This window comes from Desulfuromonas sp. KJ2020 (assembly GCF_024197615.1).
Classification (GTDB): Bacteria; Desulfobacterota; Desulfuromonadia; order Desulfuromonadales; family SZUA-540; genus SZUA-540.
Genome location: NZ_JAKUKE010000003.1, coordinates 284,420 through 399,762 on the forward strand (window position 1 = coordinate 284,420; position 115,343 = coordinate 399,762).

Sequence of the window (115,343 nt, forward strand, 5' to 3'; positions counted from 1 at the left end):
TTTCTCGCCTTGTTTCTGGCCACGCCCGTGTGGTCCGACGAGGCAGAGGTTGACCTGCGCTCTGGCTTTCGTCAGGATGAGCTGCGTTGGAGTATTGGCGGCGGAGGGCTGGATGTCCTTTCTGAGTTGCGCTGGGACAACCTGGAGATCTTTCAGGTACAGGGAGGGTGTCGCTACCTCTGGGAGCGGCCGGGCGGCGCCTTTGATGGTGCCGTACGGGCCAGCGCCGCTTACGGCTGGATTGTCGACGGGGAAAATCGCGATTCCGATTATGCCGGCCCAAACCGCAGCGACGAGTGGTCACGCTCCACTAATGCCGCGGACCAGGGCGAGGTGCTTGATCTGTCGCTGGCCGGCGGCCTGCAGTTTCCCCTGGCCCGCGGGCAGGCCAGCATCATGCCCCTGCTTGGTTATTCCTACCATGAGCAAAACCTGACGCTGCACGACGGGGTGCAGGTTCTTTCCGACCAGGAACTGGCCGATCAGTTTTTCGGCGTAGGGGAAGTGACGGTTCCCGCACTCGGGGCTTTTCCCGGGTTGGACAGCACCTATGAGACCCAGTGGTACGGGCCCTGGACGGGCGTCGAGGTGACTTTCTCCCCGGCCGATCGTTTTTCCCTCGCCGGGCGCCTGGAGTTCCATCTGGTCGACTTTCGAGCCGAGGCGAACTGGAATCTGCGTAGCGACATGCAGCATCCCAAGAGCTTTGTCCAGGAAGCGGTAGGGTATGGCTTGGTGGGCGAGGTGACGGGGCAATACGCTCTGGATTCGCGTTGGGCCATAGAACTGGCCATGGCGTACGCTGACTGGCAGGCTGAAGATGGCACAGACCGCATCTATCTTGCCGACGGCACTCAGGCCTCCGCCCGGCTCAACGAGGTGTCCTGGGCGACTCTTTCCCTGAATCTGGGGATCGTCTTTCGCTATTGACCGTCTGCAAAGACTGGGGGCACAGGTGTTTTAGTCCCGGTAGCGCCGGGTCAGATCACCGTACGCCTCAATGCGCCGATCCCGCAGGAAAGGCCAGATACGACGCACCGCTTCGCTACGTTCCCCGTCGACTTCAACCAGCAGAACCTCTTCCTTCTCCCCCGCCTGGACGACGATTTCCCCCTGGCAGCCGGCTACAAAGCTGTGCCCCCAGAATTGGGCGCCGGCGCTTTCGTTTTCCGGCGCCGCCTCGAAGCCGACGCGGTTGACGCTGATGACCGGAATGCCGTTGGCGACAGCGTGGCTGCGCTGAATGGTGATCCAGGCCTGCAGCTGCCGCTGTTGTTCCTCCCGGTCGTCACGAGGATCCCAGCCGATGGCCGTAGGGTAGATCAGCAGGTCGGCGCCGGCCATGGCCATGAGGCGGGCGGCTTCCGGGTACCACTGGTCCCAGCAGACGAGCACGCCCAGACGGCCGACGGAGGTGTCGATCGGCGTAAAGCCCAGATCGCCGGGGGTAAAGTAGAACTTTTCGTAGTAGCCGGGGTCGTCGGGAATGTGCATTTTGCGGTAGGTCCCGGCAATGGAACCGTCCTTCTCCAGTACCACGGCCGTGTTGTGATAGAGTCCCGGCGCCCGTTTTTCAAACAGCGAGGTGACCAGCACGATACCCAGTTCTTTGGCCAGGGCGCCGAATTCTTCCGTCGAGGGCCCCGGAATGGTCTCGGCCTGGTCGAAACAGGCGGTGTCTTCGCACTGGCAGAAGTACAGCCCCGTATGCAACTCCTGCAGCACGACAAGCTGGGCGCCTTGACTGGCGGCGCGGCGGATTCCCTCCATGCTGGCGCGCACATTGGCCTGGCGATCGGCACTGCAGGACTGCTGAACCAGTCCGACGGTGAGATTTTTCATGATAGAACTCCTTCGGGAAACTGCATGGTAACGCAGTGCAGGGAGCCGTGCTGCAGAATCAACGGCAGGCAGTTGATACCGATGATTTCGCGCCCGGGAAAGGCCTCGGCAATAACCTGCAGCGCCTGCTCATCCCGGGCATCCTCATAGGCCGGCACCAGTACGGCCCCGTTGATGACCAGGAAGTTGGCGTAGGTGGCGGGCAGGCGCTCCCCGTCCTCGTCGTAGGCGGCCTTGGGCCAGGGCAGGGGGAGCAGGCGATAGGGCGCGCCGTCCCCCGTCCGGAAGGCTTGCAGCTCGACCTCCATTTTTTTGAGGGCCTCGAAATGCTCATCGGCGGGATCGTCGCAGGTGACGTAGACGATGGTATCGTCGGGACAGAGGCGGGCCAGGGTGTCGATGTGCGAGTCGGTATCGTCGCCAGCCAGGTAGCCGTTTTCCAGCCACAAAAAATGGTTGAATCCTAGCAGCGTCTTCAGCCGGGCCTCGATTTCCGCGCGGGAGAGATGGGGATTGCGGTTGGGGTTCAGCAGGCACTCCGCCGTGGTCAGCAGGGTGCCGCGGCCATCGCTTTCCAGGCTGCCCCCTTCGAGGATGAGGCCAGGAATCTCGAGGGAACAGGGGCCGAACGCCCCCGCTTTGGCCAGGGCCTGATTGACCTGGTTGTCGTAATGGGCGGCGAATTTGAGCCCCCAGCCGTTAAAACCGAAGTCGAGAAGGACAGGGGCGCCGTCCCGCCGGACGGTGATGGCCCCGAAATCTCTCGACCAGGTGTCGTTGGTGGGGATGGCGTAGAGGCGGATGCGCGTCAGGTCCGCGTCAGTGCGGGCGAGTTGCGTGCGGACGCGTTCGGTGTCCGGGGCGACGATGAGGACGCGCTCAAACCGGCTGATCTCGGTGGCGAGCCGCTGAAAGACCGGTTCGACCACATCCAGGTGCTGTTCCCAGTCGCTGTCCTGGTGCGGCCAGGCCAACAGGACGCCGTCCTGTTTTTCCCATTCGGCAGGCATGCGTATATTCATAGTGGATCCTTATCTAGTATTAGGTGAGAATCGGGTTTTTCGGCCTCATTTTCTACCACAGTTGACGTCTCAGGGCCAGCCCATTTGCAACAGTTGGGTCCGGATGAGCAGGGTGATTCCGCCTATGGCCGCGGCAATCCCCAAGCTCAGGAGCACCAGCCGTATCCCCCGAGGGAATTGTAGGGGCGGCCAGTGTGAATGCCAGGGAAATTCACCGGCGTAGCGGCGGCGAATTTCGGAGGCAGTGATAAGAAAGGTCAACCACATGGCCGCCAGGGCAAAGCCCGCCAGCACGTCACTGAGCCAGTGAACGCCCAGATAGACGCGGCTGAAGCCGATGAGCAGGGCAACGAAGCTGCCGCAAAAAAGCAGAACCGCCCGCGACTGCCAATCGCGGATATGGTCGAGCAGCATATAGGTCAATAAACCGTAAAAGACCAGGGCGACAAAGGCGTGGGCGCTGGGAAAACTGGCACTGAATGGCTCCAGATGGGGCAGCAGGGGAACGGGGCGGGGACGGTCGAAGACGAATTTGAGGGCAAAAACGAGTATTTCCCCCCCCAGCGTGCCGGCGGCGAGGATCGTGGCCGAAAAGAAACGCTGGTAAAGCATCAGCCAGAACAGAGCCAGCAGGCCCAGAATAAGCACGGCTCCCGCACTACCCAGAGTGGTGACGGCCAGAAAGAAGGCGTCGGCCACGGGGTGTTTCAGCTTGGACACTTCCGCGTAAACCCACAGGTCCACGCGAAAGAGAGGCTCCCGGATGTGCATGGCGTTGGTCAACCCGACGAACAGGGTGGCAAAGATGGCGCTGAAAAGCAGCCCCGTGGTCAGGTAGAGGCCGGCCCCTTTGCGCAGGCTGAAGCGGTCGGCCAGAAACTGCCAAAGCAGGGGATAACGGCGCTGCAGCCGTTGCGCCGTCGGCCCCTGCAAAAGGCGTTCACCCTGCCGCCGCAGCCTCAACCAGCCGCGCGTGCCCAGGTCGACCAGCCGCGGCGCCAGCTTTTTCCAAAAGAGGCCGTTGAGAATCAGCAGCACCACCAAAGCCGTTACCGCCAGGCTCAGCTGTCCGGTCAGCCGCCGGACCTGCTGCCAACTGGCGCCGCCGAGGTAGCCGAGGCCCGGGTAGCTCAGGCCCCAGAGGATGGCGCTGATCAGCGTATAGAGGACAAAGGGCAGCGGGCGCATGCGGGCGCTGCCAGCGACAAAGGGGATGAAACCGCGGATGGGGCCGGTAAAGCGCCCCATAAAGACGCTCTTGCCACCATGCGCAGCGAAAAACGCTTCCGCCCGATGAACCAGGGCGCGACGTTTATGCAGGAAGGGCCGCTGCATGAGCTGAGACCCCAGTCTGGCACCCAACCAGAAGCTGAGCAAATCGCCGAACAGAGCACCAAGGGCGGCGCTCCCCATCAAGGGAAGGATCGCCCCTTTGCCGCTGGTGACCAGGAACCCGGCAAAGACCACCAGCACACTCCCCGGCATGAGCAGACCGATGCCGACGATGGATTCAAAGAGGGAGATAAAGGCGATAAGCAGGTAGTAACTGCCACCCTGCGGCAGCCAGGCAAAGAGCTCCTGCAGCCAGACTTCCATCCACAGTCCTTTCTCAGACCGGCACGCCGGTGGAAAAATAGCGGTGCCACTGGTCGAAGACGATCACCTTGTCACGACCGAAGCGCTCCAGGCTCTGGCGGACCGCCTCCACCGACCGTTCCTCGTCATTCTCCAGCGGGTTTTTGGAAAAGAAGAGATCGGCGTAGGCCACGATCTCTTCCTCCAGGGTTTTGGGTACCATGTTTCGCACGGGCAGAGGCAGCTTGTCACGGGCGATCTCCCGCGCCGTCAGGCCGACCCCGATATGGCGTTCGCAGACCAGGGCATGTCTGGGGAAGCCTTCCTCTTCCAGAATTTCCCGGCCCTTGTAGCCGTGGGCCAGATAAGGCAGGTCGCCGTGGCAGCCCAGTTCGGGGGCATGGGTACGGCAGATACCGATATCGTGCAGGAAGGCCGCTTCCTGCACGAACTTCAGGTTGACGCGGCTGCTGCCGAGTTTTTCGGCAATTAGGCCGGCCTTCTCGGTCACCTTGTGGCTGTGTCCAAGAAGGATGTCGTGGGCCTTGGTGCCTGGCGGGTAGTAAGTGTTGAAAATCCTCATCAGGTCCAACAGAAAACTCCTTTTATCTCTGCAGGTTTTGTCTTGACCCCTGTCAGCCTGTAATCAATAATACGCACCTGTGCGCTGGGTTTGCAGCAACTTTAATTTTATCATTTAATTATCATCACGGGATCAAGCATGAAAGTCGATTTTTGCCGTCGAGGTCAAGGCACAGGTTCTGGAAAAGGGCGGACCCACCTGCTGGCCCGATGGGGGCTGGCCCTGCTGGCCCTGGCGCTGCTGTTGGGCTGCAGCGATAAAGAGAACCAGCCATCGGCCGCTGCCGCCGAGCGTCCCGGACAGATCCCCACGGTAGAGGTGCAGGTACTGCAGCCGGAAAACCTCGAAGAGACCTTCACCCTGCCGGGCACGCTGGAAGCCTGGGAGGATCTGACCCTCTCCGTCGAAGTCGCCGGCACCGTCCGGCAGATCGGTCCCCAGGAAGGCGATCAGCTCAAGGCGGGCGCGACGATCCTGCACATGGATACGGACATTCTGGAGACCAGCCTCGAACGGGCCGAGGCCGATTATCGCCTGCGGCAGAAAGAACTGGAGCGGATTCGGCGCCTGCGTGAACAAAACTTCGTCAGCGCCCAGGAACTTGATAAGGCCATCAATGCCTTTGATGTGGCTGACGCCGAGCGCAGCCGCCTGCAGACGACCCTGGCAAAAAGCGCCCTGCGAGCCCCCGTGGCCGGGCGGCTCGATCGCCTGCTGGTGGATCGGGGGGAATATGTCAAGGAGGGGACTGCCGCCGCTGTAGTTATTCAGGTCGACCGCCTCAAGGTGCTCATCGAAGTGCCGGAAAAAGATGTGGCTTTCGTCCAGGTTGGCGACCAGGTGCGCATCGAGCAGGCCGCCATTGAAGGTTTGCCGCAGATCGTTTTGCCCGGAGAGATCATCCACCTGGCCTATAAAGCCGATACGTCCACCAAGACCTACCTGGCCAAGATCGAAGTGAACAACGGCACCGGTCTGCTGCGCCCCGGCATGATCGTGCGCACCCGCATCGTGCGCCGCAGTCTCCCGGATGTGCTGGCGGTTCCGTTGTATGCTGTCGTGGAAAGAGAGGGGCAGAAATTCCTCTTTGTCGAAGAAGGGGGAGCCGTTTTTCGTCGCCCCGTTGAGTTGGGGGCCGTCATTGGGGATAAGGTGGTCATTGTCCGCGGAGCCTCTGCCGGCGAACGCCTGGTGGTCAAGGGGCAGCAGCTCATGACCGATGGGGCCAAAGTCAAGGTGGCAGGCGACTGACATGCTCATCACCGATGCCGCCATCAGCCGCCGCAGCACCGTTTTTGCCCTCATGGTCATCGCCGTCATCAGCGGCCTGTACAGTTATCTGACCCTGCCCCGGGAATCGACTCCCGACATCACCGTGCCCTATGTGCTGGTGCAGACCATCTATGAAGGGGTGGCACCCGCCGACATCGAAACCCTCATTACCCTGCCCATCGAACGCAAACTCAAAGGCTTGAAGAACGTGGAGGAAATCCGCTCGGTCAGCGCCGAAGGCTCCTCCATGATCACCATCGAATTTACCCCCGATGTCGATATCGAAAACGCCCTGCAGTGGGTGCGCGACAAGGTCGATCAGGCCAAAGGCGAACTCCCCGACGACCTGGAGGATGACCCTTCCATTCTGGAGATTAACCTCTCCGAGTTCCCTATCCTCGCCGTGGCTGTTTCGGGGAACGTCGACGAACGGATCCTCAAGGCCGTGGCCGAGGAGCTGGAGGATCGTATCGAGGAGATCCCCGGGGTGCTCGACGTGGTGCTGGCCGGGGCCCGTGAACGGCAGATCCGGGTGGAATTCGACCCCGAGCGGCTGGCTGCCTACCGGCTCTCCTTCTCGGAGATTCTCGCTGCCATCCAGCGGGAAAACGTCAATATCCCCGGCGGCAGCATCGACATCGGCCGCGGCAAGTATCTCTTGCGCATCCCCGGCGAGTTTACCGACCCGGCCCAGATCGACAACCTGGTGCTGGTCAGTCGCGACAGCCGTCCCATCTATTTCAAGGACGTCACCACCGTCCACGACAGTTTCGAAGACCGCACCAGCTATGCCCGTCTGAACGGCCGCGACAGCGTCACCCTTTCCATCAAAAAGAGAACGGGGGAGAACATCATCGCCGTGGCCGACCAGGTCTTTGCCCTACTCGGCGAAGCGGAGCGCCTGCTGCCCGATGGGGTGCAGCTCGCTGTCACCCTCAACCAGTCCAAGGACATCCGCCGTATCGTCGCCGAGTTGGAGAACAATATCCTCAACGGCCTCATTCTGGTCATTCTCGTTCTCTTTCTCTTCCTCGGCTTCACCAACTCTCTCTTTGTCGCCCTGGCGATTCCCTATTCCATGCTGCTCTCCTTTACCATTCTGCAGGCGATGGGCATCACCCTCAACATGGTGGTACTCTTCAGTCTGATTCTGGCCCTGGGCATGCTGGTGGACAACGCCATCGTCATTGTCGAAAATATCTACCGTCACATGCAGGAAGGCAAGGGGCGCCTTGACGCCGCCCGCGAGGCGGTGTCCGAGGTGGGCTGGCCGGTGATCAGTTCGACCCTGACGACCCTGTGCGCCTTTTTCCCTATGATCTTCTGGCCGGGGATTATGGGGGAATTTATGCGATTTTTGCCTCTGACCCTCATCGTCACCCTGAGTGCCTCCCTCTTTGTCGCCCTGGTTATCAATCCCGTCGTCTGCGCCAGCTTCATGCGGGTGCCCTCCGAACGGGCTGCCGGAACACAGCGGGAGCCCTTCATTCTGCGGCTTTACCGCCGGACGCTGGAGGTGGCTTTGCGTTTTCGAGGGCTGGTCGTGCTGGCCTCGGTAGTTTCGCTGGTGGGACTGACGGCCATCTACGCCATCTATGGTCACGGGGTCGAACTCTTCCCCGACACGGAGCCCAACCGGGCTTTCGTGGAGATCAAGGCGCCGGAAGGGGCCAATCTCGATACCAGCAACGCCCTGGCCCTGGCGGTGGAAGAGGTGGCTCTGCAGGAGCCGGATATCCGCTATGTCATCGCCGAGGTCGGGGTAGGGTCGAGCGGCGACAGCGGCGGCTCCACCGGACAGGCCCACATGAGCAAGATCTCCCTCGATTTTCAGGAGCGTCGCGACCGTCAGGAAAACTCCAATGCCGTTCTCGCCCGTATCCGTCAGGCGGTGGTGCCCTTCCCCGGGGCGGAAATCAAGGTGGAGAAACAGGAGGAGGGGCCCCCCACGGGGCCACCGGTCAACGTGGAAATCAGCGGTGAAGAAGTCGCGACCCTGGGCGCGCTGGCCAGCCAGGCCAAGGCCCTTATTCAGGATGTACCCGGTCTGGTTGACCTCAAAGACGATTTTTCCATGGCCATGCCGGAGATTCGGGTGGTAGTCGACCGCGAAAAAGCCAGTCTGCTCGGCCTGTCGACGGCCGAGATCTCCCGCACCGTCAAGGCGGCCATCAGCGGCAGCAAGCTCGGCGTCTACCGGGAAGGCAAAGACGAGTATGACATCGTCGCCCGCCTGCCGGAGCCCCGCCGCCGGGAGTTCAGCGACATCGAGAACCTGCTGGTGCCCACCCAGGCCGGTGCGCCGATCCCACTGTCGACGGTGGCCCAGGTGGAACTAGGCACCGGTTTCGGCTCCATCCGTCGCCTCAACCAGAAGCGAGTGGTGACCCTGTCGGCCAACACCTACGGCCGCAACAGCAACGAAGTGCTGCGCGAGGTGCAGGGGCGTCTGGCCGGCCTCGACCTGCCGGCCGGTTATCGCGTCAACTTCTCCGGTGAGCAGGAAGAACAGCAGAAGGCCACCGCCTTTCTCGGCAAGGCTTTTCTGGCGGCGGTCTTCCTCATTACATTGATTCTTATCACCCAGTTCAATTCGCTGTCCCAATCGCTCATTGTCATGACCTCGGTGGTTCTTTCTTTGTCCGGCGTCTTTTTCGGCCTGCTGGTGACCGTGACCCCCTTTGGCATCATCATGACCGGCATCGGCGTCATCTCCCTGGCCGGGGTGGTGGTCAACAACGCCATCGTGCTCATCGACTACATCAACCAGCTGCGCAAGCAGGGGCTGGAGCTGAATGAAGCCCTTATCCGGGCCGGGGTGGTGCGCTTTCGCCCCGTCATGCTGACGGCCATGACCACCATCCTCGGCCTGCTGCCCATGGCCGTGGGCCTGAGTTTCGACTTTCGCAGCCTCGCCTGGGAGATCGGCGGCGAGTCGGCCGAGTGGTGGGGGCCCATGGCCATCGCGGTGATCTTCGGTCTCGCCGTGGCCACCATGCTCACTCTGGTCGTGGTGCCGGTCCTCTATTCCCTGTCCCAGTCCCTGCTGGCGCGGGTTAAGGGAGGTGAGGCGTGAGGCGGTTAATCCTTCACGGCGTTCGGTCGTGTTGCTTGGCTGTGCAGAAAGAGGATGGCAAAGGGGAGCAAAAGTAGGGCAAAGGCGGCGGCGAGCACCAGGAAGGTCGTGGCCAGTCCCTGATGGTCGGCCAAGCGGCCCACCAGCGGGCTGCTGGCGACAAAGAGCAGGCGAAAAACGAGGGATTTGAGCGAGAGGATGCTGGCGCGGGTGCCGGGACGGCTTTCCCTTTGCAGGTGGTGGCGCAGCAGCGGCCCCTGCAGACCGCGCATGGCGGTCAGCAGATAATAGAATACGAAGCCCCAGACGCTTTCCACCAGCCCCAGTCCGACATAGCCGGCGACCACCAGACAAAGGCAGAGGATGATCATGCCGCGATGGCCCAGGTGGAAGCTGAGGCGGTGGCTGAGCAGAGAGAAGAGGGCGACGGTCAGATTGGCCCCGGCCCACACCGGTCCAAACCAGGCCAGGGGCACGCCGGCGAGCTGCATGGTGGGCTGAATGAGCCAGACGGGGATGAAGGAGGCCAGTCCCAGCAGGGCGGCCAGGGCGATGCCGTAGCGCAGTCGACGATTCTCCAAAAGGGCGTGGCGGCTGATCTGGATGGCCTCGGTCACACCGGCGCTGAGTGTTCCCTGATGCAGGTGCGGCGGCTCCCGCAGGGTGCGGGTGAGGATGAAGGCCAGCGCCCATACGGCAATCTGCAGAAAGAAGGGAGTCAGGGGAGCGAAAGCATAGAGGGTGCCGGCAAAGAGGGCCCCGGCCGCTTCGCCGCATTGGGCCCAGCCCGTCATGCGGCCATCCAGGCGCGCGTAGTGCTCCTCCTGACCGTCGGCCTTCAGTGTTTCGAAGAGCAGGGCGCTGTCGGCGCCGCTGATGAAGGCATAGGAGATGCCCAGCAGGATTTCGGCCCCCAGCACACCGGCGAAGGAGCCGGCGACGGTGTACCAGCTCCAGCCGGCGATGCCCAGCAGCGAAGCCAGGCTGAGGGTGAGACGATAGCCCAGGCGGTCGCTCAGGTAGCCTGAAGGGTACTCCATCAGCAGGGTCGCCAGCGAAAAGATGGCCTGCAGCAGCAGGATTTCGCTCAGCGACAGCCCGATGTGGTCCTTCCAGAACAGGGTGATGATGGCCATGGGAAAGAGGGCCATCTTGAGAAAGGAAAAGGCGTAGAGCTTGCGGATGTTGGCGGTCAAGGTCACAGGCTGGCCTCGCAGGTCTGGGGCCAAGATGAATCCCCGATCCGTCTAGTCCTGCCAGTGAATGCAGGCGGCGGGGCAGTTGTCCATGGCCTGCTCGATCTTCTCCTCCGAAGCGCCGGTGGGGTTGTAGACGAAGGATTTGTGATGGTGATGATCGTCTCCCTCGCCTTGCATGCGAAAGACCTCGGGGCAGATGCTGACACAGACTTCGCAGCTGATGCATTCATCCTGATCGACAACGGGTATGCGGGACATGGCAGAAATCCTTTCCGGGGAAAATGATCGGCATCATAACAGCTTGATCTTCTCTTGACTATTGGAAATCTTACCCATCAAAACGCTGGTGGCGCAAACGGATATATTGTGGATTTTTTAAAGGTGGCCCATGAGTAAAAGGCGGTTTGGCCTTCAAACCGAGGTTGTGGTCAGTATCGTGCTGTTGATGGGGGCCGCCCTCCTGTTTTCCGGGCTGCTCATTCTGAAAATCGCTGAAACCCAGATCCTGGATCAGCGGCTGGCAGGGGCTTCTCTGGCGCTGCAGACCACCGCCCGGGCGTTGGCGCCCGATTTGGCCCAGATAGCGGAGTCTCCGACCGGTTCTTTTGAAAAGGACCATCCTGTTCGACTGCTTCCCGCGCAGTTGGGCGCGACAGCCTGGCAGATTCTGGACAGAGACCTTGCGCCCCTTGTTCAAGAGGATCGTTTCGGCCGATTAATGTTTTACAAGGACGATCTTGGCCTGGCCCGATACGGGGAAGGCCCGCTGTTTTCCGTATCTTATTCTACCTCTCTGCTTCCCTTTGCCGGTCCCGCCGATAACTTTGCTGTCCTCACACTGCCTGTCCGACATGAGGCGCAGCGGGTAGGGACCATTCAGGCCCTGTTCTCCCTGGACGATGTTTCACGGCAGCTTATGGAGGCCAGAAGGGTCGCTTTGGTCTACGTCGGTCTATACGGGACGATTCTGGCGCTGTTCGGCATGTTTCTGTTGCGCCGCAATGTTATTCGCCCTGTTCGCCTGCTGATCGAGGGGACGCGGCAGGTGGCCGGCGGCAATCTGGACCATAAACTGTCTGAAGAAGGACCCCGGGAGATCGCCGAGCTGGCGGGCGCATTCAACGCCATGACGGGTGCTTTGTCCCACAGCAGAGCCCAGACTGAGGCCAATATTGCGGTTCTGGAGCGAACCAACCAGGATCTGCAGCAGGCCAGGCGGGAACTGATCCTGTCGGAAAAGATGGCCTCCGTTGGTCATCTCGCTGCCGGCATGGCGCACGAAATCGGCAATCCCCTGGGGGCTATCATCGGTTATCTCGGCTTTTTGAAACAGGAACTTCCCGACGGAAGAGAAGCGGACGTCATTGGCCGCTCCCTGGAAGAAGCCGAACGAATCAACCGCCTTGTCAAGGATCTGCTCGATTACGCGGCGCCGGGACGCGGTGAGGCCGAATGGGTCGATCCTTCGGCGGTGGCGCGGGATGCCTGCGATATCCTCCGCAGCCAGGGAGGATGGAAAGAACGCCAATTGGTGACCGACCTTCCGGTCGGCCTCCCTGCCGTCTTTATTCCGCGTCACAAGCTGCTGCAGGTTTTTGTCAATCTTCTGCTTAATGCCCGTGATGCCACCTCGGCGGATGGTGTGATACGTGTTTCTGGCGGGACAACAGACCAGTCGGTCTGGATTGCCGTGGCGGACAACGGCACGGGAATGGCGCCCGAGGTAAAGGCCAATATTTTCGATCCCTTTTTCACCACCAAATTCACCGGCAAAGGCAGAGGGCTGGGTCTTTCCGTTTCGCACCGGATCATTGATGAAGCTGACGGCCGCATCGATGTTGAGTCTGACCCGGGCCGGGGAACCGTATTCACCGTATGGCTTAAGCAACAGGGGTGATGGACACCATGGTTACCAAAGAACGCACTATTCTGATTGTTGACGACGAAGGATCCATGCGACACATGCTGCGTATGGTTCTCGAAAAGGAGGGCTACCAGGTTCTGGAAGCCGCTCACGGATTGCAAGGACTGGAGGTCCTGTCCCGCGCAACGGTAGACCTGGTGCTGTGTGACATCCGCATGCCGGAAATGGATGGAATAGCCTTCCTGCGTGAACTGGAGCGCGCCCGCAACCCGGCCACCGTTATCGTCATGAGTGCCTATGGCGCCATCGACACGGCCATCGAATGCATGAAACTGGGGGCCTACGATTATATATCCAAGCCCTTCAAGCCGGATGAAGTGTTGCTGACCGTGAAAAAGGCGGAAGAGCGTCTACGCCTGCAGCAGGAAAACAGACAACTGAAAAAAGAGTTGAGCCAGACGCAGTTCAGGGACGAGATCGTCTTCGCCGGGCCCGCTATGGCCAGGGTGCTCGAACTGGTAGACGCTGTGGCCGACTCTGCTTCTCCCGTACTCATTACGGGGGAAACGGGCACGGGCAAGGAATTGGTGGCCAGGGCGCTACACAGTCGGAGCGGCCGACGGGACATGCCTTTTGTGGCAGTGAACTGCGGTGCCATTTCTTCGGGGCTGATGGAGTCGGAACTGTTTGGCCATGTCAAGGGAGCCTTTACCGGCGCCGACCGTGAGCGCCAGGGGCTGTTCAGTGCCGCCAACGGCGGCGTGCTCTTTCTCGATGAAATCGGTGAATTGCCCCTGGATCTGCAGCCCAAGCTGTTGCGAGTCCTGCAGGAAGGGGAAATTCTGCGTGTCGGTGAAACCCGTCCCCGGCCAGTCGATGTAAGGGTCCTGGCCGCTACCGCCCGGGACCTGCGCGACGAAGCGGCTGGCGGACGTTTTCGGGATGATCTCTACTATCGGCTGGCAGTTGTTGAGATTGACATCCCCCCGTTACGGGAGCGCCGTGAAGACCTTCAGCCTCTGGCGGAGAGATTTTTGGAGCAGATTGCCTCACGCGAAGGCAGAACGGTGCCCCGACTCCTGTCAGACGCCCTTGCCGCCCTGCAGGACTACCCCTGGCCGGGCAACGTCCGTGAACTGAAGAATTTCCTTGAAAAAACCATGATCTTCTGTCGGCGGGAAGAAATCGACAAAGGCTGCCTCCCTTGGGAAGCGCGGCGAAAATCCCGTGACCACAGCGATAACTATTCCCTGAAAGCCGCCATCCGCCGACTCGAAAGGGAGTACATCGAAAAGGCTCTCAAGGCGACCGACGGCAACCGGACCCACGCCGCCCGCCTGCTCGAAATCAGCCTGCGGGCTCTCATCTATAAAATCAGGGAATACGATATATCCTGATTTTATCCCCCCTTTCTATGAAAACTCTGCATACGACTATGCAAAATTTGCGTAGATTGTTGTGCGTCTCCGCCAGACCTCTTTTTAATATCACCTAAAAACCGCCAGTTACGGTTTCTCTCTCTTTGGAATGGTCTTTGCTCATGTTGTGGGCATCGGTTTGAAATTTATTTGACGAGGGGAAGATGACTGTGGATGTCTCCAGCGAAAAAGCTTTTACCCTGATCGAGCTGATTATTGCCATGGCCTTGCTGGCTATCGTCATGACCATCGCGATGCCCAATGTGTCGCTCTGGATGAAGAATTCCGCCTTTTCAGCGGTAAGCCGCGACCTGGTGTCGGCCCTTCGATTGGGCAAGTCGACCGCGGTTTCCAGTAATGTCAATGTCGTGGCCCGTTTTGTCAGCGGCGCTTATACCCCTGCCGGCGGCGTGGGCAGCTACATGGTTTTCATCGATGATGGCAGCGGCGGCGGCACCGCTGGAAATACCCTGCGCGACGGCGGTGAACGGGTTCTGGCTCAGCAGGATATGCCTAAGGGTGTTTCGCTGACGTCGACCAACTTCGGCAACGTCGTCACCTTCAATAACCGGGGATTTGCCTCGTCGTCAGGGATCGTTACCCTGAAAAACGAGTTCCGGGAACGCACCGTTGTCTTCACCTTGGCCGGGGCGGTTTCCTTGCAATAGGCGCTGATTGGCTCTTCCGGCAGCGAAGAGGCGAGGAAGGATGATTAAGATGAACCAGAAAGGTTTTACGCTGACCGAGATCCTGGTAACCCTGGTCCTGGTGGGCATTTTCAGTACGGCCATGCTGGGGCTCTATGTCACCAACAGCCGGGATTATACCGTGCAGACCCAGGTGGTCGATATTCAGCAGAATCTGCGCGCCGCCATCTCCATGATGGCCAAAGATCTGCGGATGACGGGTTACGATCCCTCGTTCCAGGCCAGTGCGGGTGTGCTTAATGCCGGCATCAACGCCATCACCGTTACCATGGATATCAATGAAGACTGGGATGTGGCCGATGCCGGTGAGTCGATCACCTATGCCTTGGCTGGAGGCAATCTGGAGCGCACGGCGACAGCTGCCGATGTTGTGGCGGGAAACGTGGTAGGTCTGGGTTTTGCCTATGCCTTTGATGCCAATGGTGACGGGCAGCTCGATACCGACGCCGGCGGACGCGTACACTGGGCGATTCCGGTAGCGGGCGGAAACTGGCTTGAACTCGATGCCAACGGGGACGATCAGATCACCCCCGACGACGACACCGATGGAGATGGGGTCATCAATACGCTCGACACCGGCGTTCTGTTCCGGGCGGCCGATATTCGCGCTCTGCGCATCTGGCTGGTGGCCCGAAGTCAGAATCCGCAACCCGAGCATGTGAATTCCCGATCATTCGTGGTCGCCAACACGGTGCTCAACCCTGCCGATGGATTCTACTACCGCGATGTGTCGACCATTGTCAAACTTCGGAATATGGGACTTTAGTTATGAAGAGCCATCTGAATGAACGAGGATTCTCCCTGATCGAGCTGATCTTTGCCATGTCCATTTTCGTCATAGGCATTCTGGCCGTCACCAACATGCAGTTTTTTTCCAGTCGTCACAATGTCAATGCGACCATGATGACGGAAGGGGCCTTGCTGGCGGAAAGTAAGTTGGAAGAATTGATGACGCTGAATTTTGGACATGCCGACCTGATCGACACGGATGCCGACGGCAACGCCGGTCTCGGCGACAACCCTGCCGCAGATCACAGCCAGAATCCGTCCACCCTGAATGACAGCTTCATGGTGCATTGGAATATCGCCGACCGTGATGCCGACTCCAAAATAATCCGGGTCATTGTCACCTGGAGAGACCGTCTGCTGCCCAAAAACTATTTTGTCGAATCGATCAAGATCCGCTGATGTCAACAGTGGTGAGGAAGGTTGCCTGCCATGCTTAAATCATTGAAGATACTGCAAAACCAGAGAGGCTCCATCATGCTCATCGCCCTGCTGATGATGGCGCTGCTCACCATCATCGGAATTTCGGCTCTGGATATTTCAGAGATCGAACAGAAGGTCGCCAGCAATGACCGGATCGTCAAGAAGAATTTCTACCTCGCCGAAGCCTCGGCCCTGGAAGCGGCCAGTCGGCTGGAGAGTCTGCCCTCTGATGAAATCGCTCCCGACACGGCGACCCCACCGGCCTGGCTAAATCTGGACAGCGATTTTGATGCCGCCAATCTGGCAAATTGGGTGGTGGGGGACGCCGACCCGGCCAACGATACGGCCGCTGTGGCGGATATCGACAGCCGCACACGATTTTCCGTGGTTTATGAGGGCATCGCGGCCGGCGGTTCTCTGGACATGTCAGCCAGTCAAGTCCATCAGTATGGCGTTTTCGGTCTGTACGACGACCCCACCGGAGCCTTCAGAGGCCAGTCCCTGGTGGAAGTCGGTTATCGTCGTCGATTTTGATCAGGAGGATAAAAATGATGAATGCATCCGCGATTTATTCGCCCGTGTTTGATTCTCTGAAGAAACCAGTTTCGCTTTTGCCAATCGCGACGCTGTCCCTCGCGATCCTCCTGATGGCAGCCCTGCCAGCCTGGGCGGTGGATATCAGTGATACCCCCATGGGCACCAACATCACCTCGGCCGCGCCCAACATCATGTTCGTCGTCGACGACTCGGGGAGCATGGACTGGGAGTTCATGACTTCTGAGGGAGACGGCCTGTTCGACGGACATTACTATGTCTTTGACCCGGCCCATTACTCGTCAAGCCATGACAACACCTTTTCCTCCTACTGGACCACTTACCACCTGACTGGTTCGGAGCGCCTGGAGTGGAAATCCCAGTGGTCTGGATACAACAAGATTTACTACAATCCATCCGTCGATTATAAGCCCTGGCCTAATAAAACCCACGCCGATGTCAGCACACCCCGATCCAATCCCCACAATGCCACGCCAACCTTTGATCTGCGGCTGGAATATACGACGGCCAATCTGACCGCCGTGGAAGAGGTCGTCGTCGATAACATTCCCGGCCCCAATTTCGTGATTTCGTCCGGTTGGGGCACCAGTACCTCCAACTGCATCGGGGATAACTATCACTGGAAAAATGTCGTGGATCCACCTCAGGAAGCCAAATGGCTACCGCAGATCCCCCGCAATGGCGATTACGATGTCTGGGTCTGGATCAACGACAACAACCCATCACGAGATACGGCCGCCAAGTACACGGTGACCTACAATAACGGCGCTGGCACGGCCACCGTCACCATGAATCAAAACAGGTCGCCTGGCTGGTATAAGCTGGGAACCTGGTATTTTCGTTCTCAGGCTCCTTCCGACGCCCAGTCCGTGCACCTGGCGGCCGCGCTTTCCGGCGTCAGCACCTACATGGCCGACGCGGTCAAGTTCACGCCGGTCGGCATGCCTTCCACGGTGCGGATCAACAACGCCCACTATTACACCTGGGACGATGCGGACGAAAATGGCCAGCTTGACGCTGGTGAGGGGATCTACCTTGTCAACTTCGTCGATTCCGATTCGAACGGAACCTTGGACCGCCGGGATTATTACGAAGTGACCACCTCCGGTGATGCGGTCAGCCTGCTCACCCCCGTGGAGACCCCGCCCGACGGCATCAAGCCCAGTCTTTTTAATGAAGACGGCAGTGTCAGCCGCTTCAAGACCGACGCCGAAGACTTGCAGAATTTTGCCGACTGGTTCTCGTTTTACCGTCGCCGCGAACTGACCGCCAAGGCTGCCGTAGCCCATTCCATCGTTAAGATGTCACGCGTAAGCGTGGGTATTTACACTATAAACGATTCATCAACCCGCACCCGTGTACTCCCCATTAAACTTGAGGAGGCGGCGGGGACCAGCCTTATTGACAATGGTGATAGCGGCTATTATGAAAATGGCGATTGGGACAGTCCCAGCAGTGGACGCTATTGGGTCAGTACGGGCAGAAAACGTTGGGACGGTTACTGGGTTTATTACGATACCAGCGGATATCTGGATACAGCCTATCAGGCAAGCAGTCGCTACACCTCTGACACGGGGGCTTATGCCCGCTGGACTCCCAGCCTCAATACCAGTGGCAACTATGATGTCTATGCCTGGTGGCACTGCAACACCACCGGTGATACCAACGCCAAATACACGATAACCTATGATGGTGGCACCGATACGGTTTACAAGGATCAGAGCGATTCGGGCAGCAATGTGTGCGGCGACTGGGTTCTGCTGGGAAATTACGATTTCGCGGCGGGTTCCAGTGGCAGCGTCCGGGTCGATCGGCATGCCGGCAGCACGGGTACAAGCACGGCGGCCGACGCCGTCAAATTTGTTCCTACGGCCACGGCGGCCACGGAGGTCAACGAGACCGGCACCCTGCTGGATATCCTCTATAATGTCGGCGCCAGCGGTGGCACGCCGCTGCGCACCGGTTTTTACAACGTCGGCCGCTATTTTGACCAGGGGGACAATCATGACGGTGGCATCAGCGGCAGCTCCGGCATCGACGGCAGTCCGTATGCTGCCGAAGCCGATGGCGGCGCCTGCCAGAAAGCCTTCGCCATTGTCATGACCGACGGCTATTACAACGATTCCTTCTCTTCCGTCGGCAACCAGGATGGAACCTTGGGCGCCCCCTACGCCGATTCCTATTCCAATACGCTGGCCGATGTCGCCATGAAGTTTTATAAGAACGACCTCTCCAGTACCTTGTCCAACGTCGTTCCGACCAATTCCTGCGACCAGGCCAATTACCAGCATCTGGTCACCTACACGGTATCCTTTGGTGTGCAGGGGTCTATCGATTTCGCCGACATCAACGACGACGGGGTGGAGGACTCGCCCCTGTACGAAGAAAATACCTGTTTTCTGGATGATCGGACGCCCCGTCCCGCCTGGCCCAACCCGGCTGACAGCGACAGCGCCAAGATCGATGACATGTGGCATGCCGCCATCAACGGCCGTGGCCTCTTTTTCAGCGCCATGAACCCGGAAGAGATGATTGAGGCGGTCTCCAGCATTGTCACTGACCTGACCGATCCCGCTTCGGGCAACTCCGTTTCGGTCAACAGTGAAGAACTGAAAACCGATACCGTGCTGTATCAGGCCCGTTATCAGACCGGTGAGTGGGTCGGCGATGTTATCGCTTATCCTATCGATCCCATCAGCGGTGCGGTGCGCTCCGGTGTGGGAGAGATTCTCTGGCAGGCTTCCAATGTCCTGCAGACCATCGACTGGAACGACCGCAAAGTAATTACCTACAACCCGGAAACCGCCGCCGGTGTTCCTTTCCGCAGCGCCAATATCAGCGCCGATCAGTTGTCACTCCTTGACGTGGATACCACGACAGCCGGCACTATGATCGAGTTTCTGCGCGGGCGCACCGATAACGTCACCGCCACCGGTTTCCGCTATCGTACGCGGGTTCTTGGGGATATCGTCCATTCGTCCCCCATGTACTTCAATGGCACCGTCTATGCCGGCGGCAATGACGGCATGCTGCACGCCTTTGACTCAGAGACGGGACGGGAGCGTTTCGCCTATGTTCCCAACCTGGTTTTCGATAATCTTCACCATTTGACCGATCCCGATTATCAGCATAAATTCTATGTTGATTTGACTCCCTATGCCCGCCGCATCAGCGCCACCAAAACCTTGTTGGTCGGAGGACTAGGCAAGGGAGGAAAGGGCTACTATGCCCTGAATATCGCCAATGTCGGCTCGATCGGCTCTACTTCCGATGAAGCCTTGGCCGTCGCGCCGATCGTCGAGTGGGAATACCCCGCCGACCCGGCCACGTCGCCGGACGATGACTTGGGCTACACCTACAGCCAGGCCTATATCGTGCGCTCCAATTCGAGCAGCGCTGACGAAGAATGGGTTATCATATTCGGCAACGGCTACAACAGTGTCAATGGTCAGGCCATGCTGTATGTGATGGACCTCGACGGCAATGTCATCCGTAAGATCGACACGGGCATCGGCTCTGACAACGGCCTGTCCACCCCTTCAATCATTGACGTCAATAATGACAACCGGGCGGATTATGTCTATGCCGGCGATCTCAAGGGCAATCTCTGGAAGTTCGATCTGACTTCGAACAACTCGGCGGATTGGGCGGTGGCCTATCATGACGGCACGAGCCCGCAGCCTCTGGTCTCGATCAGCGGGGAAGCGATCACTGCCAAGCCCGATGTCATGCGCCATCCCATGAAGCACGGGTACCTTGTGGTTTTCGGCACCGGTAAGTTCCTGGGTGAGGCGGACCGCGCCGATGCCGCTGTCAAGGGAATCTACGGCATCTGGGACGCGGGCGACGACTCGGACGACCGAGAATATCTGGGCGCTCTCAATACGACGACAGGAGGCCTTGCCAACGGTAACGGAGCAACCCTGCTGGAGCAGACCATCATCGATGTCCGGAATATTTCCTATCAGGACACCGCCACCTACCGGACATTCAGCAACCATCTCATCGACTGGACCACGGCCGCTGATATTGCCGATGTCGACAACGATTCGACCAACAATAGCGATGTCAACGGTGATGGCTATATCGACATCGATGATCAAAAACCCAATCCGGCCGCCCATGCCGGTTGGTTTGTCCGGTTCCCCAATACGTCACCTTTTGAAGGCGAGAGGGTAATCAAGGATTTCCTCATCCGAGACGGGCGCGTCTTCGTCGTTTCCTTCGTCCCCAACACCTCGCCCTGCTCGGGAGGTGGTGATTCCTTCCTCTATGTCATCGACGCGGAAAGCGGGGGGCGTCTGGATGATGCCCAGTTCCGTATCGGTTCCCCGGACAATCTGATCAATATCGGTACGGTCGACGATCCCGTCTACGTGGCGCCCACAGGCAAGTCCTTCACCGGCATGCTGCATATGCCCAAGATCATCCGTCTGGGGAACGGGGTGGAACGTCTGTATATGAGCTCCTCTACCGGGGTGATCGAAGAAGAAGACGTCGATGCCGAACGCATAGGGATGAGTTACTGGCTGGAGCGTTGATGAGGCGCCGATCGTCATTAAGGACAAAAAAGGAGTGTTGATATGTTCAAATACATAAAAGATGCGAACATGATGGGTGCTTTTAAAGGGTTTTTCCCGAGCAGGCCGGGTGTCATCCTGACGGCGTTGCTGCTGGCGCTGGTCTTGATCGTGAGTGGTGCCGCGGCCGCCGACGGCCGCCGCGTCCCTCTCTCCTACGACGGCTTTGGCGTGATTGATCAGATTGAGCCGGAACGTCTGATCATCAACGATTCGATCAAGCGCCTGTCTTCGCGCGTGACCTTTCACGACGAGCAGGGGCGATATGTCGCCCGCACTCTTTTCACCGCGGGGACACAGGTCGGCTACCAGATGAACAAGGAGGGAGAGGTCATCCGGGTCTATCTCTTCGATGGCCAGCTGCCTTGACCACCGATGATCCTTTTCAGCTTTTGTCAGATCTTTGACGCAGGTGACATTTAAGGGCATTCTCCAGGGCTTTTTGCCCGGGCTGGAATTCCGTTGACATCGCATATGCCCTCTTTTCTCGCCATAACCACGGGTTGTGTCTGCAGAGGAAAGAGGGTATACTTTTTGCAATTTTTTGAAATGTCTAAGGAAATTTTCCACCCATCGGAGAGAGTCTGAAACATGAACAAATCTCGCTTTGCGCCGGGGCAGGAAGGGTTTACCCTTGTCGAGCTGCTCATTGCCGTCACCATTTTCGCCATCGGTCTGCTGGCGGTCGCCGGCATGCAGATCACCTCGATCCGGGGCAACTCGACGGCCAACATCGTCACTTCCGGGACGGCCGTGGCCGAAGGGATCCTGGAAGAGGTGCTTTCCTGGGATGGTTCCCGGCCGGTCTTCGCCGCGGATGCCGCTGACCTGGCCTGGAATTTCGGCACCGTCGGCTCGCCGCAAGCCACCCTTGCCGTCGAAGGCGGTGGCACCTTTTCGGCGACCTATACCATTGATGCCGACTATGATGGCGTCGTCAATGTCAGTCGCGTGCAGGTGACGGTGACCCAGGTCGGCGGCGTGCTCAATCGTCCTATTACTCTGGTTGGTTTCAAGAGGCGCGTATGAAATGTGTTGATCGCAGGGGTTTTACCCTGATTGAAATTCTGGTCACTATGGCCATCCTCGGCATTGTGACCATGGCCATTTACAGCCTTTATCTGACTACCCAGCGTACCGCCACCACCCAGGACGAGGTGGTCGAATTGCAGCAGAACCTGCGTATCGCCATGGACCAGATGGTGCGTGACATCCGCATGGCCGGCTTTGTGGTGGCCTTCAGTGATCCTCCCATCGAAAACGCGCCCATTGCTCCCGTCGAGGGTGACGCCTTCATCATGAATACCGCTAGTCCCTCCGGCCGTGCGGCCCGTATCGACAGCGACAAATCGATTGCCGCGGGTGACACCGAGGCCACCTTCACTCTGGGATCCTCCGACATGGTCGACCTCTTTTATGCGGATGCCGCCACGGGTGACCTCGTGCGCATTCTGCGGCCACCCAGTCAGGAGCAGCCCTACGCAGCCCTGTTCCGCGTGATCAGCAAAGACCGGACGGCCCGTACCGTAACCCTGGAAGGCTTCGGCGCCTCGCCTGGCATTCAGTACAAGGCGGGCGACGGCTTGGTGGTCAGTTCGGGCACGCATCCGGGTACCATCGCCTTTTATCTCAAGGATTTCGAGATTTTCAAGGAGATCAACGGCGGGGCGGCTCAGCGGATCACTGCCAAAAGACAGGTGGGGGCCAATCTGGTCAATGGCGTCACCGGCCTGGAGTGTGAATACCTGATGGAAAACGGCAGCACCCTGTCCACTGTCACGGGCACGGACCGCTGGAATGTCAGAGCCGTGCGGGTCACCGTGATAGGCGAAGCCAATGTGCAGGGCGACGTGAAAACGCGCAGCCTGACCAATGTTGTCACTTTGCGAAATCGCTAGGGCTTTTATAGGGAGTCTCGGTTTATGAAGAAGTTGTTCTTCCAGAAAATCAATCTTTGCGGCAAGGGCAGGGGGCGAAGCTTGGGCAATGAGCGCGGCGCCGCCCTGATCATCGCGCTGGTTATGCTGGCCCTGATGAGCCTCCTCGGCGTCATGGCCCTGAATACCACTGATACCGAATTGAGTATTTCGCGCAACTACCGCGCCAGCCAGCAGGCCTTCTATGCGGCAGAGCGAGCCATTACCTACGCCACCGTCAGCGAGGATGTCTATTCGACGATCGGGGTAGGCGCGGTGACCCTCGATGGCGCTCACGCCACGGCGATCGCCGCCGATACGCCCAACAGCCACCTGAAGACGGATGCGGTCAATGAAGTGCGTTTCCTGACTACTGGCCCGCTGCCGCCGGGCAGCGGTTCCGATCCGACCTATTTTCAGTCGCGGTTCTACACGATCAACGTCACGGCCGAAGGTCCCTCGAGGGCCACGTCGCGCATCGAAGCCCAGGTGGCGCGCATCGTTCCCAAATAAGAGCGGAGGTTTTTATGTTCAGACCTATAAATACAATCACAACGCTTCTGCTTTTGTTGCTGCTGGCTGCCTGCCCCTTCTCTGCCATGGCGGCAGACACCTTTCTGGGTGATTCGGCCATCTACGCCTACAGCCCTCCGGCCGACCCTGACGCTGAAGTCGCCAAGCCCATCAATCTGCTGTTTATTATCGACAACAGCTCGACCATGGGGAATGCGGCCGCCGGCAGCCCCTATGCTTTGGGACTGCAGGATTCGACCCCCGATGACGGTAATCTGAACTATGCCGACCTGCTGCCCTGGGATTCTCAGGATTCGACCCAGTTTAAGATCTACCCCGATCCAGCCGATTACGACACCAACGGCGACAGCATCCCTGACATCGTGGTTCCGGAGGCGGAGCAAGACGCCTGGACGGTTTACAAGCTGACCGGACAGTCCAACTACGTCGCCCATATCACCGCCACCAGTTATGCGGACTTTCTCACCAAAGTCACCTGTGAAGACGCCAGACGCGCGCTGCTGCTCGGCGGGCGCTTTGCCGGCGCTGACGGCTGGGAGCTCAAGAATGACGGCACCTGCGGCAAAAGCAGCGCCGGCACGACCTACCTGGGCAATTTGCTCAACTACAACGAAGCGCCACCGGCCACCGGTGAAACGACCTCCCAGATCGATCTGGTCATTGGCGCCCTGAAATCGGCGGCGGAAGGGGTAAAAAACACCATCCGCATCGGCATCATGGAATTCGGTCATAACAACAAGGGTGGGCAGGTTACCTTCCCGGTCAGTGACCTCTCCGACGATACCAACCGTGCCGACTTTTTCACCAAACTGGATGAGCTGAGCAACTATGTGGCGACGACGCCCGGCAACAGCCGGCCCATGGCGGAATCCCTGTTTGACGCCCGCTTTTATTTCGACATGGATCGTACCACCAGCTACACGCCGATCTCCAATACCGAGGTGCCGGATTCACCCATCCAGAACTCCTGCGACAAAAATTTCGTGATCTTTATCACCAACGGCGACAGCGTCGGTGACAGCGACCCCAACATGTGCAGAGATCTGCCGGCGGTGGGTAGTTATGCTGGCGACTACGATGGCGACAACAACGCCGGCGACCAATGCCAGGCCAATGTCTACAGCAACGGCACCCACATGCTGGACGATATCGCCAAGTATGCCTTTGATTCGGATCTCTCCTTGACTTTTGAAGACAAGCAGAATATCCGCACCCATACCTTGCTGGTCTTTAGTCCGGACAACGATCTGCTGCGGGCTGCCGCCGCCGACGGGCATGGTCTCTTCGCCCAGGCCAGCAGCACCAATGAGGTCAGCGCGGCCATCGACAACATTCTCAACAATATCGTGGCCGAGGTCGATACGGCCTTTACGGCGCCGGTGGTGCCCACCAGCCCGGAGAACAGGACCTATAGCGGGTCCCGCGTCTATCTGGGCTTCTTCAAGCCCATTTCGGGGATGTCCTGGCACGGCAACTTGAAAAAATTCGGTATCAACGCTCACTCCGAGATCATTGACCAGAACGGGGATGTGGCTACCTGTCCCGATCCCAACGATACCACTCTAGCCTGCGACGGCATTCCTTCCGGCGGCTTCAAGCTCAATGCCCAGTCCTACTGGAGCACGAATGCCGACTCCGGGGATGTCGAAGATGGCGGCGTCGGCGAAGGATTGGTCACCCGTGATCTGTCGACACGGATGATCTACTCCAACCTTACCTCCAATCCAGACCTCACTGATGCGAGCAACCGCTTTAATACCACCAATGTCACGGCGGGAATGCTCGATATTACCTCCATGGATCCTACTCAGGATGCTGCCGACGCCGTTTCTCTGGTCAATTACCTGTATGGCTACGATACGGGCGACGAAAACGGGGATGGCAGTACCACCGATACCCGCGACTGGGTCATGGGAGACATCCTGCATTCCAAGCCGCTGATCATCAATTACAACTCGTATATTTTTACTGAAGACAACGAAGCGGATACCGCCGTCAACAAGACCATGATCTTCGTCGGCAGCAACGACGGTATGCTGCACGCTTTCCGTGATGCGGACGGGCAGGAGATGTGGTCCTTCATTCCGGATAACATCATCCCCGAGCTCAAGGAACTGACCAGCGGCAGTCACCCCTATTACATGGATTCCTCGCCGGTGGCCTATATCTACGACAAGGACGGCGATGGCAACATCGGTCCGGTGGCGGAAACCATGACGGGGGATATTGATCCCTTTAGTGTCACGGACAACGGGCAGGACGACAAGGTTATCCTGCTCTTCGGTCAGCGCCGGGGCGGCAATGCTTACTACGCCCTGGATGTGACGGATCCCCTGAATCCCAAGTTTTTATGGAAATTTGACAACACCACGACCGATGGCAGTGGCAATGTGCTCTTCCCTCACCTGGGCCAGACCTGGAGTGAGCCACAGCTGCACCTGATGAAGATCGGGATCCAGCGCAAGATCGTGGCTTTTATTGGTGCCGGCTATGATACGGAAGAAGACAGCCGTTTTGGGGCGACCTTCAATTTTCCCAGCCCCCTCGATCCTCAGGTGGGTGATGGAAATGTCACCAGCGCCCCCGATATAAACCCGAACAATCCTCTGACCAGTCGGCCTGACGCCAAGGGACGGGGCGTCTACGCCTTCGAGGTGGCCACCCTGAACAGCAGCGGTGTGCCGACCATCCCGACGGTTCCGACCAAGATTTGGGGCTATACGGCTTCGAACGACTCCTGGCTGAAGGTGGCTATTCCCTCCGACATCACGGTGCTCGATTCGGATTTTGACGGCTACGCCGACCGGCTGTATGTCGGCGACCTCGGTGGCCGCCTCTGGCGCTTTTCCGTGGGCAGCACCGATCCGGCCAACTGGACCGGCCGCGTCATCTTCTGGGCTGGGGCGAACGAAGGACGCAAGATCTTCTACCGCCCGTCGGTGGTGCAGGAGCCGGGCTATTGGATGGTGGCCTTCGGCACCGGCGACCGTGCCCATCCCCTGAATACTGCTGTTGTCGACCGTCTTTACATGATCAAGGACATGGGGCAGAATACGGCTGGCACGGTGGTCAATTATCCAACCAATAGCAATCTGATCGATGTCACCGGCAATGAATTGCAGTTGGAAACCACGACGGCCAGCGAACAGCAGGATATCCTGAATGACCTCAGCTCCAATACCACCTTCGGTTGGTACATAGACCTCGATCGGCTGAACGAGGAGGGCGTACACGGTGGCGAAAAGGTGCTGGCTTCTCCCCTGATTTTCAACAAAGTGGCCTATTACACAACCTACATGGCTACCGCCTCTTCGGCGCTGTCCACCGACCCCTGTGTGGTGGGTAACCTGGGTATCTCACGCCTTTATGCGGTGGACTACAAAACGGGCGAGGCGGTGTTGAACTTTTATCCCTACAATGACGTGAATGACCCGACCACGGTCTCCAATGAGCGGGCCCTCAACGAGGTCGACGAAGTGCTGCGCAAAGAGGACCGTTCCCTCGAACTCGGCGTCGGCATCCCCTCCGGTCTGGTCGTGGTCATGCCGCCGAGCGGCGACGCGACACTGCTCATCGGCTGCGGCGGTGGTCTCTGTAGCGAAGATCCCGTTTCGGGCGGCACCATATTTCAGATTTACTGGAAGGAGTGGTAATTGAAAAACTGCAATGCAATTTCATGGCATATCGGCTGTCTTCTGGTTTTTTTCCTGTTGGGTGGCTGTGATTCGGGAGGGACGCGCGCCGTTGCCCCCGAGACTTCTTCGCAGGCTTCCAGTCAGGCAGCCGATACCGGCGAGGAGGGTGCCGCGGGTGGGAGCGAGCGCGGTCAACTGACGATGCGGCTCCTGCCCGAGTCGCCTACCGTGAACGACAGTATCGAGGCCGTGGTGCAAGGGGCTGCGGGCACGCTGACGTTTACCTGGGAACGAAATGGCGAGCTGCTTGAGGCCGCGGGTGCGGTGCTGCCCGCACACAGTGCCGCCAAAGGTGATGTGGTTCGTCTGACGGTGCAGAACATGTCTCAGGAGGTCTCTGCCGAAGTGACTATCGGGAACGCACCACCGGCTATCATCGCTGTTCCCTTCACGAACCCGGATATCTTCAGGGGCGTCGATATTGAGCTCAATCCTGAGGGGGTTGACCCGGACGGTGATTCCGTCACGTATTCCTACCAGTGGTACCTCAATGGCGAGCCTCTTTCTTTTCAGGATGGCCCGGTTCTGCCCGGTGATCAGTTCCAGAGGGGGGATGTTGTCCGGGCTGAAGTCATCCCCTTCGACGGTGAGGCTGAGGGCCGCGCTTTTGAGAGCACCGAGCTGACCATTCCCAATGGACCGCCGCGGATCGTCTCCGACCCTCCCGGCGATTTTTCCGGCATGCGCTATGTATATCCAGTTGAAGCGTACGATCCCGATGATGATCCTTTCCGTTATGCGCTTGAAGAGGGGCCGGCAGGGGCGGTCATCGATGAGGAGACTGGCGTTTTGACCTGGGATGTAACTGGAGCGCAAGAGGGAACGTCACGTTTTCTCATTGTCGTTGAAGACGAAGAAGGCCGGCGCTCCTCGCAGGAATATGACCTCAACCTGGAATTCTCCCGATGATATCAACTGAACACAAGCCTCGTAACGCCGGTTTTACCTTGACAGAGCTGATCGTGGTCATCGCCATGATATCGGTCCTTGTTACTATTGCGACCCCCTACTATCTGGACTGGCTTCGCAACGCCAAGTACCGGGAAGGCGCCCAGGCTGTCACCTCGCTGCTTCGTGAGGCCCGCAGTCGGGCTATTGCCGAGCATCGGGAATATCGGGTTGTTTTTAATGCGGCCCCCGATAGTCCCCAGGCGCCCTCAACCATGCAGTTGCAGGGAGGCAATCTTTCCTATAACAGCTCAAGCTGGCCGATAATGGAGACGCCAGTCACTCTTCCAGAAAATCTCGATATTCGCTATCGTTCCAGCTGCACGTTAAACGTCGCTGCCCAGTCGGTACTCTTCCTCCCCAGCGGAGCAGCCAGTGCAACCGCCGCCATTGAGGCTTCCAGCCCGGATCTGGGAGGAATCTGCATTATCGATGGCGACAGCGCCATAGCCGCTCTAAATGATCGCAAAAAATATCTGGTCGAAATGGTTTCTCCCACGACAGGGGCGTTCAAGGTTCGCAAATGGAGTGCCTCATCGACTTCCTTTCAGTAGCGAACCTGCCACCGTTTTGTTCTCCTGGGCCCCAACTCGTTTAGTTGGGGCTTTTTAATTTGTGGCTTGAAAAATATTAATATTCGTTTAGATTCTCTCTGGATTTGAAAATCATAATATCTGGAGGGTTCGTTGAATTATTCGCCACAAGGATTCACCTTGCTGGAACTGATGGTGACCCTGGTCGTCACTGTGGGTCTACTTGCTGTATCACTGCCTATCTATGGAGCCTGGCTCGATAAGCAGGAAAATCGCGCCGCCGCCCGTGCTATCGCCGGGGCATTGCGAGAGGCCAGGGCCGCCGCTGTCGCCCATCACCGGGAACATCGGGTCAAGTTTGTCGCTCCGCCACCGGTCTCAGGACAAAATCCCTCTTTCCTTTTTCAGCGAGGTAACCTGTCGAGAAACAGTACCGAGTGGGAAGACCTGACATCGAACAATCCTCTTCCGGAAGGGCTCTTTCTGCGGTTCACCCAGAGTTGTGTCGAGGATGTTTCGCCTCGCTATCTCTCCTTTAATCCGGATGGCTCAAGCAACAGTCTTTACCTCTGCCTTGGTCGAAGTGCAGGCGGGGAGAATGAGCGGACTTTTGCCGTGGGGGTAAGTCACTCCAGCACCGGCCGTGTCACAATTCTTCGCTGGAACGCGGCCTGCAGCTGCTTTCAGTAAAATCTTTTCCCTTGCAACCCAAGTACCCTTTTCCTATAGTGTAAACTTCATTTTCAGTCATTTAAGGGAGTTTGCACTATGGCCAAGATTGTTCCTTTTCGCGGGCTTCGCTATAACCTGGAGCAGATTAAAAAGCCCGGTGCGGTAATGGCGCCCCCCTACGATGTTATTTCGCCTGCTTTGCAGGACGACCTCTATGATCGGCATCCGGCCAACGTGGTGCGCCTTATTCTCGGCAGGAAGACGGCGGGGGATGATGACACAAACAACTGTTACACCCGTGCTGCCGCCGATTTTGAACAGTGGCAGCAGGACAAGGTTCTGCAGCGGGATGCCGAGCCTTCCATTTACCTCTATGACCAGCAATATGAGGTCGAGGGGCTGGGGACGGTTGTTCGTAAGGGGATTATGGCCCTGACCCGCATCGAGGATTTTTCCACCGGCGTGGTCAAGCCTCACGAAAAGACCCTGGCCGGCCCGAAAACGGACCGACTGAATCTCACCAAGGCCTGTGGCGCCAACTTCAGCCCGATCTTCTCCCTCTATTCCGATCCCTGCTGTGTCCTCGAATCTCTCAGTCGCTCCCAGAAGGAGCGCACTCCCGATGTGGAAGTGGCTGATGACGATGGGGTGATCCATCGCCTTTGGCAGGTCACCGACGCCGCGGTCATCGACAAGGCCCAGGAGCTTCTGGACAGCAAGCCCCTGTTCATTGCTGATGGCCATCACCGCTATGAAACAGCCATCAACTACCGCAACTACATGCGGGAGAAACATCCTGACTTTACCGGAAAAGAACCGTTCAACTATGTGTTGATGTATTTCGCCAACATGGAAGACCAGGGCATGCTGATCTTTCCGACCCACCGGCTCCTGTTCAATCTGCCCGGTTTCCGCATGCCAACCTTCATTACGGCCCTGCGTCCCTACTTCGAGGTCGAATCGATGAGTCTTGATCCCGAGGATGCCGAGGCGCGTAAAAAGGTGCAGCGCACTCTGCTGGAGAAGGGGGAAAAAGGCCATGCCTTCGGCCTTTATGGCGGCGAGAATACCGTCTATTTCCTCACGCTGAAAGATGAAACCGTCATGGACCGCTTCTTCGACGAGAAAGCCCCCAAGGCGCTGCGCACGCTGGACGTCTCCATCCTCCACCGCCTGGTGCTGGAAGATGTCCTCAAGATCACCCCGGAAGCCCAGGAACAGCAGACCAATCTCAAGTACGTCAAGAACATGGACGAGCCCTTCTCCCGCGTCCTGTCCGGCGAGGTGCAGCTGGCCTTCATGCTCAACCCCACCCGCATGAGCGAGGTGCGTGATGTGGCCAACGCCGGTGAAAAAATGCCGCAGAAATCGACTTACTTTTATCCGAAGCTTTTGACCGGCCTTGTGATCAACAAGATTGTGCCCAGTGAGAAAGTCGAGGACTAAATACCCCTGCCAGCCGGTTCTTTAAGTCGGGCCGGGAGGCAATGCCTGAAGGATATCGACCACTAACCGATGCCAGTCACGCCCAGCGATATTGTCAAATTCATTGAAAGCAGACCCGGGCGTCCCCTGTCGGCCCGGGAAATTGCCGAGGGTCTGCGCATTTCCCCTTCCCAACGAAAAAAGTTCTATCGCCTTCTTGAGTCTTTGGCCACCGAGGGTCTGGTGGCCCATCTCAAGGGGGACCGCTATAGTCTTCCCCGCAAACAGAATCTGGTCACCGGCACGATTTCCGTACATCGTGACGGCTATGGCTTTGTCTCGCCACGGGAAGGGCAGGGACCTGACGTCTTTGTTCCGGCGCGTTTTCTGCGTGAAGTCATGCACGGCGACGAGGTCGTGGTGCGGGTCGAAAGAGGGGGGCGACCCGGAAAACCGGAGGGACGCCTTGTCCGGGTGGAGAAGCGAGCCCACACCACCCTGGTCGGCCTTTATGAGCAGGGGCGCAAATTCGGCTCGGTTCATCCCGCCGATCCCCGGCTGAACCAGCCCATATTTGTGCCGGCTGGCCAGGAGCTTGGCGCCCGGGGAGGGGAGGTCGTCCTGGTCGCCATCGACGCCTATCCCAATGAATTTCGCAACGCCGAAGGGCACATCGTGCAGGTGCTTGGCGACCCCTCCGACCCCGCCGTCGAAATCCTCTCCATCATCCATAAACATGGGCTTTCTCACGAGTTCCCCGACGACGTGCTGGCCGAGGCCGACTTTTTGCCGGAAGAGGTACAGCCGGGCGACCTGGAGCAGCGCGAAGATCTTCGCGACCTGCCTTTTGTGACCATCGACGGCGAAACGGCCAAGGATTTCGACGATGCCGTCTGTCTCCGGCGCGAGGAGGGCGGCACTTCCCATCTGTGGGTGGCTATTGCCGATGTCGGGCACTATGTGAAGGAAGGCTCCCTTCTCGACCAGGAAGCCTATCTGCGCGGCACCAGCGTCTATTTCCCCGGGCAGGTTATCCCTATGCTCCCCGAGCGGCTGAGTAATGGCATCTGCTCCCTCAACCCCCAGGTGGACCGCCTGACGCTGGTGGCCGAGATAGTCTTTGACGCCAAGGCCCGCCGGCAAAGCAGCCGCTTCTACCCGGCGGTCATCCGCAGCCGGGCGCGGCTGACCTATACCGAAGTCCACGAGATGGTGGAGAAGCAGCTGGCCGAGACCATTGAGCGCTATGTGGATCTCTACCCCATGCTCACCGAGATGCTGGCTCTGTCGGAAGGTCTGACCGCCATGCGTCGGCAGCGGGGAAGCCTCGATTTCGATCTGCCCGAGGCGGAAATCATCCTCGGGGTACGGGGGGAGCCCGAAAACATCATCAAGGCCGAGCGCACCAAAGCGCACCGGCTGATCGAAGAATTCATGCTCGCTGCCAATGAAGCCGTCGCCTTCTTTCTGGGTCAGCGGGACATCCCCTTACTCTACCGGGTCCACGAACCCCCCGATCTCGCCAAACTGCAGGCGTTTCAGCAGTTCATCGCCTTTTTCAACTATGGGCTCAATCTGGAGGCGGAGGGTGTCGATCCCCGGGCTCTGCAGGAGCTGCTGGCGCAGGTCGAGGGCAAACCCGAGGAACGGACGATCAACCAGGTCCTTCTGCGCAGCATGAAGCAGGCCTTCTACGCGCCGGACAACGTCGGGCACTTCGGTCTGGCGGCGGAACATTACTGCCATTTTACGTCACCGATCCGGCGTTATCCCGATCTGCAGGTGCACCGGGTGCTGCGTCAGGCCTGGCGGGCCGGCGGCCTGGCGGAGCAGGAGCGAAATCGTCTCGCCGACAGGCTTCCCGAAATGGGGGAGCATACCTCGCGGACCGAACGACGGGCGATGGAGGCCGAACGGGAGATTGTCGAACTGAAGAAATGCCAGTTCATGGCCGAGCGGGTCGGGGAAGCGTTTGCCGGCTACATCACCGGGGTGCAACCCTTTGGCCTCTTTGTCGAGTTGAAGGAATTTTTTGTCGAGGGGTTGGTGCATCTGACTTCGCTCAGCGACGATTTTTATACCTACGAAGAGGACCGGCACCGTCTGGTCGGCCAGTATCGCCGGCGTATTTTCCAGGTGGGGAATGAAGTCGAGGTCCTGGTGCAGAATGTCAGTGTGGAAAGGCGCGAAATCGATTTTACGCTGGTTGATCTGGCCGCCCAACAGACGACAGCGCAGGAGTCACCCAAGGGTCGGCGTGCTCAGGGAAAATCGAAAAAACGATGATAATCATAAAAGATCTGAAAAATATCTCGACCCCCTTCAAGGGCGCGGTGGTGACACTGGGCAATTTCGACGGCATCCATCTGGGGCACCGTGAGATCTTCCGCCGCGTGGTGGCCAAAGCCAAAGAGATTCAGGGCACTTCCGTCGTCTACACGTTCGTACCGCATCCGCTGAAAGTCCTGGCTCCCGATCGGGCGCTGCGCCTCATTAACACCTATGAGGAAAAAGAGCGCCTCATCGAAGCGTCCTGCATCGACGTGCTGATCAGTGCCCCCTTCACCATTCAGACAGCCGGCCTTTCCGCCGTGGAGTTCGTGGAGGAGATCCTGGTGCGCACCATTGGGGTCAAGCATCTGGTGGTGGGCTACGACTACGCGTTCGGGAAAAACCGCGAAGGGAACGTCGATTTTTTGCAGGAGATGGGGCGTAAGTGGGGATTTACTGTGGAGGTGGTCGGACCGGTCACCAAAGAGGGGCTGGTTTACAGTTCGACCCGCATTCGCCAACTGATCGGCGCCGGGGAGGTCGCGGAGGTGGTCCGTTATCTGGGGCGCCATTTCACTCTTGAAGGCCAGGTTGTGCATGGCCAGTCACGCGGCCGCACCATCGGCATCCCAACCGCCAACCTGAGTACGGACAAGGAACTGCTGCCCCGGCCGGGGGTCTATGCCGTCAAAGTCCGTTGGCAGGATTCGCTGTGGGACGGTGTCGCCAATATCGGCACCAATCCGACCTTCGGTGGCTCGAAGACGACCATCGAGGTGCATATCCTTGGCTTTTCCGGCGAGATTTACGGGGATACGGTACGGATCTACTTTGTCGAGCATTTGCGCGACGAGGTGCAGTTTCCCGCTGTGGAACTGCTGGTCAAGGCGATTCACGCCGATATCTGCCGGGCGCGCCAGATCCTGGCTGAAACCCCCATCCTCGAATACCGGGACTATCTCGACTGTGGTCTGCAGGTGTCGACCCTGGGCCGGGGAGGGGCGTTGTGAGGCTGTCGGGTGGCACACGCGTTCTCGGTATTTTCGGGGATCCCATCGCCCACTCCCTGTCGCCGCGCATGCAGAATGCGGCCCTGGCCGCGGCCGGTATCGACGCCGTCTACGTTCCTTTTCACGTGCGGCCGGCACATCTGGCGGACGCCGTTCGGGCCATCCGCGCTCTGCCCCTGTGGGGGGTGAATCTGACCGTTCCACACAAAGAAGCGGTGCTGCCTCTTCTTGATCGGGTGGCGGAGCCGGCCCGTTTGATCGGGGCTGTCAATACCGTGACTCACGAAGACGGTTGTCTCATCGGGCACAATACGGATGCGCCTGGATTTTTGCATGCCCTTGCCGCGGATCTGAACTTTGTCCCGGCGACGAAAAAAATTCTTGTTCTGGGGGCCGGCGGCGCCAGCCGGGCGGCTCTGGTCGCCTTGGCCCAGGCCGGCGCCGCAATGATCGTCATTGCCAACCGAACGCTGGACAGAGCCCGCCTGCTATGCGATCATTTCGCTCCCTTTTTCCCGGGTACGGATTTTGCTTGCACATCTCTGGACAACGGGGATTTGCGCCGGGCGTTTTCCGGGGTTGACCTGCTGGTGAATACTTCGGCCATAGGCCTGAAGGGAGAATCCTTTGCCCCTCTCCCCTGGACCTTTTTACCCGAAGCCGCCAGCGTCTACGACATGGTCTATGGCCGCGGCAAGACCTCCCTGCAGATCGAGGCTGAAAAGCAGGGACATCGCACCGCCGACGGGCGGGGGATGCTCGTGGCCCAGGGAGAAGCTGCCTTTGCCCTGTGGACGGGGCAGAGACCGCCTTCTGGCGTGATGGCAGACAGTATATTGACGGAGTGATGAGCCTGTGACTCCATGGAAAATCAGATAAAACTTTTCTTGAGGAATTATTTTTAATAGAATTCCGGGTAATTGACATCCCAGGAGAATATCCGTCTCATGACAAGTAACCGACTTGGCGAACTGCTGGTACGCAATAATCTGATCAATGCCCAACAGCTGACCAAAGCGCTGGAAGAACAGAAGACCCAGGGCGGTCGACTGGGCGCCAGCCTGGTCAAGCTGGGGTTTATCAAGGAAGACGAGCTGGCCTCCTTCCTTTCCCGCCAGTACGGGGTGCCCTCCATCAATCTTAACGATTTCGAGATCGATGCGGCGGTGACCAAACTGATCACGGCGGAGGTGGCGCAGAAATATCAGATCATCCCCATCAATCGCGCCGGCGCCACCCTCATCGTCGCCATGAGCGATCCCTCCAATATCTTCGCCATCGACGATATCAAGTTCATGACCGGCTACAATGTCGAGGTCGTGGTCGCTTCCGAGACGGCCATTAGAAATGCCATCGACCAGTATTACGATCAATCGGCCACCCTGGCCGAGGTCATGGAAGACCTCGATGATATCGACCTGGAAGTTATCGATGAAGAAGAAGTCGACGTCAACGCGCTTGAAAAGGCCACCGAGGACGCTCCCGTCGTCAAGCTCGTCAACCTGATCCTGACCGACGCCATCAAGCGCAAAGCCTCCGATATCCACATCGAGCCCTATGAGAAGTCTTTCCGCGTTCGTTATCGCATTGACGGGGTGCTTTATGAAGTGATGAAGCCACCCATGAAGCTGAAAAATGCCATTACCTCGCGCATCAAGATCATGTCCGAGATGGATATCGCCGAACGGCGCCTGCCCCAGGACGGTCGCATCAAGATCAAGCTGCCCGGCGGCAAGGACATGGACTACCGGGTCAACTGCCTGCCGACCCTTTTTGGCGAGAAGATCTGTCTGCGTCTGCTCGACAAGTCGAACCTGCAGCTCGACATGACCAAGCTGGGCTATGAGGAAAGCGCTCTCAAGTGGTTCAAGGAACAGATTCACAAGCCCTTCGGCATGGTCCTGGTTACGGGGCCGACGGGATCGGGAAAAACCGTCTCCCTCTATTCGGCCTTGGCCGAACTTAACAAAATCACCGAAAACATCTCCACCGCCGAAGACCCGGTCGAGTTCAACTTCGCCGGTATCAATCAGGTGCAGATGCACGAGGAGATCGGTCTCAACTTCGCCTCGGCGTTGCGGGCCTTTCTGCGGCAGGACCCCGATATCATCATGATCGGCGAAATCCGCGACTTTGAGACCGCCGAAATCGGCGTCAAGGCGGCGCTGACGGGACATCTCGTCCTGTCCACTCTGCACACCAATGACGCGCCCAGCACCATCAACCGCCTGCTCAATATGGGGATCGAGCCCTTCCTGGTGGCCTCCGCCGTCAACCTCATTACCGCGCAGCGATTGGGTCGCCGGGTCTGTTCCGAGTGTAAAGAAGTCGAGGATGTGCCTAAGCAGGCCCTTATCGATGCCGGCGCTTCTCCCGACGAGGTTGACGAGTATGTTTGCTACCGGGGCAAGGGGTGCCCGACCTGCAACAACACGGGGTACAAGGGGCGCGTCGGCATCTACCAGGTCATGCCCATGTTCGAGGAAATCCGCGAGTTGATTCTGGCCGGCGCCAATACGGCCGAGATCAAGCGCGAATCGATGCGCCTCGGCGTCAAAACGATGCGCCAGTCCGCCCTCACCAAGCTCAAGGAAGGCGCCACGACCTTTGAAGAGGTTCTGCGCTGTACCGTGGCGGATGACTGAACCGGCGAGTCCCGAATAGCTACCAAAGGAAACGGATCACATTATGACGAGTGAACAGCAACCTCGCCCTGGAACTCCCAGCATGCACCAGTTGCTCAAGGCCATGGTCGATCAGGGCGGCTCTGATCTGCATATCACCACCGGCAGCGCGCCCCAGTGCCGTATTGACGGGCACATGACCCCCATGAAGCTGCCCCCTATGCAACCGGCCGAAACCAAACAGCTCTGCTACAGCATCCTGACCGACTCGCAGAAACGCAAGTTCGAGGAAGAAAACGAGCTGGATTTTTCCTTTGGTGTCAAGGGGCTCGCCCGCTTCAGGGGGAACATCTTTCTGCAGAGAGGGGCTCTGGCTGGCGTTTTTCGGCAAATTCCCTACAAGATCCTGTCCTTTGATGAACTGGGTCTGCCACCCGTCGTTCGTGCCATTGCCCATAAACCGCGCGGGCTGGTGCTGGTTACCGGGCCTACGGGCAGCGGCAAGTCGACAACTTTGGCGTCTATCATCGATGCCATCAACAGCGAACGCCACGAACATATCATTACCGTTGAAGACCCGATTGAATACATCCATCCCCACAAGAAGTGTGTAGTTAATCAGCGAGAGGTTGGTTCCGACACCCAGTCTTTTAAAAAAGCTCTCAAGTATATTCTGCGCCAGGACCCCGATGTCGTGCTGCTGGGTGAGCTGCGTGACCTGGAAACTATCGAGGCGGCCCTGACCATCGCTGAAACGGGTCACCTCTGTTTTGCCACTCTGCACACCAATAACTGTGTACAGTCCATCAACCGTATCGTCGACGTTTTTCCCACCAACCAGCAGGCGCAGGTACGCACTCAGCTATCCTTCGTCCTCGAAGGGGTCTTGTCGCAGATTCTGTTACCCAAAATGTCGGGGAAAGGCAGGGCGCTGGCCTTGGAAGTCATGGTGCCCAATATGGCCATACGTGCCCTTATCCGCGATGACAAAATTCACCAGATCTACTCGCAGATGCAGATGGGCCAGGACAAGTTCGGCATGCAGACGATGAATCAATCGCTGTTCATGCTCTATCACAAAAAGCAGATTTCCATGGAAACGGCCCTGACGCGTTCTTCCGAGCCGGAAGAACTCAAACAGATGATTGCCAACCCGGCCTCTGTGCTCAAGCGGCAGGTGCCTACAGCGCCTGGGCGCGGATAATTCATTCAAAGGAAGAAGAGGGGACTGATGGCCAAATTCTCTTGGGAAGGAAAAACCCGTACCGGCCAGGTACAAAAAGGGGAAATGGAGGCGCCGAACGAGGCGGCTGTCACGGCCACCTTGCGCCGTCAGGGGATTACACCTTCCAACATCAAGGCACGTGGCAAGGGCCTCGATATGGAGCTGAAAATCCCGGGGTTCGAACCCAAAATCTCCACCAAGGACCTGGTCGTTTTCACCCGCCAGTTTTCGACCATGATCGACGCCGGCCTGCCCTTGGTGCAGTGTCTTGATATTTTAAGCCGGCAGCAGGACAACAGCACCTTTAAGAAAATTCTGCTTCAGGTCAAAGAAGATGTCGAGTCGGGCTCGACCTTTGCCGAAGCCCTGAAAAAGCATCCCAAGGCCTTCGATGAGCTGTATGTCAATCTGGTGGCAGCCGGCGAGGTCGGCGGTATTCTCGATACCATTCTCAACCGTTTGGCTGCTTATATTGAAAAAGCGCTCAAACTGAAAAAACAGGTCAAGAGCGCCATGACCTACCCGACCACTATTATCGGTATTGCCGTGGTGGTCATCGCTGTTATTCTGATCTTCGTTATTCCCGCTTTTGAAAAGATGTTCGCTGATTTTGGCGGGTCCCTACCTGGCCCCACCCAGGTGGTTATCAACCTCAGTAATTTTATTCAGGATTATATTCTGGTCATTATTGCTGCCATTGTGATTTTTATCTGGGGGTTTAAGCGGATATATAAGACACAAGCTGGGCGCAAAAAGATTGATGACTGGGCCCTCAAGCTGCCGATCATGGGCATTCTTATCCGTAAGGTCGCCGTTGCCAAGTTTACCCGTACCCTTGGTACCATGATGACCAGCGGGGTGCCGATCCTTGACGGACTCGATATCGTTGCCAAGACCGCCGGCAACAAAACGGTAGAAAACGCCATCTACAAAGTGCGGCAGAGCATCAGCGAGGGCAAGACCATTGCCGAGCCTCTGGAGAAGTCGGGCGTCTTTCCACCCATGGTCTGTCAGATGATCGCCGTCGGTGAACAGTCCGGCGCCGTCGATACCATGCTCAACAAGATTGCTGATTTTTACGATGACGAGGTCGATGACGCTGTCGCCAACCTGACGGCCATGATGGAGCCGCTGCTCATGCTCTTTCTCGGCACCACTGTCGGCGGCCTGGTTATCGCCATGTACCTGCCTATCTTCAAGCTTGCCGGCACGGTCGGAGGTTAGGGGGGCCGCTTGGTCACCTGCGAGCTGGCCACAGATCGTCTTTCACCCCTGACACGGCGGCAGCTGGTCTGGCTGCTCTTTGTCCGGGTTTTGGTGACCGCCCTCTTTCTGGGCGGCACCTTGGTCTATCAAGTGCGCGGGGGAGTGCCACTGGGCTCCAACGCGCACACCTATCTCTACCTGCTTTTTGCGGCCAGTTTTGCCCAATCCCTGCTGTCTGCCCTGCTGCTGCTCAAGGTACAGCTCTGCCGGGTTTTTCTTCACCTCCAGTTTTCCTGGGATTTGCTTTTCTGTACCGCCCTTATTTATCTGACCGGCGGCCTCGATAGCATCTTCTCCTTTTTATTTATCCTGGTCATTCTGGGGGCCAGTGTTTACCTGCCCCGCCGGGATCTGTATGTCGTGGCCTCCGCTGCCGCCATCCTCTATGGCAGCTTGCTCGACCTGCAGTACTATGGCTATCTCCCTCAGTTGCGCGGCCTGACCTTTTCGGTCTCGCGCGAGGGGGGCGAAGTTTTTTTTGCTGTCTTCGTTAACGTCTCAGCTTTTTTTCTCACCGCATTTCTTAGTGGAATTCTGGTTGAACGGCAGCGCCGCAGTCAGCGCGATCTGGAACGGCGGGAAATTGACTACGAAGAACTTGAAACCCTCAACAAGGCCATTTTGGCCAATACGCCCAGCGGGCTGATGATTGTCAATGAACAAGGCAGAATCCGCTCCTTTAATGTGGCCGCTTCCCGTATCACAGGGTTTTCTCTGGCCGATGTCTATAACCGCCCCGTCAGTGAGTTGTTCCCGGATATGCCCCTCCTGCGCGGAGGAGATTTTATCCTCATCAGCCGGGGTGAGGGGACTTTCGTCAGCCCGAAAGGCGAAAAACTTGTTTTAGGTTACGCCACCTCCCTTCTTGATGGGCCAGACGACAAGACCATCGGCCTCCTGGTGACCTTTCAGGATCTCACCCATCTCAAATCCATGGAAGAAGAGCTCAAGCGCACTGACCGTCTGGCGGCGGTCGGGCGGCTGGCTTCTGGCATGGCTCACGAAATTCGCAATCCTTTGGCGTCTATCAGCGGTTCCGTACAGCTTCTTATGGAAAATCCTTCCATGAACGAAGATGATCGTCGCCTGATGCGCATCGTGGTGCGTGAGGCGGATCGCCTTAGCCTGCTGCTCAGCGATTTTCTTGTGTTCGCCCGTCCGGCCAAACCCCGCAAAGAATCCGTCGACGTATCTTCTCTTCTGGATGACCTGATTGAAATGGCCAGTTGCGACCCGCGCTTTGCCGCCGTTCGCATCTATCGGGACTATCCCGGCGCCTGCCGAATATTTGCCGATCCCCAGCAGTTGCACCAGGCCCTGTGGAATCTCGCCATCAACGGGGCTGAAGCGATGCCTGCTGGCGGAACGCTTCATATTGGGATCCATCCCGAGTTCCATGAAATATATGTGGAAGATTCTGGCCCGGGCATTCCCGAAGAGATACGCAGCCAGATATTCGATCCTTTCTTTACCACCAAGGATCGTGGCACTGGCCTGGGGCTTGCCACCGTTCATGCTATTCTGGAAGCCCACGGCGGCAGCCTCGAGGTGCGCCATGTCGAACCCCATGGCACCCGGTTTACCCTCATCCTGCCTTAAATCTCACCGTCTTTTTGATTTTCCATGAAACAAAAATTGTCAGTTGCTTGCCAAGCCGCTATAATCGTTTACATTGTTGCGAGAAGAGCAGTGAGGTAAACATTTTGAAAAGTGATGCGCACATTCTGGTCGTTGACGATGAAGAAAGCATGCGGGAGTTTCTTTCCATCATGCTCAAACGCGAAGGCTATGGCGTCAATGTGGCCAGTGATGGCGCCCAGGCTCTTGAATTGCTAAAAGAAAACAACTATGACCTCGTCATCAGCGATATCCAGATGCCGCGTCTAGGCGGGTTCGAGCTGCTGGCTCAGGTGATGAGCCGCACGCCGGAAACGGCCATGATCATGATCACCGCTTTTTCATCCACTGAACAGGCGGTGGAGGCCATGAAGCAGGGGGCCTACGACTATATCACCAAACCCTTTAAAAATGAGGAAATCCGCCTCATTGTCAAAAACGCTCTCGAACGCAAGCTCCTCAAGCAGGAAAATCAGGAGCTGAAAAAAGAACTGGGGCGGCGTTACTCTTTCGGCAACCTCATCGGCAAAAGCCGCTCGATGCAGCAGGTTTACGACCTCATCGCCAAGGTTGCCGCCAGTCGGGCCAATATTCTGGTCACGGGAGAAAGTGGTACGGGTAAGGAACTGGTGGCCAGGGCCCTCCATTACAACAGCGACCGCCACGAGGCACCTTTTGTGCCCATCAACTGCGGGGCCATTCCCGAGAACCTGCTCGAAAGCGAACTGTTTGGCCACGAAAAAGGCTCTTTCACTGGGGCTATACAGCAGAAACAGGGCCTCTTTGAAGTGGCCAATGGTGGCACCCTGTTCCTCGATGAAATCGGCGAATTGCCGGCTATGATGCAGGTCAAGCTGCTCCGGGTTCTGCAGGAACGCGAAGTGCGGCGGGTCGGCGGCACCCGCGACATCCCTGTCGACGTACGGGTTGTGGCGGCCACCAATAAAGATCTGGAGGGCGAGGTCGCCAGCGGCACCTTCCGTGAAGACCTCTTCTATCGCCTTAACGTTATCCGGCTGGCGCTGCCGCCCCTGCGCGAACGTCGTGACGATATTCCCCTGCTCATTGAGCATTTTTACCAGAAGCTCACGGGCAAAAAAGAGCTGCACGTCAGTGAAAAGGCTATGCGTCGCCTGCTGGACTACGGCTGGCCCGGCAATATCCGTGAGCTGGAAAATATTGTCGAACGCTGCCTGGTACTGGGGCAGGGGGAAGAGCTCTCGGAAGATTGCCTGCCCGCCAACCTGGTCGCCGACAGCGCTGGTACCGAAGGTCAACTCAGCCAGATTCCCGACACCGGGCTCGATATCGACGCGTACCTCGGTACCATCGAGAAGGATATTCTGCTCAAGGCCTTGGACAAGACCGGCGGCGTGCGTAAAAAGGCGGCTGAGCTACTCGGCATCTCCTTTCGCTCTATCCGGTACCGCCTGGCCAAGTTCGGCATCGAGGCGGATGGGGACGAAGAGTGACGATATTTGTCAGCGTGGTGGCGTAATTTCTGGGTCTTTGGCTGAAAAACGCATGAAGAGCTCTTCTGTCAGAGATGGGGCAAAGAATAAAATGTAATAAAAACAGGGGCATATTGATAAAAACTTAGGCGTTGTCTTTTTGGTATATGCTTTGCTATGGATAATGTCATCACATGAAGTCAGTGCCGTATCCGGCATGAAACATCAACCCCGAAAGGAGTACAGACATGCTCAAAAAGTTCAGAAAGAATCAAAAGGGTTTTACCCTGATCGAGCTGCTGATCGTCGTCGCGATCATCGGCATCCTGGCTGCTATTGCTATCCCCCAGTTCGCCTCCTACCGTCAGAAGGCTTATAACAGCGCTGCCCAGTCCGACCTGAAGAATATGAAGACTGGCATGGAAGCCTACAATGCTGACAATCAGGAATATCCGATCGATATGGTGTTCGAATAATTAAAACAGCATTTTTGAGGGTAAGCAAATTTTTACACATTATTAATTTGGGAGATATTTATGAAAAAGATATTTGTGTTAACTGCATTTCTTTTGTTGCTTGCAGTGTCCAGCTTTGCTGCAGGAGATGAGACGTATATTGATGATTTCGCCGTTACCGGTGCTACTCTGTATGGCGATGAAGCTGATGCCTCGGCGACCACCCGTACCTCTATCGGTAGGACATCCACTGGGGTTGCCATTGCTTGGTATTGCGACGCTGGTGGCAATGGTTATGCCATTGCAACACAGCATAAGAGTGGCACTAAAGCTTACGGTACCTCTTATGACAGCACAGCAATTTTCCAGACTCCAGGTTCGGTCGATCCCGGCAACCCGGCTTGGACTGGCGGTGCTTTGAGCGCAACTGATACTACCGACTTCACATCCTGGAATCAGATGTAAGTCAGGTACAGCTTTAACTCCAAACGGGATGTTTCGGCATCCCGTTTTTTTTTATGAGAAATAGATTTCTACCGATGTCGATCGCTATTGTCACCTTCAAGGGAATAATTCGTGATCGGGTGCCGCAGGGTATTTTGAGTTGCGCCTTGATTTTCTTGGTGATCCCAGCCGTTAGCGCTTTGTCTATGCGGCAGGTCACGGAGTTGTCTTTGACTTTGAGTCTGTCTTTGGTCTCTTTCCTGCTTTTGCTGCTGGCAATATTTCTTGGGTCGGTTTCTCTTTGGCGTGATGTTGAACGAAGATATACCCACGGTGTGTTGACGTTACCAATCAGCCGAGGCCGTTACGTCGTTGGGCGTTTTGTTGGGATCAGCACATTTTTGTTCGGAACCGTTATCTTCCTGGGAGGGCTTACTTTAGCTGTGGTAGCCTTTGTCTCCGCAACATACGTTCCCGAGCGGGCAGTGGCCTGGACGGCTGTGATAGCTGCGCTTGGCTTTGAAATGCTCCAGTGCCTTTTGCTGGTTGGCTTCGCTGTTCTCTTTTCTTCCGTCAGTACCTCCTTTTTTCTCCCGGTCTTCGGTTCTCTTGCTGTTTACCTGGTCGGTGGCGCATCGCAGCAGGCTTACGATTATGTCCTTTCCCCGGCCGGGCAAACCCTGACGCCGCTGGTTCGCCAAGTGGCGGAGGTGCTCTACTACATCCTGCCCAATTTCTCCGCTTTCGATTTGAAGGTTAACGCCATTTATGCCTTGCCTCTCGACCCCAGCGCTATTGCTCTTACTGCTTGCTATGGCCTTCTTTATACCGCTTTTGTCTTGATCCTCGCTGCCGCCATTTATTCGCGGCGGGAGCTCGGGTAGGCTGACTATGAAGGGTTATTTCGCACCTGCTGTCTGTGTGTTGCTTGCTTACCTAGTTCTTCTCGGCCCTTTTACGCGGGCCATGGCGCAGAAACCATTCGAGGAGAAACTTGGACTGGTTCCCAACCCCAAGGTCCTGCAGGTGCTTTTACCCGACTATCAGGAGGTGATGGCAGCCTCGATCATCGGCAAAGTGATCCTCTACTACGGATCCCTGACCGGCCATCTCGATCAACCCGGCAAGATCATTTACGCAGCGGATTATCCGGCCATGTCGCGTACTGTTCATGCCGCCTTACGTCTTGATCCTTACAATATGGACGGGTATTATTTCGGGCAGGCTATTCTGGCTTGGGATGCCCGGCAGTATCAACTGGCCTCCGATCTGCTGGAATACGGCATGCAGCATCGCACCTGGGATTGGCAATTGCCTTTTTTCGCGGGCTTCAATTACGCTTATTTCCTTAGTGACAAAGAAAAAGCCGCCCAAATGTATATGCGAGCCGGTGAACTTTCGGGTTCTGCACTTTTTAACAAGTTGGCTGGCCGCTATCTGCAAGAATCCGGACAGACCCAGATGGCCATAGATTACCTGCAAACGATGCTGAAAGGTGCGCATAATCCTGCTGTCAAAAAATCGTTACAGGTAAGAATCGAGGCTTTTCAGGCGGTTTTACTCATCGAACAGGCACGCGATCGCTATAAATCGGTCAAGGGACGGGCGCCAGGTGCTGTTGAAGAGCTTGTAGTAGATGGTTTTCTCGATACTTTGCCACCAGATCCCTACGGCGGCCGATTCTACTTTGATAAAAACCAGCAAGTCCACACCACCAGCAAATTCGCCTTCTCATCGTCTCCAGATTCGTCCGATAGTACTCCCTGACAATCTTCTTTTGGCAAACAGGTTATGGCTTTGAATAAAACATCTTATCCAATTCACATATCAAACCTCAAAAAGACCTATCGGGGCAAGCGAGGCAAGCTGGTCGAAGCTCTTCGTGACCTGTCGCTGGAAATCGTGCCTGGAGAGGTATTCGGTTTCCTCGGCCCAAATGGAGCCGGTAAGAGCACGACGATAAAGATTCTGATGGGTTTAATTCGTCCGAGTGGAGGTGAAGCCTCCATTTTCGGCACCCCTGTCAGCCATTCTGAAGCGCGGCGCCGTGTCGGGTTTTTGCCGGAAAATCCAGCCTTTTACGATTTTTTGTCGGCACGTGAATACCTGAAATTCGTGGGTAAGTCTTTTGGTATGACTCGGGATGCCATCCAGACCCAGAGCGACCGGGTTCTTGACCTCCTGGATCTGACTGCCGCGGCCGGGCGTCCTCTGCGAAGCTACAGTAAGGGCATGGTGCAGCGCCTGGGTATTGCCCAAACACTGCTGCATGACCCCGATCTGTTTATCTTGGATGAACCGATGAGCGGCCTTGACCCCATTGGCCGAGCCCTGGTCAAAGAGATTATCCTCGATTTAAAGGCGCGGGGGAAAACCGTTTTCTTCAGCACCCATGTGACTGCTGATGTGGAGCGGGTTTGTGATCGCATCGGTGTGATTGTCAGTGGTATTTTCCGTGAACAGCGCGTCGTCAGTGAATTGCTTCGCGAGGGAATCGATGGCTACTTCTGCCGGGTGCGAGGATTGGAGTCTGCAAAAGTCATGGCTCTTGGTGGTGCAGACTGCGGCGATGGGGTTTGCGAGGTCTTTGTGCCAAGAGACGGTTTCGATGCTTTTTCTGCTGAGCTTTTAACGCATGGCGGTGCCTTCGACCTTGTCGAACCCCGCCGCCGGGATGTGGAAAAATATTTTCTGGATCTGGTCGCCAGGAGCGAAGGAGAATCCTGATGCGCCTCAGAACCTGGCACTGTCTCTGTCTGATAGGGCTTTTCGTTCTTCTTGCCTACTACCCTACCGTACATGCCGGATATAATTCGGTAGATGACCTTAAGATGGTCACAAATATCGACCGGGCCGGCCCCTTGGATTTAGAACGACTGGAACGTCTTTTCGTTCGGAGTGGTTCCTACTATTACCGCCCTTTGACCATTCTGACCTACACCCTTGACCGCGACCTCTGGGGCTCTATCCCTTCTTTCATGCATCTGGGGAATATCCTGCTCCATCTGGTGAATGCTCTTCTGGTTTTTGCCATCACCCGACAACTTTTCAAAGTTTTTAATCGCGGCAGTCTGTGGCCCGCTCTTTTTGCGGGTCTCTTTTTTGCTCTCCATCCCCTGGCGACTGAGTCCGTGGCCTGGATCAGCGGTCGTACCGATCTGCTGATGAGCGTATTTTTGCTTTTGGCTGTATGGTTGACCTTGTTGGCATTGGAAAGTAAGCATCCCGTTGTGATTGCGGGAGCCGGGGTTTCGCTTTTTGTTGCGCCACTGGCGAAGGAAGTGGCCGTCTTTATTTTGCCAGGCATGCTGTGGTTGATTGCCGTTTATCCCGGCGAGGGACGATTGCTTGGCCGCCTGCAGCAGCGCTGGTTGCTTTTGGCCTCAACGGTCGGCAGCGTTGTCGCCTATTTTTCCTTACGCGCTTTGGCGATCGAGCGAGATAGCGGCATTAAGACAGCTCTAAAGGGTATTGCGGGGAGCGATGGGCATGGACTTTTTGAATGGCTGGATAAGGTCCGTGTAGCCTTTAAGGTTTATGGTTTTTATTTTAAGAAGCTTTTTGTTCCTTGGCCGCTGAACTTTGGGATTGTCGAAATCTCAGGCTGGTACATTCTGGTCGGTGTTCTGCTGGCAATGGTCCTTCTTTACCTGGCCTGGCGTGCCGATGTGCTGGGTTCATTTGGTTTAATGGCCTTTTGCGTGCTGTCGCCCGCCTTGCTGATTGTTTTTGGCAAAATGGCCTGGACTCCCCTGTCCGAGCGCTACCTTTACGCTCCTGTGGCCCTCTTTGCACCCTTGGCGGCCTTCTTTGCGGTGTATGTTAAAACCAAAGTCGCCCCTTCCTTCGGGCCGCTTGTAAACATCTTACTGATTGCTGGATTAGCCATTTTTTTCAGTACGACCGTTCATCGGGCCTGGATTTGGCAGGATAATGTGCGCCTCTATCGTGATACGGTGGCAAAAAGCCCCAATTTTCCCCCAGCGAAGAGTGAGTTGGCTTCTGCCCTGTTAAAGACTGGAAGTATTGAAGAAGCAAAAAAAATATTAGGGAGCATGCAGGTGGATGATTCCCCTGTTTCTTATATCAGTGACGATATTAATCTGGCCTATTCACTCGCAGCCGAGGGGGAATTAGATGAGGCTCGCCAGATGCTACTGCCTCTTTTAAAACAAAACCCCAAAAAACGATTTGATGTTCTGCAGTCGCTGATCAGAGTCAATGACATGCGATTAGGTAAAGAGGATACTCCCGAGGGCAAGGCCGTTATTCATAGAGAAAACCTGGATTGGCTTCTGGAACAACAGCGTCTTAAGCCACAGGTCTTCACTCTGTACCGTATTGGAAAACGGTATCTGGCTTTGGAGGACGAGGCCAAAGCGCTTGACTATTTTAAGAAAGTTTATGCCCAGGCACCTCAAGATGCCCATTATCGTGGGGCGGCAGCCACTCAAATTAGCCGCCTAGAGAGCCAATGAAACTTAAACCGATCCTGCAATTGCTGCGTCCCCATCAGTGGCTGAAGAATCTGATGCTGCTCTTTCCCCCTTTTTTGGGGGGCGTTCTTTTTGAGCCGGGTGTTTTGCAAAAAGGGATCGTTCCTTTTGTGGCTTTTTGTCTGGCTTCAAGCGGCACGTATGTGTTCAATGATTTACGCGACCGTGAGAAAGACCGCGCCCATCCGCGTAAGCAGCATCGCCCCCTGGCCAGTGGGATAATATCCGTTCCCGCGGCCACCTTTTTAGCCATACTGCTTTTTTCTGGCGCAATAATAGTAGGATGGCGTGTGTCTCCTGCATTCTTAATGTGGCTTTTGGCTTACCTGGGACTGTCCGCGGCCTATTCGATAAAGCTGAAAGATCAGCCGATTTTTGACATTTTCTGCATCGCCTCGGGTTTTGTCTTTCGAATCTTTGCAGGTGGTGCTGCCTTCGATGTCCGTGTGTCGGACTGGCTTTTTCTCACCGTGCTGCTGCTGGCCATTTTTCTCAGTTGTGGAAAGCGACTGGGAGAAAAAAATCTGCTGGGGGAATCATCTGCGGAACATAGAAAAGTTCTGGACGACTATCCTCCCGGTGTGTTGGAAGGGTATATTTACATTTCCGGAGCAGCCGTATTGGTCACCTACACCCTTTATGTCATAACCCGACATCGTCTGATCTACACTGTTCCCCTCTGCTGTTTCGGGTTGTTTCGTTACATTCTCATCGTAAAACGTGGAAAAAGCGGAGACCCTACGGATTCTTTGTTGAAAGATCCGGTTATGTTCCTCGTCGGATTGGCCTGGGTGGTCATGGTCGGATTCGTTATATACATAAAAAGCCTCTGATGACACAGTATCCGAACAATAAAGACGCCGATTACGGTACACATCTGAAAAGTTATCGGCGGATTTTCGAAAAGCTACCGTCTGTTCGAAAACGTCAGTTTTGGGGCCTGACTGGAGTAATCCTGGTTCTGGCGTTGACCGAAACCCTGGCAGTAGGGTTGATTTCTTTCTACGCAGCAGCTGTTTCCGATCCGGAATCCACGTTAAAAATCGGGTTTATCTCCTATGCCGAAACCTTTCTCGGTGAGGGCGGTGATTTTACTAAGAAGTCCCTTATCGGCTTTTTGAGTTTGGCAGTTGTCTTTGCTGTAATTTTTAAAAATACGTTGCGTGGCGCTTTTGTTTATTCGGTTTCCCGCTATAGCGCCAGTCTTGAAGCGTACTTTGGTCATCGTTTACTGGAGAATTTTTTACATAAGCCCTATGACTGGTATCTTCAGCAGAACAGCGCCGATTTGATCCAGGTTGTCAACTGGCGAACCTATGTCGGGAGAAATTTTGTTACACCCTCGTTAAACATCCTCAGTGAATCCTGTGTTTTGCTGGCGTTGCTTTTTTCTTTGTTGCTTATCGAGCCTTTGATCTTTCTTCTCTTTTTGGTAGTGCAGGGGGGCGCGACTTTTTACTTCTACAAAAAACTGAAACAGAACCTCGATAGGAACGCTCGTTTATGTAAAGAGAAGGATCGGATTATAAATCGTGAAGTGACGAAGGCCATCCATGGTTATAAGGATGTAAAAATCACCTCTACAGCTCCCCATTTCATGAACCAATTCGATTTGCACGCCGACTCTTATGCCCGCAATTTTGGTCGGCAGCAATTTTGGCGCGAAGCCCCTCTGTTGACCCTTGAAAGTGTAGGGTTTGTATTGGTTTGTGGTGCCATCCTGTTTATGCTGTATGTTCTGGAGTATTCGCCTTTGGCTATTACTGGAACGACGGCGTTACTGGCTGTTACGGCCTGGCGGACGTTGCCGGCGCTCAATAGGGTTGTTGCATCCTTGACCACTATGCGGACGGCATTCCCGTATGTTGAATCTTTGCTGCCGACACTGTCGGAGCTTACTGATATCCCGGCCAGTGAACCAGCCTCAACGGATCAACCAATTAAGTTCAAAGATTCTATTGAATTTAGGGATGTTTCGTTCACTTATCCGTCGTCTCCTGAAAGAAAAATCCTGAACGGTTTCAATCTGACCATTAAACGGGGGCAGACGATTGGCGTCATGGGGCCATCCGGGTGTGGGAAAAGTACCTTGATTGACCTGTTGGTAGGACTTTTGAAGCCGACCGCCGGGAAAATTATTGTCGATGGTCAGAGCCTCACGCCCGAGCATTTGACTGAGTGGACAAAAAATATTGGTTATGTTCCGCAATTTCCTTATATATTTGACGGAACCTTGGCTGAAAACGTGGCTTTCGGACAACCTGCCAACGAAATTGATCGAGCAGAAATTCTGAAGGTTTGTCGCATGGCTGCCATCGACTTTCTTGACTTATTGCCCGATGGAATAGACAGCATGATTGGTGAAAGAGGTGTCCGATTGTCTGGCGGCCAAAGACAACGGGTAGCAATCGCTAGGGCGCTTTATCGCAATCCCGAATTGATCATATTTGATGAAGCCACAAGTGCTTTAGACGAATTGAAGGATGCAGAAATCCGGCAATTGATTTCAATGCTAAAAGGAGAACGTACTCTCGTGGTGGTTTCACATAGGCGATCGACAGTTGAATCTTGCGATGGTGTGATTCGTTTTTGATGATAATGTGAGCTGAAACAAGGCATTGATTTTGCAATTATATTAGTTTTTTTGCAAAGGGTGGCCCATTGATTTTACGTTCATTGCCGAAAATTTCTCAAATCTTATCAAGAGAAGACGAAACGATCCTCGCTTACCTGCATGGTCAGAAGTTTCAGCAGATCCCCAGCCTGCGTAGCCAAAAACCCTTATTGAGAGGGATTTTCTGCCGGGTTTTAGCGTTTTTGTACTATTTACTGAAAAATTGTGTTTCATGGAGACTTGATCTTAATTTAGAAAAAGTGGATTACTTGGTTTATGCCGAAACTAGCAATCAGATGGATGCCCTTGCCTCTTCCTTGCAGGAATTAAAACATAAAAATCTCAAATTTGTAGCACTTGGGAAGGTAAATCTCATCAATAATGATTTTAGGAAGAAATTTTACAATCCTCAAAGGTTTAACTTTTTGGATGCCGTTAGTGCCTTAATTCTCGTTTTTTTGCGGGGTAATAGGTTGCGCCGCAAACTGCTCCATCAAGGTGATAAAGTTTTAGTGACCTGTTTTTTTGACCATTTTTGCAAATCATATTTGTATCTGGCTTATTTCATAAGAGTCCTCGAGAAATACCAACCATTGTTTGTTATTGGTTCAAATGATCATAGTGTTTCAAATCGATGTCTTTATGCTGCTGCCAACTTTTTAGGTATAAAGACAGTCTATATGCAGCATGCATCAGTTAATAACAATTTTCCTGCTCTCAGGTTTGACTATGCCTTTTTGGACGGGATGGCAAGTCTCGAGTGCTATCAAAGATGCGAAGTTAATCCACCTGCTAGAAAACCTGGGTTTCCTTTGCCTTTAGTTTTTCTTTCGGGGCAAAAAAAACAACTATTAAAATATGTACATGGGAACTCGCGCCCTTTTGTTGGCTTGGCTATCAATACCCTTGATCCCAGTGGGGCTGTTATTGAGCTAGTTAATTTTTTAGTTGCCCATGGAACCAAAATTAAATTGCGGTGGCACCCTAGGCAACAAATAGATGTTGTTGAAAAAATTAAAATTCAATTTAGGAAGTCCCCGTGTGTCAGTTTAAGTGATCCTGCAATGGAAGATGTTGCCCAATTCCTTTCACAGTGCCATTCACTTATCGCAGGCAATACAAGTATCCATTTAGAAGCTGAGTTGATGGGAGTAAAAACCTTTTATTATGAACTAGCTAAAAACACGTTTTCTGATGTTTACGGATATGTTGCAGGTGGTTTAACAGAGAAGGTCTCAGATTTGTCATGTCTTTTGAATCTTATCGAGACAAATAATACCTCTTCTTTAAGGCGACCAAACGCTGAGGTGATAAGACACTACAGCGCTAGTTTCAATACCTGTTGGGAGGGTAGGGAGGGAGAATTAGTTGTTGAGACTTTGCTGAGAATAACGAAAGGTGAAGCGCTCGAATCTATTTTCTATAAACAAATAGATAGCGCTGGGTACTCTGCCATATATTGCTTGTAATGTCTATAGTAAGGCTTTTGAATCAAGGAATATTGGAAAGATTGAAAAGTATTAGTAGCCAATCGATGTGTAGCTATTGTTATCTTAATAATTAAAAATATGTTTTAAGAACAGACATTCATTGTTTTTGAGAGTTTAAATATGGGTAATCTAGGGCCACTTGTTTCCGTTGTTGTGCCAAGCAAAAACCGAAATGAGCTTGTTTCTAAAACTATTGATAGTATTCTGATGCAAACTTACAAGAACATTGAAATAATTATTGTAGATGACAGTTCAGACATACCACTTCAGCCAATGATTGAAAATAAATTTGGTAAAAATGTATTCTGCGTTAGAAACGAGCACTCACTTGGTGCCCCCGCATCTCGAAATATTGGATTTTCTTATTGTGCGGGTGAATTTGTTGCCTTTCTTGATGATGATGATCTGTGGTTGCCTGAAAAAATTGAAAAACAAATAAATGAATTTTCGAATCTAAGTAGCAAGTTTGGCGTAGTCTATTGTGGATATGACTACTTAGTTAACGAAAACGTTGTAAAGAAAAATAATACATACCATCAATCTTTTAATGTCTTTATTCCAGCCCTAGGACGATGTCCTATTGGGTCACCAACACCACTAATAAGAAGGAGTTTTTTTGACTTTGTTGGTGGTTTTGACGAACGTCTTTGTGCCTGTCAAGATTGGGATTTATGGATTCGATTATCACGGGTATGTCTTTTCTTCCCAGTAAAAGAATCTTTGGCGCTTTATCGCCTGCATGGCAACCAAATTTCAACTGATATTCTAAAAAAAATTAGTTCAAGAGAGGCTATGCTTTATAAACACAAAAACACATTAGATATCTATCCAAAAATTCTTTCAAAACATTTTGAAAAACTTGGCTCTCTTTGTGTCTTGGCTGGAAAGTACAATAAGTCAAAAATGTATTTTTGGTGCTCTGTAAAAATTTATAAATTAAATATTATCAGCTGGATTCATCTTTTTTTGAAAATATTTTCTAGTACATTTGAAAAATTATTGACTGAACGTTTTGGTGTCAAAAAAATAAACAATATTAAAATTTATGGTTAAAAAGCCATTATGTGTTATTTATTTGCTTTGTAGATAATTATAAAAGTTTTACAAAAAGATAGCGTTGAATTCACTCTCAATTCTTGATGCAGTATTTTTTTCTATTCTATAGGGCTATTGCGACATGTCAGGCATAAATCCTGAGGGTAATATTGATTTTGTTGTAACTTGGGTAGATGGCAATGACCCCTCTTGGTTGGAACAGTTTTATTATTATGCCCCCACACTTGACGGCGATAAAAGAAAATGCCGGTTTCGTGATTGGGATAACCTTCAGTACCTGTTTCGTGCATTTGACATTTTTACCCCTTGGGTTAGGAAAATTCATTTTGTAACTTGGGGCCATCTGCCTCCTTGGTTAAAAACAGATCATCCAAAGTTGAATATTGTTCGTCATGATGACTTTTTAGATTGTGTGAATTTGCCTGTATTTAGCTGTAATCCAATAGAAATTAATTTACATAGAATTCCGGGATTGGCTGATAAATTCGTATATTTCAATGATGATACTTTTTTGCTTCGCAAAATAAAACCACAGCGTTTTTTTCGAAAAGGTTTGCCCTGCGATGTTTTCTCTTTTAATGCTCTGTCAGACAGTCAAATTGCACACATAAAATTAAGTAATATTCAAATTGTGAATAATAACTTTAAGAAATATGAAGTTCTGAAAAAAAATTTCTTTAAAGTATTTTGTTACAAATACTCCGCTATTAACATTTTAAAAACTATTCTATTGCTTCCATGGCCTAAAATTACTGGTTTTTATGACCCGCACATGCCTCAGCCTTTTTTAAAAAAAACATTTGAATCAGTTTGGTTAGTTGAAGAGTCTGTGTTGAAGGCAACCTCCGGCCGAAAAATCAGGTCCTGTGAAGATGTAAGCCAGTACCTTTTTCGTTATTGGCATTTGTGCGAAGGTAGGTTTTCTCCGATAAAAATGCCTAAAGTTTTTTTTGAATGGGTACGAAACAGGGAAGATGCCGTTAAGTTTAGGGATAGCATTAATTCAGGAAAATATGCGATGGCTTGCATCAATGATGGAGTTGAATCAGATGAAGAATTCCTAGAAATAAAAAAAATTGTTAACTCAGGGTTTGAGAAAATTTTTCCAGAAAAATCTTCATTTGAAATATAAATTTATGATTACTGTTTTAACATATGGTACCTTCGACTTTCTTCATGTTGGTCATATAAGGCTTCTTAAGCGGGCCAAAGCCTTAGGGGACCACCTTATAGTTGGTCTTTCGACAGATTCCTTCAATCTAATCAAACATAAATCCGCTTTTATTCCTTATGATCAGAGGAAAGAAATACTCGAATCAATTAGATATGTAGATATTGTTATCCCTGAAGAATCTTGGGAACAAAAAATTCAGGATGTGCTTTCTCACAATGTTGATATTTTTGTCATGGGGGACGACTGGGAGGGGGAATTCGATTTTTTAAAAGATTATTGTCAGGTTGTTTACTTGCCTCGCACCCAGGATATATCCAGTTCTGCCTTAAAGGGTCAGTTGCGCAATGGCTAATCAATCCAAGTTGAATATCGATGTTAAGCAGGCTGATGCCGCGATGTCCCTGAAGACATGGTGGGCATTGTGCTTTATTTACCCCTTGGCAAGACCCCTTACTGTTTTTTTCGTCAATAAAACGACCATTTCCCCTAATCAAATAACCTTGGCGGCTATTGTTCTGCGGTTTTTTACCGCTTTATGTTTTTTTATTGGCGGTTATGTTTTCTGGGCGATCGGTGCCATGTTTTATTTTCTGGCCTATGTCTGTGACTGCACGGATGGAACCGTGGCTAGAATTACAGGCCAGACCTCGGAACTTGGACGCTATCTTGACCATGTCGCTGATCTTGTCGGTGATGTTGTGATTCTTCTTGTTCTGGCGGGCTCTCAGGGCCTGCTGGGAACGCCGATGATATTTGGCATGATGTTCATGCATGTGGCCGAAAGCTATATCAGTTATCTCAGCGGTTTTGCTATTGCCCCCGAGAAAAGTCATAAACCTTCTTTCGCCCTGTTCACTCTGGTGAATCGCTACCGCCGGTGGTGGTTCGACAAGAACATCAAATCCTTCTTCTCTTTTCCTGATTATACCGCGTTTATTTTCGTGCTTTTCCCTTTGCTGGGCAAACCTGCAGTCGGTCTTCATATCGGTTTTTACCTGCTTTTGTTGATCGTCTTTTATACGGTCTTCTCAACGTTTGTTTCGATACACACCGGTGAGCGCCGCTTCCCCTGAATGGATTTATGATTTGAAATCATTCGTCAAGGTTCGTCTTCAGAGCGACCAAGCCTTTTCATGTCCGGTCTGCGCAACGCCGGTCTTCGATATCTCTTACGTCTTTGAAGATGAGGGAAAGAAATCCAATTTCTTTCAATGCCCTGAGTGCAGTTTCTTGTTCGCCCGCCCGATTTTTATTCCCGAATTGGACCATCGGCAGATGGACGGGCTGGAAAACGCCGAGTTATTCAATTCCCGTATGCTGAAAAGAATCTATGTCCATTATTTCATCAAAAAGGAGATTCGGGCACTGAGACGCGTAAAGGGGAAGGGGGCACTGCGTCTTCTGGATATTGGCTGCGGAACCGGTTGGACAACCAAAGTTTATGCCGATCAGGGATTTGAGGTGACGGGGCTGGAGCCTTCCAAGGGGCGGGCCGAGTTCGCTCGTGAGAAATATGGCATCGATGTCCTCTGTGATTACATAGAAGATGTTGAAATAGCTGAGAAATTCGATGTCATCGTGCTTCGTCATATTGTCGAACATTTTTCTGACCCCGGGTTGGTTCTGCGCAAAATCCGAGGCTTTCTCAAAGACGATGGGGTGGTTCTGGTTATTGTCCCGAATATCAACTGTCTCGGACGTTATCTGTTTGAAACGAAATGGGCTTGGGTTCTTCCTTGGCACTGTAATTTCTTCACACCAAAGTCATTACGAACATTTTTAAATCACGAGCATTTCGAGATCCTTGAATTTTATCAAACCCCGACCCCTCTGTACTATCCTGGCGCTATTATGCGTGCTTTTCCTAATAAGATTGTAAAATGGATATTTGGCAAAAATCGCTTTTTTGCCATGCTACTATGCGCACCCTTGGCAATTGCTGGGAAGTTGATAGGGATGGGGGATAACCTCAATTTAGTGGCGAAGGTCAAATAGTTTGGACACCATGCCATTAAAAAAAGTTGATACATTTCTCGGGTCTTGGCTCTCCAGGCTTTTGCCGAAACCCAAAGCGCCAGACTCCTTGCCTGACACATTGCAGAACGTTTTGTTTGTTCGCCCTGGCGGTATCGGCGATGCAGTCCACCTTGTCCCGTCCATCCAGGCGCTAAAGCGTGCCTATCCAGCTGCAACGATCGACATTCTGGCAGAAAAGCGCAATGCGGCTGTTTTTGCCCTGTGCCCACAGGTTAACCACCTGTTCCACTACGATAGGCCTGCAGAGTTTTTCAGTGTCATGCGTCGTCGCTATGACGTCATCATCGATACCGAACAGTGGCACAGGCTTTCGGCGATTGTCGCTCGTTTGATCCGCTCGAATTTCAAAATCGGCTTCGCTACCAACGAACGACAGCGGATGTGTACCCACCCCGTGGAGTACTCCCACGACGATTATGAGATGAAGAGTTTTGCTCATTTACTCGCACCACTCGGGCTATCTTGTGACATGGAGATCCAGAGCCCCTTCCTGGTTGTCCCCGAGTTGGCCAAGGCGCGGGCCCAAGAGCTTCTTGCGCCCTTGACGGCCCCCTTTGTCACGCTCTTTCCCGGGGCCAGTATCTCCGAAAGACGTTGGGGGACCGCCAACTTCAAGAGCCTGGCCGAACGATTGCTTCACTCAGGATTGAATGTTGTGGTGGTGGGAGGCTGGGAGGATCGCCAGGCGGGAACAGATATTGTCATTGATGGCGGACTGAATCTCGCTGGATGTACCTCCTTGCCTGAAACGGCAGCTGTTTTGCAGAGAAGCGCTCTTCTCGTGAGCGGCGATTCAGGGGTGCTGCACCTGGCCGTGGGGTGTGGTACGCCGAGCGTTTCTCTCTTTGGCCCCGGCATTGCTACCAAATGGGCGCCCAAGGGGGAGCACCATCGCGTTATCAATCTCGGCGTTGACTGTTCGCCCTGCACCCGTTTCGGCACGACCCCGCCATGTCTTTCAGGTGCTCGCTGTATCAAAGATATCAGCGTCGACGAGGTGTGGTCCTCCGTCAATCATCTGCTGGAGGGATGTTCTTCGTCTCACTTATCCGAGAGGCTGTCTTAACTTTTCACGCGTCGGTGAGTCTTCGTTTATGGGAGTTTCCATGCCTTACCCGTTTTTGATCTTCGCTTTTATCCTCGGCGCCGTCATCGGCTCATTTCTCAATGTATGTATATATCGCGTTCCAGCGGGAGAGTCCGTTATTTCACCGCCATCCCGTTGTCCCAAATGCGATGCCGGCATTCGCTGGTACCAGAATATTCCTGTTTTGAGCTGGTTTTTTTTGCGGGGACGCTGCGCTTCATGTAAGGCGCCTATTTCCGGGCGTTATCCCGCCGTGGAGGCGCTTACCGGCGGACTTTTTGTGTTGGTGTTGTGGACCTTTGAATTCCAGGCTGCCACCCTGGTTTACTGGATTTTTGTCTCTGCGCTGGTAGTCATTACCTTTATTGACCTCGATCACCAGATCATCCCCGACGTTATCAGCCTCCCTGGGATACCGGTGGGGTTTGTGTGTTCCTTTTTTGTGCCCTGGCTGAGTTGGACCGACTCGCTGCTGGGCATTCTGATTGGTGGCGGCAGCCTGTATCTGGTGGCCTTCCTCTACGAACTACTGACCAAAAAGGAGGGAATGGGTGGCGGCGATATCAAACTGCTGGCCATGATCGGCGCCTTCCTGGGCTGGAAGGCGGTCTTTCCTGTGATTTTTTTTAGTTCTCTCCTCGGAACCTTGGTGGGCGTGCCGGTAATGCTGGCACAAAAAGCCGACAGCCGTCTGGCCATCCCTTTCGGCCCTTTTCTGGCCCTGGGATCTTTGATTTATCTTTTTTGGGGCTATGCAATCATCTCCTGGTACCTTTCTTTTTTCTCCTGATCGGCCTATTCGCATAAAAAAATTGCCATTAGTGCCCCTATATCTTGTGATGTTAACTGGGGCTCTTAGCCCTATCTTGTGTTTTTCGTCTATTTAACTATAAAAAACAATATGTTATAGAAATATAGTTCTTGACAGGTGTTTTTACTGAAATATAATTATGCACAATTTGCATAACAATTATGTTTAAGGGAGTTACTCTGGATGGCCGCAAACCGTGTAAAGGATATTCGTGAATCCCTGCTTATGAGCAAGGCAGAACTGGCACGGAAGGCCGGGGTGTCACCTTTGACGGTGGATCGTATTGAGCGAGGGGAGGCCTGCCGCATGGCCACCATGCGTAAAATTATCCTGGCGCTGGGTTTGCCCTTGTCGGAGAAGGATAAGGTCTTCCCGGAAGATTAAAATCCGCTGGCATATACCTTGCTTTCTATGTCGGTGGTTTAAAAAGTATCAGCAGTCAATCAACCTTTTTGCGAGGATGAATTCATGTTGTTCAAGTCGAATAAGGATTTGATCGGTGTCGATATCGGCTCCAGTGCTGTTAAGCTGGTGCAGTTGCGGGAGTCCAAGGGGAGGTATCATCTCGTGACTTTTGGCATGACCGAATTGCCTAACGAGGTCATTGTCGACAACGCCATTATGGATTCCGCCGCCTTGGCGGATGCCATTCGCGGTCTGGTGGAAAGCCTCAAGATCAAGACAAAAAATGTCGCTACTTCGGTGTCTGGCCATTCGGTCATCATCCGCAAGATACAACTGCCTCTTATGACCGAAGATGAACTGGAGGCTTCGATTCAATGGGAGGCTGAGCAGTATATCCCCTTTGAGGTATCCGAGGTGAATCTTGATTTTCATATCCTGGGGCCCGATGCGAACGATCCCTCGGTGATGAATGTTACCCTGGTGGCGGCCAAGAAGGATATGGTCAACGACTATGTCGCGGTCTTCAACGAGTGCGGCTTGACGCCGGTTGTCATGGATGTCGACTGCTTTGCGCTCGAGAATGCTTTTGAGTCTTGTCTAGGGTTTGAAGATGAAGAAGTGGTAGCCCTCATCAACATGGGGGCCAGCGCTATGAATGTCAATATTCTCAAGGCCGGGAACACGGTTTTTACCAGGGATGTTCAGGTCGGTGGCAATATGGTCAACGACGAAATTCAAAAACGCCTTGGTCTCAATAGTGAAGATAGTGAGCGGGCGAAGCATGGCGAAGAGGTTGAAGGCGCAGATTCCGAATCCGTTCAGGAAATCGTGGCGTCTGCGACGGAAAGCCTGGCCCAGGAAGTACAGCGCTCTCTCGACTTCTTCTCGGCGACGTCAGCTGATGAAAAAGTTCACAAAGTTTTTATAACCGGCGGGGTCTCTCAAACGCCTGGCGTTAAGGGGATGCTGGAAAAACGGCTGGGTATTCCCGTGGAAGTGTTTAATCCTTTTGAATTGATGGGTGTCGATAGCAAGGAATTTGACCCTGAATACATCCAGAATGTCGGCCCGATGTTTACTGTAGGGGTTGGCCTGGCGATGAGGAGGGCGGGGGATAAATGATACGGATCAATCTATTACCCGTAAAAGCGACCAGGAAGAAGGAGATAGTCAAGGGGCAGTTAGCTGTACTTGGTGTGACCCTTCTCATAGCGCTGTTGGTCTGTGGTGGGCTTTACATGAGTTTGTCCTCAAAGATCAGTGATGAAAAGGCCCTCATTGCTCAAAAAGAGGCGGAGATTGCTTCGCTAAAAAAGAAAATAGGCGAGGTGGCACAGTTTAAGAAGCGCCAGCAGGAACTTCGAGAAAAGCTTGACATTCTGGATAAGCTCAGTGCCGGGAAAACCGGGCCGGTTCGGCTTCTTGATGAACTGAGTCTGGCTATTCCCGACAAAATGTGGGTTGTTAGCTATTCGGAATCAAACGGTAATATTGTTATGAGCGGGGTCAGTCTCACGGAAGAAACTGTGGCGCAGTTTATGCGAAAGCTCGAAACCTCTGATTACTATCAAAATGTAGAGCTGAGGGTCGTAGAGCAGACTCGCAACAAGGATAATGTCCTCCACAAGTTTGAGATCTCCTGCAGAGCACAGACGCCTGCCAAACAATCTGCCGCGAAATGAGGTGCATTGACCATGAATCCTCGTGTTGAAAAACTTCTGAAGCTCCCTCTCTATCAGAGAATTCTTATCTTGGTAGGACTTGTGGCGGTCGTTGTCGCCCTTTTTGTCTACTTGCTCTATCTGCCTAAACAGGAAGAGCTACGCAGTTTGCAGGAAAAGAGTGAAACCCTCGAATCTAAACTGCAGGAAGATCGCCGCATTGCCAATAACCTTCCCAAATTCAAGGCCGAATTTGAAAAAATGTCCGAACAGCTACAGGCGGCCTTAACGCAACTGCCTAATCAGAAAGAGATCCCCAGCCTCCTTTCGAGTATCGCATCTCTGGCCAACGACCAGGGTTTGGAAGTCCTTCGGTTTAAGCCTGGGAAGGAAGTCTCACGTGGTTTTTATGCAGATGTTCCGGTAGAATTGAAGCTTGTAGGTTCTTTTCACCAGGTAGCCTCCTTTTTTTATGAGGTTGGCCAGTTGCCTCGAATTGTCAATATTGGAAATGTGAAACTTTCAAGCGGTAAAGGGGAGCTTCTGTCGGTCGATTGTATGGCGACGACATTTAGGTTTGTAGAACAGCCTCCAGCGGAATCTGCTAAAAAGAAGAGGAAGAAATAATGATACGCAGACTCTTTTTTCCATTGCTGACAATTTTGCTGGCCGTGGGTCTGCTCAGCGGGTGCGGCGCTGACAACGACACGACCAAACCTTCCCCGAAGCAGAAAAAAACTGTCGCTAAGACGCCGGTAAAACCCAAGGAGGCGACTGCTCCTGAAGAGGAAGTCAAGGAAGCTCCCCAGTATGTCTACACGGCGGAGGGGAAGCGGGACCCCTTTAAGGCCATTGTTCAGGTCCAAAGGGTTTCCTTGGAAGCCCCTGAGCAATTGACCCCCCTGCAGAAATTTGACCTGGCTCAACTCAAGTTGATCGGGATTATTCTAGGCAAGGGTGATCCGGTGGCCATGGTGATCGCACCGGATCAGAAGTCCTATATCCTGAAAAAAGGGATAAAGGTAGGGCGTAACGGTGGAGTGGTTACCTCGGTGGAAAAAGATGCCGTTTTGGTCCGCGAGACCTATCTTGATATGATGGGCAAGGAACAGCAAAGCTTTCAGAAAATCCAACTTCCGCAGCGGGAAGGAGTCTAGCGATATGAAGCGTATGTCATTTGGTGGTTTGTTTTTGGGCAGGGTCAGTTTGCTTGTTGTTCTTGTGTCCACCTTTCTTTTGGCTGGATATGCCGGGGCGGCCGATAGCCCGGCCAAGACCTCGACTAATCGACTGGTCGAGATTCAGGTACAGGAAGCCGATGGCCTGCCGGTGGTAGGGTTGGTGACGGAAAAGCCTGTCGAATACCGTTATACGGTTTACGAGTCTTTCGACCCGGTCCGGGTGGTCATCGACTTCCCCGGCATGGATGTGTCGGCGGTCTCTGCGCTGACTGCCGTCAATCAGTCCCCTCTGCAGGAAATTAAAGCCTCTACCACCGAGCTTCCTTCGGGCAAGCTGGGGCGTGTTGAGTTGGTTCTGTCCAAGCCCTCGGCCTATGATGTGTCGCTGGTCAAAGAGCGATTTACTCTGACGTTCCGTGGCGCGGCCGAGTCGAAGCCGGTTGTTGCCGCCGCTACCGCCATGGCGCCTGCTCCTGTCGTTAAAAAGGCCGTTGAATCCGCAAAGCCTGCTCCTGTGGCAGGCAAGATGGTTTCCGCCGTGGACGTAACCCCCGGGAAGGCTGTTTTCAGCCAGACATCGGGTGAGCCTTCCTTCAAATACTTCACACTTAATTCGCCATCCCGCCTGGTTGTCGATCTTCTGGGGGTGAAGCCTGCCTTTACGGAGAAGTCCTTCACGGCCCAGAATGGATTTGACAAGATAAGGGTTGGCACCTATCCGGACAAGACGCGTTTCGTCTTTGATGCATCCAGCGCTGCGCTGCCGGATTTTGCCGTCAATAGCGATCAGGACAAGGTATTGGTTACCTGGACGGCGGGTGAGCAGACTCAGAAAGATAGCCCCGCTCCCGTTGTTGCCGCGACTTCGGCACCAGCACCGGTTGTCGAGGCTGCTTCAAGTGCTGTTGATGTCGAGGCCTTGGATTTTAGTGCAGAAAATGGTCAGTCCGTCTTCACCGTCAGCCTTTCCCGTGCTGCTACCGTCGGCAAACCATTGCAAAAAGGAAATATCGTCTCCTTCGATGTCAAAAATGCCTATATCAGCCGCAGTCTGCGTCGCGTTTTTGACGCTTCCGCCTTTCCTAGTGCCGTTAAGCTCATTACGCCTTACACCGTACAGGAAGAGGCCAGCCAGACCGTGCGTTTCGCCGTTGAACTCAAAGGTTCCGTTCCCTATGAGCTGAAGACTGACGGCAGGGAGGTTCGGTTTGTTGTGCAGGATGGCAGCTATGCTGAAGCAGCTCCCTCACCTCTGGAAACCGTGAGCCTCGCGGTGCCTGCCCAGGAGCAAGCCCCCGTGGTTACAGCGGTAGCCGCCCCGGTTGAAAACGATTCAGCAATGGTCCAGGATTCCGCCGTACCAGAGGAGAGCCCAACGACTCTGAGCCCCGTCGTCAAGCCTCAGTATACGGGGGAGAAGGTCACCCTGGTTTTTGATGATGCCGACATCCGCAAGATTCTGCAGTTGATCGCCGAGGTCAGCAACCAGAACATCATTGTCGCGGAAGAGGTCAAGGGCAATATCAGTCTGCGCCTTATCGATGTACCCTGGGACCAGGCTCTGGATCTCGTCCTTGAAATCAAGGAATTAGGCATGATTCAGGAAGGTAACGTCGTCCGCGTTCTGCCCAAGGCGAAAATCCGCTCCATGGATGAAGCCAAGCTGACTGCTGCCCGCACCAAGGAACAGCTGGAAGATCTGGTGACGGAAGTGATCAGCGTCAGTTACACCGACCTGAAAAATGTCTCAGCTCCCGCTCGTGAATTGCTTACTGAAAGAGGGAAAATTACTGAAGATGCCCGCAACAAGCAGATTATCGTCAGTGACATCGCCTCGCGTATCGCCGAAGTGAGAAAACTGGTCAAGATTCTCGATACGCCGGAGAAACAGGTCATGATCGAGGCCCGGATTGTCGAGGCCAACTCCAATTTCGGGCGCGACCTGGGTATCAATTGGGGAATCACGTACACGGGGGATGGCGATCCCTACCTGGATCCGACCCTTGGCGGACTGGCCGGCGGCGGCAGCTTCTTGCTCCCTTCCACTGTCGGAACACCTGGCCTGGGTGGTAGCCTCCGGTTCGGCAATATCGGTATCGATTCCACTATTCTTGATCTGCGTCTGGCAGCCTCTGAGACACGGGGGCAGAGCAAGGTTATCTCCAAGCCGCGGGTAACGACGCTTAACGGTGAGGAAGCCACCATCTCTCAGGGAACACAGATACCTTACCAGTCCGTTGGCGATGCGGGAACCCGAACCGAGTTTGTTGATGCAACACTCGAATTGGAAGTAAAGCCGATCATCAATCCGGACAATACGGTGATTCTGGAAATCAAGGCCTCCAACAACACGCCGACGACGGTGGCCGGAGCGACTGCTCCTGCTATCGATAAAAAAGAGGCGGAGACCAAACTGCTTCTCAAGGACGGCGAGACGACTGTACTCGGCGGGATTTTCGTCGAAAATGAATCTTACAGCTCGCAAGGGGTGCCGATTCTCATGCATATCCCGGTGCTTGGCCATCTGTTCAAGTCGACGAACAAGTCCAATGACCGTCGCGAACTGCTGGTCTTTATTACGCCGCGGATTATTTCCGAATAAATACGTATTCTTTCAGTTGAAGCAAAAAAAGGACAGGGTGACCTGTCCTTTTTTGTATAGAACGCTGGCCAGGAAGTGAAACCGTAAAAGATCATGACAAAAAACCGTGCATCCTCTGAAAAACCTGACCATCTTGTTCTTGTCGGCTTTATGGGGGCAGGAAAAACTACCGTAGGGCGGGTGTTGGCTGCCTTGACCGGACGAGAGTTTGTCGACCTGGATCACTCGATTGAAGAAAAAGCCAAAACATCGATCAAAAACATATTTGCGGTTCAGGGCGAAGAGTACTTCAGGGTACTCGAAAGTGAAGCCCTGGAGGCGATGTTGAAAAGAACGCATTGTGTTGTGGCGACCGGTGGCGGTATAGTGGGGCGCGCCAAAAACTGGGAGGTGATGCGTCGCTTGGGGGCGGTCATCTATCTTGAAAATGACTGGGAAACCATTGTTTCCAGAATTGCCGATTGCCCTGACCGTCCCCTGGTTACCGGCAAGGACCTCGAAAACGTCCGGGCTCTTTTTGCACAAAGACAGCCGTTGTACGAACAAGCCGACCTTCGGGTGGCAGTCAAGAATCAAAAGCCATCTGAAGTAGCCCTCAGCATCGTCGAGATGCTCTCAAGGGAGAAACATCGTGCCTGAAAGAATTGTCGTTGGTCTTGGGGAGCGGAGCTACCCGATCTGGATTGGTCTGGGAATTCTCGACCAATTGGGTGTGGCTCTGGCCGCGGCTTCCTTCCCCCGGAAAGTTGCTGTTGTCAGCAATCCGACCGTCTATGCATTGTACGGGCAGCGCATTGAGGAGATTCTGACAGCCCATAAGTTCTCATCCACCGCGATTCTTATTGGCGATGGGGAAGAATTTAAGAATTTCTCTTCGTTGCAGCAAATCTATGATGCACTTATCGAAAAGGGATTCGACCGTTCCTCGGGACTGCTGGCGCTTGGAGGCGGAGTCATCGGGGATATTACCGGTTTTGCGGCTGCCACATACCTCCGGGGGATCCCTTTCGTGCAGGTTCCAACCACCCTGCTATCCCAGGTCGACAGCTCTGTCGGTGGGAAAACAGCGATCAATCACCCTCTGGGCAAAAATCTGATCGGGGCTTTCTATCAGCCTGTCCACGTTCATATTGACGTGGAAACTCTGGGCTCCTTACCAGAACGTGAATTCTCCGCCGGCCTGGCCGAGGTGGTTAAATACGGCGTCATCCGGGATGACACGTTTTTTGAATGGCTTTGCGCTCACAGAGACAGGCTCTTAAACCAAGACCCTTCGGCGCTCATTCACGCTGTAAAGAGGTCTTGCCAAATCAAGGCGGATGTTGTAGAAGTTGATGAAAAAGAAAGCACCTTAAGGGCTATACTTAATTTTGGACACACGTTCGGACACGCGGTCGAGACGCTGACAGGGTATGGCACCTATCGCCATGGAGAGGCGGTTTCGATCGGAATGGTATTCGCGTCCGAGATTGCCATGTCTCTCGGGCTCTGCACCCGTCAGGACGTGCAGGCCATCAAAAACCTGTTGGTTGGCTTCAGGCTGCCAGTCTCCTTCCCAGCGTTTTCAATTGAACAATATCTTCAGGCCATGGGACGGGACAAGAAAGTCAAGCAGGGGGTTCTGCGCATGGTGCTCAACAAGGGGATAGGGGATTGTCTGGTTAGAGATGTTCCCGACCCGGAGGCCCTTTTCGCCCCTCTTTTGAATAACTTGTCAGAAGGTTAGGTATCGCGCATGTCAAACAGCTCTCCCGCCTCCACCCTTCTTGGAAAAATAGCAACCTATACCGAAATTCTGTCTCGCGACCCGAAGTCCACGGTCTTTGTGCCCTTGGCCGATGCGTACCGCAGCATGGGAATGCTCGATGATGCGCTCGATATTGCTCTGCAGGGTACTCTTTCGCAACCCTTGTATCCGGCCGGGTTTCTTGCCCTGGGGCGTATTCAGGTAGAGAAGGGACACTTGGGCGATGCGCGGCAATCTTTTGAAAAAGCTTTGGCCATCGAATCTGAAAACATGGAGGCGATCAACGAGCTCGTCCGAACCTGCCGGCTCCTAGGAGAAGAAAATCTGGCCCTGCGTTGGCAGCAAAAAGCCGCCTCCCTGGTTACAGAGGATGAGGACGTAAAAGGGGAGGAGGCTAATCGAGCCGCCATCGAGCCTTCGCCGGTGGTGTCCTCCGGAGCCGCCGAAAATGCGGCTGATAGGGGAGTGGAACCGATCACCACCGCCACCATCGCCGAAATTTATATTCGGCAGGGATTTTTGCAACGGGCTCTGAAGGTCTATCGTGACCTGCTACGGGCAGACCCCCAGAATACGGTTGTCAAACAGAAGCTCACCGATCTGCAACAACGCATTCTGGAGACTGAAGGGGGCACTGCCGAAAAGGCTGTCCTGACGCCGCCTTTGAAAGATGCGTCGCTTACCCATGCCGTTCCGCCCGAGGTGGAGAATCTTATATCACCCCCATCGGCCGAGCCTTCGCGGCGTCCCGATTTGCTTGCGGTCTTAAACGGCTGGCTGGAATCGATTCACAGGAGGAAAATGGATGTTCGCTGAGATGCTGCAGGGAATCGTGGAGAAGACTCCTGGCGGCGTAGGCGCCGTCCTGATGGGCTATGACGGCATCGCCATCGACCAGTATTTTCTACCCATTGAAGATGTCGACCTGCAGCTGGTTTCCGTGGAATATGCCAATATCCTGAAAGAAATCCGCAAGACGATTGAGGTGCTTGGTACGGGGGCCATGGAAGAAGTGGTTATCAGGACTTCCCAGTTTTATGTCATTTTGCGCTCTGTTGGGCAGGATTATTTTGTGGCGCTGACGGTAGGGTCTGATGGCAACTTTGGCAAAGGGCGCTACCTCCTTATGAAAGAGACGCCCAGATTTCTGGAAGCTCTTCAATAAAGGCCCTTTATGACCTTTCTTGTATTGCACGGCCCCAATCTCAATCTTCTCGGTTCCCGCGAACCGGAAGTGTACGGTCATGAGACCCTTGAAGATATCAATCGACAACTGACCGATCTCGGGCGGGAGCTGGGCGTTAACCTCGTTTTCTTTCAGTCCAATCACGAAGGGGCTCTTATCGATCGCATTCACGCCGCCCGGACCGAAGGGATAGCCGGGATGGTCATCAACCCCGGGGGGCTGACCCATACCAGTGTCGCTCTTCGTGATGCCATTGCGGCAGTGGCGATCCCAACAGTGGAGGTTCATCTCTCCAATGTCCATGCGCGAGAGGAATTCAGGCGGCATTCGTATGTGGCCCCTGTCGTTCTCGGGCAGATCGCCGGCTTAGGGGCCTTTGGCTACCAGTTGGCTGTTCGCGGACTTTTAGCGAGACTGAAATAGATAGTTATTGAGGGTAAAAGCCCATTATGGTACAAGACAGAACCGCCTCCGCTCAGACTATTTTGGCGGGATACAAGCTGGATGCCCTGCTTTTTACCGGGGCAGCCAATGTTCGCTATCACTCGGGCTTTACCGGGTCGGACGGTGTTTTGGTCCTCACCCGCGAAAAAACCTGTTTCCTTACCGATTCTCGTTATACCTCTCAGGCCCGGCAGCAGGTTGTGGCGAAGGAGGTGAGAGAATACCGGCTCAAGGCAGATGGTGTGACATCCTTTCTTGCATCCGAAGGATGCCGCCGGGTTGGTTTTGAGGCAGAGGCGATGACCTGCGCTGAACTCCAGCGCCTGAAGGAAAGCAACCCTGCCCTGGAATGGATTCCTCTCGGGAAGGAACTTCGAGACCTGCGGGCGACCAAAAAGGATGACGAAGTAGTTTTCATTGAAAAAGCCGCCACTATTGCCGCTGAGGCTTTTTTTGAGATACAGCCCCAGATAAAGCCGGGCGTTTCCGAAAGGGATGTCGCCCTGGCCTTGGAATTTGCTATGCGACGCCTGGGAGGGGAGGATCGATCCTTTGACCTGATCGTCGCTTCCGGCCTTCGTGGGGCATTGCCCCATGGAGTCGCTTCGGATAAGGTGATTGCCGAAGGGGATCTCGTTACCATCGATTTTGGCACCCGCCTTAACGGCTACCATTCCGATGAGACGGTCACGCTGGCTGTCGGTGAGGTGTCGTCCGAGCTGCGAGACATTTACGATATTGTCCTGGAGGCCCATGACAGGGCCATGCAGCTGGTGCGTCCGGGGGTACGGCTTCAAGATGTCGACGCGGCGGCGCGAGGGCATATTCAGGCCCATGGTTATGGGGATTGTTTCGGGCACGGCTTAGGGCACGGCGTCGGCCTGCAGGTTCATGAGGCACCAACGCTGTCGTCGCGAAGTGATGACGTGGCGGTGGAAGGCATGGTATTTACCATCGAACCGGGCATATATCTGCCCGGAACAGGCGGTGTTCGCATTGAGGATATGGTGCTGGTGACCAGGGATGGCTACCGCACCCTGACCAAAATACCCAAAGGCTATACTGTTCTGCCCTGCTGAGAGGGGTGGGGCATATCAATTGTACAGAGGGTGGGCTTTCTTGAGCCATTCCGTTGTTTCACGAAAGATAACAGGAGGATATAAATGGATATCAAAGATCTTAAAACACTGATCAAGATGGTCACGGAAACGGATATCACCGAATTTGAAATGGAGAACACGGAAGAAAAGATTTCCATCCGCCGTGGCAAGACCCAGGAGATCGTTCATGTGACCGCTCCGGCTCAAATGGCTGCGCCGGCCATGGCGGCTGCGCCTGTCATGCAGGCTCCAGCCGCCCCCGCCCCGGCGGCTGCGCCGGCAGCCCCGGCGGCTGGACCGGCCCTCGGTGAGCGGCAGGAGATCATCAACTCTCCCATCGTCGGTACCTTCTACCGGGCGCCGTCCCCGGAATCGGCGGCGTATGTCGAGGTCGGCTCCGTAGTCGAAAAAGGACAGGTCTTCTGCATTGTGGAAGCCATGAAGCTGATGAACGAGATCGAGGCAGACTTTAAATGCAAGGTCATCGAAATTCTCAAAGAGAACGCTCAGCCTGTGGAATTCGGAGACCCTCTCTTTGTGGTCGAGAAGCTCTAATTTTCGACAGAGCACTCCAAGGGCGGCCGCCTTTCGTTGGCTGACTCTTTCGAATTATCGAAGCATTTATAGGAGTAGATGAATCCATGTTTCACAAGGTCCTGATCGCTAACCGCGGAGAGATCGCCCTGCGCATCATCCGCGCCTGCAAGGAAATGGGGATCAAAACCGTTGCGGTCCATTCGACGGCTGACCACGAGGCCCTGCACGTCAAAATGGCCGACGAGAGTATCTGCATCGGTCCGGCGCCGAGCTCGGAAAGCTATCTGAACATGCAGGCCATTATCAGCGCCGCCGAGGTCACCGATGCCGAGGCCATTCATCCCGGCTATGGCTTTTTGTCGGAAAACGCTGAGTTTGCTGAAATCTGTGCCAACTGCGGCATCACCTTCATCGGACCCACCCCCGAAAACATGCGGCGCATGGGGGATAAAATCCGGGCGCGGCAGACTGTGACCGAGGCCGGCGTCCCCATTCTGCCTGGCACCAAAGAGGGCGTCTTTTCCGTTGAAGAAGCCAAGCGCATTGCCGATGAGATCGGTTACCCGGTTATCATCAAGGCGACCGCCGGTGGTGGTGGTCGCGGCATGAAGGTGGTGCATTCGCCGGCTTCTTTGGGCAATGCCTTCGCGGCGGCCCGTTCCGAGGCCCAGGCCGGATTTGGCAATCCTGATGTTTACATCGAAAAGTTCTGTGAAAAGCCGCGCCACGTGGAAATCCAGATTCTGGCCGACAAACACGGCAACGTGATTCACCTTGGCGAGCGGGACTGCTCGATCCAGCGTCGTCACCAGAAACTGGTCGAAGAGGCGCCCTGCCCGGTGCTGAACCCCGACGTCCGCAAAAGGATGGGGGAGTGTGCCGTAGCCGCAGCCAAGGCTGTTAACTACACCAGTGTCGGCACCATGGAATTTCTCCTGGATCAGGATGGCAGCTTCTACTTCATGGAGATGAATACCCGCGTTCAGGTGGAACATCCCGTCACTGAGATGATCACGGGCATCGACATCATCAAAGAGCAGATACGGTCGGCGTATGGGCTTCCTCTGCGTTACAAACAATCGGATGTGAAGATCCACGGTCATGCCATCGAATGCCGGATCAACGCGGAAGATCCCGTGAAATTCACACCCTCTCCCGGCAAGATCGATGGGTATCATACCCCCGGCGGGCTTGGTGTACGGGTGGACAGCGCCGTTTATGACAAGTACACGGTCCTTCCTCACTACGATTCCATGATTGCCAAACTCATCGTCCATGCGGATACGCGTGAAGAAGCCATTAAGCGCATGTCACGGGCCCTGGATGAATATATTATCGAGGGCATTCGTACTTCCATCTCCTTGCATCAACGCATCATGGCGAACAAGGATTTCATGGAAGGCAAGGTTGATACAGGTTTTATGGAACGACTGTTCTTCTAGTAGATGGAAAAAGTCAGGGGTCTTCCTGGCTTTTTCTCTTTGGGGGTAGGTGTTTGGTTTCGTGGCGGCTTCTGCAGACCGGGCCACTATCCGGCTCGCTCAATATGGCTCTGGATGAGTCTCTGTGGGAAGCCGTTCGGTGTGGCCAGTCGCCACCTGTACTGAGGCTCTATCGTTGGCAGCCGCCCACAGTGAGTCTGGGATACGCCCAGAAAACCCATCAGGCCGTCAACTTGTCAGCCTGTGCGGAACTGGGGATTCAGGTCGTGCGGCGCATGACAGGCGGCAGGGCGGTGCTGCATGATCAGGAGGTAACCTATTCGGTCATTTCTCCCGATCGCACGAGTCTTTTTCCGGCGGGACTACTATCCAGCTATCGAATTATCGCTGATATCGTCGGGCAGACCCTTAGGTCTTGCGGACTCGATGTGCAGTTGGCCCCCGGACAGTTTAGCGAAAAAACACCGAGGACAGCACCTGAGAGCGCCTGCTTTACCGCTGTATCTCATTATGAGTTGACCTGTCGGGGGTGTAAAATTGCCGGGAGCGCGCAGAAACGAGGGGACGGTGTTTTTCTCCAGCACGGCTCCATCCCCGTCGATCTCGACCTGGAGATGCTCTATCGGGTGCTGACTCCAGGGGCGGTCGACTGTAAAGGCCAGGGAGTGTCCGCCTACGGCCAGAAGATTGGCTGGGTCAACCGCTGGCTTGATCATCCTGTCACTGTTGATATGCTGGAGCTAAAGCTGATAGAGACCTTTATCCGAAGCCTCGGAATTAGCCTGGTGCCGGATCAGGTAACCGCAGCCGAGTGGACGCTGGCCCAACAGCTGGCCTGCACCCGGTACCTAAACCCGAATTGGACTTTCAAGGATTCACGTCAACCTTGCCAGAGTGGTTGTTGAGCACCTACTAGAAATAGTCCTTGCCGAAAGGAGACCATAATGAAACGTGTGTGGCTGTCTATTTTTGTCCTTCTGGGCGCCTTGGTCCTGTTGGGTATGGGAGGCGGTCCGCAGGGTTCGGTCCCCGAGCCTGACGAAAATCATGCTGTCAGTCTGCTGGATCGCAGCGGCACCAATACGGCGATATCCCAGTTTTCCATGGATGGAAACACCTACTTCGAAGGTTGGTTGGGGGACGGCAAGGTGACAGTGTTCTTCCGGAACGTTAAATCCATCGAATTTGGTGAGATCAGCGGGGAAGATGTCCAGGCCAGCCTGGCCCTGAAATCGGGAGAAACACTCCAGGTTGTCAGCCGCAAAAGGGCCATGTTTTATGGAAAAACCTCTTACGGAAACTACCAGATTCGCGCCAGCGACATCGCTCGCATTAAATTTCAATGAAATGGTTTTGGGTTATTCTGATAGCACTGGCCGTTTTACCAGGGGATGTTTGGGCCGCGCCCTCCCGTTCTCTTGACCTGGCGCAGGCACAACGTCTTGCCATCGAACGCAATCTCGATCTCAAGGCCCAGCAGTTGCAGCACCGGGCCAGCCGCGCCCTGGAGCTGAAAGGGTTCGGCCTATATGATCCCCGGGCCGAGCTGTCCTACACCGAAGGGCAGGGGCAGGAGCCCCTCAACCTGTTCTATACCCCTTCGTTCAGGGGGGCGGAAAGCCGCTACCGGCAGCTGTCCTTTTCCCTATTACAGAAGCTTCCCACGGGTGCCGATGTTGGGCTGATTTATACTTCCCGCCGCCAGGACGACGAGCCGGCGGGCGCCATCAACCCGGCCTTTACCGGCGAGGCAGCTCTGACCCTGCGCCAGCCACTCCTGAAAAACTTCGGGCTGTTGCCTACCGAACAGGCCATTATCTTGGCGGCCAGGGAGCGGGAAACCTCCTTGACGGATCTGCTGCTGAAGGCCTCTCACCTGGTAGCCCAGGTTCGGGATACATATTTCCAGGCCCTGGGGGTACGCGAAACCCTGCACACGCGCGAAACCTCTGTCGCGCTGGCCCGCCGAATTCTGGCCGAGAATAAGGCCCGTGTTGAGGCCGAAGTTCTGCCGCAACATGAAATTCTTGAAGCCGAGGTTGGCCTCAATGTGCGTGAAAGAGAACTGCTGGAGGCACAACAGGCCTATCGCGATGCCCTGGATGAACTGGCGGTTCTGGTAGCAGCTGATGCTTCTCCCGAATTGGCGGAAACACCTCTGTCGGTCCCTGCCTTGGCCGTTGATGAAGAGGAGGGATATCGGCAGGCCTTGCGCCGGCGCCCGGAAATACAACGCCACCTTCGGCAACTTGAGAAGCTTGAATTGGAACATACCCTGGCCAAAAATCAGCAACTTCCCGCTGTCGACCTGGTGGCCAGCTACGGATACAAAAGCCTGGGAGATAGTTTCGCTGACAGCCACGATGAGATGGCCTCGGGAGATTTCGAAAACTGGGAAGTGGGCTTGGCGCTTTCTTATCCTCTCGGCAATCGCGCCGCCCGCTACGAAGCTCACCGAAGCGCTCTGCTGCGTAAAAGCCAGGCAGCTCTGCTTGCCCAAAAGAAGCAGGAAGTTCGCCGTGAGATTCGTCAAGCTGCTCGCACCCTGGAGGTCAGTCGGAAAAAAATTGAGGTCACCGAACTCGGCAAGGCTCTGGCCGAGGAAAAGCTGAGTATCCTGCTCAAACGCCAGGAAGTTGGGCTGGCCACCACCCGTGACGTTCTGGAAGGAGAAGAAGACCTTTCGCTGGCCCATACCGAGCACACCCTTGCCCTGGTCGACTACAACCAAAGCGTGACAGAGTACCTGCGGGTTACCGGGATGCTCCTCGAAAGTCAGGGCATCTACGTATCGGCCGTAGAGGATCCTCTCGCCCCTGCGCCTGTTTTGCGAATGCAACCATGACAGTATTGAATATCGGCCATATCCACTATATTAACTGCGTCCCGTTTTTTCACTTTTTGCCCGCAACGCTGGAAGGCCATGCCGTCCGCATCGTGCAAGGTGTCCCCTCCCGTCTCAATGCCATGCTTCACGATGGCGATATCGACGTCAGCCCCTCCTCTTCGTTCGAATATGCCCGCAACTGGCGTCAGTACCTCCTTTTGCCGGAACATTCCATCAGCTGCTTCGGCGATGTCCAAAGTGTCCTGCTTTTTTCCACCAGAGATCTGGAAGACCTGAAAGAGGAGGTGTTTTACCTGACAGGAGAATCCGCCACCTCGATCAATCTCCTTCAGGTTCTCCTGCGAGAATACCTGGGGTGCGAAAATTTCCGCAGCACCGTGCCTGATCGCCCCGTTGAAGAGCTGATCGCCGAGGGAAAGACCGCGCTCCTGATCGGCGACCGGGCGTTGCGGGCTGCCCGCAACCGTATCGAAGGGCAGCAGATCTACGATCTGGGTGGCTTGTGGAAGCGTTTCACCGGATTGCCGTTTGTTTTCGCGCTGTGGATTTTGCGTCGCGACGCGGCAGAAAAAAAGGGGGAAGCCCTGCGCGCCCTCCGGCGCCAACTGGCGCAATCTCGCGAGCAGGCCATGGAAAACCTAGGTGAGGTGGCGGCGGAAACCCCCGAAAAAGAGTGGATGGGGGAAGAGGGGCTGGTGGACTACTGGCAGTGCATGTCCTATGATCTAGGCGAAGAGCACCTTCGTGGCGTGCGGCACTTTTTCCATCTCTGCGCCAAATATGGTCTGCTCCCTGAAGAGCCCGAAATCCATTTTTTTGCCTAGGTGATATTACCTCTGCCTGTCCTCGTAGTCCTGCAAGATCTTGGCGTGATCGAAGCACAAAGGCTGAGGAAGATTATCCCAATCAAACCAGTGTGCTTCGGCGGCATCGTCGCCGCTGGCCAGCCAGCCCTCTTCCCTGGCCGAAAAGACAAAAGAGATGGTGTGCTGACGCGGATCCCGCGCGGGATCCGAATAGGCGCCGAACTGGGTTAACTCAGACAGGTTTAGCCCCGTTTCTTCCTGGGCCTCCCGCACCGCCGCTTCTTCCAGTGTTTCGCCATAATCGACAAATCCCCCCGGCAACGCCCAACCCAGTGGCGGGTTTTCGCGTTTGATCAGGACGATCGCGTTGCCACGGCGAATAATGATATCCACGGTGGGAACAGGGTTGCGATAGACGGTGACGGCCTCCCCGCACCGGGGACAATTGAGCGTTTTGTTATTCACACGGTCTCCTTTTAAAGTTGATCAATGCCCGCAACATACCATGTTTTCGGTTGACACTTCCCGGTCAAATTGATTAGTTTTAGCGCTGCATTGCCCGGGTGGCGGAACTGGCAGACGCAAGGGACTTAAAATCCCTCGGCCTTATGGCTGTACGGGTTCGATTCCCGTCCCGGGCACCAATTAGGAATCCAATACAAGTTAGGTAAGTCCAGGAGGCCCGCTAAAATAGCGGGTCTTTCTGTTTTTATCGTCCAGTAATATCTGTTGTTGTCCATTGACATACCCCGTTCTTGGGGGTATATGTTGGGGTACGTAGTCCCTATTGCTGTTTTGCCTACCCCCAAAGGAGGCTGTTATGGCGAAGCAAGTAACCCCGCTTAGTGATACCCAGGTCAGGCAGGCCAAGGCTTCTGAAAAACCAACCAAGCTGTTTGACGGCGGTGGACTCTTCCTTCTTATCACTCCCCCGGCCAAAAATACAAAGGCCAAACCCTCCAAAATATGGCGTTTTAAGTATCGGTTTAACGGCAAGGAAAAACAAATTTCCTTTGGTGCTTACCCTGACTTGTCCCTTGCAGATGCCAGAGAAAAAAGAGCTTGGGCTAGAGGGCTTGTTGCTGCCGGAGTAGACCCTTCCCTGGCTAAAAAAAGTGAAAGAGAAGAGGCTGCGGCCCGCCAAGCTAACACCTTTAAGCGATTAGCCGAAGAGTGGTATAGCAAGCAAAGTACCTTGGCTGAAAAGACAAGGTTAATGCTTTGGCGGAGGTTAGAAGTCGATGTTTTCCCTGTTATAGGGAATACCCCAAACGCAGAACTTACCCCTAAAATGGTCCTTGATGGCGTGTTGAGGCCAATTGAAAAAAGAGAGGCGGTTGAGCTTGCTCACAGAACAAAGAGTCTGGTCTCCCGTATTCTTCGTTATGGGGTTGCTTGTGGCTATGTTGAAAGGGATGTGACCGCCGATCTGCGCGGAGCGCTGCAACCGTTTAAACGGAAGCATCTCCCTGCGATTACGGACCCCAAAAAGGTAGGGGGCTTGCTCCGAGCCCTAGAAGGCTTCGATGGTTCTGCAATTGTAAGGACCGCCTTGCTTCTTCATCCTTTGGTGGCAGCACGTCCAGGCGAATTGCGGCACATGGAGTGGAGTGAGATAGATTTTGATGAGGGAACTTGGAATGTCCCCTCTGGCAAGATGAAGATGAAAACTCCCCATCTTGTCCCGTTATCAAAGCAGGCCATAGAGCTTCTTCGAGAGATTCAACCGCTCACAGGGTCGGGCAGATATGTCTTTCACTCTGTCCGTTCAGTGGCGCGACCGATCAGCGATAATACTTTGAATGCCGCGATGCGAAGATTGGGTTTTGAGAAGGACGAAATGACCTCACATGGCTGGCGTGCTGTGTTCCGTACCCTGGCCGCCGAATGTCTGCATGAACGCATCGACTTGATCGAAATGCAGCTGGCGCACCGTGTTGCTGACGCTCTGGGTCGGGCCTATAACCGAACCACGTTTTTGCCCGAGAGACGCACTTTGATGCAACGGTGGGCCGACTACCTGGACTCTTTGAAGCAAAGCACCGAGAACGTGATTCCGTTCGCGAGAAGGGGATGATTTGAGCTTATAAGCGGCCCGGGCGGGCAGAATCTTGAAGGGACGCCGGAGGGGGGCGACTATGATGTTATTGGAAGAGCTCATAAATGCGATCATAAAAGGGTTGCCAGAGGGGGCGACCATAAGGCCGTTGGAAGAGCTGATCAGGGCGATGATCTGCCAACCCGCCAGGAAAGAAATTACTGAAGATGAGTGGCTATTTCTCGCGAACCTCCTAGACAGCATTTCTAGGAAAAAGGGTCGCCCAGCCGGTCTGAAAAAGGAAAGAGCAGACTTCGAGAGGGATGTATTTGAGCAAGTTGTGAAGCTATGCAATGAGCAGAAAGTCTCGAAGAATGCGGCGATGGAGGAACTCGCATGGCCGAATCCAGACACGTCCTTCGAATTTGACTATGAGGCAATAAAGAAAATCGTAAGTAGAGTGAAAAAACGAGACAAGGAATGGGGAATTTCAATCGAATCAGAACGAAAAAGGTTACGTAATAGCCTGGAAAACAGGCTGGAAGAAATCTTTGAAGAGCAACAAGGGAATTCCAGTGCCGTTTGCCCTTACTGTGGAAGCGGCTTGAAAGAGGGTACGGAAAATACCTGATTTTCCGTACACTGACAAGCCATTACAAAAAGACTAGCGTGGCCTCCAAAAAACAAAGGAGGTTACACTATGTCAAACCCTCTCCCCGAGTCCGGCTACGTCCGGCTCCCCCAGATCATCGGCAAGCCCAAAGCAGATCCACCCGTTCCCCCCATCATCCCCGTGAGCAGGTCGGCCTGGTGGGCCGGCGTCAAGTCTGGCCGCTATCCGAAACCCGTTAAGCTCGGACCTCGCACGACGGTCTGGAAGGTCAGCGACATTCGCGAGCTGATTGAGAAAGCCGGAAACTGAGGGGGGCGCCAATGACAACGACACAGGCCAACCCCAACGATCAAGCTGCATCGGCATTCTTCGAAAATTGCAGGCGGCTGCTGGAGTTCGACGACCTCAAAGCCCAGGTACAGCTGCTTGAGGTTGCCCTTGCCGACACAGAAAGGCTGTGGCGCGAGGAGCGGTCCGCTAGACGTGAAGCCGAGCGTCGGCTTGCTGTGAAGGAGGCGTAGATGAATGGGGGCTGGATCAAGTTCTATCGCGCACTCTTGAGCGATCCGGTATGGACGACGGCGACTGCGGACCAGAAGGCCGTATTGGTTGCCATTCTCCTGTCGGCAAGCCATGAGTCCCGGCAATGGGCCTGGGAGGGGCGGAAGTTCGAGATCCAGCCGGGCCAGTTCGTGACCTCACTTTCTTCCCTGGCGAGCAAAGCCGGCGTCTCCGTCAAGTCTGTCAGGTCAGCAATCGCACGTTTTGAAAAATTGAATTTTCTGGCAAACAAGTCGGCAAAGACGGGTCGCATTATTTCTGTAATAAACTGGCGTAGTTACCAAGGTAGTGCCGAGGAACCAGGCAACGAGGTCGGCAACGACCAGGCAAAGACCGGGCAACTATCAAGAAGTAAAGAAGGTAAGAAGGAAAAGAATATCCTTCCCGACGCCCTCCGGTTGTCGGGTCGCCTGGCGGAACTGATCTTTGCCAACAATCCGAACAACAAGCTTCTCGGGCCTGAGCGGAAAGAGGGGAGCGTTGAACGCTGGTCGGATGACATCGACAAGATGCTCCGCCTCGACAAGCGATCCCAGGAAGAGGTTGAGGCCGTCATTGAGTGGTGCCAGGCTGATACGTTCTGGCGCTGCAATATCCTGAGCGGGGTCAAGCTGCGGGAGAAGTTCGACACGCTCCTACTGCAAATGCAGCGTGATGGCGAAAAGAACCGGGGCGGGGTGGTTGCCATTGCGACAGCCGGACGGAGGGTTTTCTGATGGACGCTGGACAGATTGCCCGCAGACTCGCTGAACGCGCCGAAGATGTGGCTGCCTATCTTCTCCCGGGTGGCACACGGCAAGGTCGTGAATGGTGCGTCGGAAGTGTGGGCGGTGAATCCGGGAGATCTCTCAAAGTTTGTATCTCTGGAGGCAAGGCCGGTGTATGGAGTGACTTTGCAACAGGCGAAGGCGGTGACCTGCTTGACCTTTGGCGTTCTGTGCGCTCTGTTTCCTTCCCTGAGGCCATCGTGGAGGCAAAAGCATACTTGGGCATATCTGAGCCAGAGAAAACGCCTCAGAGTGTAAAAACCTACCGAAGACCCGAGAAGCCGAAAGGTTTGACCAAGCCTCAGTCCAGGGTGAAGGAATATCTCCTAAGTCGTGGCCTCACCGATAAGAGCCTTACCGCCTATCAGGTGGCCGAGGTGCCAGAGGTCGGCCCTTGGAAGAACTGGAAGAAGCAACAGCCCTGGAGAGGCCCGTGGATCGTCTTCCCCTACCTGCGAGAGAAAGAACTGGTCTTCACCAAATACCTGCACCTGGAGCGCCGGGACGGCAAGAAGCAGACCGTTGTCGAATCCGGTTGTGAGCCGATCCTCTACGGGATGCAGGTCATCCCCGAGAATCAACGATTCCTCGCCATCACGGAAGGGGAGATTGACGCCCTGAGCCTCTTCGAATATGGGATGCCTGCCGTGTCGGTCCCGTTCGGTGGTGGCACTGGCGAAAAACAGGCGTGGATTGACTGCTGTTACGAATGGTTGGAGCGATTCAGTGAGATTTTCTTGGTCATGGACGCCGACGCAGAAGGGCAGGCAGCGGCCAAGGAGATTGCCCGCCGGCTGGGTTTGCACCGCTGCAAGGTGGTCACGTTGCCGAAAAAGGATGCTAACGAGTGCTTACAGGCTGGCATTCCGAAGGAAGAGGTCCTGCTATGTTTCCAGAAGGCTGGAACCTTCGACCCGGAAGAACTGAAACCGGCCCAGGCTTACATCGATGGCGTTATCAACCGCTTTCATCCTTCTGGTGGCCAGCGTCCGGGAATTGATCTTCCGTGGGAGAAGACAAAGGGCAGGCTTCGACTCTATGACGGTGAGGTCTCCATTTGGACCGGTATCAATGGCCACGGCAAGAGCCTGTTGCTTGGGCAGGTCATGATGGGGGCGGCTAAGCAGAATGCCCCTTGCTGCATCGCCTCGATGGAGATGCACCCAGAAAAGACCCTCGGGCGCATGGTGCAACAGTGGACCAAAATCCCCAATCCTTCGCCGGATATGATCCGCACGTCCATGGAGATTTTAAACGGCTCGGTCTGGATTTTCGACCTGACGGGGACAGCCAAGCGCGAGCGGCTGTTAGAGGTCTTCCGCTTTGCCTTTCATCGCTACGGGGTGAAGCAGTTCGTCATCGACAGCCTGAGCAAGTGCGGCATCGGAGAGGACGATTACAACGGCCAGAAGGCATTCATCGACACCCTAGGGGACTTTGCCAAAAGTACCGGCACCCACGTTCACCTGGTGGCCCATGCGCGCAAGGGGGGCGACGAATTCAGCCCACCGGGAAAGATGGACGTGAAGGGGACCGGGGCACTGACAGACATGGTGGACAATGTTCTGGTGGTTCATCGCAACAAAGCCAAGGAGCGGGATCTGGCCATTCTCGACAACGGGGGCAGTGTCCGCGGCAAGACGCGGGATGACATTCAACGGGAATATGACGCCTTTATGTGCTGCGACAAACACCGTGAGGACGGCGCCGAAGCTGAAGGGATGTTTGGCTTTTACTTTGACCGCAAGGCCCAGCTTTTTGTGGAGAGACAACCGTGAACTTTTCTGACTTTATCCAAAAGGAATGCCCTTCGCTGGTTCCGGCAACCTTACCGCACGGGCTCGCTATGTCGGAATTGGAAGCCGAGTTTGGACAGGATCCTCAATGGGAAAAGATTAAAGCAGATCCTCGATGGCATTCGCACCTGGCCCAGACCATTCACTTTCGGCGCTTGCGGCGGAAGGGGATTGCACCCCCGTCCTATACGGCGAGCAGGGAGTGCTCTGGGTGTGGTCCCGTCCTGCTGGAGCCGTGGACACCGGAGAAGGTGGAGGGCTGCCCCTGGTGCCTGAACCGGGCCAAGGGATTACCCATTCCGCGGCAGGGGGTGGCTCATGGGTAGGGCTGAACGAAACAAGGGCGCACGGGGTGAGCGGGAGGCCACACCCCGAGTTGCCCGGCAGTCGTGCCACCCCAAACAAAATAAGGACGCGAGTATGGATCAAGTTGAATCCTTTGACGATGCTGATTACACCGACGCTGACACTGTGCGGATTGTCAAGAAACACCTGATCTGCCCACGCTGCGGAGCGAAAACAAGAGCATATGAGGTGGCCGAAGGGGCCCGAGGGGTTCGGAAGCTGTGCGGAAACTGCAGGAGAATGGACCCTGACGGGATAGGTTTTGAGTCGGAGTTGCGTCAAAACACAATCAAGAAATCGACGCCACGGGCGCGAGCCTTTTATTGTTCCATCCCAACCGATCAGGCGATTGTCTGCTGCACAAAGACGATGTTGGCGGAAGTCAACGCGGCCGGATTTGTTGGGGTGTTGGCGCCCCCCATAAAGAAGGAAGAGGATTGAAACCATGTGCCCATTCGGGAGAGCTTTTGACGCGAAACACCCCTCATGCCGGTCTTGCCAGGACCAAGCCATCGTCTGTAAGCAGCGACGAATCAAGAAAGCGAAATCGAATGTCGTGGCAGGGTCGGCAAGGATCGACGACCGCAAGGCATGGGTAATTGTCGGACGGGACACTCCGAGCCTCAACACCTGGACACGGAAATATGCCGGGATCAAGAGAGCGTGTCGGTAGGGGGAACGAATTGTTCCCCCCTGTAACCTCAGAGTGTGGCGGCAATCAGAGCCGGATACAGCGAAAGGACGGCAGCGCAGCAGGGCGCGAGGTTGTTAAGAAAAGTTAAGGTCAAAGAGGTCATAGACAAGGGCATGCCATCAAGGGCGATTCCATTTGGGGTCGTCCTTTGTTCATTCTGTTCCTGACACCCCCTCCAAATACTATTTCTAGGGTTTTTCCTGATACCATTTGTGTTTTCAGTATGGTAGCTTTTGAAATTAGTATTAATCCTTTTCAACCCTTCTGCATTTTTCATAAAAACCGTGCCCCTGGAGTAGTAGATGTCTGAACAAGAATTTCTGCAAAATCTCGAAAAGAAACTCTGGACCGCCGCCAATAAGCTGCTGCCGGCGCTTGATGCAGCGGTCTACAAGCATGTTGTTCTCGGCTTGATTTTCGTCAAATACGTCTCCGACGCCTTCGATATCCGCCGCCAGGAGCTGATCGAGCAGTTTAAGAACGAGAACCACGACTACTACCTCAACCCTGATGATTACGAAACTGCGGCGGAGTATGAGGCGGAGATCGCCGCCGAGTTGGAGATCCGCGACTACTACACCGAGAAGAACGTCTTTTGGGTGCCGCAGCTGGCGCGCTGGGAGACGCTGCAGAACCATTCCAAGCTGCCGCCCGGCAGCGAGATCGTCATCAAGAACGGCAAGGAGACGGTCTACACCATGCGCAGCGTCGGGCGGCTGATCGACGATGCGCTGGAGGCCATCGAGAAGGACAACCCCAAGCTCAAAGGGGTGCTCAATAAACAGTACGGCCGGTTGCAGATCGACCAGGCCAAGCTCGGCGAGCTGATCGACCTCATCGCCACCATCCCCTTCAAGCACGCCTCCTTGCAGGCCAAGGATATTCTCGGCCACGTCTATGAATACTTCCTTGGCCAGTTCGCCCTCGCCGAAGGGAAGAAGGGGGGCCAGTTCTACACCCCCAAATCGATCGTCACCCTCATCGTCGAGATGCTGCAGCCCTTCTCCGGGCGCGTCTATGACCCGGCCATGGGCTCGGGCGGCTTCTTCGTGCAGAGCGAGCAGTTCATCAAGGAGCACGGCGGCAAGCTCGGCAACGTCTCCATCTACGGCCAAGAGTACAACCACACCACCTGGCAACTGGCGGCGATGAACATGGTCATCCGCGGCCTCGATTTCAACTTCGGCAAGGAGCCGGCCAACACCTTCACCAACGATCAGCACCCCGATCTGCGCGCCGACACCATCATGGCCAATCCTCCCTTCAACATGAAGGAGTGGGATACCGGCGTCAGCGACGACGACCCGCGCTGGCAGTACGGCAAGCCGCCCAGCGGAAACGCCAACTTCGCCTGGTTGCAGCATATGCTCTACCACCTGGCGCCAGGCGGCTCCATGGGCCTGCTGCTGGCCAACGGCTCGATGAGCTCCAACACCAACACCGAGGGAGATATCCGCCGGGCGCTTGTGGAGAACGATCTGGTTGAGTGCATGGTCGCTCTGCCGGGGCAGCTCTTCACCAACACGCAGATTCCCGCCTGCATCTGGTTTCTCACCCGCAACAAGAAGGCGCGGGGGACGCTGGCCGACCGCTCCGGCAAGGTACTCTTCATCGATGCCCGTAACCTCGGCTACATGAAGGACCGGGTACTGCGCGACTTCAAGCCGGAGGACATCGCCAAGGTCGCCGATACCTTTCATGCTTGGCAGCAGGGGAAGGATTATGCCGACGAGGCCGGCTTCTGCTACTCGGCGACGCTGGAGGAGATCAAGAAGCACGACTTCGTGCTGACGCCGGGGCGCTATGTCGGTGCGGCGGACGAGGTGGAGGATGGCGAACCCTTTGCCGAGAAGATGGCGCGATTGACGGCGCAGTTACAGGAGCAGTTTGCGCAGAGTGCGGAGTTGGAAGGGAAGATAAAGCGGAATTTGGCGGGGCTTGGGTATGAGTTCTGAGCAAATTACAACTGAGTACGGACCTATTTCAGCTGATTTTCAGACTGCCAAGCTCTCTGAATTATGTGTGGAGAAAATAGGGGTTCAAACTGGTCCGTTCGGCAGTCAGTTGCACCAAGAAGATTACGTTGAAATAGGTACACCAATAATTACCGTCGAACATTTAGGCGAAAATAGGATTTTGCACGACAACACGCCATTTGTAAGTGACGCAGATAGAGATCGGCTTTCTCGGTATAGCCTGCAAGAAGGAGATATCGTCTTTTCCCGCGTAGGCTCTGTAGACAGGCGCTCCTTAGTTCGCAAAGCTGAGAATGGTTGGCTTTTCTCAGGTCGTTGCTTAAGGGTTCGAGCCAAAAGGGATTTAATAGATCCCATCTATCTCTCGTATTTTTTCGGCCATGAAGGATTCAAGAATTACCTGCGCAGTATTGCCGTTGGCGCTACTATGCCCTCAATCAATACTAAAATATTGAGCGATGTTCCTATTTATTTCCCAGAGTTAGAAGTCCAGAAACGGATAGGTAAAATCCTCTTAGAAATTGACGACAAAATCGAACTCAACCGCCAAATCAACCAAACCCTCGAACAGATCGCCCAGACCATCTTCAAAAGCTGGTTTGTCGATTTCGAGCCGGTCAAAGCCAAGATCGAAGCCAAAGCTGCCGGCCGCGACCCCGAGCGCGCCGGCATGTGCGCCATCAGCGGCAAACTTGAGCCCGAACTCGACCAGCTTTCCTCCGAACACTACCAGCAACTCGCCGCCACCGCCGCCCTGTTTCCCGATGAGCTGGTGGAGTCGGAGTTGGGGTTGATTCCGGAGGGGTGGGGGGGGCAACGATTGGAAAACTTACTGGATCTTTGCTATGGCAAGTCACTGACTAAAACTGAACGAAGAGATGGTGATTTCCCCGTCTATGGCTCCGGTGGGATTACTGGATTTCACGACAAACCATTGGTTGCAGGCCCTGGAATCATTGTCGGGCGCAAAGGAACAGTCGGGGCATTGTATTGGGAGGATCGGGATTTTTTCGCCATTGATACGGTCTTCTACGTTGTGCCAAAGAACGGGGCCACTTTTGAAGTTCTTTTTTATTTGCTTCAAACCCTCGGATTAGAAAAAATGAACACTGACGCTGCTGTTCCTGGGCTGAACCGCAACAATGTTTATAGACTACCAGTGCCAAAATATCCGAAAGAATTGATGGAAGTATTTTCTAAAACTGTCGGAATTGTCAGGGGGAAGATTTCTTGTGGCTTGTGTGAAAACAAAACATTCGCCACTCTTCGAGACACCTTATTGCCAAAACTTCTTTGCGGTGAATTGAATTTCATTGAGGAGGTTGCATGATGTCCAGATGGAATGAACAGTACGAAACTCATGCCTTTAAAAAAACTTGGTCAACTTTACACGATGTTTTATCGAGTGAAGATTTAGAAAAAAATAATTCTGAACAGGCAGTTAAAGAAATTGCAAGATTATTTAAAGTAGTTTCTTATATTGATTCAATATTGGAACAAATTGATCCAGAGCTTATGCCCGCCTCTTTTTTGAATGGGGCAAACCAGCATGCGACAAATTGCTTGAATGAGTTAAATGCATTTAAAGGCAATCAGAATCCAGGTCATCTCCAGAATTCAAATAATCATGCCGACCAATTGATTGTAATTTTTAGTCAGACACCCTTCAATTTAACGGCCCAACAAAAGGGCGCATTGAGCAAATCAGCTACAGTTTATGCGTCTGTTTTAGATGAACATCTAAAAAATCTGAAAGAAAATACTGACACAAGAATTGATGAAGTTTCAAAAGGTATCGAAAAATTAAAATTAGGTACAAATGCTGTAAGCGTAAATTTGAATGATCTCCAAGCTCAATTGAAGACAGTTTCTCAAACAATTGAAAAACAAACGGCTGAATTCAATACCCAATTTCAAAGTGGAGAGCAGGGGAGAAACACAAAATTCGAAGCAGTGTCGCTGAAGCTTCAAGAGAAGGCCGACAAAGAGTTTGAAAAACTGGCTGAGAAGGTGGCAGTTTCACTTGACGTGCTAGGTAAGTATCTTGATGATGCTTCAAAGGTATTTGGTGTTGTCGTAAATACATTGCAAGCAGGGTCTTATTCGTTGTATGCAAATGAAGAGAAAAAGACTGCTGACTGGCTTCGAAGATTTGCTTTTCTATTTATGATTGCCGGAGTTGTTATTTTGTTGGCGCCGGAAGTCGCCAGAATGTTCAAAGACTTTTCAGATTACACCTTTGACTGGAAAAATATCGCAGGCCGTAGTTTTTTCTCGCTTATCCTATTTATACCTGGTTTTTATCTGGCCAGAGAATCTACAAGTCACAGGAGTAACGAGATCCTAAATCGAAGAAGAGAATTGATTCTTTCGACAATTGACCCCTATTTGGCATTGCTTGACAAGGTGAAAGCGGAGCAAATTAAGACCGAACTGGCTAAAAATATTTTCTCCGAAGGCAATGTCGCTTTAGAGGACAACTCACTAGACGCATCAAACCTTTTCGCTCAGTTTTCGAATCTCGTAAAATTAATAAGCAAGTCTGGTAAGTAGTTATGATTTCCGAAGGCCAACTCGAACAACTCTGCCTTAACTGGTTTCGTGAAGAAGGCTACGCAACCGCCTTCGGCTCCGACATCGCCCATGACGGTGACTCGTCAGAGCGTCGCGACTATCAGCAGGTGGTGTTAACCTGTCGCCTTCTCACCACCCTGCAGAAGATCAACCCACACATCCCCCTCGCCACCCTCGAAGAAGCTGCCCAAGCCGTCACCAAACCTGAATCCCCGGTGCTGATCCACAATAACCGGGCCTTCCACAAACTGCTTCTCGAAGGCGTGCCGGTCGAATACCGCGACGGCGATGAGATCAAAGTCGACCATGTGCAGTTGATCGACTTCTACAACATCGAGAAGAACCAGTTCCTGGTCGTCAATCAGTTCACCATTCTGGGGACCAAACGCCTGCGTCGCCCCGACATTGTCGTCTTCATCAACGGCCTGCCCATCGCGGTGATCGAGCTGAAGAACCCTGCCGACATCAACGCTGACGTCTGGAATGCCTACGACCAGTTGCAGACCTACAAGGATGAGATCCCTGACCTCTTCGTGTGCAACGAGGCGCTGGTGGTTTCCGATGGCCTGACAGCACGAATAGGCTCATTGACCGCCAACAAGGAGCGCTTTCTCCCCTGGCGAACCATCCGCAACGAGGATGACAAGCCGCTGCTCGAATACGAACTGGAGAAGGTGGTTAAAGGGTTCTTCGACCGCGAGCTGCTGCTCGACTATCTGCGCTACTTCATTCTCTTTGAGCAGGACGACGGCAGCATCATCAAGAAGATCGCCGGCTACCACCAGTTTCATGCCGTGCGCGAAGCGGTGCGGGTGACGCTGATTGCCTCGGCCCCGGTCAAAGCCGGAGAGATCGCCGACAGCCAGCGTGCCACCTGGGGTAAAGAGGTAGAGCCCGGCTCGCGTAAGGCCGGGGTGGTGTGGCATACGCAGGGGTCGGGCAAGAGCATCACCATGTGCTGCTACGCCGGCAAACTGCTGCAGCAACCGGAAATGAACAACCCGACCATTGTTGTCGTCACCGACCGCAACGATCTCGACGGCCAGCTCTTCGCCACTTTCTGCAATGCCCAGGAGTTGCTGCGGCAGGCCCCGGTGCAGGCTGACAGCCGCGAAGACTTGCGCCGGGAATTGGCGGCGCGACAGTCGGGGGGCATTATTTTCACTACGGTACAGAAATTCTCCCTGTTGAATGCCGAAGACAGTCATCCGGTACTCAGTGAGCGCAACAACATTGTCGTCATCAGCGACGAGGCCCACCGCAGCCAGTACGGTTTCAAGGCCAAACTCGACACCAAGACCGGCCAATACATCTACGGCTACGCCAAGCACATGCGCGACGCCATCCCCAATGCGTCGTTCATCGGTTTCACTGGTACGCCCATCTCCCAGGAGGACAAGGACACCCGCGCCGTATTTGGCGACTATGTCAGCATCTACGACATTCAGGATGCGGTCGACGACGGCGCGACAGTGCCTATTTACTACGAATCACGCCTGGCCAAGCTCGATATCAACCACGCTGCGATTGAGGAACTTAACGACGAGGTTGAAGAAGTCATTGAGGACGAGGAGGACGTTGGCCTGCGCGAGCGCACCAAGAGTAAGTGGGCGGCGCTGGAAAAGCTGGTCGGTGCAGAACCGCGCCTGAAGGAGGTCGCTGAAGACCTGGTGCGGCACTTCGAGGCGCGCACAGCGGTGGTAGACGGCAAGGGGATGATCGTCTGCATGAGCCGCGAGATCTGCGTGCATCTTTACAACGAAATCGTCGCGCTGCGGCCTGCCTGGCATGATCCTGACTTGGAGAAAGGGGCAATTAAGATTGTCATGACCGGCTCCGCCGCTGACAGACCGCTGCTGCAATCGCACATCTACAACAAGGTGACCAAAAAGCGCTTGGAAAAGCGCTTTAAGGATGCCAAGGACGAGTTGAAACTGGTGATCGTGCGTGACATGTGGCTGACTGGCTTCGATTGCCCGAGCTGCCACACCATGTACGTCGACAAGCCGATGCGCGGTCATAATCTGATGCAGGCCATCGCTCGCGTCAACCGGGTGTTCAAGGACAAGCCGGGTGGGCTGGTGGTTGATTACATCGGTATCGCCAACGAGTTGAAGCAGGCGCTCAAGATCTATATCAACGCGCAAGGGAAGGGGACACCAACGCTGGCGGCGGAAGAGGCGCTGGCGGTGCTGCTGGAGAAGCTCGACGTGGTGCGCGGCCTTTTTCATGGCTTCGATTACAGCGACTATGTCACCCGTGCGCACCAAATTCTGATTCTGGCCGCCAATCACATCCTTGGGGTTGAAGACGGCAAGAAGCGCTTCCTCGACGCCATGGCGGCGATCACCCGCGCCTTTGCCCTGTGCGGCACCCTTGATGAGGCCGAGCCGCTGCGTAAAGAAATCGCCTTCTTTGCGGCCATTCGTGCCGCCATCGTCAAGCACACCACGGTCGACAGTAAGCTGACCGAAGAACAGAAGAACAGCGCCTTGAAGCAGATTCTCGACAACGCCGTCATTGCTGAAGGGGTGGCTGATGTTTTTGCTCTGGCCGGTCTCGACAAGCCGAACATTGCGTTGCTCTCCGACGAGTTTCTCGAAGACGTGCGCAACATGAAGAGCCGCAACCTGGCCCTGGAGCTGTTGGAGAAGCTGCTGCGGGACACCATCAAGGCGCGTACCCGCAGCAACCTAGTGATGGAGCAAAAGTTTAGTGATCGCCTGCTGGCGACGCTGAACCGCTACCACGCCCGTGCTATTGAAACCGCGCAGGTGATCGAAGAGTTGATCCAGATGGCCAAGGATTTTCAGCAGGCCTTGAAGCGCGACGAGGCCCTGGGACTCAACTCAGACGAGGTCGCCTTTTATGACGCTCTGGCCAACAACGAAAGCGCCGTGCGGGAGTTGGGGGACGACATCCTCAAGAAAATCGCCGTCGAGATCACCGAAAAGCTGCGCAACAGCACCTCGGTCGACTGGCAGGTGCGGGACAACGTTCGGGCCAAACTGCGCAACCTGGTGCGGCGAACTTTGCGTAAGTGGAAGTATCCGCCGGATAAGCAAGATGATGCCGTGGAGTTGGTTTTGAAGCAGGCGGAAGTGCTCTGTGCGGGGTGGGCGTGATAGACGAGCTTTATGCAAGGCTAGCATTGCCCAGTTCATTTATATCTGCGAGAGAATTGCCATGAGTCAGTCGTGGGCGGAAGTGCGTGACGAGCTGCATCGACGACGAGATATTCTGGTTCATCGTTCATACGATACTTCCTTCCAAATGGAACCTTCGGAGAGGGAACGCATCCAATTAGACCTTGAGCGCTGGAAGTCACCGCCCCGGTGTACCGACATACCGAACCTGATGAAGCAGTTCTGTGTCAGTGCTTATAGCTACGCCCCAATAAGAAACAATCTCCTCTCTCCGTTAGCTGAAGGTCTGCCGACCAGACAGAACATTGCCCTGGCACTTTCCAGGGTATTCGACGATCAGCAGGAATTTCTAGATGACGCCTTCTGGTCGCCGGATCTCTTGGGAGATTTGGCTGCTGAAATTCAGGAGAGGTACAAGTTTAATCAATCTTCGAGACAATTCAGACCACGTATTCTCGCCGTCTTGCTCACAGGGAGTCGCAAATTGGAGGAGGCGCTCAGAGATGGGCTCGACGGATTTTATGAGATGGTTGGGCACGCCAAGACCCCTTCGGCGATGTGGAGTCTGGTCAACAATTTTTCCAAGGGAATAGATTATGTAGGCCCCGCCCTTGTGTGTGACTTCTTCAAAGAAATCGGTTTTGTTCAATATGTTAAAGTAGACCATCATTTCGCTGCCCAGTTTCCTGAATTGATCAAATGGAAAGGCGGATGCCGGTTGAGTCCAAGGCAGAGTTTTATCCTCTCCCAAGAAATCGCCGATGCCGTGGGTATGACGCCCTTTCATCTGGATGCAATACTCTACCTTTGGGGGCGCTACGGAGACAGGTCCTGAACCTTCAAAAGTACGGGTGGAGGACCCACGGGAGCGATCATGTTTCTTTGGGCCAGATGTTGTTTTTGGGCTGGCAATGAGGCAGTTTAGGGGTATGTAAGGGGGCTTAAAGGGGATTGCTTGTTTTAAAAAACATAAAAAACGCTAAGTTGAATAATTAGTTCGATTCCCGTCCCGCTGATTTATTCAGTCTGAAAAGCCCTCTGAAAACGAGGGCTTTTGTCTTTTTTGTCCCCTTTATTTGATCCGGTGTTTGTGACCTGTTATAAAATGATGAAACTTTTCGTGCGGTCTTTTGTGAACCAGGTGGGGTGTAATGAAAACAATCGCGTCGGAACTCGCCTATTTTCTCCGCGGCAGAGTGGTCAAAAACCTTAAATACCTGGCCTACTACTGTGTTTTCCTGGTCGGCATGATCCTGCTGTACGCGGTTCTCTTCCGCTATCTCATGTGGCATCTAGAAGGGCGTGAATTTTCGCTGATTGCCGGGATTTACTGGTCCATTACGGTGATGACGACCCTGGGATTCGGGGACATTACCTTTCACAGCGACCCCGGCTATATTTTTGCCGCAGTGGTGACGGTATCGGGGGTGATTTTTTTGCTGATCATCCTCCCTTTTACTCTGGTCAGCCTGTTTCTGGCACCCTGGATCGAATACCGCCTGAGCCACCGGCCGGATGTTGATCTGCCGCCAGAGACTGCCGGGCACGTCCTGATCTTTGGCGTCGATTCCGTCACCCGCAACCTGATTCGAAGACTTAAAACCCGCCAGATCCCTTTCGTGGTGGTGACCGAAGATAGCAGTGAGGCAATAAACCTTGAGGACCGCGGTGTCAAGGTGGTGGTCGGTTCACCGACCGATCCTGAAGTGCTTCAAGGCCTAAGGGTTGCCGAGGCGCGGTATATCATTGCCAACCTCAGCGACCCCGAAAACGTCAATCTGTGTCTGACTGCCCGCTCCCTTTGCGAAACGCCCATCGTCGCCTTGGTGTCCGAGGCAGAGCATGGGGATCTGCTGCGCCTGGCGGGGGCCAATCAGGTTATCCCCCTGCACAAGATTCTGGGGAACTACCTGGCCACCCGGGCCACGACCAAGGGGGCCATGGCCCATGTCATCGACAGCTTCGGTAAGCTCGTCATAGCGGAAATCCCGGTGCACGGCACACCATTTTCCGGACTGTCGCTGGCAGACTCCCTGATCCGGCAACAGACCGGGCTGGCCGTGATCGGTCTGTGGGAACGGGGGAACCTGACTCTTCCCGCCGCCGATACTCTACTCAGGGATGATGCCCTGATGGTGTTGGCGGGAACCCGGGAGCAGCTGGAAGCGCTTGAACAGTTGACTGGTGAGCAGGCGAATGAGGATCTGATCTTTATCCTCGGCCATGGTCGCGTCGGTTGTGCCGCCGCCAGTTTTCTTGACCGCAAACCGGTGCCGTTCATCCTGGTCGACCGCCAGGAAAATCCCTACTGTGAGGAGCACGTTCCTATTTATGGCGATGCGACGGTCCGTCATCTGCTGCAGAAGAGCGGTATCGACAAGGCTCGTGGCCTCATCGTCACGACGAACGATGACAATACCAATATCTTTCTCACCCTGGCCAGCCGGCACGCCCATTCCCATATCCGCATCGTGGCGCGGGCTACTGTCGATGAAAACGTCGCCCAACTTTACGCGGCGGGCGCCGATTTTGTTGTGTCCAGCGCCTCGGTGGGGGGCAGCATTCTGCTGAATATCATTGAATCCAAAACGTCGGTATTTCTCACCGAGGGAATCAATATCTTTCGCCGCCCTCTGCCGGCCGCGCTGGTGGGCAAATCCATTGCCGCCTCCCACCTCAGGGAAAGGACGGGCTGTTCCATTGTGGCTCTGGAAGGTCACGGAAAAGCAGATCCTGTCGTCGTGCCCTCACCGGAAACCGTCTTGCAGAAGGACGATGCACTGATTCTGATCGGCACCCCTGCCCAGGAAGAGGCCTTCGGTAAACTCTACCCCAAGTGAGGCCAAGGATTGCGCTTGTCGGACTCTTTTAGTCATCAAGGACCTGATCAATTATGCGTTTCATCCACACGGCGGATATCCATTTAGGAAAAACCTACCGCAACTCAGCCGGCGAGAAGGAGCGTTACGACGATTTCTTCACCGCGCTGGCGATTATCGTTCGCGATGCCGTCCACGAGGGGGTCGATGCCGTGCTGATTGCCGGCGACCTCTTCCACGTTGGACAGATTTTGCCACGCACCTTTGCCAAAACGATCGAGACGCTGCAGCCGCTCAAGGATGCCGGCATCCCCTGTGTGGCTATCGAGGGAAATCACGACTGGATTCATCGCCGTGACAACATCTCCTGGATGGAAGCTTTGTCCCAGATGGGCTATATCCGTCTGCTACGACCTTCGCGTACCGAGGAGGGCGGCTATCATTTTGATCCTTTCGATGAGGAAACGGGCATAGGCGGCCATCTGTGCATCGGTGATGTCAACCTTTATGGTCTGGGGTATATCGGCGCGCAGGCGGGCGCTCACGTCAATCGCATCGTTGAGGCCATTAGCACGGAACATAATCTGCTGCTCTTCCACGTCGGCATCTGGAAATATTCACCTGTCGAAATTGGCAATATGAAGCTGGAGGAGGCTCATCCGCTGGCAGAGCGATTCGGTTATGTCGCCCTTGGCCACGGTCACAAACCCTATGTCATTGAAACGCCGGAGGGGAAGTCCTATGCCTTTAATCCCGGCTCGCCGGAGCGGGTTAACTTTGGGGAGGAGAAGTACGACAAGGGCTACTATGTCGTCACTTTCGAAAAGGGCGTGTTTACCCCTGAGTTCCGGAGCACCTCGCCGCGCCCCATGTTCGTCGAGACGATTGACCTTCAGGGGGCCGAGAACGCTGACCAGGCACTTGCCCTGTTTCGCGACCGGGTGGCAGCCAGGATAGAACCCGCCAGCGATAAACGCCCGCCGCTGCTTGAATTGAAACTGGTCGGCCGCGTCGGCTTCCATCCCTTTGAGCTTGGCCGCGAGCGGCTGAAACTGACGCTGGCAGAACTGTTTGAACCCTTGCATGTCGAGATCAAGAACCACCTTTCCCTGGTCAGTAGTGCGGGGGAGGGGGGGGCGACCAAAAAGAGCCTGGAAGAGATCGAGCTGGAAGTTCTGCATGATCTGATCCGGTCCGGCAGCGATTATCAGGGACGTGAGGAGGAACTCGTCCAACTCGCTGTCCACTTGCGCGAGGCCGTGAGAAAGGGCGATGTCGATGGCGATGAATTATTGGCATTGCTGGATTGATTCTTAAAAAACGAATAGGGCTGGCCTGTGCAAATTCTTTCTATCCATCTCAAAAACATTAAATCGCATCGCGATACCGAGTTGACTTTTTCGCCGGGCATCAACGTCCTCTCCGGCCCCAATGGGGTCGGTAAAAGCACCATCTTCGAGGCGATCGGTTATGCTCTGTTCGGGGTTGACGCTCAGAGCTTTGTCGGCAATATCGACCGGTTTGTCACCATCGGCGCCAAACGGGGGGAGATTGCGGTGGTTTTTCAAGGGGTCGGTGATGAACGGTATCGGGTTAGCCGGACCGTCGGGACCCCGGCAAAATGGCTGCTGGCCAAGGAGGTCGGTAGCACCTTCGAGGTCGAGGAACATAAGGACGCCAAGGAGACCGAGGCGCGCCTGAAAGAGCTGCTCGGGCTCAGTGGCGGGCGTTCTCTGGCCGAACAGTTCGAGCTGGTAATCGGCCCCTTTCAGCACGAATTCCTCGGGCCTTTCGTCATCAAACAGCCGGCCAAGCGTCGCGACAAGTTCGATGAAATCCTCGGAATTGATGCCTGGCGCAAGACCTTCAACGAGACCAAGGTGCTGACCGCCGCCATCAAGGCGAAGGTGGATGCTCTCGAAAGTGCCATTGGACCCCTAAAGAGTCAGGTCCTCGAGCTGCCCGTGAAGAAAGCCGAATGCCAGGCCGTCGTAAAAACGCTCGCGGAGGCCGAGGCTGATCTTGCCGCTCAGCAGCAAAGGCTCAAGGAGCTGGAAACGCAGCTGATTGATGTCGATCAACGTGAAAAGAAGCTCAAGGAGCTTGAAAAGGAGATCGACAGTCTCAACGTGCGAATCGGTAATGGCAATGAAATGATCGGCAAACAAAAACTGCTGGTCGATGAAGCGGTAAAGGCCGGCAAGATTATCGAGGAGACCACCTCGGGCAAGAAGGCTTTCGAAGAGGCCGAGGCCCGTTTGAGCGCCCTGCGGGAGCAGGTCAAGGCGCAGCGGCGGCTTGAACAGGAAGCTGCCGAGCTTAGAACCCGGGTCAGCGTTTTGGGGGAGCGCTACACAGTCGAGTCTCAATCCATCCAAAAAGCCCGGCAGGACCTAGCTTCCGAAGAAAAGAGTCTGGCCGAAAGCCGTAAGGCTTTGGCGCTGGACGAGAAACAACAGGCTTTGGCGACGCGCCTGCCGGAAATCCGCCAGCGTCTTGAAGGTTTGCGCCAACAACTTGGGCAGCTCGATGGACGCCGGGGCGCTCTGGCGGAGGGGAGCGAAAAACTCGCCGAGGGAGTCTGCCCTTTTTTCCAGGAGCCCTGTCTCAATCTGGCTGCAAAGCCGGCGGAGGATGTCTTCTCGGTCCGATTTTCCGACCTGGATAAAGAGCGCCTGCGCCTTCTGCATGACGTTCAGTTGTCCGAACAGGAAGAGAAAGCGGCAAGCCGGGCCAGCGATGAGATCAAATCCGTTACTGTCAGACTTCAGGGCTTAGACGAGCAGCTTGCCAGCCTTGTCGTGCGTCGTGAGACCAATGAGCGCCGGGCCGGTGATTTGGCCCAACTGCAAAAGGAACAGCGCTTGGTCCAGCGTCAACTGGATGAAAAACAGAAACCATTGGAGGGGTATCGCGGCTTGCAGGCCGACATTGAGGCCACCGAACAGGAGAAAGCGAAGCACCAGCCGGCTCGTGACCTTTATGTCGCCAACCAGCAGCAGGCCGCCGAACTGGTCGGGCGTCGTGCCGAACTAGAAAAGTTCGAAAACCTTTTAGGCCAATTGCAGGAGACCTTGACGGCCAGGGAAACGGCCCACGGCCAGGCGGGTAAGGAATATGACGCCGCCGCGCATGAGGCGCTTCGCAAGCAGAGAGACGCGCTTTTGGGGGGAGTCAACGCGCTCGGGCAACAGGTTAAAGGGCTGGCTGCCGACGTCACCCGTCTGAAGGCCGAAGTCGACAAGCTCAGGCAGGTCGAAAAGGATATTGCCGCCAAACAGGACCAGGTCAGGGTGTACAGGGAGAAGGACGAGCTGGTCAAGTTTCTGCGCAACCGGGTGTTTCGCCATGTGTCGGGGTATCTGTCCGAACGTTTCCGGGAGGAAATCAGCCAGCGGGCGAACCGCATCTACCGGATCATCGCGGAAGCGGATGAGGAACTGGCCTGGGGCGAGAATTACCAGATTGTGCTGCGCGACCTGGCTGACGGCCAACTGCGCGAACGGGCAGATGATCAGCTCTCCGGCGGCCAGACCATGAGCGCCGTGGTGGCTTTGCGGCTGGCCATGCTGCAGACCATCGGCGCCCGCCTGGCCTTTTTCGACGAACCGACTTCCAACCTCGACGCGACCCGCCGTGAAAATCTGGCCCAGGCTTTCAGGGCTATCGACGTCGGCCAGGAAGAAGTGACGGAGCACTGGTACGATCAGCTCTTTCTCATCAGTCACGATGTCGCTTTTACCGAGGTAACTGACCAGATTCTGACACTGACCTGATTATCCTCTTCAGGCTTTTTGGGGAAGGCGGCCTCAGGTAAAGGGAGTCAATGGCGACCGTGGCAGGACGAGGGTAACGGTCGTGCCCTCAAGGGGGATGCTCTCTACCTTGATCTGCCCGCGATGTGCCTCGATGATGTGCTTGACCAGGTTCATACCCAAACCCAGTCCACGAACGGTGGGGTCGTCGGGCCTGGCCCGATAAAAAGGCTCGAAGATCCGCTCCACTTCGTCTTCCGTCATGCCGATCCCTTCATCGCGGACCGTAAGTTTTAAGCCGTCAGGGGCTCCCTCGGCGCTTAGGTGAATGAACGAGCCGGGCTTAGAGTACTTGATGGCGTTGTTGAGAATATTTTCCAGTGCCTGTGTAAACCGGGCCGCATCGATAGTGAAAGTGGGCTCCATGTCCTCCGCTATACTGACATCAAATCGGTACTTTGGAAAAAGATTGATGTAGGAACGCCAGATTTTTCGTAGTAACTCCAGCATGTTGACCGATGAGACTTCAATGGTGAGCTTCTGGCCTCTTTCGATGCGGCTGAGGTCCAGCAATTCATCAATGATTTTGTTCAGGGCGCTGGACTTGGCCAAAATTTCCTTTACAAATTCTTTCTTCTCTTCTGGCGTGAACTCTTCTGAGCCTTCCGCTGCCTCCAGCAGTTCGGCGTAACCGATAACCACAGCCAGAGGGGTGCGCAGTTCATGGGCCGCGATGGAAATAAAATCAGTACGTAGCCGCACGGATTCTTGCAGGGCTTCTTCCGCCAGTCTTTGCCGGGTGACGTCCCTCACCGCTTCCACGACAGAGGTGATCTTCCCTCCCGCATCGCGAATCGGGCAGGAGATCACTTCGAAATACAGCCGTCCCTCCGCGTTCAAGGCCTCGACCAGTCTTTTGTGACTTTTGCCGTCCTTCAGTGTTTTGGCTACCAGACATCCTTCGCAGACTGTTTCGAGGCCATGGTACGCCAGGTAACAGGGGCGCCCCACCTGATCCCCCTGTTTGGCCCGGTGGCTTGAATTCTGATAAAGGACTGTGAAGTCTGGGCTTACCAGCGTTATGCCATCCTCGATAGCCGAGATGACCCCTTCAAGCTTATTACGCTCGTTGATCAGGCTGGTTTCGTAAGCTTTTCGGCGGCGGATGTCCCGTACCGAAGAGACCAGGTAGTCCTCGTCCTGGCAATGAATCATGCGGACGTTGACTTCCACCGGAACTTTTTCACCGGAGCGGGTGCGCTGATAGGTTTCAAAACGGCGCTGTCCGATCGTTTTCATCTGATCGCGAAAGTTCGCGAATTCTTCGGGAGTGGTGACGTTGCCGGCGTAGTCCCAGAGGTGGAGGGTGGTGAGCTCAGCGTGGGAGTACTGAAGATTGCTGCAGGCTTGTTCGTTGGCGTAGAGCACCTGCCCGCTGTCCGGGTGAACAATAAAGATGGCGTCTGATGACTGATCGATCAGATCCTTAAAAATGTCGAGGTGTTGATTATCGTTGAGAAAGTTTTGGTCGGGCATGCGAGTTCCTGTGAATACGGGGAAAGACGGGCAAGAAAAAGACGGTGGCGCACTCACCAGTCTCTATAAGGCGTGCCGCCGAGGGAGATGAGATCGCTGCCGCTCCGCACATCGAAAACCTGGCCCTCGGCAAGTTCGCCGGAGGAGGAGAAGGCAGGTGGAATCGTTATCCAAGTCTCTGACGAGCGGGTGAAGGGGTCGCGGGGAATGGTGCGCAGATATTTGCCCTCCTGGAGATCTTCCAGGGAGTCGGGGTAGCGGCCGTTGTCCGCATAATAGGCGTCAATCGCGCTGCGCATCTGGAACAGGTCCTCCATCAGCACTGACTCGCGGGCCTTGATCAGGCTGTTCTTGTAATTAGGAGCCGCGATAGCAAAGAGAATGCCGATAACAGACATGATGATCAGCAGTTCGATCAGGGTGAAGCCAGCCACTTTTCGATATCGAAGAATAGAATTCATAACTCTCTACCAGGTGTTATAGGAGGTGCCGTCCAGGGCGGTCAGGTCACTTTGGGAATAGACATCATAGATATCGTTTCCCCCCCAGACCGTAGAATCGGGGTCGTCCTCGTAGGATCTGAGCCCCCAGCCGTCGTTATACTGGTCGAAGGGGTCGCGTGGGAGCCGGCGGAGATATTTGCGCTTGTAGGGATATAGTCCGCCCCAGTCCGTGCCCTCGAGCAGTATGTCCAGGGATTCCGGGTAGCCGGTCTCACCGACGACGGCAGATATTTTCTTTTGGGCGACGGCCTTGTCATAGTCGCCTTTATAGTCGTCGATGGCGGTGCGAATCAGCCGCAGGCTGCGGCGCAACTCCAGTTCTTTGGTGCGTTTGACGTTGACCTCGGCAAAGGGGATGACGGCGGCCGCCAGGATAGCCAGGATGGTCACAGCGATGATCATTTCGATCAAAGTCAGGCCACGCTCATTTTTGCACAAACGTCCAACCACCATCTAAGATTATTTAACCTCCAGGAAAAGTTCAGAGGGAAGGACAGCCACGGGCTGTCCTTGTGAATTCTCAAAGTCGATAGTATCAAAATGCAGAAAAGTGTTCCCAGCGTTTTTTGCCTTGAAAAAGATTCGGAAGAGAACCCCTTGCCCAGAAGCTCCTTTTGCGCCTTGTTCCTGACCGTAATCAATGAGCAATTGCCCCGATTCCTGATCGGGTGAAACGTTTAAACGGGTTGGCGCCGCCCCCTGGCGAAGAAAGTCTCCTTCCTCAATCCGCACAAAATCAAGCAGGGCTGGGTCGTAGAGTAGAACTGCCGGGGCGTTGTGTAGATCGACGACGTTGTTCACCTTGACCTCGACGGGGAATTCTTCACCGGTGTTTACCAGAGACGGCCCGAACATCAGTAGCAGGCTCTGGTCTGGCATGGCTGCTTCCTGCTGGAGTGGCATCATTTCGGTCGGCACCTCCTCTAACATGGGTTGCGGCTGAGATTCAGTCTGCCCCACGGGAACAGGGAAGGGGGTCGCCTTGAGCTCGGGTCGGGCGGAGGGAACGACAGCCTGTGGCGCCTGCTCCACCTCGGCCGCGAACTCGTCGGCAAAGGAACCGAGCATGGGGCCGGCCTTGAGACTATCTTCGCCGCCGGACCAGATGGTGGCCACGCTTGATTTGGGCAGGTCGACACTTTGGACGATATGCGGCGTGATGGAAAGGAGTATCTCCCGCTTGGTCTTGATGTCGCTGTGCCCCGAGATCAGGTCTCCCAGGATGGGAATGGCGCCGATAAAGGGGAAGGTGGTTTTGGTCTTGGATGTATCGTCCTTGATCAGTCCGCCGATGATGGTGCGCTGTCCGTCGCTCAGGCTCAGCACCGTCTGGGCGTTGGTGGTGGTAATGATGAGGGGAACGGTGCCGTTGGGGGTGGCCGACCCTTTTTGGGCATTGCTCAGTTCCAGGGTGATTTTGGTGGTGACTGAGTTGTCCAGATTGATGAGGGGCTCGACGTCGAGTTTGACACCAGTGTCCACGTACTGGATGTTCTCCGAAATGACCCCATTGTCGGAAATCGTGGCCGTTATTATCGGGTCCCGGCTGCCGACATGGACCTTGGCCTTCTGCTTGTTCTTGACCCGGATTTTGGGATTGGCCAGGGTCTCCGAATCGGTCAGCTGCTTCTGAAAATCAAAGGTAGCGCTGGGGATGGTGTAGAGAAAATCGAGGTTGTTGAAGTTGCGCAGTGTGATTGAATCTGAAATTGTCTCGACGCCTTCTTTGGCCAGGCCGCCGGCGACCTGGTAACTCTTCAGTTTGGGGCCGAGAGTCATGGTATCGTCATGTTTCACCTCGATCAGCTCCAGATCAAAAACGACTTCGGCATCCGGTCGGTCCGACGCAGCAATAACCTGCTCCGCCAGGCGGATAACATCGGGCGTATCGCGGATGACCAGGGCGTTGAGTTCTTCATGCACGTAGATTTTGCGTAGCTGCAGCATGGTGCGTAGCAGGTTGACGGCTTTTTTGGCGTCGATGTTGGACAGGTAAAAAGTCTGGATAATCTGCTCTTCGTACTGCTTGAGTTTGTCGCGCGTCTTGGGATAGACGATGAGAGTCTTGGGGTTGAGGACTTTTTTGCCCAGGTCGTTCATGGTCAGCAGGAGTTCAAGAGCTTGGGCAAAGGTGGCTCTTTCTAGAAAAAGGGTAACTTTCTGACTGCGAATATCTTCGTCGAAGATAAAGTTGATCCCCGAAAGGCGGCTGAGAATCCCGAAGGCATCGCGAATATTGGTATCCGAGAAGCGTAAAGTGAGGGGATCCGGGGAAGCTATCGCCAATTCGAAGCCGTCGATGATGGTCATTCGAACGGCGGTGATTTCCTCTTGAAGTGCCCTGGCTTCCCGGTTGTCGGGATCGAGCTGGAGCGCCAATTCGATGCTCTTGCGGGCCTGCGGCAGGCGGTCTGTCTCGAAGAACTCGCGGGCTTCTTCGGCAGCCTGCTGGGCTTTGAGACGGGCGGCGGCCAGTTTGAGCTTCTGATTGGCCGCTTCGAGGCTGGGATCCAGGGCGACGGCCTGCTGAAGAGATACTATCGCTTCCGAGAAGCGTTCCTTTTCCAGATGTTTCTGACCCTGTTCCAGATGCCAGAGGCCGGCTTCGGTTCGGGCGTTGAACAATTTCATCCGGTATTCCTGCCGGTCCGGTTTTTTCTCCACAGCTTCGGCGTATTTGGCCACGGCCTGATCGTAGCGGCCTTCACTCAGCAGCTGTTCGCCATCCCGAAAAGCCTGGCGTCCAGCGCAACCGGCCAGGAGAAAGGAGGTCAGTAGGGTGACGGCGACAGTCTTGTGAATATATCTCATCATAAAGCACCTCTTCTTGGCAGGCGTCATTCGGGCATTTTCAGATACGGAACCGAGCCGCTTTCTGTAGGAATCTCGGCAGGCGATTCTTGCGGGGGCGGGCTCTCGGGCAAGGTCAAATCCACCGGCTCTGCTGTGGCCGGCAACGGCTCACGCAGAGGCGCGGAAACCTTGCGTTTGATCCCCAGGGGTTTCCCTGCATTTTTATCCATCAGCGGCAACGTGATCAGACGGTCTTCACCGGTCATGCGAATACTTAGTTGACGGTCAGTCATGCCGACGACGCTGAATTTTTCTCCCGGGCCAAAATGGCTGCCTTGCCTGACCAGATAGAGTTCGGACCCGAGGGAGAGAAAAACCTGTCTGTCTCCGGCTTTTTCCAGCGAGCCCAGGACGGTAAAACGAGGCAGGGGGGCCAGCGGTTGTTGAACCGGTGGCGGAGGCGGGGGAGGGGGTGGCGCGGGCGCCTTCACCTGGGGACGTGCCACCGGCTTGGGGGCCGGGGGCGCCGGGCGATACAAAGGCCCGAAGAGATCTTTTTTCGGGACAGCAAAAGGCTCATCGGCCGGGACCAGCAAATCAAGAAGAACGCGATCGGGATCAACACTTGCTATGGCCGAAGGGCTATCGTTCGCTGCTCTGGCGACGGGCGATTCCCCTTGGGAGATTTTCTGCTGGCGGGGGTATTGAATAATCGCGTAGGCGACAGAGAGGGCGAGCAGGGCAAGCAGGAGCGCGAGCAGGTTTTTTCTGTTCATCGTGCCACCTCCGAGGTGAAGTAGGTGGAGAGGCGTATCTGCATCCTGACGCTTTCCTGCTGTTTTTCACTGCTGCCGCTCAGAGAGAGCTCCTGAATGACAATCAGGCGAGGGGAGTGCTCCAGGGAATGAATGAATTTTTTGAGCTGTCGGTAACTTCCCGAAACCGTAAAAGAAAGAGAATAGACCAGTAACCTTTCTTCGGGTTTTTCCTCGGGATCGTAGGTGATTTGGTCAATTTCCAGGCCGGCGCGGTTGGCGAGTACGGATATGTCGCCGATCAATTCGCTGAATGATTCCTTGTTTGGGATCGCCTCGCGGAAGGATTGCAGATCCTGTCTGCCGCGGGCCAGGATATTTTCTGGAGTGGCCGCGTTTGCCCCTTGCTGGCGGACAAGCCTGGCCTCTGCCTGATTTCTCACCAGTTGTTCTTCCAGGCGTATTACCTTCGGGACAATGACCTGAGTTGCCGTCACGAAAAGGGCGATATTGGCCAAGAGCAGGCCCACCAAAAGGCTCGGCCACAATTTATTCTGCTTCCAGGCGGTCAGAATCAGGTGCTCTCTGCTCATATCAGAAGGCCCCCTTGAGTTCGAGGGAAAAATTCAAAGCCTCGTGGGTGCGTCCGCCTGCATCCTTGATTTCCACCCGGCTCTGAGCGAAGAGGTAGACGTCGGTAAAATGGGGCGAGGCGACGACGCGATCGAGAAAATCCTGCAGAGCCGTCACGTTTTTAGCCACGCCGCTGATTTTGAGAGAACCATCCTTGAATTGAGGCTGAATCGAGCGGATGCGGGTGCTGTCCGTGATGACTTCTTCCAGGTGCCCCAGCAGGGCGGTCCACCGGAAACTATCCTGCCTCAGCATGGCGTTGGCCCAGGCGATTTCCTGTCGCATAGCCACCAACTCGCTCGTGGTCTGTTTGGCGTTTTTGTCCTTTTTCAGATACCCCAGGGTTTCACGAACTTCGGTCAGGTGCGTTTCGGCCTGGCTCTGTCTTGCCAGTAGCGAAAAGAGAGCGCGCCCATTGAGAATGAGCAGCAGTAGAAAGAGAACCGTGAGTACGGTGTAAAGCGCATTAAGGCCTCGACGATTGATATAGGAATGGCTGGCGAGATTGATTTGTGGTTTCATCAAAAGCCTCACATCATGCGTTCGGCAGCGCCGATGGCGGCAGCCAGATCCTGGGGATGGGTGAGGGCCGAGATGGAACCCATGCGATCGACATGGGGGTCGAGAAGTATCGGCTCCCGGCCAAAGGCCGAGCGGATAGCGTCGGACAACTCGTCCCTGTTCGGCCAGTTGGTGTGCAGATAGACAGCAGCCCGGCTGGCCTTGGGAAAATCTTTGGCACAGCCGACCAAGGTTCTGAGCAGTTCCTGGAAGAGGGTTTCGGTGGAAGGTTCGACGTCACGGCTACGGTGGAAACCGAGATGGTGTCCCTGGAAAAACTGCAGGCTCAAGGAATTTCCTTCAGTGGCTACAAGAAAAAAATCTTCACCCAGATCGATGCGTGGCCGGTAATAGTTGTAGAGGTTCAGGGTATGAAAGTCGATATGGGCCGAGTTGAAGCCGGTCTGTGACAGGACTTCTTCGTACTGATTCAGGACGTTTTTGGCCGCAAAGGCCACGGCCAACCGGTGGCGCCCGCCTTCAGTTTTTCCGACCAGTTGGTAGTCAAGCTGAATTTCCTTGGGATCCACGGGAAACTGGGCTTTAAGCTGCCAGCGCAGAATGTCACGACCTTCTTCATGGGAGGCAAAGACCGTATCTGTGTCTGTCAGCAGCAGCCTTCCCGATCCTTCAGGCAGAGACAGGGCAATGCGGTCTTCCTGCCCGGCCAGTGGTCCCAGAATCTGTCTGATCTTATTCTGAAAGGCCCTGGGATCGAGGATGTTGGGATCACGCAGGGACGGCTTCAGAATGTCCGCCGGCAAGGGGGAGGTGGCCGATCCCGTCAGCAGGGAACCCTTGGCCTGGCGACGCAGGGCGACGGCGGCGATTTGGCCGGCATGCAGATCCAGTCCGAGATAGGTGCGTCGAATCACGATGGCTCCACCTGTTCGATAAAGGTTACCCGGTTGATTTCCGCCAGACTCGTCAAACCGGCAAAGACTTTTTCCAGTGCCGCTTCCCGCAGGAAGATGGTGCCGGACTCTCTGGCGGCCTTTTTCAGCTGGGTGACCGGGGCTTTCTGGACGATCAGTTCCCGCAGTTCGTCGTTGAGATCGAGCAGTTCGACAATGGCGCTGCGCCCCTTGTAGCCCATGCCGTGACAGTCCTCGCAGCCGGCTCCTTCGTAGAAGGTGAAATCGCCGTACTGCTCAAAACTCAGGCCCGACTCCTCAAGGGTTTGCCGGTCGTAGCGTACGGGTTTTTTGCACTTGAGGCAGATGCGCCGCACCAGACGCTGGGCGGCGACGCAGTTGAGACAGGAGACGAAGTTGTAGGGGTCGATACCCATGTGCAGGAAACGGCCGAGGACGTCGAAGACGTTATTGGCATGCACGGTGGTGAAGACCAGATGTCCGGTCAGCGCGGACTGTACGGCAATCTGGGCGGTCTCCGGGTCGCGGATTTCACCGACCATGATCTTGTCGGGGTCGTGGCGGAGGATGGAGCGCAGGCCGCGGGCAAAGGTCAGCCCTTTCTTTTCGTTGACGGGAATCTGCACCACACCGGAGACCTGGTATTCCACCGGGTCCTCGATGGTGATGATCTTCTCCTGATCGTTGTTGATTTCGGAAAGGGCGGCATAGAGGGTGGTCGTTTTGCCGCTCCCCGTCGGGCCGGTGACCAGCACCATGCCGTAGGGCTCGCGGATCATGCGGCGCAGACGTTCGATCTCCCGCGGACTGATGCCCAGGGCCTCCAGGGTCAGCCCCTTGAGGTCGGAGGCGATGGCCTCTTTGTCGAGAATACGGATGACGGCGTCCTCGCCGAAGCTGCTGGGCATGATGGAGACACGGAAGTCAATGGACTTGCCGCCCAGACGCACCTTGAAACGGCCGTCCTGGGGGATTCGGCGCTCAGAAATGTCGAGTTCACTCATGACCTTGATACGAGAGATGATCGGGCTCTGGAAACGGCCGTCGAGAGGCTCGGTGGCGCGGTAAAGAACCCCGTCGACCCGGTATTTGATGATCACCCCTTCGTGGCTGGCCTCGATGTGAATGTCACTGGCCCGCTTGCTCAGGGCATCGTAGAGGGTCGAGTCAATCAGGCGGATGATGGGGCTGGTGTCCGCCGTCAGTTTCTCGATGGAGAGCACCTCCTCCCCCTTGTCCGTCTCCTTCACCAGTTGCAGCTTGAAGTCTTCCGACACCTCCTTGAGGACATGCTTGGAACCCCCGTCCGTGCGCTCGAGAAAGGTGTGGATTTTTTCGGCCGGCGCTACCTGCAGGATGAGCGGACGCCCGAGAATAACCTCGAGATTGTCCAGCGCCGCCACGTCCGTGGGATCTCCCACGGCCACCACCAGGGCATCTCCCTGCTGCCGTACCGGCAGAAAGTTGAAGCGGGCCGGCAGGCCGGCAGGAATGGCGGCATAGAGCTGGGCATCCAGACTGAACTGGTCGGGATCGATATATTCCATGCGGAACTGGCGGGCCAGGGCCTGAGCGAGAACGTCCTCCTTGAGCATCCCTTTGGCGATGGCCGTTTCACCGAAACGCCGGTTACTGTCGCCCTTTTCTTCGAGGATCAGATTGACCTCAGATGGATTGAGGTTTCCCATCTCCACCAGGATTTCACCGATCTTTTTACGCTCAAAATTCATCAACGAACTCCCGGTATCGTCATCCGGCCGTGCCGGCGAGCTGGAAAATGGGCAGGTACATAGCGACGACGATGGCGCCGATCAGCAGGCCCATGGTCATCATCATCGCCGGTTCGATGAGGGTGGTCAGGCGATCGAGTCTTTTTTCCACCTCGGCCTCGTAATACATGGCGACATCCTCCAGCATGGAAGAAAGAGAACCGCCTGTTTCGCCCACGCCGATCATGCGCAGGGCCAGTTTGGGAAAGAAGCCGGTCTCTTCCAGCGCTTCCGACAGCGAGGCGCCCTCCTGTACCCGGCGGACGGCCAGGCTCAGCCGCTCTTCCAGCAGACGGTTGTTCAGAGTGCCACGGGACATCTGCATCGCCTGCACCACCGGGATGCCGCTGGCCAGGGTGGTGCCGAGCGTACGACAGAAACTGAGCAGGGCATAGTCTTTAAAAAGCTGACCAAAAAAAGGGAGAACAAGTTTAAGTCTGTCGCGCAGCCAATGTCCCTTTTCGGTGCGCAGAAATCCCCGGGCCACGAACGCCAGTAGGATCAAAAGCGGCAACACCAGGGGAGCTGCCTTTCCCATACCCTGAGAGACGGTGATCAGCAAACGGGTCATCAGGGGTAGTTGTACCTGGGCATCGGCATAGACCTGGGTAAAACGAGGGATGACAAACAGCATCAGAAAAAGGACCACGGCAATAACCGCCGCCGAGAGCAGGATCGGGTAAAAAGATGCATTGCGAACCTTGCTTTTGATGGCCTCCACCCGTTTCTGGTAGGCGATGAAGCGCTCGATGGCCACGGGGAGTTCACCCGTGCGTTCCCCCGCCCGGATAGAGGCGATATAAAGGGAAGGAAAGAAGTTGGGATACCTGTTGAAGGCCTCGCTGATGGAGCTGCCCCCTTTGACGTCGTTGCGGATTTCCCGCAGGATTTCCAGCAGTCGCCCGGACTCCATCCGTTCCATGATGGTGTCCAATACCTGCAGGATGGGCAGCCCGGCCCGCAGCAGAACGAGGAATTCCTGATTGAAAGAGAGAAAGCGGCTGCTGCTCAGACGCCCTTGCTGACTGCTGAGGGCCCCAGAGAGGGGCAGACTGCGTCTTTGAATGCGAAAGACATGGAAGCCCTGATCCTCCAGGCTCTCCTTCAGGATTCCTTTGCTGGTGGCATCCAGGTCTTTTTCCAGGATTCGCCCATCAGCGGTCCCTATTTTGCATCGAAAAGTGCCCATGATGTCACCAATACAGCTTACATTAAAATAGGGGCATGCCCCTGAAATAATAACGCTGATAGCCTCGGTTGCAAGAGATACACCAAGGGCAATCTGCTCTCCTGGCGGGTTTGTCAGGCACAGTTGCCTGGCCGATCGACCACATGCGCAGGCAAGGGGGTTTACCCTAGATCGAAATAGGGGGATTCGCGAACTCTTTACGGCAGGGTCTATTTTAACAGATCTTTGTTGAGATTTTTGGGATGTTTTTTCTAATGGCGGTCGGGGATTGTCTGCCGTTTGGCTGGAAGGCCATAGGGGGAAGGCCCCAGCGGGTGAGAACATATTGAGGTTGCTCGGACTTTTTCAGAAGATGAAGAAGGTCACTTGGATGAACCAATGACTGGTCAATTGCCCGAACCGCTGGAAATAAACCGGTTAAATCGCAAAGCGAAGGTACGGTATCGCCTGGTCGGGTGATTTTGGGGGCTGTTCTTGGAGAGCACCGTGCAGTAGAATGAAAAGGCATCCGTAAAAAGCGAGGCCACAGATGATGACTTTAAAAAAATACAGTACGCCGGCGTTGCTGATTCTTTTTTTCATGGCGAGCCTCATGACCTACGGCACCGCCTTTGGCGCAGTTCTGGATCAAAGGCTTCAGAATGCCTTGCCGTCCGCTGCCGCCGACGAGTTCGTCCCGGTCATTATCCAGTTCGCAGCACCGCCGGAGGTAGAGTCCTTCGCCGTGCGCGGGCTGAGACGAGGTCAAGAGCGGGCCGCCGCCCGCGCCAAACTCATCCGTCATCTCAGGAACCACGCCGAGGGCAGCCAGCAGAACGTCATCCGTTATCTTCGTCAGCAGGGGGTGACGGGGGAGCGTCCCTTGTGGCTTATCAACGCGCTGGCCGTGAAACTGACCGCTGCCCAGGTTGAAGACATCGCCAGCCTGCCCGAAGTGGAATCCATCCGTTATGATGAAGTCATTCGCCTGAGCCAGCCGGCACCCACGGTAGCGCCCTTGGCCCTTTCGTCGTACAACCTCGATGCCGTTAACGCCCCGGAGCTTTGGGCGCTTGGCTATGAGGGGGCGGGGGTGGTCGTCGGCGTCATGGACAGTGGTGTCGATGTGACGCATCCAGCCTTGGCAACCAAGTGGCGGGGGGGCAGCAACAGCTGGTTTGATCCGTACAAAAACACAACCATTCCGTATGATCCTGTGTATCCGACGGACACCGAGGGTTCAGGTCACGGAACGGCTGTTACTGGGGTAATACTTGGAGAAGATGGTAGCGGAGCGTCGTTCGGGGTCGCGCCCGACGCCAAATGGATAGCCGCCAAAATTTTTGATGACGAGGGGAATGCGGATAACTCCAGAATTCACCAAGCTTTTCAATGGATGCTTGACCCTGACAGCAACCCTGCTACGGATGATATGCCGCACATTGTGAACAACTCCTGGGGTTTTGATGGAGAGATAAATCAGTGTATCGATGAATTTCGCTTAGACGTCCAGCGGCTTAAAACTGCGGGTGTTGCCGTGGTCTTTGCCGCAGGCAATACGATGCTAGCAGGTGATATCAGCCCGGCAAATTACCCGGAGTCGGTGGCCGTGGGCAGCCTTGGCCCAAGCAGCGAAGTTTCTTTTTTTAGCGCGACTGGGCCTTCGACTTGTGATGGGGGTGTCTACCCGACATTCGTGGCGCCCGGAGAGGATATTTTTACTTCATATCTTCATCCCACGAATCCCTCAGCTCTCTATGCACTCTACTCCGGCACCTCTTTCTCGGCCCCTCACGTGACAGGTGTCATGGCTTTGCTGCTCAATGCTTTTCCTCATGCCTCGCCGTCCGAGCTCGAAACCGTTCTGAAAACTTCTGCTCTGGATCTGGGTGACTTGGGAGCTGATAATTTCTACGGCTACGGTTTGGTCAACGCCCTCGCCGCCTACGAGCAGCTCAACATTCCCCCCGTCGCCGCCCAACTGCGAGCCCCGGCGAATGGCGTCGTTCTTGCCGGTTCGTCGGTGCTGTTCGAGTGGGCAAGGGGGACGGATGCCAATGGCGATCCTTTGACGGAAACCCTTGTTTATGCTCAAAATGCTGATTTTTTACCGAGTACCTCCATTGACACCACCACGGCGGAATCCACGGTTATTTTGCTCGGTGCCGGACTTTTACTGGGCGCGGGCCTGAGGCCAAAGGGGCGCTATAACCCGATATCGGTGCTGCTGTGTCTGGTGTCGGCTGGTTTGTTGCTGATTTCCTGTGGTGGTGGGGGCGGTGGCAGTTCGGGAAGCGTCACGCCGACACCTGTTGAGATCGTGAAATATCAGGTTGACGGTCTGGCGCCGGGAACGTATTTCTGGAAAGTCGTCACCGAGGACAGCCATGGTGCCGTCAGCGAAAGTGATGTCTGGACTTTTACTCTGCAGTGATGACCCGGTGAGCGAACAATGACCATTTTGCAGCCTCTGAAAAACCAGCGCGGTCTGACGCTGATGATGGTTCTCGTCATGGTGACGGTGGTGGGATTGACCGCCGGTCTGGCAGGTTCAAGCTGGAAGACGGTTGTGCAGCAGGCACGAGAAAAGGAGCTTTTGTGGCGGGGGGAGCAGTACCGCAAGGCGATTGGCAGTTACTATCTTTTCTCCAGCGGAGCAGGTCAGAGGCCGCAGGCGAGAAGTTATCCCAATACGCTGGATGATCTGCTTAAAGACCCGCGCAGCCTTGAAACCCGGCGCCATATCAGGCGGCTCTATCCGGATCCGATGACGGGTGGGGAATGGGTGCTGATCAGAGATCCGGGGGGGCGCATCATGGGGGTGCGCAGTTCCAGTAGCTTGAAGCCCTTCCAGCAGGACAACTTTTCAGAAGAGAACAATAGCTTCAAAGGTAAGGCAACATACAGGGACTGGGAATTCGTCTACAGAACTCCGAGTTCGCCCGGCGTGCAGAAGGGACAGCCGATGTCCGCCTCCGGCAACGTGCCCAAAGAAGATTAATTTAAAGTGTCAGCGCACACAAAAAAACGGCCTCTTATGGGGCCGTTTTTTTGTGAACCGTTTAAGCTTCACCGAAAACCTGGGCGCTGAAGACGTAAATTTCGGTGTCTTCGGCTGTGGCCGCTTCTGGTGGCAGGCCGGCCTTGATGCAGGTCTGCTTGAGGAAAGTATCGCGGTCCCAGCCATGCTCGGTTGCCACCTGAGGGAGCAAGACCCCCCGATAGTAGCCTTTTTCCAGGTAGATGCCGTGTTTGCCGACTTCGATTTCCGAAATATTCTCGATTTTTTTCAAGGGAGAGAGAACCGAGATTTCCAGGGAGAAATCGTCAAGATCCTCTTCTTTCATGGGATAGAAACGGGGATCGCGGGTCGCCGAAGAGATGGCGATTTCGACAACTTCCTTGAAAAGGGGCAGTTCGGATTGAAAGTTGCCGATACAGCCTCTTAGCTGGCCCTTCTGCTTGATGGTGACAAAACAGCCGTTGCGCCGATTGAGAATCTTTTCCTCGCGAGGTTCGACGTAGGTCTCGCCGGTGCGGACATAGGTTTCAATCGCCTTGCGGGCGATGGCAAGCAAGGTCTCTTTCTCTTTGGCATTGAGTTCTTTTTCCACATAACCTCCCGACAAACCGAGTCATCGTTTTGGGCGTCAAAGTCGCGCCAATATAGTCGCAACCTGCCCTTTTTTCAAGTCCAAAGCCATGGCCGCACGATGCGGTTCAGATGACGGGGGTGCGATTTTTCTCTTCGATCCTCTCGACGACGCAGTCGATCCCTCCCTCCTTGAGGCCGGGACGGAAACAGCCATTGCACGAAATGCAGGTGGCCCGATGGTCCTCATTCTGTTGCCAGCGCCGGATCAGAGCGGGTTCGCGGATCAGGGGGCGGCTCAGCGAAAAGAGATCGGCGTCGCTATTTTCCAGGAGACGTTTCATGACGGACAAGGAGCGCAAACCGCCAACCACCATGACAGGAGCGGCAACAGCTTCCTTGATGCGGCGGGCGAAGGGGACGTTGTAGGCTTCGTCCGCAGGGGTGTCGATCCCCTGGCGCACGGGGGATTCGGCTCCGGATGCGGCGCTGCCGGAGCTGACCTCGATGGCGTCAATGCCCAGGGCATCCAGTTTTTGGGCTACCTTCACGGCGTCTTCAACCGTAAAGCCCTCTGGGAGGTTGTCCGCCGCCGTCAGCTTGATGGTGACCGGGAAATCAGCCCCCACGGCCTCACGCACCGCCGCATAGACTTCCAAGAGGAAACGGCTGCGGTTTTCCAGGTCGCCGCCGTAGTCGTCCTGGCGCTGATTGGTCAGGGGGGAAAGAAACTGGTGGATGAGATAGCCGTGGGCGCCATGCAATTGAATGCCGTCAAAGCCGGCCTTTTGGGCCCGGGCCGCTCCGTCGGCAAAGGCTGTTACGAGGCTGCGGATATCCGCCTGAGTCATTTCACGCGGCGTCTCGCCGTAGCTGGGAAAATCGATAGCCGAGGGCGCCAGCGGTGTGGTGCCGATGGTCTTGCTGCTGGTCTGCCCACCGGCGTGAACCAGCTGGCACAGCAGCAGACCGCCTTCGTCATGCACGGCATCGGTAAGGCTTCGCAGAGCCGGCAGCAGGGCGTCATGGTCAATGCCCATCTTGCCCGGCAGTTGTTTGCCGTCGGCCCGGACGAAGGTGTATCCCGAGATAATCAGGCCGACGCCTCCACGCACCAGTTGGCGGTAATAATCCTCCAGCTTCTGGCCGGGCGCGCCCTTTTCGTCGCACATCCCTTCCCAGGTGGCGCTGCGGACGAAGCGGTTGGTGAGTTCCAGGTTTTTAAGGCGAAAAGGTGAGAAAAAGGCAGCGGTCATGGCGTAATCTCCTCGGGGTGAAAAGGTCTGTGAGGACGGGGGAGCATCATTTTCCGGTATGGTGTCATACCATTTTTCCCATGATAATTCCAGGCATTCCTGCTAGACTTTGAACCTGTCGAAGGGATAATCCTTGTTGCGGGTGTTTTTCAACCGTGGTTCGTTTTTTGCGTAAAGGAGTCATGAAGATGAAGATTTTTTTCAGGACAATGGTGGTGATTCTGGCGTTGCTGTCACTGGTCGCCTGCAGCAGCAAACACAAACTCGTGGCCGGTGGTCCCGACTGGGTCAACCAGGGGAGCGGCGCCTTCGAGAAGGAAGGTGACCGGGTCTTCTACGGTGTCGGTGCCGTGGCCGGCATTTCCAGCCAGACGCTGGCGGTACAGACCGCCGATCAGCGGGCTCGAGCCGATATCGCCAAGCAGCTCGATACCTATGTCGCCAACCTCTATCGCGATTATCAGACTTCGACGGCGGCAGCCATGGGACGGCAGGAGATGGAGTCCCAGCATGTGGAGCAGAGTCTCAAGACCTTCACCCAGGTGTCGGTCAAGGGGGCGAAGGTCGTTGACCACTGGAAGGACCCCGAGACCAACACCATCTACTCCCTGGTCCGCCTCGACCTGGATGGCGTCAAGGCGACCCTGGAGCAGATGAAGGAGATGGACCCCGACCTGCGGGGGTTTGTCCATTCCAATGCCGAGAAGGCTTTTGACGAGATCCGTCTGGAAGAGGGAAGGAGATAGAATAAATGATTCGATGGCGCTTTTTTCACTTTATTCTGCTGGTGCTGTTTCTGGGACTGGTTGGCTGTGGCACCAAGGTGACCCGCATCGATACGGATGAAGTACGCGACCTGTCGGGCCGCTGGAACGATACGGACAGCCGTCTGGTGGCCGAAGCCATGGTGCAGGATTGCCTGAACAGGCCCTGGCTGTCGCAATATGTGACCCGCACCGGCAAGACCCCCGACATTATCGTCGGCCAGGTTCGCAATCGTTCGTCGGAACATATCAGTACGGAAACTTTCACCAAAGACCTGGAAAGGGCGTTGATCAACTCGGGTCGGGCCAATTTTGTCGCCTCTTCGGAAGAGCGGGTGGGCGTGCGCGAGGAGCGTCTCGACCAGGATATTCACGCCTCGCCGGAGACACGCAAGGCACCGGGCATGGAGGCCGGCGCGGATTTCATGCTCATCGGCTCTATCAATTCCATTGTCGATCGTGAAGGCAAGGAGATGGTGGTCTTTTACCAGGTTAACCTGGAACTGATCGACATGGTCGATAACCGCAAGGTATGGCTGGGCGAGAAGAAAATCAAGAAATTCGTCGAGCGGGCCCGCTTCAAACTCTAATCGGCCCTGCGGCGGTATTGGTGGCGATGACACGAAGACAAATGGGGTGGGGAAGAGCGCTGCTGGCTGGTGTGCTGCTTCTGGCTGCCTTGACAGGTTGCGCTGATTACCGCAGAGCGCTGGAGCGCAGTTCGGTGCTGGCTCTGTCGGGTGAGTACGACGGCGCCCTGGCTGTATTGGAAAAGTCCTCGTTGGCCCGTAGTGACAAAAACCGCCTGTTGTTTCTGATGGAAAAGGGTCTTCTCCTGCACCTTGAAGGCGAGTACAGTCGCAGCAACGAAGTTTTCGAGGAGGCCGACCGCCTGGTCGAACAGCTGTTTACCCGCAGCCTGTCGGCCGAAACTCTCAGCTTTGTCACCAATGACCATCTCATCGCCTACAGCGGGGCCGATTACGAAACGGTTTACCTCAACTACTACAAGGCCCTGAATTTTCTCAACCTGGGCGATCTTGAGGGGGCTCGCATCGAGAGCCGTAAGATCGACCAGAAGCTGAACTATTTTGCCGACACGTTCGGCAGCCGGGACCGGTTCAAGGAAAGTGCCTATCTGCGGCTGCTCACCGGCCTGATCTACGAGGCTCTGGGGGAACACAACGACGCCTTCATCGCGTATCGTAAAAGCCTCGAACTCTATCAGAGTAATTATCCGAAATATGGGGTGAGGGCGCCCGATTTTCTCTGGAACCGCTTGTTGCTTACTTCGAGACGCTCGGGTCTGCTGGAGGAATATCGCCACTACCGGGAACAGGCAGAGGCGCTTGAACTGGCCGAGGAAGATGAGCGGCCGGTCATCGCCGTTATCGTTGCCACCGGGCTGGTGCCGGTCAAGCAGGAGGTCTTCACCCTCTTTACCACGTCGCAAGGTTTTCCGGTCAAGCTGGCCTTGCCCGAGTTTGTCGATCGTCCGCGGCCGGCACGGCGGCTGGAAGTCTCTCTGGAGGGCGAAGGCTGGGTGAGGCCCGAGCGGGTTGAGGATGTGGAAAAGGTGGCCCGGGCCAGTCTGGAGGATCGCAACGGCCGCATCCTCGCCAAGGCCATTGCCCGGGCGACAGCCAAGCAGGTGGCAGCCCGCCAGATTGAAAAAGATAACGGGCCGCTGGCCGGTCTGGCCATGCAGATCACGGCGTTGATCACAGAACAGGCTGATTTGCGGTCCTGGTCGATGCTGCCGGCTGAAATTTACCTGGCGCTGCTGCCTGACCCGGACTGTGGTCGCCAGATCAGGATACGGGATGGCCAAGACAGCTGGATTTGCCAGGTGCGATCGGCCGAAGCGGACGTTCGCTTTGTGACGCTACGGATTTTTTGAGGCAGTCAAGTATATCAAGGAGGTTTCATTATGAGATGGACTGGTGTGCTGGCGGGTCTGCTGACCCTGGTGCTGCTGGCGTCCTGTGCGCCCAAACCCCCCGAGTGGACCCTGGGGAAAAGCGCGCTCTATCCTGAACAGGCTTATCTGGTGGGGGTGGGGATGGCTTCCACCCGGGTGGAAGCTGAAAACCGCGCCCGTTCGGAACTGGCCAAAATATTCACGGTACATATTGCCTCACGGGAAGTCAGCACCGAGTCCGAGTGGCTCAACCGTGCCGGCAACGTCGCCGGTGCCGGCTACCGGCAGGCAATACAGGCCGATCTGGTCGCCACCAGCGACAAGGTCCTCTCCGGAGTTCACATTGCCGAAGTCTGGCAGAATGAGAAGGCCGGCACCTGGCATGCCCTCGCTGTGCTGGATCGTCTGAAGGCCAGCCAGGCGTTGCGTGCCGAGATGAACGAAGCCGACCAGAGCGCCATGACGCAGGTCCGTCAGGCGGAACAGGCCAGCACGCGTTTCAGGGCGCTGGGACACTATCTGCAGGCTCTTAAAGCCCTCGAGCTGCGGAGCGCTCTGGCCGCCGACCTGCGCATCACCGATCCCTCCGGCTGGGTGGCGGAACCCCCTTACTCCCCTGCCGTCATTGCGGCCAAAGCCGATGAAGTGGCCGGCACGATTCAGGTCGGCATTGACCTGCAGGACGACCGCGACGGTATCGTGCGGGGGGCGGTGATCCAGTCGTTGACCGGTCTGGGTATTCAGCTGGCCCCTTCGATTGCCGGTGATGTGCGGCTGTTGGGGCATGTCAGCGTCGATGCCTACAAGGCCTCGGACCCTTGGCACTGGGTTGCCGCCGCGGCCCAGGTGGAGTTTGTCGAGCCGGATGGCAGGATTCTCGATGCCGTGCGGGTGAATGTGCGCGAAGGGTCGCAGATTGCCTCCCGGGCCGATACCCTGGCGCGGGAGAAGCTGGGTGAGAAGCTCGCCCAGATTCTGATTGAGCGGCTGGGTTTTATTGGTACGTCTTCATCCCGGTAGCGGCCGAGAGACAGAACGGAATAGAAAATAAAAAAACGTCACCATTTTCCCGTTGCAGGGGGAGCCTGGTGGCGTTTTTTATGGGGGTGAGCTCTATCTGGGCCCTCTTACTGGTTGGCTGCCAGTTTCTGGGAAGGATCCCGAACGATGATGGCGTCTTTGCCGTTTCGAATCCACAGCAGGCCGCAGTCGCCGCATTCCTGCAGATTTTTGGCGAAACCATCGGGGTGAGAGTTCAGTTCAATGTGCTTGGTGTTCTTGCAGATGGGGCATTCCATCTCTCTTCTCCTTCGTCTGGTGTTATTTGGTTTTTTTTACCAAAAGTTCTGTTCATTATAAGAACTCTTTGCCTTAATGCAAGGCAAAAATGCAAAAAAACTATTTTAAAACAATATGTTAGCGTTATGTTTGTTTTATTGGCCATACCGTTTGTTTATATTTACCGGGGAAGGTTGGGCAAAAGAGGAGGGGGGCGCCATTAAACGGCTGAAATAAAAGGGATAGTTCCAGAATAAACCACTATTATGTCTGGCAGAGAAATGAATAGGTTTTTCCGAATAAGAAACAGAAAAGGCCCCGAAATTCGGGGCCTTTTTGTCGCTGGCTAACGCGAAGAAAAGATTTTTTATTTGTTTTTCTTCTCGTATTTTTTGCGATCGTTGGCGTCGAGATATTTTTTGCGCAGCCGGATCGATTTCGGCGTTACTTCCACCAGTTCGTCGTCATCAATATATTCGAGGGCCTGCTCCAGCGTCAGCAGGCGGGGCGGCGTCAGGCGGATGGCATCGTCGCTGCCGGAAGCGCGCACGTTGGTCAGCTTCTTGCCTTTGCAGGCGTTGACGATGAGATCGTTTTCTTTGGCGTGCTGGCCGATGATCATGCCTTCGTAGACATTGATGCCCGGGCCGACGAAAAGAATGCCGCGATCCTGCAGGTTGAAGAGGGAATATCCGACGGTTTCGCCGGATTCCAGGGCGATGAGGACACCGTTTTTGCGGCTGCTGATGGGGCCCTTGTAGGGTGCGTATTCGTGAAAGGTGTGATTCATAACGCCGGTGCCGCGGGTATCGGTGAGGAACTCGCTGCGGAAGCCGATAAGCCCCCGGGCGGGGATGACAAACTCGAGGCGGTTGATGCCTTCCATGGGGTGCATGGAGACCATTTCCGCCTTGCGGGTGCCGAGCTTTTCGATGACGGTGCCCTGAAATTCCTCGGGAACGTCGATGACCAGGTATTCCATTGGCTCGCAGCGGACGCCGTCGATGTCGCGGAAGATGACCTCAGGCTTCGAGACGGAGAGCTCGTAGCCTTCACGGCGCATGTTCTCGATGAGGATGGAGAGGTGCAATTCGCCGCGTCCGGACACTTTGAAGGTGTCGGTGTTGTCCGTGTCTTCCACCC

At 55.0% G+C, this 115,343-nt stretch carries 104 protein-coding genes and 1 tRNA gene (2 of these 105 running past the window's edge); 84 read left to right on the top strand and 21 right to left on the bottom strand.

Going from position 1 to position 115,343, the window contains the following annotated elements; all coding sequences use genetic code 11:
• On the top strand, positions 1-930 hold the 3' portion of the coding sequence (locus MJO47_RS09670) for a hypothetical protein (protein ID WP_253960922.1). 36 nt of this gene lie to the left of the window's left edge; the window shows 930 of its 966 coding nt (coding positions 37-966); its start codon lies off the left edge, out of view; it ends in the stop codon at positions 928-930.
• A gap of 30 nt (positions 931-960) precedes the next feature.
• On the opposite strand, the gene MJO47_RS09675 is transcribed toward MJO47_RS09670, so the two are convergent.
• From MJO47_RS09675 to MJO47_RS09690, 4 genes are all read right to left on the bottom strand, one after another.
• Entirely contained in the window at positions 961-1,842 is an 882-nt protein-coding gene (locus tag MJO47_RS09675) for a carbon-nitrogen hydrolase (protein WP_253960923.1), read from the bottom strand.
• Positions 1,839-2,864, bottom strand: a complete 1,026-nt coding sequence (locus MJO47_RS09680) for an agmatine/peptidylarginine deiminase (RefSeq protein ID WP_253960924.1) — start codon at positions 2,862-2,864, stop codon at positions 1,839-1,841. The genes MJO47_RS09675 and MJO47_RS09680 overlap by 4 nt, the downstream gene beginning before the upstream one ends.
• Before the next feature lie 69 nt (positions 2,865-2,933).
• Positions 2,934-4,460 carry a bifunctional DedA family/phosphatase PAP2 family protein gene (locus tag MJO47_RS09685; protein ID WP_253960925.1) on the bottom strand — a complete coding sequence of 509 codons (1,527 nt, stop codon included), beginning with the start codon at positions 4,458-4,460 and terminating at the stop codon, positions 2,934-2,936.
• 13 nt (positions 4,461-4,473) lie between these two features.
• Positions 4,474-5,022 (bottom strand): HD domain-containing protein, encoded by a 549-nt coding sequence (locus MJO47_RS09690; protein WP_253961868.1) that lies wholly within the window; start codon positions 5,020-5,022, stop codon positions 4,474-4,476.
• A gap of 138 nt (positions 5,023-5,160) precedes the next feature.
• Here MJO47_RS09690 and MJO47_RS09695 point away from each other — a divergent pair, with 138 nt between their 5' ends.
• Positions 5,161-6,273, top strand: coding sequence for an efflux RND transporter periplasmic adaptor subunit (locus tag MJO47_RS09695; RefSeq protein WP_253960926.1), 1,113 nt, complete (start codon positions 5,161-5,163; stop codon positions 6,271-6,273).
• A gap of 1 nt (position 6,274) precedes the next feature.
• Complete coding sequence (locus MJO47_RS09700) at positions 6,275-9,370, top strand: efflux RND transporter permease subunit (RefSeq protein WP_253960927.1); 3,096 nt, start codon at positions 6,275-6,277, stop codon at positions 9,368-9,370.
• 5 nt (positions 9,371-9,375) lie between these two features.
• On the opposite strand, the gene MJO47_RS09705 is transcribed toward MJO47_RS09700, so the two are convergent.
• Together MJO47_RS09705 and MJO47_RS09710 are read right to left on the bottom strand one after the other, a co-directional pair.
• On the bottom strand, positions 9,376-10,599 hold the full coding sequence (locus MJO47_RS09705) for an MFS transporter (RefSeq protein WP_256502588.1): 1,224 nt from the start codon (positions 10,597-10,599) through the stop codon (positions 9,376-9,378).
• Positions 10,600-10,617: 18 nt separating this feature from the next.
• On the bottom strand, positions 10,618-10,827 hold the full coding sequence (locus tag MJO47_RS09710; protein WP_253960928.1) for a ferredoxin: 210 nt from the start codon (positions 10,825-10,827) through the stop codon (positions 10,618-10,620).
• A gap of 130 nt (positions 10,828-10,957) precedes the next feature.
• On the opposite strand from MJO47_RS09710, the gene MJO47_RS09715 reads away from it, so the two are divergent.
• The 58 genes from MJO47_RS09715 (at position 10,958) to MJO47_RS10000 (ending at position 73,730) form a co-directional block, all read left to right on the top strand.
• Positions 10,958-12,466 (top strand): ATP-binding protein, encoded by a 1,509-nt coding sequence (locus tag MJO47_RS09715; protein WP_253960929.1) that lies wholly within the window; start codon positions 10,958-10,960, stop codon positions 12,464-12,466.
• 8 nt (positions 12,467-12,474) lie between these two features.
• Entirely contained in the window at positions 12,475-13,830 is a 1,356-nt protein-coding gene (locus MJO47_RS09720) for a sigma-54 dependent transcriptional regulator (RefSeq protein WP_253960930.1), read from the top strand.
• A gap of 185 nt (positions 13,831-14,015) precedes the next feature.
• Positions 14,016-14,519: a GspH/FimT family pseudopilin gene (locus MJO47_RS09725; RefSeq protein ID WP_253960931.1), complete on the top strand. Its 504-nt coding sequence runs from the start codon at positions 14,016-14,018 to the stop codon at positions 14,517-14,519.
• Between the two features lie 49 nt (positions 14,520-14,568).
• Positions 14,569-15,324, top strand: coding sequence for a prepilin-type N-terminal cleavage/methylation domain-containing protein (locus MJO47_RS09730; RefSeq protein WP_253960932.1), 756 nt, complete (start codon positions 14,569-14,571; stop codon positions 15,322-15,324).
• 2 nt (positions 15,325-15,326) lie between these two features.
• Positions 15,327-15,746, top strand: coding sequence for a prepilin-type N-terminal cleavage/methylation domain-containing protein (locus tag MJO47_RS09735; protein WP_253960933.1), 420 nt, complete (start codon positions 15,327-15,329; stop codon positions 15,744-15,746).
• Positions 15,747-15,776: 30 nt separating this feature from the next.
• Positions 15,777-16,301 (top strand): PilX N-terminal domain-containing pilus assembly protein, encoded by a 525-nt coding sequence (locus tag MJO47_RS09740; protein WP_253960934.1) that lies wholly within the window; start codon positions 15,777-15,779, stop codon positions 16,299-16,301.
• Between the two features lie 14 nt (positions 16,302-16,315).
• Positions 16,316-20,863 (top strand): PilC/PilY family type IV pilus protein, encoded by a 4,548-nt coding sequence (locus MJO47_RS09745; protein ID WP_253960935.1) that lies wholly within the window; start codon positions 16,316-16,318, stop codon positions 20,861-20,863.
• 42 nt (positions 20,864-20,905) lie between these two features.
• A complete protein-coding gene (locus MJO47_RS09750; protein WP_253960936.1) occupies positions 20,906-21,271 on the top strand; it encodes a hypothetical protein in 366 nt (121 codons plus the stop codon).
• Positions 21,272-21,493: 222 nt separating this feature from the next.
• The gene (locus MJO47_RS09755; protein ID WP_253960937.1) at positions 21,494-21,931 is read left to right on the top strand and encodes a prepilin-type N-terminal cleavage/methylation domain-containing protein; all 438 of its coding nucleotides are present in this window, start codon (positions 21,494-21,496) and stop codon (positions 21,929-21,931) included.
• Positions 21,928-22,800, top strand: a complete 873-nt coding sequence (locus tag MJO47_RS09760; protein ID WP_253960938.1) for a PilW family protein — start codon at positions 21,928-21,930, stop codon at positions 22,798-22,800. Before MJO47_RS09755 ends, MJO47_RS09760 begins: the two co-directional genes overlap by 4 nt.
• A 24-nt stretch (positions 22,801-22,824) precedes the next feature.
• Positions 22,825-23,331 carry a PilX N-terminal domain-containing pilus assembly protein gene (locus MJO47_RS09765; protein WP_253960939.1) on the top strand — a complete coding sequence of 169 codons (507 nt, stop codon included), beginning with the start codon at positions 22,825-22,827 and terminating at the stop codon, positions 23,329-23,331.
• Between the two features lie 14 nt (positions 23,332-23,345).
• Positions 23,346-27,005 (top strand): pilus assembly protein, encoded by a 3,660-nt coding sequence (locus MJO47_RS09770; RefSeq protein ID WP_253960940.1) that lies wholly within the window; start codon positions 23,346-23,348, stop codon positions 27,003-27,005.
• Entirely contained in the window at positions 27,006-27,956 is a 951-nt protein-coding gene (locus tag MJO47_RS09775; protein WP_253960941.1) for an Ig domain-containing protein, read from the top strand.
• Positions 27,953-28,549, top strand: coding sequence for a Tfp pilus assembly protein FimT/FimU (locus MJO47_RS09780; protein ID WP_253960942.1), 597 nt, complete (start codon positions 27,953-27,955; stop codon positions 28,547-28,549). Before MJO47_RS09775 ends, MJO47_RS09780 begins: the two co-directional genes overlap by 4 nt.
• Positions 28,550-28,681: 132 nt before the next feature.
• Positions 28,682-29,218, top strand: coding sequence for a Tfp pilus assembly protein FimT/FimU (locus tag MJO47_RS09785; protein ID WP_253960943.1), 537 nt, complete (start codon positions 28,682-28,684; stop codon positions 29,216-29,218).
• A 78-nt stretch (positions 29,219-29,296) separates the two neighbouring features.
• Positions 29,297-30,646 carry a DUF1015 domain-containing protein gene (locus MJO47_RS09790; RefSeq protein WP_253960944.1) on the top strand — a complete coding sequence of 450 codons (1,350 nt, stop codon included), beginning with the start codon at positions 29,297-29,299 and terminating at the stop codon, positions 30,644-30,646.
• Positions 30,647-30,715: 69 nt separating this feature from the next.
• Positions 30,716-32,911 carry a ribonuclease R gene (gene rnr, locus MJO47_RS09795; RefSeq protein WP_253960945.1) on the top strand — a complete coding sequence of 732 codons (2,196 nt, stop codon included), beginning with the start codon at positions 30,716-30,718 and terminating at the stop codon, positions 32,909-32,911.
• The gene (locus tag MJO47_RS09800; RefSeq protein ID WP_253960946.1) at positions 32,908-33,906 is read left to right on the top strand and encodes a bifunctional riboflavin kinase/FAD synthetase; all 999 of its coding nucleotides are present in this window, start codon (positions 32,908-32,910) and stop codon (positions 33,904-33,906) included. The genes rnr and MJO47_RS09800 overlap by 4 nt, the downstream gene beginning before the upstream one ends.
• A complete protein-coding gene (gene aroE / locus MJO47_RS09805) occupies positions 33,903-34,754 on the top strand; it encodes a shikimate dehydrogenase (protein ID WP_253960947.1) in 852 nt (283 codons plus the stop codon). The genes MJO47_RS09800 and aroE overlap by 4 nt, the downstream gene beginning before the upstream one ends.
• Positions 34,755-34,853: 99 nt before the next feature.
• Positions 34,854-36,551 carry a type IV-A pilus assembly ATPase PilB gene (gene pilB / locus MJO47_RS09810; protein ID WP_253960948.1) on the top strand — a complete coding sequence of 566 codons (1,698 nt, stop codon included), beginning with the start codon at positions 34,854-34,856 and terminating at the stop codon, positions 36,549-36,551.
• 43 nt (positions 36,552-36,594) lie between these two features.
• Positions 36,595-37,734, top strand: a complete 1,140-nt coding sequence (locus tag MJO47_RS09815) for a type IV pilus twitching motility protein PilT (protein ID WP_305882425.1) — start codon at positions 36,595-36,597, stop codon at positions 37,732-37,734.
• Positions 37,735-37,761: 27 nt separating this feature from the next.
• Positions 37,762-38,979 (top strand): type II secretion system F family protein, encoded by a 1,218-nt coding sequence (locus tag MJO47_RS09820; protein WP_253960949.1) that lies wholly within the window; start codon positions 37,762-37,764, stop codon positions 38,977-38,979.
• 9 nt (positions 38,980-38,988) lie between these two features.
• The gene (locus MJO47_RS09825) at positions 38,989-40,620 is read left to right on the top strand and encodes a nitrogen regulation protein NR(II) (RefSeq protein WP_253960950.1); all 1,632 of its coding nucleotides are present in this window, start codon (positions 38,989-38,991) and stop codon (positions 40,618-40,620) included.
• Between the two features lie 101 nt (positions 40,621-40,721).
• Complete coding sequence (locus MJO47_RS09830) at positions 40,722-42,110, top strand: sigma-54-dependent transcriptional regulator (RefSeq protein ID WP_371926692.1); 1,389 nt, start codon at positions 40,722-40,724, stop codon at positions 42,108-42,110.
• 227 nt (positions 42,111-42,337) lie between these two features.
• Positions 42,338-42,565, top strand: a complete 228-nt coding sequence (locus MJO47_RS15545) for a type IV pilin protein (protein ID WP_305882426.1) — start codon at positions 42,338-42,340, stop codon at positions 42,563-42,565.
• 60 nt (positions 42,566-42,625) lie between these two features.
• Positions 42,626-43,009, top strand: coding sequence for a hypothetical protein (locus MJO47_RS09840; RefSeq protein WP_253960951.1), 384 nt, complete (start codon positions 42,626-42,628; stop codon positions 43,007-43,009).
• Between the two features lie 74 nt (positions 43,010-43,083).
• Positions 43,084-43,872, top strand: a complete 789-nt coding sequence (locus MJO47_RS09845; protein ID WP_253960952.1) for an ABC transporter permease subunit — start codon at positions 43,084-43,086, stop codon at positions 43,870-43,872.
• A 7-nt stretch (positions 43,873-43,879) separates the two neighbouring features.
• Positions 43,880-44,755: a hypothetical protein gene (locus tag MJO47_RS09850; protein WP_253960953.1), complete on the top strand. Its 876-nt coding sequence runs from the start codon at positions 43,880-43,882 to the stop codon at positions 44,753-44,755.
• Between the two features lie 24 nt (positions 44,756-44,779).
• On the top strand, positions 44,780-45,715 hold the full coding sequence (locus tag MJO47_RS09855) for an ABC transporter ATP-binding protein (protein WP_253960954.1): 936 nt from the start codon (positions 44,780-44,782) through the stop codon (positions 45,713-45,715).
• On the top strand, positions 45,715-47,466 hold the full coding sequence (locus MJO47_RS09860; RefSeq protein ID WP_253960955.1) for a lipopolysaccharide assembly protein LapB: 1,752 nt from the start codon (positions 45,715-45,717) through the stop codon (positions 47,464-47,466). Before MJO47_RS09855 ends, MJO47_RS09860 begins: the two co-directional genes overlap by 1 nt.
• The gene (locus MJO47_RS09865; RefSeq protein WP_253960956.1) at positions 47,463-48,317 is read left to right on the top strand and encodes a decaprenyl-phosphate phosphoribosyltransferase; all 855 of its coding nucleotides are present in this window, start codon (positions 47,463-47,465) and stop codon (positions 48,315-48,317) included. The genes MJO47_RS09860 and MJO47_RS09865 overlap by 4 nt, the downstream gene beginning before the upstream one ends.
• A complete protein-coding gene (locus tag MJO47_RS09870; RefSeq protein ID WP_253960957.1) occupies positions 48,317-50,077 on the top strand; it encodes an ABC transporter ATP-binding protein in 1,761 nt (586 codons plus the stop codon). The genes MJO47_RS09865 and MJO47_RS09870 overlap by 1 nt, the downstream gene beginning before the upstream one ends.
• A 68-nt stretch (positions 50,078-50,145) precedes the next feature.
• Positions 50,146-51,567, top strand: coding sequence for a hypothetical protein (locus tag MJO47_RS09875; protein ID WP_253960958.1), 1,422 nt, complete (start codon positions 50,146-50,148; stop codon positions 51,565-51,567).
• Positions 51,568-51,708: 141 nt separating this feature from the next.
• On the top strand, positions 51,709-52,641 hold the full coding sequence (locus MJO47_RS09880; protein WP_253960959.1) for a glycosyltransferase: 933 nt from the start codon (positions 51,709-51,711) through the stop codon (positions 52,639-52,641).
• A gap of 124 nt (positions 52,642-52,765) precedes the next feature.
• The gene (locus MJO47_RS09885; protein WP_253960960.1) at positions 52,766-53,776 is read left to right on the top strand and encodes a Stealth CR1 domain-containing protein; all 1,011 of its coding nucleotides are present in this window, start codon (positions 52,766-52,768) and stop codon (positions 53,774-53,776) included.
• Between the two features lie 4 nt (positions 53,777-53,780).
• Positions 53,781-54,170, top strand: a complete 390-nt coding sequence (gene tagD / locus MJO47_RS09890) for a glycerol-3-phosphate cytidylyltransferase (protein ID WP_253961872.1) — start codon at positions 53,781-53,783, stop codon at positions 54,168-54,170.
• On the top strand, positions 54,163-54,891 hold the full coding sequence (locus tag MJO47_RS09895; RefSeq protein WP_253960961.1) for a CDP-alcohol phosphatidyltransferase family protein: 729 nt from the start codon (positions 54,163-54,165) through the stop codon (positions 54,889-54,891). Before tagD ends, MJO47_RS09895 begins: the two co-directional genes overlap by 8 nt.
• 13 nt (positions 54,892-54,904) lie before the next feature.
• A complete protein-coding gene (locus MJO47_RS09900; RefSeq protein ID WP_253960962.1) occupies positions 54,905-55,813 on the top strand; it encodes a bifunctional 2-polyprenyl-6-hydroxyphenol methylase/3-demethylubiquinol 3-O-methyltransferase UbiG in 909 nt (302 codons plus the stop codon).
• Positions 55,814-55,925: 112 nt separating this feature from the next.
• Complete coding sequence (locus tag MJO47_RS09905) at positions 55,926-56,921, top strand: glycosyltransferase family 9 protein (protein WP_253960963.1); 996 nt, start codon at positions 55,926-55,928, stop codon at positions 56,919-56,921.
• 40 nt (positions 56,922-56,961) lie between these two features.
• A complete protein-coding gene (locus tag MJO47_RS09910; protein WP_253960964.1) occupies positions 56,962-57,732 on the top strand; it encodes an A24 family peptidase in 771 nt (256 codons plus the stop codon).
• Positions 57,733-57,936: 204 nt separating this feature from the next.
• Entirely contained in the window at positions 57,937-58,137 is a 201-nt protein-coding gene (locus MJO47_RS09915; RefSeq protein ID WP_253960965.1) for a helix-turn-helix transcriptional regulator, read from the top strand.
• 84 nt (positions 58,138-58,221) lie between these two features.
• Entirely contained in the window at positions 58,222-59,280 is a 1,059-nt protein-coding gene (gene pilM / locus MJO47_RS09920) for a type IV pilus biogenesis protein PilM (protein WP_253960966.1), read from the top strand.
• A complete protein-coding gene (locus tag MJO47_RS09925; protein ID WP_253960967.1) occupies positions 59,277-59,840 on the top strand; it encodes a PilN domain-containing protein in 564 nt (187 codons plus the stop codon). The genes pilM (MJO47_RS09920) and MJO47_RS09925 overlap by 4 nt, the downstream gene beginning before the upstream one ends.
• Before the next feature lie 12 nt (positions 59,841-59,852).
• Complete coding sequence (locus MJO47_RS09930; protein ID WP_253960968.1) at positions 59,853-60,446, top strand: type 4a pilus biogenesis protein PilO; 594 nt, start codon at positions 59,853-59,855, stop codon at positions 60,444-60,446.
• On the top strand, positions 60,446-60,976 hold the full coding sequence (locus tag MJO47_RS09935) for a pilus assembly protein PilP (protein WP_253960969.1): 531 nt from the start codon (positions 60,446-60,448) through the stop codon (positions 60,974-60,976). The genes MJO47_RS09930 and MJO47_RS09935 overlap by 1 nt, the downstream gene beginning before the upstream one ends.
• A 4-nt stretch (positions 60,977-60,980) precedes the next feature.
• A complete protein-coding gene (pilQ, locus tag MJO47_RS09940; RefSeq protein WP_253960970.1) occupies positions 60,981-63,602 on the top strand; it encodes a type IV pilus secretin family protein in 2,622 nt (873 codons plus the stop codon).
• 93 nt (positions 63,603-63,695) lie between these two features.
• Entirely contained in the window at positions 63,696-64,241 is a 546-nt protein-coding gene (locus MJO47_RS09945) for a shikimate kinase (RefSeq protein WP_253960971.1), read from the top strand.
• Positions 64,231-65,328, top strand: coding sequence for a 3-dehydroquinate synthase (gene aroB, locus MJO47_RS09950; RefSeq protein ID WP_371926693.1), 1,098 nt, complete (start codon positions 64,231-64,233; stop codon positions 65,326-65,328). The genes MJO47_RS09945 and aroB overlap by 11 nt, the downstream gene beginning before the upstream one ends.
• A 9-nt stretch (positions 65,329-65,337) precedes the next feature.
• Positions 65,338-66,165: a lipopolysaccharide assembly protein LapB gene (locus tag MJO47_RS09955; RefSeq protein ID WP_253960973.1), complete on the top strand. Its 828-nt coding sequence runs from the start codon at positions 65,338-65,340 to the stop codon at positions 66,163-66,165.
• A complete protein-coding gene (locus MJO47_RS09960; protein WP_253960974.1) occupies positions 66,155-66,514 on the top strand; it encodes a roadblock/LC7 domain-containing protein in 360 nt (119 codons plus the stop codon). Before MJO47_RS09955 ends, MJO47_RS09960 begins: the two co-directional genes overlap by 11 nt.
• A 9-nt stretch (positions 66,515-66,523) precedes the next feature.
• Positions 66,524-66,958, top strand: coding sequence for a type II 3-dehydroquinate dehydratase (gene aroQ, locus MJO47_RS09965; RefSeq protein WP_253960975.1), 435 nt, complete (start codon positions 66,524-66,526; stop codon positions 66,956-66,958).
• 26 nt (positions 66,959-66,984) lie between these two features.
• Positions 66,985-68,058, top strand: coding sequence for an aminopeptidase P family protein (locus MJO47_RS09970; RefSeq protein ID WP_253960976.1), 1,074 nt, complete (start codon positions 66,985-66,987; stop codon positions 68,056-68,058).
• 84 nt (positions 68,059-68,142) lie between these two features.
• A complete protein-coding gene (gene accB / locus MJO47_RS09975) occupies positions 68,143-68,634 on the top strand; it encodes an acetyl-CoA carboxylase biotin carboxyl carrier protein (RefSeq protein WP_253960977.1) in 492 nt (163 codons plus the stop codon).
• A gap of 86 nt (positions 68,635-68,720) precedes the next feature.
• Positions 68,721-70,058 carry an acetyl-CoA carboxylase biotin carboxylase subunit gene (gene accC, locus MJO47_RS09980; protein WP_253960978.1) on the top strand — a complete coding sequence of 446 codons (1,338 nt, stop codon included), beginning with the start codon at positions 68,721-68,723 and terminating at the stop codon, positions 70,056-70,058.
• Positions 70,059-70,111: 53 nt separating this feature from the next.
• On the top strand, positions 70,112-70,963 hold the full coding sequence (locus tag MJO47_RS09985; protein WP_253960979.1) for a lipoate--protein ligase family protein: 852 nt from the start codon (positions 70,112-70,114) through the stop codon (positions 70,961-70,963).
• A 39-nt stretch (positions 70,964-71,002) separates the two neighbouring features.
• Positions 71,003-71,404, top strand: coding sequence for a hypothetical protein (locus MJO47_RS09990; RefSeq protein ID WP_253960980.1), 402 nt, complete (start codon positions 71,003-71,005; stop codon positions 71,402-71,404).
• The gene (locus MJO47_RS09995; RefSeq protein ID WP_253960981.1) at positions 71,401-72,903 is read left to right on the top strand and encodes a TolC family protein; all 1,503 of its coding nucleotides are present in this window, start codon (positions 71,401-71,403) and stop codon (positions 72,901-72,903) included. The genes MJO47_RS09990 and MJO47_RS09995 overlap by 4 nt, the downstream gene beginning before the upstream one ends.
• Positions 72,900-73,730 carry a menaquinone biosynthetic enzyme MqnA/MqnD family protein gene (locus MJO47_RS10000; protein ID WP_253960982.1) on the top strand — a complete coding sequence of 277 codons (831 nt, stop codon included), beginning with the start codon at positions 72,900-72,902 and terminating at the stop codon, positions 73,728-73,730. Before MJO47_RS09995 ends, MJO47_RS10000 begins: the two co-directional genes overlap by 4 nt.
• A 6-nt stretch (positions 73,731-73,736) precedes the next feature.
• On the opposite strand, the gene MJO47_RS10005 is transcribed toward MJO47_RS10000, so the two are convergent.
• Entirely contained in the window at positions 73,737-74,177 is a 441-nt protein-coding gene (locus tag MJO47_RS10005) for an NUDIX domain-containing protein (protein ID WP_371926663.1), read from the bottom strand.
• Between the two features lie 92 nt (positions 74,178-74,269).
• On the opposite strand from MJO47_RS10005, the gene MJO47_RS10010 reads away from it, so the two are divergent.
• The 17 genes from MJO47_RS10010 to MJO47_RS10085 all read left to right on the top strand — a co-directional run bounded on the left by MJO47_RS10010 (position 74,270) and on the right by MJO47_RS10085 (position 94,817).
• A tRNA-Leu gene (locus tag MJO47_RS10010) sits at positions 74,270-74,356 on the top strand.
• A gap of 176 nt (positions 74,357-74,532) precedes the next feature.
• Positions 74,533-75,789, top strand: a complete 1,257-nt coding sequence (locus MJO47_RS10015; RefSeq protein ID WP_253960983.1) for an integrase arm-type DNA-binding domain-containing protein — start codon at positions 74,533-74,535, stop codon at positions 75,787-75,789.
• A 61-nt stretch (positions 75,790-75,850) separates the two neighbouring features.
• Entirely contained in the window at positions 75,851-76,381 is a 531-nt protein-coding gene (locus MJO47_RS10020; RefSeq protein ID WP_253960984.1) for a hypothetical protein, read from the top strand.
• Between the two features lie 69 nt (positions 76,382-76,450).
• Entirely contained in the window at positions 76,451-76,672 is a 222-nt protein-coding gene (locus tag MJO47_RS10025) for an AlpA family transcriptional regulator (RefSeq protein WP_253960985.1), read from the top strand.
• 11 nt (positions 76,673-76,683) lie between these two features.
• Complete coding sequence (locus MJO47_RS10030) at positions 76,684-76,884, top strand: hypothetical protein (RefSeq protein ID WP_253960986.1); 201 nt, start codon at positions 76,684-76,686, stop codon at positions 76,882-76,884.
• Positions 76,885-77,640 (top strand): hypothetical protein, encoded by a 756-nt coding sequence (locus tag MJO47_RS10035; protein WP_253960987.1) that lies wholly within the window; start codon positions 76,885-76,887, stop codon positions 77,638-77,640.
• 341 nt (positions 77,641-77,981) lie between these two features.
• Positions 77,982-79,469, top strand: a complete 1,488-nt coding sequence (locus MJO47_RS10040) for a bifunctional DNA primase/helicase (RefSeq protein WP_253960988.1) — start codon at positions 77,982-77,984, stop codon at positions 79,467-79,469.
• 438 nt (positions 79,470-79,907) lie between these two features.
• Positions 79,908-80,273 carry a hypothetical protein gene (locus tag MJO47_RS10045; RefSeq protein WP_253960989.1) on the top strand — a complete coding sequence of 122 codons (366 nt, stop codon included), beginning with the start codon at positions 79,908-79,910 and terminating at the stop codon, positions 80,271-80,273.
• A 267-nt stretch (positions 80,274-80,540) separates the two neighbouring features.
• Positions 80,541-80,693: a terminase small subunit gene (locus MJO47_RS15645; protein WP_371926664.1), complete on the top strand. Its 153-nt coding sequence runs from the start codon at positions 80,541-80,543 to the stop codon at positions 80,691-80,693.
• Between the two features lie 135 nt (positions 80,694-80,828).
• Positions 80,829-82,481, top strand: a complete 1,653-nt coding sequence (locus tag MJO47_RS10050; protein ID WP_253960990.1) for a class I SAM-dependent DNA methyltransferase — start codon at positions 80,829-80,831, stop codon at positions 82,479-82,481.
• Positions 82,471-83,832, top strand: coding sequence for a restriction endonuclease subunit S (locus tag MJO47_RS10055; RefSeq protein ID WP_253960991.1), 1,362 nt, complete (start codon positions 82,471-82,473; stop codon positions 83,830-83,832). The genes MJO47_RS10050 and MJO47_RS10055 overlap by 11 nt, the downstream gene beginning before the upstream one ends.
• A complete protein-coding gene (locus MJO47_RS10060) occupies positions 83,829-85,055 on the top strand; it encodes a hypothetical protein (protein ID WP_253960992.1) in 1,227 nt (408 codons plus the stop codon). Before MJO47_RS10055 ends, MJO47_RS10060 begins: the two co-directional genes overlap by 4 nt.
• Before the next feature lie 2 nt (positions 85,056-85,057).
• The gene (locus MJO47_RS10065; RefSeq protein WP_253960993.1) at positions 85,058-88,201 is read left to right on the top strand and encodes a type I restriction endonuclease subunit R; all 3,144 of its coding nucleotides are present in this window, start codon (positions 85,058-85,060) and stop codon (positions 88,199-88,201) included.
• 61 nt (positions 88,202-88,262) lie between these two features.
• Entirely contained in the window at positions 88,263-89,057 is a 795-nt protein-coding gene (locus tag MJO47_RS10070; RefSeq protein WP_253960994.1) for a hypothetical protein, read from the top strand.
• A 316-nt stretch (positions 89,058-89,373) separates the two neighbouring features.
• A complete protein-coding gene (locus tag MJO47_RS10075) occupies positions 89,374-91,062 on the top strand; it encodes a TrkA family potassium uptake protein (protein WP_253960995.1) in 1,689 nt (562 codons plus the stop codon).
• Positions 91,063-91,115: 53 nt separating this feature from the next.
• The gene (locus tag MJO47_RS10080; RefSeq protein WP_253960996.1) at positions 91,116-92,351 is read left to right on the top strand and encodes an exonuclease SbcCD subunit D; all 1,236 of its coding nucleotides are present in this window, start codon (positions 91,116-91,118) and stop codon (positions 92,349-92,351) included.
• Positions 92,352-92,378: 27 nt separating this feature from the next.
• Positions 92,379-94,817, top strand: coding sequence for an AAA family ATPase (locus MJO47_RS10085; protein ID WP_253960997.1), 2,439 nt, complete (start codon positions 92,379-92,381; stop codon positions 94,815-94,817).
• A gap of 33 nt (positions 94,818-94,850) precedes the next feature.
• On the opposite strand, the gene MJO47_RS10090 is transcribed toward MJO47_RS10085, so the two are convergent.
• Genes MJO47_RS10090 through MJO47_RS10135 form a run of 10 tightly spaced genes read right to left on the bottom strand, consistent with a single transcriptional unit; the run spans position 94,851 to position 105,410 of the window.
• Positions 94,851-96,332: an ATP-binding protein gene (locus MJO47_RS10090; protein WP_253960998.1), complete on the bottom strand. Its 1,482-nt coding sequence runs from the start codon at positions 96,330-96,332 to the stop codon at positions 94,851-94,853.
• 53 nt (positions 96,333-96,385) lie between these two features.
• Positions 96,386-96,793, bottom strand: coding sequence for a prepilin-type N-terminal cleavage/methylation domain-containing protein (locus MJO47_RS10095; protein WP_253960999.1), 408 nt, complete (start codon positions 96,791-96,793; stop codon positions 96,386-96,388).
• A gap of 6 nt (positions 96,794-96,799) precedes the next feature.
• On the bottom strand, positions 96,800-97,288 hold the full coding sequence (locus tag MJO47_RS10100) for a type II secretion system protein (protein WP_253961000.1): 489 nt from the start codon (positions 97,286-97,288) through the stop codon (positions 96,800-96,802).
• Positions 97,289-97,294: 6 nt separating this feature from the next.
• The gene (locus MJO47_RS10105; protein ID WP_253961001.1) at positions 97,295-99,649 is read right to left on the bottom strand and encodes a secretin N-terminal domain-containing protein; all 2,355 of its coding nucleotides are present in this window, start codon (positions 99,647-99,649) and stop codon (positions 97,295-97,297) included.
• 23 nt (positions 99,650-99,672) lie between these two features.
• A complete protein-coding gene (locus MJO47_RS10110) occupies positions 99,673-100,404 on the bottom strand; it encodes a hypothetical protein (protein ID WP_253961002.1) in 732 nt (243 codons plus the stop codon).
• A complete protein-coding gene (locus MJO47_RS10115) occupies positions 100,401-100,976 on the bottom strand; it encodes a type 4a pilus biogenesis protein PilO (protein ID WP_253961003.1) in 576 nt (191 codons plus the stop codon). The genes MJO47_RS10110 and MJO47_RS10115 overlap by 4 nt, the downstream gene beginning before the upstream one ends.
• Position 100,977: 1 nt before the next feature.
• Entirely contained in the window at positions 100,978-101,538 is a 561-nt protein-coding gene (locus tag MJO47_RS10120; RefSeq protein ID WP_253961004.1) for a PilN domain-containing protein, read from the bottom strand.
• An 8-nt stretch (positions 101,539-101,546) separates the two neighbouring features.
• A complete protein-coding gene (pilM, locus tag MJO47_RS10125) occupies positions 101,547-102,452 on the bottom strand; it encodes a type IV pilus biogenesis protein PilM (protein WP_253961005.1) in 906 nt (301 codons plus the stop codon).
• Positions 102,449-104,182, bottom strand: a complete 1,734-nt coding sequence (locus tag MJO47_RS10130) for a GspE/PulE family protein (protein ID WP_253961006.1) — start codon at positions 104,180-104,182, stop codon at positions 102,449-102,451. The genes pilM (MJO47_RS10125) and MJO47_RS10130 overlap by 4 nt, the downstream gene beginning before the upstream one ends.
• A 19-nt stretch (positions 104,183-104,201) precedes the next feature.
• Positions 104,202-105,410 carry a type II secretion system F family protein gene (locus MJO47_RS10135; RefSeq protein WP_253961007.1) on the bottom strand — a complete coding sequence of 403 codons (1,209 nt, stop codon included), beginning with the start codon at positions 105,408-105,410 and terminating at the stop codon, positions 104,202-104,204.
• Between the two features lie 529 nt (positions 105,411-105,939).
• On the opposite strand from MJO47_RS10135, the gene MJO47_RS10140 reads away from it, so the two are divergent.
• On the top strand, positions 105,940-107,823 hold the full coding sequence (locus MJO47_RS10140; RefSeq protein WP_253961008.1) for a S8 family serine peptidase: 1,884 nt from the start codon (positions 105,940-105,942) through the stop codon (positions 107,821-107,823).
• 18 nt (positions 107,824-107,841) lie between these two features.
• Positions 107,842-108,390, top strand: a complete 549-nt coding sequence (locus MJO47_RS10145; protein WP_253961009.1) for a type II secretion system protein — start codon at positions 107,842-107,844, stop codon at positions 108,388-108,390.
• A 61-nt stretch (positions 108,391-108,451) separates the two neighbouring features.
• On the opposite strand, the gene amrA is transcribed toward MJO47_RS10145, so the two are convergent.
• Together amrA and MJO47_RS10155 are read right to left on the bottom strand one after the other, a co-directional pair.
• Positions 108,452-109,003 (bottom strand): AmmeMemoRadiSam system protein A, encoded by a 552-nt coding sequence (amrA, locus tag MJO47_RS10150; RefSeq protein WP_253961010.1) that lies wholly within the window; start codon positions 109,001-109,003, stop codon positions 108,452-108,454.
• Between the two features lie 106 nt (positions 109,004-109,109).
• Complete coding sequence (locus MJO47_RS10155) at positions 109,110-110,237, bottom strand: tRNA-dihydrouridine synthase (protein ID WP_253961011.1); 1,128 nt, start codon at positions 110,235-110,237, stop codon at positions 109,110-109,112.
• A gap of 188 nt (positions 110,238-110,425) precedes the next feature.
• On the opposite strand from MJO47_RS10155, the gene MJO47_RS10160 reads away from it, so the two are divergent.
• From MJO47_RS10160 to MJO47_RS10175, 4 genes are read left to right on the top strand one after another with little or no spacing between them, the layout of a single operon-like run.
• Entirely contained in the window at positions 110,426-110,983 is a 558-nt protein-coding gene (locus MJO47_RS10160; protein WP_253961012.1) for an LPP20 family lipoprotein, read from the top strand.
• Positions 110,984-110,988: 5 nt separating this feature from the next.
• Positions 110,989-111,591 (top strand): penicillin-binding protein activator LpoB, encoded by a 603-nt coding sequence (locus MJO47_RS10165; protein WP_253961013.1) that lies wholly within the window; start codon positions 110,989-110,991, stop codon positions 111,589-111,591.
• Between the two features lie 26 nt (positions 111,592-111,617).
• Positions 111,618-112,901, top strand: coding sequence for a COG3014 family protein (locus MJO47_RS10170; protein WP_253961014.1), 1,284 nt, complete (start codon positions 111,618-111,620; stop codon positions 112,899-112,901).
• A 30-nt stretch (positions 112,902-112,931) separates the two neighbouring features.
• Positions 112,932-113,942, top strand: coding sequence for an LPP20 family lipoprotein (locus tag MJO47_RS10175; protein ID WP_253961015.1), 1,011 nt, complete (start codon positions 112,932-112,934; stop codon positions 113,940-113,942).
• Positions 113,943-114,049: 107 nt separating this feature from the next.
• Here MJO47_RS10175 and MJO47_RS10180 read toward each other — a convergent pair whose 3' ends face one another.
• Together MJO47_RS10180 and typA are read right to left on the bottom strand one after the other, a co-directional pair.
• Complete coding sequence (locus MJO47_RS10180) at positions 114,050-114,220, bottom strand: hypothetical protein (RefSeq protein WP_253961016.1); 171 nt, start codon at positions 114,218-114,220, stop codon at positions 114,050-114,052.
• A gap of 347 nt (positions 114,221-114,567) precedes the next feature.
• Positions 114,568-115,343 carry the end of a translational GTPase TypA gene (gene typA / locus MJO47_RS10185; RefSeq protein WP_253961017.1) on the bottom strand. 1,036 nt of this gene lie beyond the right edge of the window, so the window shows 776 of its 1,812 coding nt (coding positions 1,037-1,812); its start codon lies off the right edge, out of view — the gene reads right to left on this strand; its stop codon occupies positions 114,568-114,570.

What these genes read in the sequence shown, in the direction of transcription:
- MJO47_RS09675 (WP_253960923.1), bottom strand. Translation starts at nt 1,842, where the DNA reads ATGAAAAATCTCACCGTCGGACTGGTTCAGCAGTCCTGCAGTGCCGAT.
- MJO47_RS09680 (WP_253960924.1), bottom strand. Translation starts at nt 2,864, where the DNA reads ATGAATATACGCATGCCTGCCGAATGGGAAAAACAGGACGGCGTCCTG.
- MJO47_RS09685 (WP_253960925.1), bottom strand. Translation starts at nt 4,460, where the DNA reads ATGGAAGTCTGGCTGCAGGAGCTCTTTGCCTGGCTGCCGCAGGGTGGC.
- MJO47_RS09690 (WP_253961868.1), bottom strand. Translation starts at nt 5,022, where the DNA reads ATGAGGATTTTCAACACTTACTACCCGCCAGGCACCAAGGCCCACGAC.
- MJO47_RS09695 (WP_253960926.1), top strand. Translation starts at nt 5,161, where the DNA reads ATGAAAGTCGATTTTTGCCGTCGAGGTCAAGGCACAGGTTCTGGAAAA.
- MJO47_RS09700 (WP_253960927.1), top strand. Translation starts at nt 6,275, where the DNA reads ATGCTCATCACCGATGCCGCCATCAGCCGCCGCAGCACCGTTTTTGCC.
- MJO47_RS09710 (WP_253960928.1), bottom strand. Translation starts at nt 10,827, where the DNA reads ATGTCCCGCATACCCGTTGTCGATCAGGATGAATGCATCAGCTGCGAA.
- MJO47_RS09715 (WP_253960929.1), top strand. Translation starts at nt 10,958, where the DNA reads ATGAGTAAAAGGCGGTTTGGCCTTCAAACCGAGGTTGTGGTCAGTATC.
- MJO47_RS09720 (WP_253960930.1), top strand. Translation starts at nt 12,475, where the DNA reads ATGGTTACCAAAGAACGCACTATTCTGATTGTTGACGACGAAGGATCC.
- MJO47_RS09725 (WP_253960931.1), top strand. Translation starts at nt 14,016, where the DNA reads ATGACTGTGGATGTCTCCAGCGAAAAAGCTTTTACCCTGATCGAGCTG.
- MJO47_RS09730 (WP_253960932.1), top strand. Translation starts at nt 14,569, where the DNA reads ATGAACCAGAAAGGTTTTACGCTGACCGAGATCCTGGTAACCCTGGTC.
- MJO47_RS09735 (WP_253960933.1), top strand. Translation starts at nt 15,327, where the DNA reads ATGAAGAGCCATCTGAATGAACGAGGATTCTCCCTGATCGAGCTGATC.
- MJO47_RS09740 (WP_253960934.1), top strand. Translation starts at nt 15,777, where the DNA reads ATGCTTAAATCATTGAAGATACTGCAAAACCAGAGAGGCTCCATCATG.
- MJO47_RS09745 (WP_253960935.1), top strand. Translation starts at nt 16,316, where the DNA reads ATGATGAATGCATCCGCGATTTATTCGCCCGTGTTTGATTCTCTGAAG.
- MJO47_RS09750 (WP_253960936.1), top strand. Translation starts at nt 20,906, where the DNA reads ATGTTCAAATACATAAAAGATGCGAACATGATGGGTGCTTTTAAAGGG.
- MJO47_RS09755 (WP_253960937.1), top strand. Translation starts at nt 21,494, where the DNA reads ATGAACAAATCTCGCTTTGCGCCGGGGCAGGAAGGGTTTACCCTTGTC.
- MJO47_RS09760 (WP_253960938.1), top strand. Translation starts at nt 21,928, where the DNA reads ATGAAATGTGTTGATCGCAGGGGTTTTACCCTGATTGAAATTCTGGTC.
- MJO47_RS09765 (WP_253960939.1), top strand. Translation starts at nt 22,825, where the DNA reads ATGAAGAAGTTGTTCTTCCAGAAAATCAATCTTTGCGGCAAGGGCAGG.
- MJO47_RS09770 (WP_253960940.1), top strand. Translation starts at nt 23,346, where the DNA reads ATGTTCAGACCTATAAATACAATCACAACGCTTCTGCTTTTGTTGCTG.
- MJO47_RS09780 (WP_253960942.1), top strand. Translation starts at nt 27,953, where the DNA reads ATGATATCAACTGAACACAAGCCTCGTAACGCCGGTTTTACCTTGACA.
- MJO47_RS09790 (WP_253960944.1), top strand. Translation starts at nt 29,297, where the DNA reads ATGGCCAAGATTGTTCCTTTTCGCGGGCTTCGCTATAACCTGGAGCAG.
- rnr (WP_253960945.1), top strand. Translation starts at nt 30,716, where the DNA reads ATGCCAGTCACGCCCAGCGATATTGTCAAATTCATTGAAAGCAGACCC.
- MJO47_RS09800 (WP_253960946.1), top strand. Translation starts at nt 32,908, where the DNA reads ATGATAATCATAAAAGATCTGAAAAATATCTCGACCCCCTTCAAGGGC.
- pilB (WP_253960948.1), top strand. Translation starts at nt 34,854, where the DNA reads ATGACAAGTAACCGACTTGGCGAACTGCTGGTACGCAATAATCTGATC.
- MJO47_RS09815 (WP_305882425.1), top strand. Translation starts at nt 36,595, where the DNA reads ATGACGAGTGAACAGCAACCTCGCCCTGGAACTCCCAGCATGCACCAG.
- MJO47_RS09820 (WP_253960949.1), top strand. Translation starts at nt 37,762, where the DNA reads ATGGCCAAATTCTCTTGGGAAGGAAAAACCCGTACCGGCCAGGTACAA.
- MJO47_RS15545 (WP_305882426.1), top strand. Translation starts at nt 42,338, where the DNA reads ATGCTCAAAAAGTTCAGAAAGAATCAAAAGGGTTTTACCCTGATCGAG.
- MJO47_RS09840 (WP_253960951.1), top strand. Translation starts at nt 42,626, where the DNA reads ATGAAAAAGATATTTGTGTTAACTGCATTTCTTTTGTTGCTTGCAGTG.
- MJO47_RS09845 (WP_253960952.1), top strand. Translation starts at nt 43,084, where the DNA reads ATGTCGATCGCTATTGTCACCTTCAAGGGAATAATTCGTGATCGGGTG.
- MJO47_RS09850 (WP_253960953.1), top strand. Translation starts at nt 43,880, where the DNA reads ATGAAGGGTTATTTCGCACCTGCTGTCTGTGTGTTGCTTGCTTACCTA.
- MJO47_RS09855 (WP_253960954.1), top strand. Translation starts at nt 44,780, where the DNA reads ATGGCTTTGAATAAAACATCTTATCCAATTCACATATCAAACCTCAAA.
- MJO47_RS09860 (WP_253960955.1), top strand. Translation starts at nt 45,715, where the DNA reads ATGCGCCTCAGAACCTGGCACTGTCTCTGTCTGATAGGGCTTTTCGTT.
- MJO47_RS09865 (WP_253960956.1), top strand. Translation starts at nt 47,463, where the DNA reads ATGAAACTTAAACCGATCCTGCAATTGCTGCGTCCCCATCAGTGGCTG.
- MJO47_RS09870 (WP_253960957.1), top strand. Translation starts at nt 48,317, where the DNA reads ATGACACAGTATCCGAACAATAAAGACGCCGATTACGGTACACATCTG.
- MJO47_RS09880 (WP_253960959.1), top strand. Translation starts at nt 51,709, where the DNA reads ATGGGTAATCTAGGGCCACTTGTTTCCGTTGTTGTGCCAAGCAAAAAC.
- MJO47_RS09885 (WP_253960960.1), top strand. Translation starts at nt 52,766, where the DNA reads ATGTCAGGCATAAATCCTGAGGGTAATATTGATTTTGTTGTAACTTGG.
- tagD (WP_253961872.1), top strand. Translation starts at nt 53,781, where the DNA reads ATGATTACTGTTTTAACATATGGTACCTTCGACTTTCTTCATGTTGGT.
- MJO47_RS09895 (WP_253960961.1), top strand. Translation starts at nt 54,163, where the DNA reads ATGGCTAATCAATCCAAGTTGAATATCGATGTTAAGCAGGCTGATGCC.
- MJO47_RS09910 (WP_253960964.1), top strand. Translation starts at nt 56,962, where the DNA reads ATGCCTTACCCGTTTTTGATCTTCGCTTTTATCCTCGGCGCCGTCATC.
- MJO47_RS09915 (WP_253960965.1), top strand. Translation starts at nt 57,937, where the DNA reads ATGGCCGCAAACCGTGTAAAGGATATTCGTGAATCCCTGCTTATGAGC.
- pilM (WP_253960966.1), top strand. Translation starts at nt 58,222, where the DNA reads ATGTTGTTCAAGTCGAATAAGGATTTGATCGGTGTCGATATCGGCTCC.
- MJO47_RS09925 (WP_253960967.1), top strand. Translation starts at nt 59,277, where the DNA reads ATGATACGGATCAATCTATTACCCGTAAAAGCGACCAGGAAGAAGGAG.
- MJO47_RS09930 (WP_253960968.1), top strand. Translation starts at nt 59,853, where the DNA reads ATGAATCCTCGTGTTGAAAAACTTCTGAAGCTCCCTCTCTATCAGAGA.
- MJO47_RS09935 (WP_253960969.1), top strand. Translation starts at nt 60,446, where the DNA reads ATGATACGCAGACTCTTTTTTCCATTGCTGACAATTTTGCTGGCCGTG.
- pilQ (WP_253960970.1), top strand. Translation starts at nt 60,981, where the DNA reads ATGAAGCGTATGTCATTTGGTGGTTTGTTTTTGGGCAGGGTCAGTTTG.
- MJO47_RS09945 (WP_253960971.1), top strand. Translation starts at nt 63,696, where the DNA reads ATGACAAAAAACCGTGCATCCTCTGAAAAACCTGACCATCTTGTTCTT.
- MJO47_RS09955 (WP_253960973.1), top strand. Translation starts at nt 65,338, where the DNA reads ATGTCAAACAGCTCTCCCGCCTCCACCCTTCTTGGAAAAATAGCAACC.
- MJO47_RS09960 (WP_253960974.1), top strand. Translation starts at nt 66,155, where the DNA reads ATGTTCGCTGAGATGCTGCAGGGAATCGTGGAGAAGACTCCTGGCGGC.
- aroQ (WP_253960975.1), top strand. Translation starts at nt 66,524, where the DNA reads ATGACCTTTCTTGTATTGCACGGCCCCAATCTCAATCTTCTCGGTTCC.
- MJO47_RS09970 (WP_253960976.1), top strand. Translation starts at nt 66,985, where the DNA reads ATGGTACAAGACAGAACCGCCTCCGCTCAGACTATTTTGGCGGGATAC.
- accB (WP_253960977.1), top strand. Translation starts at nt 68,143, where the DNA reads ATGGATATCAAAGATCTTAAAACACTGATCAAGATGGTCACGGAAACG.
- accC (WP_253960978.1), top strand. Translation starts at nt 68,721, where the DNA reads ATGTTTCACAAGGTCCTGATCGCTAACCGCGGAGAGATCGCCCTGCGC.
- MJO47_RS09990 (WP_253960980.1), top strand. Translation starts at nt 71,003, where the DNA reads ATGAAACGTGTGTGGCTGTCTATTTTTGTCCTTCTGGGCGCCTTGGTC.
- MJO47_RS09995 (WP_253960981.1), top strand. Translation starts at nt 71,401, where the DNA reads ATGAAATGGTTTTGGGTTATTCTGATAGCACTGGCCGTTTTACCAGGG.
- MJO47_RS10000 (WP_253960982.1), top strand. Translation starts at nt 72,900, where the DNA reads ATGACAGTATTGAATATCGGCCATATCCACTATATTAACTGCGTCCCG.
- MJO47_RS10015 (WP_253960983.1), top strand. Translation starts at nt 74,533, where the DNA reads ATGGCGAAGCAAGTAACCCCGCTTAGTGATACCCAGGTCAGGCAGGCC.
- MJO47_RS10020 (WP_253960984.1), top strand. Translation starts at nt 75,851, where the DNA reads ATGATGTTATTGGAAGAGCTCATAAATGCGATCATAAAAGGGTTGCCA.
- MJO47_RS10025 (WP_253960985.1), top strand. Translation starts at nt 76,451, where the DNA reads ATGTCAAACCCTCTCCCCGAGTCCGGCTACGTCCGGCTCCCCCAGATC.
- MJO47_RS10030 (WP_253960986.1), top strand. Translation starts at nt 76,684, where the DNA reads ATGACAACGACACAGGCCAACCCCAACGATCAAGCTGCATCGGCATTC.
- MJO47_RS10035 (WP_253960987.1), top strand. Translation starts at nt 76,885, where the DNA reads ATGAATGGGGGCTGGATCAAGTTCTATCGCGCACTCTTGAGCGATCCG.
- MJO47_RS10045 (WP_253960989.1), top strand. Translation starts at nt 79,908, where the DNA reads ATGGATCAAGTTGAATCCTTTGACGATGCTGATTACACCGACGCTGAC.
- MJO47_RS10050 (WP_253960990.1), top strand. Translation starts at nt 80,829, where the DNA reads ATGTCTGAACAAGAATTTCTGCAAAATCTCGAAAAGAAACTCTGGACC.
- MJO47_RS10055 (WP_253960991.1), top strand. Translation starts at nt 82,471, where the DNA reads ATGAGTTCTGAGCAAATTACAACTGAGTACGGACCTATTTCAGCTGAT.
- MJO47_RS10060 (WP_253960992.1), top strand. Translation starts at nt 83,829, where the DNA reads ATGATGTCCAGATGGAATGAACAGTACGAAACTCATGCCTTTAAAAAA.
- MJO47_RS10065 (WP_253960993.1), top strand. Translation starts at nt 85,058, where the DNA reads ATGATTTCCGAAGGCCAACTCGAACAACTCTGCCTTAACTGGTTTCGT.
- MJO47_RS10070 (WP_253960994.1), top strand. Translation starts at nt 88,263, where the DNA reads ATGAGTCAGTCGTGGGCGGAAGTGCGTGACGAGCTGCATCGACGACGA.
- MJO47_RS10075 (WP_253960995.1), top strand. Translation starts at nt 89,374, where the DNA reads ATGAAAACAATCGCGTCGGAACTCGCCTATTTTCTCCGCGGCAGAGTG.
- MJO47_RS10080 (WP_253960996.1), top strand. Translation starts at nt 91,116, where the DNA reads ATGCGTTTCATCCACACGGCGGATATCCATTTAGGAAAAACCTACCGC.
- MJO47_RS10090 (WP_253960998.1), bottom strand. Translation starts at nt 96,332, where the DNA reads ATGCCCGACCAAAACTTTCTCAACGATAATCAACACCTCGACATTTTT.
- MJO47_RS10095 (WP_253960999.1), bottom strand. Translation starts at nt 96,793, where the DNA reads ATGAATTCTATTCTTCGATATCGAAAAGTGGCTGGCTTCACCCTGATC.
- MJO47_RS10100 (WP_253961000.1), bottom strand. Translation starts at nt 97,288, where the DNA reads ATGGTGGTTGGACGTTTGTGCAAAAATGAGCGTGGCCTGACTTTGATC.
- MJO47_RS10105 (WP_253961001.1), bottom strand. Translation starts at nt 99,649, where the DNA reads ATGATGAGATATATTCACAAGACTGTCGCCGTCACCCTACTGACCTCC.
- MJO47_RS10110 (WP_253961002.1), bottom strand. Translation starts at nt 100,404, where the DNA reads ATGAACAGAAAAAACCTGCTCGCGCTCCTGCTTGCCCTGCTCGCCCTC.
- MJO47_RS10115 (WP_253961003.1), bottom strand. Translation starts at nt 100,976, where the DNA reads ATGAGCAGAGAGCACCTGATTCTGACCGCCTGGAAGCAGAATAAATTG.
- MJO47_RS10120 (WP_253961004.1), bottom strand. Translation starts at nt 101,538, where the DNA reads ATGAAACCACAAATCAATCTCGCCAGCCATTCCTATATCAATCGTCGA.
- MJO47_RS10130 (WP_253961006.1), bottom strand. Translation starts at nt 104,182, where the DNA reads ATGAATTTTGAGCGTAAAAAGATCGGTGAAATCCTGGTGGAGATGGGA.
- MJO47_RS10135 (WP_253961007.1), bottom strand. Translation starts at nt 105,410, where the DNA reads ATGGGCACTTTTCGATGCAAAATAGGGACCGCTGATGGGCGAATCCTG.
- MJO47_RS10140 (WP_253961008.1), top strand. Translation starts at nt 105,940, where the DNA reads ATGATGACTTTAAAAAAATACAGTACGCCGGCGTTGCTGATTCTTTTT.
- MJO47_RS10145 (WP_253961009.1), top strand. Translation starts at nt 107,842, where the DNA reads ATGACCATTTTGCAGCCTCTGAAAAACCAGCGCGGTCTGACGCTGATG.
- MJO47_RS10155 (WP_253961011.1), bottom strand. Translation starts at nt 110,237, where the DNA reads ATGACCGCTGCCTTTTTCTCACCTTTTCGCCTTAAAAACCTGGAACTC.
- MJO47_RS10160 (WP_253961012.1), top strand. Translation starts at nt 110,426, where the DNA reads ATGAAGATTTTTTTCAGGACAATGGTGGTGATTCTGGCGTTGCTGTCA.
- MJO47_RS10165 (WP_253961013.1), top strand. Translation starts at nt 110,989, where the DNA reads ATGATTCGATGGCGCTTTTTTCACTTTATTCTGCTGGTGCTGTTTCTG.
- MJO47_RS10170 (WP_253961014.1), top strand. Translation starts at nt 111,618, where the DNA reads ATGACACGAAGACAAATGGGGTGGGGAAGAGCGCTGCTGGCTGGTGTG.
- MJO47_RS10175 (WP_253961015.1), top strand. Translation starts at nt 112,932, where the DNA reads ATGAGATGGACTGGTGTGCTGGCGGGTCTGCTGACCCTGGTGCTGCTG.
- MJO47_RS10180 (WP_253961016.1), bottom strand. Translation starts at nt 114,220, where the DNA reads ATGGAATGCCCCATCTGCAAGAACACCAAGCACATTGAACTGAACTCT.